Raw genomic sequence first — 115,343 nt, forward strand, 5'->3', positions numbered from 1 at the left:
TTACCGCGGAAGGCCTGAACGGCAAATCGTCGTTTAGCTCGGAGAAGAGCCTGATTTCCGGCAACATCGATTACGCACTGGATTCCCTGAAGCTGCAGAACCAGAACTTTGGCCAGGGTAAACTCGCCATCAAGCTGTCCCAGTTTGATGCCAACGGCATGAAAGCGTTCTCTGACAACTACAACAGTCAGGTTCAGGCGCTGATGAACGAACCGGGTATCAGCGATAACCCTGCGCTTTACCAGCAGCGGATGAGCCAGATCTTCTCGGCCAACCTGCCGCTGCTGCTGAAAGGCGATCCGATCGTCAACATCGCGCCATTCAGCTGGAAGAACGATAAAGGTGAGAGCAGCTTTAACCTTTCCGTCCACTTCAAAGATCCGGCCGCCAACACCACCCAACCGCAGAATATCGGTCAGGCCGTGGACAGCGTGCTGAAAACTCTGGACGGTAAGCTGTCGATCAATATGGCTATGGCCACCGAAATGATGACCCACGTGGCGATGGCGGAAGGCTATAAGCAGGAAGATGCCGCCAAACTGGCCGATCAACAGGTTAAAGGCGTTGCGGCAATGGGCCAGATGTTTAAGCTCACCACCCAGCAGGACAATAACATTGTCACCAGCCTGCAGTACGCGACCGGTCAGGTCACCATGAACGGCGACAAAATGGCGCTGGATCAGTTCCTCGCCCGCTATATGTTGGGTGGCGGTGCGGCCCCGCAAGGGATGCCGCAGTAACCTGATTAGCGGTAATATGGGGCGCGAATATCGCGCCCTTTTTTTATGCCGATCCGCGTTCAATCAGCACCGGCGGTAGGATCACGTTCTGCACCCCACCTTCCGGGTCGGCCATGCGCTGTAACAGCCGCTGTGCGGCGCTTCGCCCTATCTCACGTGCTGAACTGGAGATAAAGGTCAGCGGCGGATCGGTCAGCTCGGCCTCCGGCGAATCGCCAAATCCCACTAACGCCATCTGCTGTCCGTAATAGCTGTCCATGCCCCCTTTGCCAATGGTTCGGCCGGTGCGCTGCAGGCCGAAATAGCAGCCCAGCGCCACCGAGGTGTTATGGCAGAGAATGGCGGTGATGGTTGGATGATGATGGTTCAAATTCTCGGTCACCTCCGCCACGTCCCGCTGATAGCGACCGCTTTCAATAATCCAGTCGCTGCGAAACGGCAGACCGTATTGCATCAGCGTGGGCTTCACGGTGATGGCGGTACTGGGCGTGACCATCGGCAATACTGACGGCAATGTGATCGACTTTGTGGTGTTTGGTATCCTGCACGGCCTGTCGACCAAATGGTATTTCGTGCCGGTGGTTGCCGCCATCTGGTTTGTCGGGTACTACGTGATTTTCCGCTTCGCGATCGCCCGCTTTAATATCAAAACGCCGGGACGCGATTTGGACACCACCACCGTGGAGAAAAATATCTCGGCCACGGTCGGCAAATCGGGTTACAACACGCCAGCGATCCTTGCGGCGCTTGGCGGCATGGACAATATCGCCTCGCTGGATAACTGTCTGACTCGCCTGCGTCTGACCATCAACGATATGAGCCTGGTAGATGATGCGGCGCTGAAAGCCAACCGGGTGATTGGCGTGGTTCACCTTAACGAGCACAGTTTGCAGGTGGTGATTGGGCCACAGGTGCAGTCGGTGAAAGATGAAATGGCCAGCATGATGGCGACCGTGCCGGGCTGATCGCACGCTGAACCTGAGCAACGCGGGGCTGAAGCCGATTTCAGCCCCGCTTTATTTTACGGGTATAAACGGAGTTGAGGCTTTTATGTTTGATTTTGACCGGGTAATCGATCGCCACGGCAGCTGGTGTACCCAGTGGGATTTTGTGGCCGACCGCTTTGGCCGCGATGATTTACTGCCCTTCACCATCTCGGATATGGATTTCGCCACCGCGCCCTGCATTCTGTCCGCGCTGCAGCAGCGCGTGGCGCATGGCGTGCTGGGTTACAGCCGCTGGCAGCATGATGATTTCCTCTCCGCCATCGGCAGCTGGTATCAGCAGCGCTTTGCGCTGAGCGTCGAGCGCCAGCAGATTGTCTATGGACCCTCGGTGATCTATATGGTGGCACAGCTGATTCGCCACTGGTCCTCCGCGGACGAAGCGGTGCTGATCCATACGCCGGCCTATGATGCCTTTTATAAAGTGATTGAAGGCAACAATCGTCAGGTGCTGTCGTTGCCGCTGGTTCGCAACGGTGCAGAGTGGCAGTGCGATATGGTGGCGCTTGAGAGCCTGCTGAGCCGCGACGAGTGCAAAATCATGCTGCTGTGCAGCCCGCATAATCCGACCGGCAAGGTGTAGCGTCGCGATGAGCTTCAGCAGATGGCCGATCTTTGCCAGCGCCATGGGGTGCGGGTGATCAGCGATGAAATTCATATGGATATGGTGATGGGCAACCAGCCGCATGTGCCGTGGATCGCCGTTGCGCGGGGACGCTGGGCGCTGTTCACCTCCGCCTCCAAAAGCTTTAACGTACCGGCCCTGACCGGTGCCTATGGCTTTATCAGCGACGAGGTCGATCGCGAGGCCTGGTTCCACGCGCTAAAAAGTGCCGATGGCCTCTTTTCCCCGGCGGTGATGGCCGTTGCCGCACATATCGCCGCCTACCGCGAAGGGGCGGAATGGCTGGATGCCTTACGGGACTATCTGCGGGCTAATCTGCAGCAGGTTGCCAGTCGGCTGAATCAGGCGTTTCCACAGCTGAACTGGCAGCCGCCGCAGGCCACCTATCTGGCGTGGATTGACCTTAACCCGCTGGGACTGGACGATAAGGCGCTGCAACAGGCGCTGATCAAACAGCAAAAAGTGGCGATCATGCCGGGCTACACCTACGGTCCGCAGGGCAACGGCTATTTGCGGCTGAACGTCGGCTGCCCTCGCAGCAAACTGGATGACGGCCTCAATCGGCTGATTGCAGCCATCGAGCGCCTGCTTCACCGCCAATGACTGCCTGCCTGCCGTTAATCTGCGGGCACGGCCAGTCGGAGCACAAATTATCGGCACTTGATGCGCCGTTTGCGCAATTCACTGGCGGTGTTGCGCAAAATGTTTTTATACTGCTCTGCACTGATTAAAACACCATGAGTGCGCCGACATGATTGATACCCAGCTTCCCCTCACCGATATTCATCGCCACCTTGACGGCAATATTCGTGCACAAACCATTCTGGATTTAGGCCGCGAGTTTAACCTCACCCTGCCCGCCACTACCCTGGAACTGCTGCGTCCGCACGTTCAGGTCACCCAAACCGAGCCGGATCTGGTCAGCTTTTTAAACAAGCTGGACTGGGGCGTCAAGGTACTGGGTTCACTGGAGGCCTGCCGCCGTATTGCGCAGGAAAACGTGGAAGATGCTGCCCGAGCCGGGATCCATTATGCCGAGCTGCGTTTCTCGCCGGGCTATATGGCGATGACCCACAACCTGCCGGTGGCGGGCGTGGTGGAAGCGGTGATCGACGGCGTGCGCGCTGGTTGTCAGCAGCACAATATTGACGTGCGGCTGATTGGCATTATGAGCCGTACCTTCGGAGAAGAAGCCTGCCTGCGCGAGCTGGAAGGCCTGCTGGCCCACCGTGATGGCATTACCGCGCTGGATCTGGCCGGTGATGAGTTGGGCTTCCCGGGCAGCCAGTTCCTCAGCCACTTTAACCGCGCCCGCGATGCCGGTTTCCGCATCACCGTCCACGCTGGTGAAGCCGCTGGCCCGGAAAGCATCTGGCAGGCCATTCGTGAGCTGGGCGCCGAGCGTATTGGTCACGGCGTGAAGGCCGTTGACGATCCGGCGCTGATGGATTTCCTTGCGGCGCATAAGATTGGCGTGGAATCCTGCCTGACCTCGAATATTCAGACCAGCACCGTGGCCTCACTGGCACAGCATCCGCTGGCGAAATTCCTCGATCACGGCATTCTGGCGACCATTAACACCGACGATCCGGCGGTTCAGGGCATCGAGTTGCCGTATGAGTATGAAGTCGCGGCGCCACAGGCCGGTCTGAGCCTGGCACAAATCCGCACGGCGCAGGAAAACGGTCTGAAAATTGCGTTCCTGACCGACGCTGAGAAAGACGCGGTGCGCGCCCGCGTGGCGGCATAAAAACCCTGTTCGCTGGTCGATCTGACGGCGAACGCAACAAAAAGCCCCGCTGATAATCAGCGGGGCTTTTTGTGACCTGGACTATTCAGGCCGTTACTGCAGCGACTTTTAGCGTATAGCGTTTACTTCAAAGAGAGGGTCTGACGCTTCTCGGCCGACTGCAGGCCCAGTTCAATCAGTTCCATCACCTGAATCGCTTCTTCAGCGGTTACCGGGTTGCTGCCGTCACCGGTGATTGCATCGCGGATGCCCGCATAGTACGCCGGGTAGTTGCCTGGAATGGTCAGCAGCGTCTCTTCCGCCATCATCTCACCATTCACCAGCGTTAATACGCCATCACGCATATCGTAACCCCACTCTTCCTGCGGTGGACGTGCGCCCGCTTTCAGACGGTCTTCCTGCGGATCCAGGCCGTATTTCACGTAGCTGCCTTTGGTGCCGTGAACCTGATACCGCGGAGATTCCGCTGCCACCAGCATACTGCCATGCAGCACCACACGACGCTGAGGATAGGTCAGCACGGCGTGGAAATAGTCGGTGGTTTGCGCGCCCGGACGCAGCTCGGCGGTATCGACATTGATGGCCACCGGAGAACCGAACAGCTGCAACGCCTGGTCCAGCAGATGCGGCCCCAGATCGTACCAGATGCCGCTGCCTGCCCCCTTCTGCTCGCGCCAGCGGTTACGCACTTCCAGACGGAAGCGGTCGAAATGCGATTCAAAGTAACGCACTTCACCCAGCGTGCCTTCGGCCAGCAGCGTTTTCAGCGTCAGGAAATCACTGTCCCAGCGGCGGTTGTGGAACACCGACAGCAGCAGCCCTTTGGCTTTCGCCAGCGCGTCCAGCTCACGGGCCTGCGACAGCGTCACGGTGAAAGGTTTGTCCACCACCACATGTTTACCGGCGTTCAGCGCGGCTTTGGCCAGCGGGAAGTGGGTGTCATTGGGGGTGGGGATGACGATCAGTTGCAGCGTGGGATCGTCAAATAACGTTTGTGGATCGGAGACTACCTGAGTGGATGGCCAGTCAGCGTGTACTTTGCTGGCATCACTGCTGGAGACGGCGGAGAGTTCCATACCCGACGTACCGGCGATCAGTGGCGCATGGAAGGTCTTGCTGGCAAAGCCGTAACCGACCAGCCCTACACGAATTTTGTCGCTCATTTGCATTCCTCTTGTCACTTACCCTGATGATTTAAGACTATCAGCAGGGTAAGGACAAGCGGGAATAACCTGAATTATCCGTTTCGCTTAACTATTGGCACTTCTGGGCAAATCCCAGCTTTCCTGCGCCACCAGCGCATCGTGCGCGTCCAGCGAACGGCGGCGGAAATCGCTCGGACTGACGCCAACGCGTTTGCGGAACACGCGGGAGAAATAGAGCTGATCGTCGTAGCCGACAATCCTGCCGATGGTGGCGATCGGCTCCTGGGTGGTTTGCAGCAGCAGCTTGGCGCGGATCACCCGCTGATCCTCCCGCCAGCGCAGCAGGTTGACCCCCATTTGCTCGCGGAACAGGTGCGCCAGCCGCGAAGGCGACAGGCAGACGTGGTTGGCCACTTCGTCAATTTTCAGCTCGCCGGCCAGGTTGCTGGTGACGAACTGGCAGGCCTCAATCACCCGCGGATCGCGAATTTGCTGATGGCTGCGCGGATCCTCTTCCACCGCCCGCAGCAGTAGACGCTCCAGCAGGTTCATCGCCAGCTCTTCGGCAAAGCGTCGCCCGGAGGTGTGCGTTTGTTCGATGTTGGCAAACAGGCGTTCAAACTCGCCACGCAAGCGTTCCGGCAGCCGCAGCCGGCCAACGCCCTTCTTCTCATCCTGCCACACCAGCCAGTCGCTCCAGTAGGCGCGTGGACGGAAGTAAATCCAGCGGTGGTGCCAGCAGTCGCTTTCTGGCGATCGGCCATAGTAATGCTGGGTTTTTGGCTGGAACAGCAGCAGGTCGCCAGGTTCACAGTCAAAGGCATCCTCACCGTTAAACACCTGGCCCCGCCCTTTAGTGGTCAGGTTAATGATAAAGCCTTTCATGCCCAGCGGACGGTCGATAAAGAAGTCCAGACCATCCCCGGCGTTAATCGGCGTCAGTCCCGCCACCAGCCAGGCATTGAACTGGTAGCCAGGTAACAACGGGTTAGATTGCGCCACGGGCGCTAAGCGATGGTACATAACGCCTCCTGATTAGGCTGCTTTAGCTTTCTGTTTGTAACGGTCGAAAATCACCGCCGCTAACAGTATCAAACCGCGCACCACATACTGTGAGAAAGGCGATATATTCAATAAATTCATCGCATTCTCCACCGTTCCGAGGATCAACACCCCGGCAACCACATAGGAAATTTTGCCGATACCGCCTTTCAACGACACGCCACCCAACACGCAGGCGGAGATCACAATCAGCTCATAGCCCAGTGAGGTCATCGGCTGGCCGCTGGTCATACGCGAGGCCAGAATAATTCCCGCCGCAGCGGAGACCAGACCGGACAGGATAAAGATGATAATGCGGGTGCGCACCACCGGCACCCCGGCCAGACGCGCCGCTTCTTCATTACCGCCAATCGCCAGCGTGTTGCGGCCAAAGGTGGTTTTATTCAGCAGGAAACCAAAGATAATCATGGTGCCGATGGTCAGCCAGACCGGCGCAGGCACGCCGAACCAGTTGGTGTAACCCAGCGCAAAGAAGCGCTCGTCTTCGATACCTACCGCCTGACCATTTGAGAAGATATAGGCCAGCCCGCGCACAATCTGCATCGTCGCCAGGGTAGTGATCAGCGCATTGATTTTCAGCTTAGCGATAACGAAACCGTTCACAAAGCCGCAAACCACGCCCAACAGCAGGCCGGCGAAGATGCCAATCCACAGGCTTTCGGTCATATTGATCACCACCGCAGTGGTGACGCCGGCACAGGCGATAACCGACGCCACCGACAGGTCAAAATCGCCGGAGGCGAGGCAGAACAACATGCCGCAGGCCACCATGCCGGACATCGACATCGCCAGCCCCAGCCCTTTCATATTGATCAGCGACCCGAAGTTCGGTACGAAAATAGTGCAGCCGATAAACAGCACGGCAAACACCACCAGCATACCGAAGTGATCCCAGATGCGGCCCAGATTAATACGCTGGGTTTGTTTCGGTGGCGTCGCGGGTGACGTGGTGTGAGATGACATTTAAATACTCCTTCTTATCAGGCCACAGCTGCGGCGCGTTGAGACGTTTTCGGCATGGCAAGACCAAGGGTCAGCGCTTCGGTGGCCTCGGTATGGCTCAGCTCACCGGCGATTTCGCCCTCTCTCATTACCAGAATGCGATCGGCCAGCCCCATCACTTCAGGCAGGTCGCTGGAGGCAAACAGCACCGCAATGCCCTTTTCTGCCAGCGCATAGATCAGGTTATAAATTTCATTTTTCGCCCCGACATCGATGCCGCGCGTCGGCTCATCCAGCAGGATCACTTTCATCTCTTCAGAGAGCCAGCGGCCAAGAATGGCTTTCTGCTGGTTACCGCCGGAGAGGTTCATGATCAGCTGGTCGGCTGACGGCGTTTTGATATTGAGCGATTTAATGTGCGAGGCGGCATTTTTGCTTTCCCACTGGTTGTCGATCAGACAGCCGGCGGTCAGGTTATTGCGCCTTGCGCTGATATTGATGTTGTCGCGCACCGAGTGAACCGGAATGATGCCGTCCGCCTTACGATCTTCCGGACAAAGCAGGATCCCGGCGCGAATGGCATGGGCCGGCTCCTTGATCACAATCACTTCGCCATCGAGACGCAGTTCGCCGCCGGTCAGCTTAGTGGCGCCAAACAGCCCTTTCATCAGCTCACTGCGACCGGCCCCGACCAGACCGAACAGACCGACGATTTCACCGGCATGCACTTTTAACGAGATCGGCTGACGTACGCCTTTGGCCTGCACGTCATCCAGCTGCAAGCGCACCGCGCCGGTTTCGCGTGGCGAATAGCCATAAATGTCGCCGATTTCGCGGCCGACCATTGCCTGCACCAGCTCGTCGTGGGAGGTGTTTGGCACGTCGTCAAAGGTGCGCACGTAGCGCCCGTCTTTAAATACGGTGATGGCATCGCTGAGGGCAAAGATCTCTTCCATACGGTGCGAAACGTAAAGCACCACGCGGCCCTGCTGGCGCAGCTGGCGGATCACCCGGAACAGGTGTTCAATTTCGCGGGCGGAAAGCGAACTGGTTGGCTCATCAAAGGCGATCACCTTGGCGTTACGCGCCAGCGCCTTGGCGATTTCCACCATCTGCCACTGGCCGAGCGACAGAGATTTCAACGGGGTATCCGGGTCGATATCCATCCCCAGGTTTTTCAGCTGTTCTCCGGCCTCATAGCGCAGCAGTTTACGGTTCACAAAGCCCGCACGTTGCGGCAATTGACCAAGGTAGATGTTCTCCGCTACCGACATTTCCGGTACCAGATGCAGCTCCTGATAAATAATGGCTACCCCCGCATCCAGCGCGTCGGTGGTGTGGGTAAAATTGACGGGCTGCCCCTTCAGGCGGATTTCGCCGCTGGTTGGCTGGTAGCTGCCGCTGAGAATTTTTAACAGCGTGGACTTGCCCGCGCCGTTTTCGCCCATCAGGGCGTGGATCTGGCCCGCGCCACATTCAAAACTGATGTCCTGCAACGCCTTCACGCCTGGAAAGGTTTTCCCGATGCCGTGAAAGCTCAGATATGCGGGTTGCGTACTCATGTTATCTCCTGACCGGTTACCGACCTTCGCAGGGCAACGACACCATTCGCGCCGTTGCCCACGGTGTTGTTACATCAGGCCTTTTTTCGCCAGTTCTGTTTTGAAGTTGTCACGGGTGATCAGCACCACATCGGTCACTTCCGTGAACTTCGGTGGTTCAGCGCCTTTGTTCACCCAGTTGTACAGCATCTGGATGCTCTTATAACCATGCACGTCCGGGCTTGGCAGCAGCGAGCCGTAGAAGCCGGTCGCCTGGCCTTTTGACAGCTCGTTCACCGCATCGACACCGTTGATGCCGATACCGATCACGTCCGGTGCCTTAAAGCCCTGACCTTCCGTCGCACGCACGCCACCCAGGACGGTGTTGTCGTTCATGCCCAGCACCAGCCAGTGTTTCACGCCGGGATGCTGGACCAGCAGGGAGTTACCGGCATCGAACGCGCCAGGGATATCGTTAGATTTGGTGGGCACTTTGTAGATCTGCGCCGCCGGGAAGCCCGCGGCTTTCAGCGCCTCCATTGAGCCGCTGGTACGACGACGCGCGGTATCCAGCTCATCCGCGGTGATCGCCATCACGCCGGTATCCTTCGCCTCCCAGCCGCGTTTTTTCATCTCTTTATACAGTTCCTGCCCCTGACGCTCGCCAATTTTGGTGGCGGCCATCATCACCAGCGGCACGGTGTCCATCGGTTTGCCTTTGGCGGTCACAAACTGGTCATCCACGGCGATGACTTTCAGATCGTAACTGCGGGCCTTGGCAACAATGGCAGAACCGAGCTTCGGATCGGGCGTACAGATAACGAAGCCTTTGGCGCCGCTCGCCGCCAGGCTGTCGATGGCATTGAGGGTTTTTTCACCATCCGGCACGGCAATTTTAATCACTTCAAAGCCCATCTCCTTCCCGGCTTTGTCAGCAAATTTCCACTCGGTCTGGAACCAGGGTTCTTCCGGCTGTTTGACGAGGAAACCGAGTTTCATGGTTTCGGCGATAGCTGATTGTGACATAACGGCTGCAAGGCCAATGGCAGCAAGCGCGTAGGGTATTTTGTGCATGAGGCTCTCCGGCTCAGTTCCCGCTTTTCGGCGGTGTGATGTAAACGGTATCATTCGGAATGCTGCCCACTTAAGGGCTTAAAACAGCAAGTTTTTCGGTCAGGACAGCAGGACCTGTACCGATGAGCGCTAGTTTTAACGGGAACTTACGTGAGAAAGGGAGAGCGGTATCACACCCTGAGATTACAGTTATTCTGTCCATACATTCAGCTAAATTAACCTTCATGTAACCTTTGCGCTACATCACAAAATCCCGCACCATGACAGAAAAGTGCATATTTGCAGCGTCCTTAACCTAACGGCAAACCGCGCCACTTCTTAGGGTAGTCAGACAGGTTTAACCATACCGTCTGGAGAGAAGAACATGCAGTTGGGAGCCATAACAATAGGTCTGGATTTTGGCAGTGATTCGGTTCGTGCTCTGGCGGTGGATTGTGCCAGCGGACAGGAATTGCATTCACAGGTAGTGGCTTACTCTCGCTGGCAAGCCGGGCTTTATTGTCAGAGCCGCATCAACCAGTTCCGCCATCATCCTCAGGACTATATCGACGCCTTTGAACAGGCAATTCGTGACGTTGTCACTAAATTAACCCCCGGGCAGCGCCAAAACGTGGTGGGTATCGGCGTGGATTCTACCGGTTCAACCCCTGCCCCCATCGATCGCCACGGCAACGTGCTGGCATTGCTACCTGAGTTTGCTGAGAACCCCAACGCGATGTTCGTGTTGTGGAAAGACCACACCGCGATAAAAGAAGCCGAAGAGATTAACGCCCTGTGTCATGGCGGAAAGTTCGAAGACTATTCACGCTTTATCGGCGGTATTTACTCTTCCGAATGGTTTTGGGCGAAGATCCTGCACGTCAGCCGTGAAGATCGCGCGGTGCGCGAAGCGGCGGTCTCCTGGATTGAACTGTGTGACTGGGTGCCGGCCTTACTGAGCGGCACCACCGCACCGCAGGATATCCGTCGCGGGCGCTGTGCGGCGGGGCATAAATCCTTATGGCACCCGGAATGGCAAGGCCTGCCGACCCGCGAGTTCCTTGACGCGCTGGACCCGATGCTCACTGAACAGCTGGATACCCCGCTGTTCAACCAGACCTGGACCGCCGATCTCCCGGTTGGCCAGATCACCGCTGAATGGGCCGAACGCCTGGGGCTGCCAGACACCGTGACCCTGTCCGGTGGCGCCTTTGACTGCCATATGGGCGCCGTCGGCGCGGGCGCACGTCCCTATACGCTGGTGAAAGTGATTGGCACTTCTACCTGCGACATTCTGATTGCCGACCCGCAGCGCGTGGGCGATCGCGCCATTAAAGGCATTTGTGGTCAGGTGGACGGCAGCGTGGTGCCGGAGATGATCGGCCTGGAAGCCGGCCAGTCTGCCTTTGGCGATATGTATGCCTGGTTCAGCCGTCTGCTGAGCTGGCCGCTGGATCAGGCGGCTAAAAACAGCCCTGAACTGGCCCCGAGCCTGGCCGCTATCCGCAAAAACCTGCTCAACGATCTCACCAAAGCCTGGGCGGACGATCCGCAGCTGGAGCATCTGCCGGTGGTGCTGGACTGGTTTAACGGTCGCCGTACGCCGTTTGCTAATCAGCGTCTGCAGGGGGTGATCACCGACCTGAATCTGGGCACCGACGCCCCTGCGCTGTTTGGTGGATTTATTGCCGCCACCGCTTTTGGCGCGCGCGCCATTATGGAGTGCTTCGAGCAGCAGGATATCCCGGTCGAAAGCATTCTGACTCTCGGCGGCATTGCCCGTAAATCGCCGGCGATCATGCAGGTGTGTTGCGATGTGATGAACCGCCCGCTGGATATTGTCGCCTCTGACGAGTGCTGCGCGCTGGGCGCGGCGATTTTTGCCGCCGTCGCCGCCGGTGTCTACCCGGACGTCCCGTCCGCGCAACAAAAGATGGCCAGCCCGATTGCCACCACCTTGCAGCCCGACGCCAGCCGCGTCGATCGCTATCAACAGCTTTATCAACGTTACCTTCAGTGGTGTGAAGTGGCCGAACCGCAGTTTGCCGCTCAACCGTCCAAAATTTAAGGAGAATGAAAAATGACTCAGCCTAATGCGCTTAACGTCTGGTTTGTGATTGGTACTCAGCATCTTTACGGCGCGGAAACCTTGCGTCAGGTGGAACAGCATGGTCAGCAGGTCGTGGACGGGCTTAATCGTGACGGTCGTCTGCCGTTTAACCTGGTGCTGAAGCCGCTGGTGAAAAGCCCTGACGAAGCGCTGGCGCTGTGCCGTCAGGCCAATCATGCGGAAGACTGTCTGGGCATCGTGACCTGGCTGCATACCTTTTCGCCGGCCAAAATGTGGATTGGTGGATTAACTATCCTCAACAAGCCGTTGCTGCAATTCCATACCCAGTTCAATGCCGAGATCCCATGGGACAGCATGGATATGGACTTTATGAACCTGAACCAGACCGCACACGGCGGCCGCGAGTTCGGCTTTATCGGCGCTCGTATGCGTCTGCAGCACAGCGTGATCACCGGGCACTGGCAGGATAGGGTCGCGCAGGAGCGTCTGGGCCAGTGGATGCGCGCGGCGGCGGCAAAGCAGGCCAGCCAGAATCTTAAAGTGGCGCGTTTCGGCGACAATATGCGTGAAGTGGCGGTGACCGAAGGCGACAAAGTGGCGGCACAGATCCAGTTCGGCTATTCGGTTAACGGCTGGGGCGTCGGCGATCTGGTTGACGTGATTAACGGCGTCAGCGACGGCGACGTCAACGCGCTGGTTGATGAGTACGAAAGCCTGTACGACTTCACCGCCGCGGCCGCCGTCAACGGCGAGAAGCGCCAGAACGTGCTGGATGCGGCGAAAATCGAGCTGGGCATTAAGGGCTTCCTGCAACATGAAGGCTGTATGGCGTTCACCACCAACTTCCAGACGCTGCATGGCATGACCCAGTTGCCGGGCCTGGCGGTGCAACGTCTGATGCAGCAAGGCTATGGTTTCGCCGGTGAAGGCGACTGGAAAACTGCCGCGCTGCTGCACGTGTTTAAGGTGATGGCGACCGGCCTGCCGGGCGGCACCTCGTTTATGGAGGATTACACCTATCACTTCTCACCGGGCAATGAGCTGGTGTTGGGTTCCCATATGCTGGAAGTCTGTCCTTCGATCGCCAAAGAGAGCCGCCCGTTAATTGACGTGCAGTATCTGGGCATCGGCGGTAAGGCCGATCCGGCGCGGATGATCTTCTCCACCCCTGCTGGCCGCGCGGTGAACGCCAGCGTCATCGATATGGGCGATCGTTTCCGCCTGCTGGTCAACGTGGTGGATGCCATTGAACAGCCTAAACCGCTGCCTAAGCTGCCGGTCGCGCGGGCGTTGTGGCATGCACAGCCATCACTGGCCACCGCCTCCGAAGCCTGGATCCTCGGCGGCGGTGCGCACCACACGGTGTTCAGCCAGGCGCTGACGGTTGACGATATGCGACAGTATGGCGAGATGCATGGCATTGAAGTGCTGGTGATTGATGATGAAACCACCCTGCACGGCTTTAAGGATGCGCTGCGCTGGAACGAGGCCTATTACCGCCTGAATCAGCGCTACTAAGTCAGTAATGGCCTGAATGCATAAGGCCTTAAACCAAAAGCCCTTCTGGTTGCAGAAGGGCTTTTTTTATTAATGGTGAACCAGGGTGGCGATGGCACCTTACGCATTGGCCTGGTGCCGTCGGTCAGCACGTTGCTGTTTCCGGCGGTGCCGCAACTCTTGTCGGCGCATTTTCCAGCGATGCGGGTAGAGTTACACGATCTGACCAATGACGCCTTATTACAGGCGGTAGAGAACGGTTCGGTCGATTTTGGGATTGGCGCCACGGACAGCACGGTGCCGGACGCCATCGCCGTGTATCCGCTGCTTGAGGATCCTTTTGTCGCGGTGATCCGCCGTGACGACCCGCTGGCTGAGGGCCATAACATTCCGTGGCGACAGCTCGCCAAACGGGAACTCGCGCTGTTTTCTAAAGGGAACGTCAGCAGACTGGTCACCTCAATGATTGAGAGTCACCGGTTGCAGTTGCGGGTGGGGTATCGTGTCGATTTTCAGGAAACGCTGTATGGACTGGTGCGGTCACGTCTGGCGCTGGCCATCCTGCCCGAGCTGTACACCGCGACCTTAAACGATAACGAACTGAGGGTGATCCATTTACAGCAGCCGACGCTGAGCCGCACCGTTGCCATGATGCGCAAGCCTGCCCCACTGCGATCGCCCAAAATTGAGCACTGTTTACAGTTTTTGCTGCACTCCTTCCATCGGCAGATCGCCAGGCAAGCGCCAGGCTGATTTCACCGGCAGTGGGTGACCCGCTGAGGCCACCCAGCGCCGGGGTTTTTATCCTGCCAGACGCTTCACCGGCGCATTCTGCTGGCGGTCCCACATCACGGTCAGCAGCCGCTGCAGCGCGATAAAGGCGAACAGCAGGATGCCGATGGCAATCTTGGTCCACCAGGAGCTTAAGGTGCCATCAAAGTTAATCCAGGTCTGGATCAACCCCTGAATCAGCACGCCAAACAGCGTACCCAACACCGTGCCAACCCCGCCTGACAGCAGCGTACCGCCGATCACTACCGACGCGATGGCATCCAGCTCGACGCCCATCCCCGCCAGCGCATAGCCGGATGAGGTGTAGATCGAGAACACGATGCCGGCCAGAGTAGCCAGCGCAGACGACAGCATATAGATACGGATGGTGGTGCTGCGGGTGGAAATCCCCATCAGCTGGGCGGAAGTGACGTTGCCGCCAATGGCGTATACCTGATTACCAAAGCGGCTGCGGTGCGCCAGCACAATACCGAACACCACCACCACCAGCATGATCACCGCCAGCAGGCTGAGCCGCCCGCCGCCGGGGATTTTCCAGGCCAGGCTGGACAGCGTGGTATACAGCGGATGATCGATCGGCAGCGAGCTTTCGGAGACCAGGAAGCTGCTGCCGCGCAGGAAGAACATCCCGGCGAGGGTGATAATAAACGCCGGGATTTTCAGCGCGTCGATCAGCCAGCCCATAAAGGCACCAAACGCCGAGCCCATCACCATCACCAGCGCGAACGCCAGCCAGGGATCAAGATGGAAATCGCCGATGGCGCGGGCAAGGAACACGCCGGTAAAGGCGATCACCGCGCCGACGGAGAGATCGATGCCGCCGGAGAGGATCACAAAGGTCATGCCGACCGCAATAATGCCGAGGAAGGCGTTATCGGTCAGAATATTGGCGATCACCCGCGTGGAGGCAAAGCCGGGAAACTGACTGAGGCAGAACAGATACCCGGCAACAAATACCAGCAGGGTAATCATCAGGGGGAGATGACGTTTAAGCACCTTTGCGCCCTCGCTTGAACAGTTGAATAAACCGTGGCGACTGAATCAACAGCACCGCCATCACCACTACCGCTTTCACGACCTGATTCAGTTCAGGCGGGAAGCCTGACAGCAGAATACCGGTGTTCATTGCCTGGATGATCAGCGCACCAATCAGTGACAGCAACAGGTTGTAACGCCCGCCCATCAACGACGCGCCGCCGATGACCACCGCCAGGATGGCATCCAGCTCCAGCCACAGCCCGGCGTTATTGGCGTCGGCACCGCGAATATCGGCGGCCACAATCAGCCCGGCCACCGCCGCGCATAAGCCGCTGATCACATAGGTGGTCATCACGATCAGCCAGCCATTCACACCGGCATTGCGTGCGGCGCGCAGGTTGATGCCCACCGCTTCGATAAACATCCCCAGCGCCGTTTTACGGGTTAGTACCCAAACCAGCAGCGCCATTACCAGGGTGATCCATACCGGCACCGGCAGGGTCAACAGCGTGCCGCTGCCCAGTCGCGCCAGCGAATCACTGTCGAAGGTGACGATTTGCCCCTGGGTAATCAGCTGCGCAATGCCCCGGCCTGCCACCATCAGGATCAGCGTGGCGACAAACGGCTGGATCTTCAGCAATGCCACCAGCACTCCATTCCATAAACCGCAGAGAAGCCCGGTGCCCAGCGTGGCAAATATGATCACCGGCAGGCTGTGTCCGGAGACGGTCAGCGTGGCTGCCGTGGCACCGGCAATCGCCATCACCGCGCCCACCGACAGGTCGATACCGCCGGTGGCGATCACCAGCGTCATGCCGATCGCCAGAATGGCCACCGGCGCCGCACGGTTAAGGATATCGATCGGGCTGCCAAACAGACGGCCGTCCTGAATATGAATAGCAAAGAAATTGTTGGCCACCAGGCTGTCGATAATCAGCACCAGCACCAGCGCCGCGATTTGCGGCATCCCTGCGGGCAGTTTGCGTTTGAACATGCGCGTTTTCCCCGGCACCAGATGTGACTCAAGCATGTTGGGTTCCCCCAGCGGCGATAGCATTAACAATGGCGGCGACGGAGAGTTGCTCAAGCGGAATTTCCGCCACCTGCTGACGATCTCTGAGGATCACCACCCGATCCGCGTAGCCCACCAGCTCTTCAAGTTCAGAGGAGATCACCAGCAGCGCCAGACCATCCGCACACAAGGATTCAATCAGGCGAATAATTTCGGCATGCGCGCCGACGTCGATACCGCGCGTGGGCTCATCGAGGATCAGGAACTGCGGTTTAGTCACCAGCCAGCGGGAGAGCAGGACTTTTTGCTGATTTCCCCCCGACAGCAACTCAACCGGCTGATCGGCATTCGGCGTGCGGATCCCCATCGCTTTGATAAAGCGGTCGGCGATCTGCTGCTGCTCACGGCGCTTAATCGGACGCAGCCAGCCGCGCTGAGCCTGCAACGCGAGGATAATGTTTTCCCGCACCGATGCCGCGCCAACGATGCCGTCGGTTTTACGATCTTCCGGGCAGAAACCCATGCCGAGGTGCGAGGCCTGCGCCGGCGTGCGGATAGTGCGCTTTTTGCCTTTGATCCAGGCCGTGCCGCTGTCGGCGCGGCGGATGCCAAAGAGCAGTTCAGCGGTTTCTGTCCTGCCGGAACCCAGTAATCCGGCCAGACCCACCGCTTCGCCCGGTCGGACGCTGAGGCTGAAAGGTTCAATGGTCCCTTTCTTGCCGTAATCCTTAAACTCCACCACTGGCTGATTGCTTTTCAGGGTGCTGCCGGCGCGTTGCAGTGCGGTTTCCAGCAGTTCACGTCCCAGCATCAGCTTAATCAGTTCAATTTGCGGCAGCGCCCGGGTATCACGTGTGGCAACGAACTGGCCGTTACGCAGCACCGTGATGCGGTCGCTGACTTTGTAAACCTGGTCGAGAAAGTGGGTGACGAAGATCAGCCCCATGCCCTTCGCTTTCAGCTGATTCATCAGCGTGAACAACATCTCCACTTCACTGGCATCGAGACTGGCGGTTGGTTCATCGAGGATCAGCACTTTCGCCGACAGATCCACCGCGCGGCAGATGGCAATAATCTGCTGCATCGCCACCGAGTACTGCCCTAATGGCCGGGTGACATCCAGTTCGAAACCGTAGCTGTGCAGTAATGCCTCGGCCTTACGCACCAGGGTTTTGCGGTCGATCAGACCAAAGCGGCGCGGTTCACGGCCGATATACAAATTGTCCGCCACCGACATATTCGGCAGCAGGTTAACTTCCTGATACACGGTACCAATGCCGATGCTCTGCGCTTCAGCGGTGTTTTGCGGATTGATGGCCTGACCGTCCAGCGTCACGCTGCCACTGTCGCGTTTATAGACGCCGGTCAGCACTTTGATAATGGTGGATTTACCGGCACCGTTTTCCCCCAACAGCGCCATAATTTCGCCCGGGCGGACATCAAAAGAGACATTATCCAGCGCTTTAACGCCAGGAAAGGCTTTGCTGACGCCACTGATGGTGAGCAGTGGCGTCATTGAGGTGTTCTGGGAGTTCATACGACTTCGCCTCAACCATGAAAAAAGCCGCCTGAGGAGCAGGCGGCGCGGTGGTTAGTAACCCATGCCTTTTTTCTTGTCTAACTGAGACTGCGCATCGGCAGGCAGATAAAGCTTCGATTCGGTTTTGATGATTTTTGGCGGCATGGTGCCGTCTTTCTTGAATTTCTCCAGCGCATCGAACGCCGGGCCAGCCATATTTGGCGTCAGCTCAACGTTGGCATTCGCTTCGCCAGCCTGCATGGCTTTATAGATGTCCGGCACGCCGTCGATTGAACCGGTCAGGATATCTTTGCCTGGCTTGAGGCCGGCTTCTTTGATGGCCTGAATGGCACCGATGGCCATGTCATCATTGTGGGCATACACCATGCAGATATTTTTGCCGTTGTTCTCTGCCTTGATAAAGCTTTCCATCACTTCCTTACCTTTGCTGCGGGTAAAGTCACCGGACTGAGAACGAATAATTTTGATGCCAGGCGCGCTGGAGATCGCTTCAGCAAAGCCTTTTTTACGGTCGATGGCGACGCTGGCGCCAACGGTGCCTTGCAGCTCAACCACGTTACACGGCTTACCATTCTGCTGTTTGACCAGCCAGTCGCCAATCAGCTTACCTTCGTAGACGTTATCCGCAGTGACCACTGCCATATACAGCGACTTGTCTTTTACCACGATGGCGCGGTCTAACAGGAATACCGGGATCCTGGCGTCTTTCGCTTCTTCAAGCACCGGCTCCCAACCTGTCTGCACCACCGGCGCGATAAAGATCGCATCCACGCCCTGCGCGATAAACGAACGCACCGCCTTGATCTGGTTCTCCTGTTTCTGCTGACCATCAGCAATTTTCAGGGTGATCCCGCGCTTCTGGGCCTCGCTTTTCGCCACGCTGGTTTCCGCAGCACGCCAGCCTGATTCGGAGCCAACCTGTGAGAAACCGACCGTCATGGATTCAGCCAGTGCGGCGCCGGAAAGGCTGGCACTGATGAGGGTGGTTAAAAGTAAACGCTTCCACATGATCATTTTTCCTCTGATGGGATTTGGTTGTGTAGGGTCAAACGCCACTAAATCCTGGACTATCCTGAAGCAAACATTTACGACAACGCTCACAAAACACAACAATTAAAAGAGGTTACGCGATTTGACCGCTGGCAACGTCAGGCGGCTGATATGGATAAAACGCGCGGAGGGTTTTCACGACATGTTAAATAACTGTAATAAACATAAGCGCTTAACAATTGCCTCAATGGAAGCGATTACAACACCGCGTCAGGTTCTGTCACGCGCTGCGGTTGTTTTAGCGGCGAAGGTAATTAACAGTTTTGTGACTCACACCACATCTGCACCAGGCCAGCGGAAGAGAAGCTGATGGCAGAATGACCGAATGGGATTAAAAATGCGCAAAATTCCTGGGCTATAGTCTGAATTTACAGTCAGTTACTCGTTTGTCCTCTGGACAGAAACCCTGCCAGCCATATACTTGGGCCTCCTGATCCCTATCCCTAACGGCCATCATGACAGTCGAAGATTATCTGTTGAAGTTTCGTAAAGTGAGCTCGCTTGAAACGCTGGAAAAGCTGTTCGACCATCTGAATTATTCTCTTACCGATGATAATGAGATTTCGAATATGTATCGCGCTGCCGATCACCGCCGCGCAGAACTGACCTCTGGCGGTCGTCTGTTTGATTTGGGTTGCGTGCCAAAATCGGTCTGGCGCTATGTGGTCTAAATTTTCCATTCAATAATCAACTGGCCTTCCGTATACTCTTTGGTCCTCAAGGTGCATGACTGGTTTGGATCACAAACGGTCTTTATTACCCGATTTAAAAGGATTAAAGAGTGGCTACAGCTTCACCCCCACGCATTGCCGGACTGCTTCTGGTGCCACTCGCCTGGTTAATTATGACCATGCTGACCAGTGCCGTTGTGGTGGCCATGTATTTGAGCGCGTTATTAACGCCAGAACTGCGTAGCGCCCTGTTTAATAACACCCATGCGTTTACGCTGCAGTGGAGTATCTCACTGTTGACCTCACTGGTGGTCTGGGCGTACAGCATTTGGGTCACATGGATTTTTTGCAAACGCTCACGTCGGCTGCCACGTCATTACATTATCTGGCTGCTGATCACCGTGCTGCTGGCGATCAAGACCTTCGCGTTTTCGCCGGTCAGCGATGCGGCGGCGATCAGAACCTTACTGATTGCGCTGCTGGCCGCAGCGGTGCTGGTGCCGTACTTCAAACGCTCCCAGCGGGTGAAAACCACCTTTATTGAGCCGTGAAGCCGAAAAAACCAGCATATATTTAATCCTCCGTGCGTTTAGGGAATATCCTTACTGCTGGGTTGTTGTCGTAAAGCCGCCAATGTTCGATAATAGGCGGCTTTCTTTTTATCAGGCCAAAACATGACCGAATACCTGCTTCTTTTTGTTGGCACAGTGCTGGTGAACAACTTCGTTCTGGTGAAGTTTCTCGGCCTCTGTCCCTTTATGGGCGTTTCCAAAAAACTGGAGACGGCGATTGGCATGGGACTCGCCACCACATTCGTTATCACCCTGGCCTCGATCTGCGCCTGGCTGGTAAACCACTTTATTCTGCTGCCGCTGGATCTCGTTTACCTGCGCACGATGGCCTATATCCTGGTGATCGCGGTAGTGGTGCAGTTCACCGAGATGGTGGTGCGCAAAACCAGCCCCGACCTTTATCGCCTGCTGGGGATTTTCCTGCCGCTGATCACCACCAACTGTGCGGTGCTGGGCGTGCCGTTGTTAAGCGTTAACCTCAATCATACTTTCCTGCAGGCCGCGCTGTTTGGCTTTAGCGGCGCGCTGGGCTTCTCGCTGGTGATGGTGCTGTTTGCCGGCATCCGCGAACGTCTGGTGCTGGCTGAAGTCCCTGCCCCGTTTAAAGGCTCCTCGATTGCGCTGGTGACGGCGGGTCTGATGGCATTGGCCTTTATGGGCTTCACCGGGTTGGTAAAATTCTGATGACTGCGGTGTGGATTGCTATTGCTGTGTTGAGCGTGTTGGGCCTGGTGTTTGGTGGCCTGTTGGGCTACGCCTCACGCCGTTTTGAAGTGGAAGAAGACCCGATTGTTGAGCAGATCGATGCGATTTTGCCGCAGAGCCAGTGCGGCCAGTGCGGCTATCCTGGCTGCCGTCCTTACGCGGATGCGGTGGGCAACAACGGTGAGATGATCAACAAGTGCGCGCCAGGTGGCGAGCAGACCATGCTGAAACTGGCTGCGCTATTAAACATTGAGCCGCAACCGCTGGGTGACGAAGCGGTGCTGGAGCCCGAGCGCAAGGTCGCCTGGATTGACGAAGAGAACTGCATCGGCTGTACCAAATGCATTCAGGCCTGCCCGGTTGACGCCATCGTTGGCGCAACCCGCGCGATGCATACCGTGCTGAGCGACGTCTGCACCGGCTGCGACCTCTGCGTGGCCCCTTGCCCAACTGACTGTATTGAGATGCGTCCGGTTGCGCCAACCACGGCCAGCTGGAAGTGGGATCTAAACACTATCCCGATCAAAGTTATTCCTGTGGAACGTCATGCGTAATCTGTTCAAATTCTTAAAGAAAGAGCCAATCTGGGATTTCGAAGGTGGTATTCATCCGCCTGAAATGAAAACCCAGTCTAACGGCACGCCCTTACGCCAGCTTCCTTTACCCGCGCGCTTTATCATCCCGATCAAGCAGCATATCGGCCATGAAGGTGAACTGCTGGTAAGCCCAGGCGATAAAGTACTGCGCGGCCAGCCGCTGACCTTTGGCCGTGGCCGGATGTTGCCGGTCCATGCGCCCAGCTCCGGCACCATTGAAGCGATTGGCCCGCATATCACCGCACACCCCTCCGCGCTGGCTGAAATGTGCATTTATCTTACGCCTGACGGTGAAGACCGCTGGTGCGATCTTCAGCCGGTGGCGGATTACCGTCAGGCCGATCGCAGTGAGATTGTGAACCTGATCCACCAGGCGGGCGTGGCCGGTCTCGGCGGTGCAGGTTTCCCTACGGCCACCAAGCTTAAGGGCGGTTTGCGCGGCGTCAGTACGCTGATCGTTAACGCGGCCGAGTGCGAACCCTACATTACCGCTGACGATCGTCTGATGCAGGACTGTGCGGACGAAGTGATCGAAGGCAGCCGCATTCTCGCCTGGGTGCTGCAATCTGACCGCGTATTGATTGGCATCGAAGATAACAAGCCTGAAGCCATCGCCGCGCTGAAAAAAGCGCTGGGTGAAGCCAAAGACATTCAGATCCGCGTGGTGCCGACCAAATACCCGTCGGGCGGCGCCAAGCAACTGACCAAGATTCTGACCGGGCTGGAAGTGCCGCACGGCGGGCGCTCAACCGATATTGGCGTACTGATGCAAAACGTCGGCACCGCCTATGCGGTTAAACGGGCGATCGTCAACGGCGAACCGTTGACCGAGCGCGTGGTGACGCTGACTGGCGAATCGGTCGGCAAACCCGGCAACGTCTGGGGCCGTCTCGGCACCCCAATCAGCCATCTGCTGCACAATGCCGACTTTAGTCCGGCATCCGGCCAGATGGTGGTGATGGGTGGCCCGTTGATGGGCTTTACGCTGCCCACGCTCGATGTGCCGGTGGTGAAGATCACCAACTGCATTCTGGCCCCGGCGGCCAACGAAATGGGCGACAACGAAGAAGAGCAATCCTGTATTCGTTGCAGCGCCTGTGCCGATGCCTGCCCGGCCGCCCTGCTCCCTCAGCAGCTGTACTGGTACAGCCGCGGCAAGGATCACGATAAAGCCCGCGAGCACAATATCGCCGACTGCATTGAATGCGGCGCCTGTGCCTACGTCTGTCCAAGCAATATTCCGCTGGTGCAGTATTACCGTCAGGAAAAAGCCGAGATCCGCGCCATCGACCTTGAAGCCGAGCGGAATGCGCAGGCCAAGGCCCGGTTTGAAGCGCGTCAGGAACGCCTTGAGCGAGAAAAGCTGGCCCGAGAAGCGCGCCATCAGCAGGCTAAACGCCCTGTCACCCGCAGCGATGCGGACAACGTTGAAGCAGCGTTAGCCCGCGTGAAGGCGAAAAAAGAGGCTGAGGCGCAGCAGCTGGCAGACGCTGACAATCCGGTTCAAACCGCCCAACGCACTGCACGCCATGCCCAGGCACTGGCGCATGGCGCAGAACGCCAGGCTGAAACCGAACCGGCGACCCGTCAGGTGGGCGATCCGCGTAAAGCGGCGGTTGAAGCCGCCATTGCGCGCGCGAAAGCCAAAAAAGCCGCACAGGTTGAACCGGCGTCAGCCGATGCCGAACCGGCGGTCGACCCGCGTAAAGCCGCAGTAGAAGCCGCCGTGGCGCGGGCGAAAGCCCGAAAAGCCGCGCTGGCCGCCGAGAAAGAAGCCGATGCTGAGCCGGTGGCGCAAGCCGTTGCGCCTGAGCCGACTGAAGAACCGGTCGACCCGCGTAAAGCAGCGGTTGTGGCCGCTATTGCCCGTGCTAAAGCGAAGAAAGCGGCACAGGCGGCTGAATCTGAACCAGTCAAACAGGCTGATGTTGCGCCAGCGGCACCGGTCACTGCGCCAGAACAGACTGAAGAACCGGTCGACCCGCGTAAAGCGGCGGTTGCGGCCGCTATCGCCCGAGCTAAAGCCAGGAAAGCGGCACAGGCGGCTGAGTCTGAACCAGTAAAACAGGCTGATATTGCGCCAGAACACGCTGCCGCTCATGACGACACGCATTCCGCAGGGCCGTCTGAACCTTCAGACGATCCCCGCAAAGCGGCAGTGGCGGCGGCCATCGCACGTGTAAAAGCGCGCAAGGCGCAGCAATCGACGCAAGAGGATTAAATGGCTTTTCGACTCGCAAGTTCGCCCTACACCCACAACCGCCGCAGCACCAGCACCATTATGCTGCTGGTGTTGCTGGCTGCCTTACCGGGCATTGCCGCACAGCTGTATTTTTTTGGCTGGGGTAACCTGATTCAGGTGCTGATTGCCGCCGTCGCCGGGGTCGCTGCGGAAGCTGCGATCCTGAAAATGCGTAAACTGCCGCTGTCTAAAACCCTCGGCGATAACTCCGCCCTGCTGACCGCGCTGTTGTTGGGGATCAGTATTCCCCCGCTGGCCCCCTGGTGGCTGATCGTGATTGGTACGGTGTTTGCGGTGGTGATCGCCAAGCAGCTGTATGGCGGATTGGGCCAGAACCCGTTCAACCCGGCGATGGTCGGTTATGTGGTGTTGCTGATTTCCTTCCCGGTGCAGATGACCAGCTGGTTGCCGCCGGATACCTTGCAGTCGATCACGCCGGGCTTTATGGACACCCTGAGCATGATCTTCCAGGGTCATACGCTGGCTGGCCATACCATGCAGCAGTTGCAGATTGGCGTGGATGGCATCAGTCAGGCCACGCCGCTGGATACCTTTAAAACCGGTCTGCGTGCCGGGCACAGCGCTGAACAGTTACGCGCACAGCCGATTTACAGCGGCGTGATTGCCGGTCTGGGCTGGCAGTGGGTCAACGTCGGCTATCTGGTCGGCGGCCTGTTCCTGCTGTTTACCAACAGCATTCGCTGGCACATTCCGGTCAGCATGCTGCTCTCGCTGGCGCTGTTTTCCTTCGTCGGCTGGTTCTTCTCGCCGGACAGCCTGGTGTCGCCCATGGTGCATCTGTTCTCCGGTGCCACCATGCTGGGCGCGTTCTTTATCGCCACCGATCCGGTCACCGCATCGACCACCAATAAAGGCCGCCTGGTGTATGGCGTGTTGATTGGCTTGCTGGTGTGGCTGATCCGCAGCTTTGGCGGCTATCCGGATGGCGTGGCCTTTGCGGTGTTGCTGGCAAATATCACCGTGCCGTTAATTGATTACTACACGCAGCCGCGCGTTTACGGCCACCGGAAGGAAAAATAATGCTGGATGCGATTCGTAAAAACGGCGTCACGCTGGCGGTTTTCGCTGCCGTGACTACCGGCGTGACGGCAATAACTAACAATGTCACCAAGCCAACCATCGATCATCAGACTGAACTCCAGCAAAAAATCTTGCTGGATCAGGTGGTTCCGACCGATCTGTACAACAACCACATTCAGCAGGAATGTTACATTGTCACCGATCCGGCGCTGGGCGCGGGGCCTCAGCACGTTTACCTGGCGCGTAAAGATGACAAGCCGGTGGCTGCTGCGGTTGAGACTACGGCACCGGACGGCTATTCTGGAGCCATTAAGATGATTGTGGGCGCCGACTTTAACGGTAAGGTGCTTGGCGTTCGCGTGGTAGAACATCATGAAACGCCCGGGCTTGGCGATAAAATTGAGCTGCGCATTTCAAACTGGATCACCAGTTTTAACGGCGTGCAGCTGAAAGGCAAAGACGACGCCCAGTTTGCGGTGAAGAAAGATGGCGGCACCTTTGATCAGTTCACCGGGGCGACCATAACGCCACGTGCGGTGGTCAACGCCTCTAAACGCACCACGCTATATATTGAAACATTGCCGGGTAAGCTCGCTTCCCTGTCACCTTGTGGAGAGTCCAATGAGTGAAGCAAAAACGCTGATTGTCGGCGGCCTGTGGAAAAATAACTCCGCGCTGGTTCAGCTGCTGGGGCTGTGTCCCCTGCTGGCAGTCACCTCGACCGCCACTAACGCCCTTGGCCTCGGCCTGGCAACGACCCTGGTGCTCACCTGCACCAACTCGGCGATCTCGGCTTCACGGCGTTGGGTGCCTGCTGATATCCGCATTCCCATCTACGTAATGATCATTGCGGCGGTGGTGAGCTGCGTACAGATGCTGATCAATGCTTACGCTTACGGTCTGTATCAGTCATTAGGGATCTTTATTCCGCTGATCGTCACCAACTGTATCGTGGTGGGACGCGCCGAGGCCGTTGCCTCGAAAAGCAGCGTTGCGCTGTCGGCGCTCGACGGCTGTTTCATCGGGCTTGGCGCCACCAGCGTGATGGTGGTGTTGGGTTCACTGCGTGAGATCATCGGTAACGGCACCATTTTCAATGGCGCAGACCAGCTGTTAGGCCCGTGGGCGAAAGTGCTGCGCATTCAGGTGTTCCACTTTGATTCACCGATGCTGTTGGCGATGCTGCCACCGGGCGCGTTTATTGGCCTGGGCATGCTGCTGGCAGCCAAATACGTTATCGACAACAAGCTCAAGGCACGTGCGGCGCTGAAAGCCGCTCAGAAAACCCAAAGCCTGCCAGAAGGGAAAGCGAGCGCGCTGTGAATAAGGACAAACGTCAGCAAATTTTGAGCCGGTTGCGGGACAATGACCCGCATCCCACCACGGAATTGGTATTTACCTCCCCTTTTGAGCTGTTGATTGCAGTGCTGCTTTCCGCACAGGCGACCGATGTCAGCGTGAACAAAGCCACCGCCAAACTTTATCCGGTGGCCAATACGCCGGAAGCGATGCTGGCGTTAGGGGTGGATGGGGTGAAGGAGTACATCAAAACCATCGGCCTGTTCAATACCAAAGCCGAGAACGTGATCAAGACCTGCCGCATCCTGCACGAACAGCATCAGGGCGTGGTGCCGGAAGATCGTGCCGCGCTGGAAGCGCTGCCCGGCGTGGGCCGTAAAACCGCTAACGTGGTGCTGAATACCGCCTTTGGCTGGCCAACCATCGCTGTCGATACCCATATTTTCCGCGTCTGCAATCGCACCAATTTTGCGCCAGGCAAGAACGTTGAGTTGGTTGAAGAGAAGCTGCTGAAGGTGGTGCCGAAAGAGTTCAAGGTCGACTGCCATCACTGGTTTATCCTGCATGGCCGCTATACCTGCGTGGCGCGCAAGCCGCGCTGCGGATCCTGCCTGATTGAAGACCTCTGCGAGTTTGGCGAAAAAACCGAGGTCTGACCGGCCCCGGTTTACCTTGCCAGGTCCTTCTCCCCCGCATTCTTCTCCAGCCGCCAGACATCCACCAGCGACATCACCACCAGCAGGGCAATCGCCGCAAAGGCGATATGAATATCCTGCTGGCTGGGTGAGGTCTGTCCGGCCAGCTGCATGGAAAATCGCAGGATCATTGCCGAGATGGCAATGCCAAAGCTCATGCTGAACTGGAACAGGATGCTGAAGATCACCGAGGCTTCACTCAGTTTTTCCCGCGGCACATCGGCAAATCCCATGCTGTTATAACAGCTGAACTGCAACGACCGCGATAATCCGCCAATAAACAGAATGGCGGCGATCAACAAATATCCCTGCGCCGGCGTAATAAACAGGCAGCTCAGAATCGAGAAGATGCTGAGCATCCCGTTAAGAAACAGAATTCGCTTAAAACCAAATCTGAACATCAGCCAGGTAGTTGCCGGTTTCATCGCCAGATTCCCGGCAAATACCCACAGCACCATCGACCCTGCCTGCGCGGCACTCCAGCCAAAACTCAGCTGAAACAGCAGCGGTAACAGGAACGGGATGGCATTGATCGAGGCACGGAAGAAGGATCCCCCCACCACCGCACTTCTGAAGGTCGGAATGCGCAGCATCGACAGCGAGAGCAACGGCGTTGCATGTTGCAGGCTGTGACGCCATGCCAGCAGGCTGCACACCACGCCCAGCGCCAGCAGCAGGATCCCCAGCGACGGCGGTGGCTTTGGTCATGTTAAGCGTCGGTCCATGGACTAAAGGTTTACTATAGAAAAAATTGATCGCGGGCGGGTTAAAAAAAGGGCGGAATTTTCATTCCGCCCTCTTCGCTATCGGCTTTGTTTAACAGGGTTTTTCCCTGCTCCGACAGTCAGTGATTATTTTATGCCTTCTTCAACCGCCACTTCGGCCTGTTCACGCTGCAGCTGGTAATACTCTGCGGTGGACAACGCCAGCGGCGTTTTGCCACGGATCAGATCCGCCATTTTCTCGGCAATCATCACCGTTGGCGCATTGAGGTTGCCGGTGGTGATCTGCGGCATGATTGACGCATCGACCACACGCAAGTTCTGCATACCGTGTACGCGGCCCTGGGCATCGACCACGGCCATCTCGTCGTTGCCCATCGCGCAGCTGCCGCAGGGGTGATAGGCCGTCTCTGCATGTTCGCGGATAAAGGTATCGATATCTTCATCGCTCTGCACATGCGCACCCGGCTGGATCTCTTCACCGCAATATTCGGCAAGCGCCTGCTGTTGCATGATTTCACGCGTCAGACGCACCGCATTGCGGAATTCTTCCCAGTCACGATCTTCAGACATGTAGTTGAAGAAGATCGACGGCGCGGCATACGGATGCTTCGAGGTCAGCTTGACGCGGCCACGGCTCATCGAACGCATTGGGCCTACGTGTGCCTGGAATCCGTGCTCTTTTACCGGGCTGCTGCCGTTGTAGTTGATGGCAACGGGCAGGAAGTGGTATTGCAGATCCGGCCAGTCTGGCTTGTCATCACTGCGAATAAAGCCACCGGCTTCAAACTGGTTGCTGGCGCCAATGCCGGTGCCGTTAAACAGCCATTCGGCTCCGATAGCCGGCTGGTTCCACCACTGCAGCGACGGATACAGGCTGACCGGCTTTTTGCAGCGGAACTGCATGTACACTTCCAGGTGATCCTGTAAGTTACGACCGACACCCGGCAACGCATGCACCACGTCAATGTCCAGCTCGCGCAGCCACTCTTCAGGGCCGACACCGGAACGCTGCAGGATTTGTGGTGAGGCAATCGCACCGGCACACAGCAGCACTTCACGCGTGGCGTGCGCCTGCTCTTCTTTGCCGTTACGTAACCAGCTGACGCCGGTAGCCGTTTTGCCGCTGAACAGAATGCGGTCCGTCTGCGCATGGGTGACGATGGTCAGGTTTGAACGCTGCTTGGCCACGTCCAGATAGCCTCTGGCGGTGCTGGAACGGCGGCCCTGAGCGGTCACGGTACGATCCATCGGGCCGAAACCATCCTGGCGATAACCGTTAAGGTCATCCGTTTCGTGGTGGCCGGCCTGAGTGGCGGCATCGATAAAGGCGCGGAACAACGGATTATTGCCGGCTTTTGGCGTGGTGACGCTCAGGTAACCTTCGCCACCGTGATAGTCGTTCTCGCCGATATCGCGCTTCTCTGCCTTGCGGAAATACGGCAGGCAGTTCAGATACGACCAGTTTTCCAGCCCTTTCTTGCTGGCCCAGTTGTCGTAATCCATCGCGTTGCCGCGGATATAGCACATGCCGTTGATCAGGGAAGAACCGCCCAGACCTTTGCCGCGACCACATTCCATGCGGCGGTTATTCATCTTCGGCTCAGGATCGGTTTCAAACGCCCAGTTATAACGTTTACCCTGCAGCGGGTAAGCCAAAGCGGCTGGCATTTGGGTACGGAAGTCCCAGCGATGATCTTTCCCGCCCGCTTCCAGTAAAAGTACCGATACGTCAGCATCCTCAGTCAGTCGCGTGGCCAGTACGTTACCTGCTGAACCAGCGCCAATAATAATATAATCAAATTTCTGCATTAAGCCTCCAGATAGCCGCGACAGTACTGCCGCGGCAAAAAAATCAGACTGCGAAAAAAAGCGCGCGCATCAGAACGCGGAAGGATACTCGCCCATCTCAATCAGGATGGATTTGGTGCGGGTATAGTGGTGCAGCGTTTCCAGTCCGTTTTCACGGCCGACGCCAGACTGCTTATAGCCACCGACAGGCATAGGTGCCGGTGATTCGCCCCAGGTATTCACCCAGCAAATCCCCGCTTCCATCTGATGGATCACACGATGTGCACGGTTCAGCGAGGTGGTGAAAATACCCGCTGCCAGACCGTATTCGGTGTTGTTGGCGCGATCGATCACTTCCTGCTCGTCATCAAATACCAGCACGCTCATCACCGGACCAAAGATCTCTTCCTGCACGATGCGCATATCATCGGTGCAATCGGTGAAGACCGTGGCTTCCACGTAGCACCCTTTGGCGAACGCGCCGTCAGTCATACGTGAACCGCCTGCCAATACGCGCGCGCCCTCTTTTTTACCGATATCGAGGTAAGAGACGACCTTCTGGCAGTGCCCTTCGCTGACCAGCGGTCCAAAGTTGACCTCTGGATCCAGCGGGTCACCGGCTTTGATGCCGGCCATTTTTTCCTGCAGGCGCTTTTCAAAGGCCGGCAGCAGCGAACGATGAACAAAGACGCGGGTGCCGTTAGTGCATACCTGCCCACTGCTGTAGAAGTTGGCCATCATCGCGCCGTCGACGGCACGCTCAAGCTCGGCATCTTCAAACACGATCAGCGGTGATTTGCCACCGAGTTCCATGGTGACGGATTTGAGGTTCGCCAGTGCCGCATCCGCCATCACGCGTTTACCGGTTTTCACTTCACCGGTGAAGGAGACTTTGGCAATTTTTGGATGCTGGCTCAGACCCTGGCCGACCGGGCCTGCGCCCTGAACCACGTTAAACACGCCATCCGGCAAACCGGCTTCGGTAAAGATTTTGGCCAGTTCCAGCACGCTTAACGGCGTGATTTCGCTTGGCTTGAAGATCATCGCGTTGCCAGTGGCCAGCGCCGGGGCACTTTTCCACAGGGCAATCTGAATCGGGTAGTTCCACGCGCCAATACCGGCACAGACGCCCAGCGGCTCGCGGCGGGTATACACCAGCGCGCTGTCGCGCAGAGGAATGGATTCGCCCTCTACCGCAACGGCCAGACCGGCGTAGTATTCCAGCACGTCAGCACCGGTGACGATATCGACCGCCGCCGTTTCGCTGATGGGCTTACCGGTATCGGCTGTTTCCAGCTCCGCCAGCTGTTGATTGCGTTCACGCAGCAGCGCAACCGCTTTCAGTAGCACACGGCTACGCTCAACCGGGGTGTAGCCACGCCAGATACGCTGGCCGGCTTCAGCCGAGGCCACGGCACGGTCAATATCCTGCTGGCTGGCAGAGGTGATCTCAGCCAGCACTTCGCCATTGGCGGGATTGATGGTGGTGAATGTTTCGCCATGACCGGGTTCTTCACGGCCATTAGTATAAAGTCCACGGCGTTGCATATCTGCCATGCATCCTCCTTTGGGGGTTAGTGTGCTGCGGCGTTGAGCCACAACGCGAGATTTTGATAACAGAGCGCACGGGCGTTTTCGACGCCCTTTGCCATCGGCTGCGGTGCTAAAGTCATACGCAACCACAAGCCGTCAATCAGTGCCGCGAGGCTGGCACCCGCATCGCGGGCCTGCTGCGCCGGGAGAACCCGGGCAAACTGCGCGGTCAGGTTCGAATAAAGGCGACGATCGTTAATCCGCTGCAACCGCTGCAAATCTGGCTGATGCAGGCTGTTGGTCCAGAAGGCCAGCCAGGTTTTCAGCACCGGCCCGGCAATCTGCGAGACGTCAAAGTTGCCATCAATAATGGCGCGAATCTGCGACGCCGGCTGGTCTTCCGCCTGTTTACGATGATGATCGACTGCCAGGTATAAGTCGGAAAGGATCTGCCGCATACAGGCATCCAGCAAACCATTTTTGTCGCCAAAATAGTGGCTGACAATCCCGGTCGAGACCCCGGCCTCTTTGGCAATCAACGCCAGACTGGCATCGGCCAGTCCCACCCTGTCGATTACCGTCAGCGTTGCGCGGATCAATTGCGCCTGACGTATGGCTTTCATTCCAACTTTTGGCATCGTGCTTCATCGGTTTTAGCTATTGAATGACAGGGATTATAGACTTTTTATATTGAACGTTCAATCAATAATAAGTTAAGCGTCTGTGAAGAGACCTCTTCTTCAAATGTTAGAAACGTCACATTGGGGTAAAAAGACGATGAAATGTGAAAAAATGCGGAATTTCAGCTGGAGAGCGGCTTGACAGGCAACAGGCTTATTTTTCAATCTTTAATATGTCATTTTAAAGTGATCTAAATCACATTTACGCCTTCATCTTGCGCTAAAATTGCACGTCTCAACGTTTTCGCGTGTGTAAGACTGATCAAAAGCGCCTGAACGGTTATTAATATTGCAGAGATAATTTCTAACGACAGATTGCTCTATCTTTATGCGCTAAGTTGGTTATTCCACCAGTTGGATAAACTTGCGCCTTATTAAAGAGACTTATATCGCATTTATCTAATTTATCAGTGCTATCAACCAATATACCGCATTTAACTTATCTTTAACACTTTAGCGCTGCGCGCTGGCGACATATGAAAAAACACTTGCCTGATGTGGCCCGATGAGCGAAATTAATCGCCGCTTTTCCACTCTTATAATCATGCGGCGAATGCCCACCTTGAATGACGACGACTTATTTTCTATGTCGAATCAGGATACGAACTCCAGAGGTACCAGTGTCAACTGCAAACAAACATCCCGAGGCAAGCAGCCTCAATGCGTTCAAGCAACCTAAATCGTTCTACCTGATCTTCTCAGTCGAACTGTGGGAACGCTTCGGTTATTACGGCCTGCAAGGCATCATGGCCGTCTACCTGGTGAAACAGCTGGGTATGTCAGAAGCCGACTCGATCACCCTGTTCTCCTCGTTCAGTGCGCTGGTTTACGGTCTGGTTGCCGTCGGCGGCTGGCTGGGCGATAAAGTGCTGGGCACCAAACGCGTTATCGTTTTGGGTACGCTGGTTCTGGCTCTGGGCTACGCGCTGGTCGCCTGGTCAGGTCATGACGTCGGCCTGGTGTATATCGGCATGGCAACCATTGCCGTCGGTAACGGCCTGTTTAAAGCCAACCCGTCCTCCCTGCTTTCAACCTGCTATGACAAAGACGATCCCCGTCTGGATGGCGCGTTCACCATGTATTACATGGCGATCAACATCGGCTCCTTCTTCTCTATGCTCGCCACCCCGTGGCTGGCCGCGAAATTTGGCTGGAGCGTGGCGTTCTCCCTGTCGTTTGTGGGCATGTTGCTGACGCTGGTCAACTTTATGATGTTCCGCAAGTGGGTGAAGAATTACGGCTCCAAGCCTGACTTCCAGCCGCTGCATTTCGGCAAACTGCTGGCAACGCTGGTCGGTGTCGCCGCGCTGGTAGTGCTGGCGACCTGGTTGTTACACAACCAGGGCATCGCGCGCCTGGTGCTGGCCGTGATTGCTGTCGGTATCGTGTTGATTTTTGCCAAAGAAGCCTTCGCTATGAAAGGGGCGGCCCGTCGTAAGATGATTGTCGCTTTCATCCTGATGGTACAAGCAGTGGTGTTCTTTGTTCTGTATATGCAGATGCCAACCTCGCTGAACTTCTTTGCCATCCGCAACGTTGAGCACAGCATCCTCGGTATCACGTTTGAGCCGGAGCAGTTCCAGGCCCTGAACCCGTTCTGGATCATGATTTTCAGCCCGATTCTGGCCGCGATCTACAACAAGATGGGCGATCGCATGCCGATGCCGCACAAGTTTGCGCTGGGGATGATCCTCTGCTCCGCCGCTTTCCTGGTGCTGCCAATGGGCGCGAAATTCGCTAACCAGATGGGCATCGTTTCCGTTAACTGGCTGATCCTCAGCTATGCGCTGCAGAGCGTCGGCGAGCTGATGATTTCCGGCCTGGGGCTGGCGATGGTGGCGCAACTGGTGCCGCAGCGTCTGATGGGCTTTATTATGGGTTCATGGTTCCTGACCACTGCCGGAGCAGCGATGATTGCCGGTAAAGTAGCGAATCTGATGGCGGTGCCGGAAAATATCACCGACCCACTGCAGTCGCTCCACGTTTACGGCGATGTGTTCTTGCAGATTGGGGTGGCAACCGGGGTGATTGCTATTCTGATGCTGCTGACCGCGCCTAAGCTGAACCGCATGACGCAGGACGACCAACAGTCTGAGCTGAAAGAAGCCAAGATCTAATACAACGTGGTTAAGCGAATAAGGGCGACGTGATGTCGCCCTTTTTTATGCCCGTTATCCGGCGGCCAGGGAGGAGTCAGCAAACTCCACCCGCAGTCCGGCAGCAGGAAACAGCTGACGCAGGCGGGTGACGTTTTCAACCTCAACCTGCCAGTAACGTTCGGTCAGCCCCTGTGCGGGTGACTGCCACTCAATTTCGGCCCGTCCCTGAATATGCAGCGCAGCGCCCTGATGAAAGTCCATCAGCAGCAGTGCGCATCGCGGTTCAACCAGCAAATTGCCCAGCGTGTTCATATAGCGGTTACCGCTGTAGTCCGGGATGCGTAATTTACCCTGCTGCACGGTGATAAAGCCTGACAGGCCTCCCCGGTGCGAAATATCCACACCGCCAACGCCATTTTCGCGCTGGGCATAACTGGCAACAAAAAAGGTGTCGGTGGCGGCAATCAGATAGCGGGCATCGGCATCCAGTGCCTGCAAAGGTTCAACCTCGACGTGCTGCACGCGCCCTTCGCCCCCGTCCGGTATATCCCGCCGTTGGATATACTTCGGACAGTTCCCGAAACTCTCCAGTACGCGGATACTGATCTGCCGATCGTTAACCGCCTCCACCACGCCATTCACCCGGTTGCGCCTTCTGTTCGAGAAGTCGATCCCCAGCCCGCCAACGGGCATTCCCGGCTTTAGGGTCGGTAACAGTGGCGCGTTGGCAATTGCCGCCAGCGAAATATCCAGCCTCGATCCGTCGTTGCTGTGAAGAAAACCTGCGGCTCCCTGCACTCGCATCGCGACGGGGAAGCCCTTCTCATCCAGCGCCGATAAGTAGAAGGCCGTCAGACCGGCATAAAATTGCCGGTGATGATCGGGCATGGCCAGGTAGACGGCTGCCCGCACCTCACGATACCCCGCCTTTTGTTGTGCCAGCCGTTCACCCGGGTGGAACATGATTAACCTGCCTCAGGGATCGGCAGCGGAGGCAGGCCAACAAATCCCGGGAGTGCCTCAACCTGCTTTATCCAGCGTTGAATGGCTGGGAACGGCGTCAGAGTGATGCCCCCTTCCGGCGCACAGGCAACGTAGGCGTAACAGGCCACATCGGCCAGCGTCGCCTGCTCACCCACCAGCCAACGCCTGTCGCTGAGGTGTTGCGCCATCTGTGGCAGGAATTTCGCCGCGACGCTCTTTGCCGAGTCGTAGTTCTCCGGCGTGGAAAACTGTTTGATCAGCCTGGCCGACGCCACGCCATAGCGGATCTCGCCTGCGGCTTTCGCCAGCCACTGATGGACTTCCACTTCCTGTTTGAGATCCTTTGGCAACCACTGGCTGTCTGGCGCATAGCGCTTCACCAGCCAAATCAAAATGGCGTTGCTGTCGACAATCGCCGTGTCCTCATCGATCAGCACCGGTACCTGCCCGAAGGGATTGACCGCCAGGAACTCGGCCGTTTTACGTTGCTCTGCACCGGCCTCTCGTTCTTCAAACGGCAAGTTCAGCAGCGTGAGCAGTAATTTAACGCGGTGGCCGTGGCCGGAAAGCGGTGTGGTGTACAACGTTAAAGCGGTCATGAGCGTCTCCTTTAGGGTTTCGATAAGCTTACTCTTGCGATAAACGAGGGAAAACTTGCAATATGGCAATTCATAATTTCATTTACCGGAATAATCATGGACAAACTGGATGAGCTTGAAGTGTTTGTTGCCGTGGTTCAGCAAGGCAGCCTGGCGGGCGCGGCGCGAAAGCTGCGCCGTTCTCCGCCGGCCATTACCCGCGCGCTGGCTTCTCTGGAGAGCCGATTTGACGCCAGCCTGATTGAGCGAACTACCCGACACCTTTCGCCGACGCCCGCGGGCCTGGTGCTGTTTGAACGCGCCAAAACCCTGCTTAACGACTATACGCTGGCGCTCCAGGATGCCGCGCGCACCCAATTAACCGGGCTGTTACGCGTGACGGCACCCGTACAGTTTGGCAGAAAGCACATTGCGCCGCTGGTGATGCAGTTTCTCGACAGCTATCCCGATATTCAAATTGAGCTTCTGCTGAACGACAGCTATCAGGACCTGATTGAACAGGGGCTGGATATGGCAGTCCGCATTGGGCAGCTGCGCGACTCCTCGCTGGTTGCCGTGGAAGTCGGTAGCGTGCAGCGCATTGTGTTAGCCAGCCCGGCCTATCTGGCAACAGCAGGCACGCCGGTTTCGCCCGGCGATTTGGTTAATCACCTGCTGATTGCGGGCACCTCGATCAGTTCCAGCAGGGAATGGCGGTTTGGCCCACCGGAAAATCAGGAGCGGGTGCGCATCCAGCCGGCGATGATGGTGAATGAAGTGGAAACGCAGCTGATTGCAGCGCGTGCAGGCAAAGGGATCACCCGTCTGCTCTCCTATCAGGCGTTCGAAGAGCTGCAGCAGGGGCTGCTTTGTGAGGTGTTAGCCGATTACCGGCCGCCAGGCCTGCCGGTTCAGCTGGTTACGCAGAATTTGAAGTATATGCCTGCCCGCGTGCGGGCTTTCTGGAACATGGCGCGTGAAACGCTTCCGACGTTGCCCTGTTTTCATTCGACAGTCTGAGGTGGGCTAAAAATCAGCCAGATAGTTTGCAGAAGTGCGCCGCCGGGCGCTGACTTTTTCGCCAGCCAGCATTAAGCTTGGAAGATCTTTTGCCACTGAGCTAAAGGAGCACCGATGAAACTGTATTATAAAGCTGGCGCCTGTTCGCTATCTCCGCATATCGTCCTGCAGGAATCCGGCCTCGATTTTACGCTGGTCGCCGTCGATTTGCAGAGCAAGAAAACCGAGCAGCAGGAAGACTATCTGCTCACCAATCCGAAGGGCCAGGTCCCGGCGCTGTTGCTGGATGACGGCACCGTGCTGACCGAAGGGGTTGCCATCGTTCAGTACCTGGCGGACCTGAAACCCGACCGCCATCTTCTGGCCCCCACCGGTCACCTGACGCGTTATCAGACCGTCGAATGGCTGAACTTTATTGCCACCGAGCTGCATAAAACCATTAGCCCACTGTTTGGATCGGCGACTCCCGAAGCGTACAAAACTCAGCTGCGCGAGAAACTGCGCGGCAAGTTCAGCTGGGTGAATCAGCAACTGGAAGGAAAACAGTGGCTGATGGGGCTGAAGTTTTGCGTGGCGGATGCCTATCTGTTTACCATGGTGCGTTGGGCAAAAGCCCTAAAGCTGGATCTGGCGGGTTTTGATGAGCTGGAAAGCTGGTTTACGCGGGTTGCAGAACGCCCAGCGGTAGAAGCGGCGCTGAAGGCCGAAGGGATGTGATCGGACATTCAGCAGATATTCCCCTCAGCGATGGCGGCTGAGGGGTAAAACGATCAGAGCTTCATCGCACCAAAATGCTGCTGTGGATTGGCAATGGCATCCTGTGCCGCAACCAGCTGCAGCTCATATTCGCCCATCTCGTGGGTTTTCAGCATCACTTCATACACCGCTGCAGTGATATGCTCCAGCGCCTCGCGCAGCGATTTACCCTGCAGGATATCCACCAGCAGCAGGCCGCTGGTCAAATCACCCACGCCAACCGGCTGACGCACGCCAAAATCGATCAGCGGACGGCTGATATGCCAGGCTTCATCCGCAGTGACCAGCAGCATCTCAAAGCGATCGCTGCGCTGTCCGGCCCTGGCCAGATGCTTGATCAGCACCAGTTTCGGTCCCTGAGCAATCAGTTCGCGCGCCGTGGCGACCGCTTCCTCAACGTTATTGACCGGGTGGCCACTGAGGATTTCGAGCTCGATCAGGTTCGGTGCGATGATATCGCTGGCGGGCATCGCCACTTTGGTATGAAACTCGGCCACGCCAGGTGCCACGATGCAGCCTTTTTCCGGATGTCCCATCACCGGATCGCAGAAATACAACGCATCCGGATTGGCCGCTTTCACCAGACGGACGATCTCCATAATCTCTTCGCCCTGCTCTTCGGAACCCAGATAGCCGCTCAATACCGCATCGCAGGTCTTCAGCCGATCGATATCGGCAATCCCCTTCACAATCTCCGTCAGATGCGTGGCCGGCATGACCATGCCGGCCCATTTGCCGTATTGCGTATGGTTAGAAAACTGCACGGTGTTCAGCGGCCAAACGTTTGCGCCCAGACGGCGCATAGGGAATTCGGAAGCACTGTTTCCGGCATGACCAAAAACGGTATGGGATTGAATAGAAAGTATGTTTTTCATAGCGAAACCTGAACCCTGCCAAAAATAAAGGCCGGACAAGCCGGCCTGATAGAGGTTGTTTTATTAGTTCCAGACGATCAGACAGTAGTTTTTCTTGCCGCGACGCAGCAGCGTAAAGCGGTCAAACAGGCGGTCGGTCTCGGCAAAGGTATATTCAGCGCTCAACTGCGGCTCGCCGTTGATGCTGACCGCTTTGGACTCGATCAACTTTCGCGCCTGACCGCGTGACGGGGCCAGATCGCCATCGACCATCGCCTGCTGAAGATCCTGACCGCGCTCCAGCGCCACAAACGGAATGCCGTCCTGCGCCAGCTGTTCAAAGTCGGCCTCGGTCATTTCGCTCAGCGATCCAGAGAACAGGCTTTTGGTAATACGTTCTGCCGCGGCCAGACCTTCCTCGCCGTGAACCAGACGGGTGACCTGCTCCGCCAGCACATACTGCGCGCGTGGGGCTTTGCCACTGCTTTTGTCTTCTTCTTCCAGCGCGTTGATCTCTTCCAGGCTCATAAAGGTGAAGAATTTCAGGAAGCGATAGACGTCGGCGTCAGCGGTGTTGATCCAGAACTGGTAGAACTTGTACGGGCTGGTTTTGCTGGCATCCAGCCACACCGCGCCGCCTTCGGTTTTACCGAATTTGGTGCCGTCCGATTTGGTGATCAGCGGAACCGTCAGGCCAAAGACCTGATTCTGATGCAGGCGACGGGTCAAATCGATACCGGAGGTGATATTGCCCCACTGATCGGAGCCGCCAATCTGCAGCGCCACGCCGTGACGCTCGTTCAGACAGGCAAAGTCATAACCCTGCAACAGGTTGTAAGAGAATTCGGTGAACGAGATGCCCTGATCGTCACGGTTCAGACGCTGCTTAACCGCTTCTTTATTGATCATCTGGTTAACGGAGAAGTGCTTGCCGATATCACGCAGGAAGGTCAGCACGTTCATGTTGCCGAACCAGTCGTAGTTATTGGCCGCAATCGCGCTGTTATCGCCACAGTCGAAGTCGAGGAACGGTGCAACCTGGTGACGAATTTTCTCGACCCACTCGCCGACCGTTTCGCTGGTGTTGAGCTTACGCTCATCCGCCTTGAAGCTCGGATCGCCGATCAGGCCGGTGGCGCCGCCCACCAGCGCCACCGGACGGTGACCGGCATCCTGGAAGCGTTTCAGGCAGAGTAACGGCACCAAATGGCCCAAATGCAAGCTGTCGGCAGTCGGATCGAAGCCGCAATACAGCGCGATTGGCCCTTGCGCCAGTCGTTCTGCTAACGCGTCTTCATCCGTTACCTGGGCTACCAGCCCACGCTCTTGCAATTGTTTGATCAGGTTACTGCTGGCCATCTGTGACTCCATGTAGAAAAGTCTGCACCTTAGCTGGTACACAGCTTTCCGCTGACTCGCGGAAGAAAAAATAAGGCATATAGAATAAAGCGCTGACGCACTCTGTGCCAGCGCTTAACGGGATTATTTCGCGGAATTACGGGGCGAGTCGGTCGATTTTCCAGCCGTCAGCATCACGCTGGTAGAAAAAACGGTCATGGAGGCGATGTTCACCGCCCTGCCAGAACTCCATTGAGTCAATTTTGATGCGGTATCCGCCCCAAAAACTCGGCAGGGGCACATCGCCCTGCTGGAACTTTTGCTTCAGCTCGAGGAATTTGCCTTCCAGCACGCCACGGGCAGAAATGCGGCTGGACTGTTTTGACACCCAGGCACCGATCTGGCTTTCACGCGGACGGCTGTGGAAGTATTTCAGCACCTCAATCATCGACAGCTTTTCCACCGTGCCGAGCACCATTACCTGTCGCTCCAGCATGTGCCAGGGAAACAGCAGGCTGATGCGCGGATTGGCTTCCAGATGATGCGCTTTCCGACTGCCGAGGTTGGTGTAGAACACCATGCCACGCGGATCGAAATGCTTCAGCAGCACGATGCGCTGATAAGGCTGGCCGTGCTCGTCAACGGTGGCCACGCTCATTGCCGTCGGATCCGGCAGCTGGGCGTCCACCGCCTGGCCCAGCCAGTGTTCAAACAGCGCCAGCGGATCGGCAGGCAGATCGTTACGGCGCAGGCCGCCACGGGTATATTCACGGCGCAGATGGGCAATCTGCTGCAGGTTATCACTCTCGTTCATCGCTCAGGCTTCTGCTGACAGGGGGAGGGAACATTGTGCGCCCGATCCCAATGGGTTTCAACGGCTTAACTGGCGTCCAGACGACAGTCATTGATGATGATTTTATCGTTACGCTCGATAAATGCGCCGTCACCTTTCGACCAGAAAACATATTTCCCGTCACTGTAACGCGTGCCGGAAGCGGCCTCCTGCTGTTTTAAGGTCAGCGGATTGCCATCAAGGATAAGGTTAACCTCCTGACGCGCATTATCAAGGCTGACCGTTAACGGTAAGGTGCCGCAGGTGTAATGCAGGGTTTTCAGTTGTTCCGGCTCAGCGTGGAAATAGCTGCAGCCTGACAACAACGCCGCAGTAGTGACTAACAAAATGCGTTTCATTTTCTCTCCGGTGGACAGTGTTTAGCGGTAATGGCCTGGATTAGCCGGATAGATCGCCCCAAGCACCGAGGCTTCTCTGGCGCCCGTGACGGACGGCAGATTGCCGGGCAGACCTGAAAGCGTGCGATAGGCCAGCCAGGCAAACGCCAGTGCTTCCATATCATCGCCGCTGATCCCGGCTTCATCGGTGGTGCCCACTTCGGTTCCCGGCAGCAAAGATGCCAAACGTGACATCAGCATCAGGTTGCGGCTACCGCCGCCGCAGACCAACAAGCGTTCACATCCGCCACTCAGCATCACCTGTTCGGCAATGGTAGTGGCCGTCAGTTCCACCAGCGTGGCCTGAACATCCTGTGGTTGCAGACCCGGGAACAGCGAGAGCTGTTGTTCGACCCAGCTCAAATTGAAATACTCACGGCCGGTAGATTTCGGTGCCGGCAACGCAAACCACGGATCGGCCAGCATCTGTTGCAACAGCGGCATGACCACGCTGCCCTGACCGCCCCATTCGCCGTCTTTGTCGTAGCTTTTCTGATGATGGCGCCAGATCCACGCGTCCAGCAGCATATTGCCCGGACCGGTATCGTAGCCGCCGATGGGCTTGCCCGGTATTAGCAACGACAGGTTGGCAATACCGCCAATGTTCAGCACCATCCGGCGCTCTTCGGGATGCATCAGGATCGCCTGGTGGAAGGCGGGGACCAGCGGCGCGCCCTGTCCGCCTAAGGCCATATCGCGACGGCGGAAGTCGCCCACCACGGTGATCCCGGTGGCGGCAACAATCTGGTTATTATCGCCAATTTGCAGCGTGTTTGGCGCCTCGCCCTGCGGTTCGTGCCAGACGGTCTGTCCGTGGCAACCAATGGCAGTGATGTCCTCACGCTCTAACCCTTCACGCTGGATGAGGGTTAGAACCGCTTCGGCAAATACTCTTCCTAACTGCGTATCGATTTGTCCAAGCTGTGACAGGGTTAACGACTGCCCCTGGCAGATGGATAAAATTGCCTGACGCAAGCCGGCAGGCAGCGGATGACAATAGCTGGCCTGCTGCGCCACCATCCGCTCATCTATCGCCGCCAGCACCACGTCAATGCCATCCAGGCTGGTTCCGGACATAACGCCGATATAACGTCCTGATCTCATGGTTTCGCCTTACCTGGTTTAGGTGTAAAAAGGATCCTGCTTATAGCCTCGCAAAATTAGCCAGGCAATTCTATGATTAACTAGCCATTTTTGGAGCCTGTAGCGTTTTCTGGCGTGGTTGAGTCAATTTTGCAGCTGATTGAGTCAGGGTTTATTCGTGCTGCGGTACACTTATCTCAGCAGTTTTTTTCCCCGAATCTTCGGCTCGTAACATATAATTACCCTATTGATCGCTGCACAGCTGACGGCAGCTAATGGATAACTAAGGAGTTTTAACGATGATAAAGCGCTTATTAATCGTGGCACTGACCGGCGTGACTTTGGCAGGATGCACCAACACTGACACGCTCTCTGGCGATGTTTACAGCGCCTCAGAAGCCAAGCAGGTGCAGAACGTCACTTACGGTACGCTGGTTTCCGTACGTCCGGTACAAATCCAGGGCGGTGATGAGAGTAATGTGATTGGCGCAATCGGCGGTGCCGTGCTCGGTGGCTTCCTCGGTAATACGCTGGGTGGCGGTACGGGTCGCAGTCTGGCGACTGCCGCAGGTGCTGTTGCCGGTGGCGTTGCGGGTCAGGGCGTGCAGGGCGCGGTCAATAAATCGCAGGGTGTTGAGCTGGAAATCCGTAAGGATGATGGCAACACCATCATGGTGGTTCAGAAACAAGCGGCCAGCCGTTATGCTGTTGGTCAGCGTGTGACCATGGCGTCAAATGGTAGCCAGGTCACCGTTTCACCACGCTAAGTGATAAAAAAACCGGCAATTGCCGGTTTTTTTATTCATCCCGATTTTGCAGTTCGAGAATGTTCTTTTCCAGACGGGCAATCAACGTCACCATCTTGTCTATCTCGCTTTGTGAGATACCAGACAAAATATCATCACGGGTCGCATCAATCACATGCTCAACCTGGGTGATAACCGGCGCAGCTTCCACCGTCAGTTTGATACGCTTCGCACGTCGGTCGCTTGCGCAGGTTGTGCGGGTAATCAGCCCCTTCTCTTCCAGCTGATCCAGCGTGCGGACCAGTGAAGGTTGCTCGATGCCAATCGCTTTGGCCAGTTGGATCTGAGACTGATCCGGTGGCAACTGGTGTATATTGTGCAGCGTTACCCAGTGCGTCTGTGTCAGTTCCAGTGGTTTAAGGCGTTGGTCAATCAATGACCGCCAGATACGCACCAATCGCGAGAGGTCTGATCCTAAAGGGGTATCCAATTTCATCTCCTTATAATTAGCTTGCTAGCTATTAAGCCTCATTTTAGACTATTCTGCGAGTTTACAGGACAAAATACAAATTCATCCGTCATGAAACGTATTGATTACCCGGCGCCGTTAACGGCCAGGCAAGAAGGATTTCTTCCGTGGATAACGCACATTTTTCATCTCCATCACCGCTAACCGATTTGGTGTTCGGTGCTTCGGTCTATTTTCCACCGCTGTTCAAGGCCGTGCTGCTGGGCTTTTTCATCTGGTTGCTGCTCCATCCGCTGCTGCGAGGCTGGATCTATTCAGGCGAAATCTGGCATCCCACGCTGTTAGACCTCTCCCTTTTTATTCTCTGCGTCAGCGCTTCGCTGTGGCTGCTTATCTCCTGGTGATCGCATGAAATTCAGCACCTTAAAATATTTTTCCACGGTAATCTTCTTTGCCGCTGCCCTGCTTGCCGGCTGGTGGCTGTGGAACTATTACATGCAGTCGCCCTGGACGCGTGACGGCAAAGTTCGCGCCGAACTGGTAAACATTACGCCGCAGGTATCTGGCCGCATTGAGCAACTGCTGGTCAAAGACAATCAGTTTGTCACCAAGGGCACCAAACTCTTAGTGCTGGATGATGAACCCTTTCGCATCGCCGTGTTAAATGCTCAATCTCAATTAGCAAAGGCGCAGTCTGACTTAGTCAAAGCGCAGCACGAGGCGCGTCGTCGCCAGAGCCTGCCGCGCAATGTCATTTCCGCCGAAGACCTGGATGCCGCCAACCTGACGGCTAAAGGAATGGATGCCGCAGCCAAAGCCGCTCAGGCAGAGCTGGACCAGGCCAACTGGAACCTGTCTCAGACCCAAATTACCGCGCCGACAGATGGCTGGATCAGCAATCTGGTGATCCGCCCGGGCAACTATGCCACCAGCGGCACGCCGGTTTTCGCGCTGGTCGACAGCCACTCGTTCTATGTCATGGGCTACTTCGAAGAAACCAAGCTGCGTCATATTCGTCCCGGCTACAAAGCCTCTATCAGGCTGTATAGCGACGATCGCGAACTGCAGGGCGAAGTCGAAAGTATTGGTCGCGCAATCTATGACCAGAGCGTGGAGACAGACAGCGGCCTGGTGCCCGATATCAAACCCAACGTTCCCTGGGTGCGCCTGGCGCAGCGCGTGCCGGTGCGTATCCGCCTGACTGACGTTCCGAAAGATCTGCCGCTGGTCGCTGGCACCACCTGCACCGTTTCTGTTCAGCCATGAACCTGAGCTGGCTGGAATGGCAGAATCTGCCATGGATAAAAGCGACCGGCGGTCAGTGGCGTTACGCCTTACGTAACGCCATCGCCATGTGTCTGGCGCTGAGCATAGCTTATGGTCTGCAGCTCGATGAACCCTACTGGGCAATGACCTCCGCCGCGGTGGTCAGCTTTCCTACCGTCGGTGGCGTGATCAGTAAAAGCCTTGGCCGTATTGCCGGCAGCCTGCTGGGTGCCAGCGCCGCGTTGCTGATTGCCGGTCACACCTTGAATGAACCGTGGCTGTTCGCGCTGGCAATGTCCGCATGGCTGGCGCTCTGTACCTGGATTGCCAACCATTATCACAATAACGTCGCCTATGCCTTCTCGCTGGCGGGATACACTGCCGCCATCATTGCTTTCACTACGGTGAATATCACCGACATCAACGATCTGTGGGATATCACCCAGGCCAGGGTGTGTGAGGTGATCTCCGGCATTTTGTGCGGCGGGCTGATGATGATGGTCCTGCCCAGCACCTCAGATGGCGATGCGTTGATTAAGTCATTGAACGAAATGCACACCAAGCTGCTGGAACATGCCGGATTACTGCTGCAAAAGGAAACCACAGACAATGTGCGTAGTGCCCACGAAAGTGTGATCAGCCAAATCCTGACCATGAATTTGCTGCGCATTCAGGCGTTCTGGAGCCACTACCGCTTCCGGCGACAGAACAACGTGCTGAATTATGTGCTGCACCAGCAGCTGCGCATGACCAGCGTGATCTCCAGCCTGCGGCGCATGCTGTTGAACTGGCCCGAACCGCCAGAAGTGCTGTTTACCGCAATGCATGAGTTGCTTAACGAGCTGGCAAAAAGTGACTGCAGTAAATACCGCCTGGCGCAGATCCTTAGCGCGGCGGCGCCAGGCGATAAAGGCGATTACCGCCATCAGGCTTTCTGGCACCGCTTGCGCTACTTCTGCTGGATGTACCTGAATATCAGCCGCTGGCTGCGTTTATTTGAACGGGCAGATGCTGACACCAGCCTGTCGCCGCCTGCCGTCCCAGCCCTTGCCCGCCATACCGACAGCGCCGAAGCCAGCTGGAGTGCACTAAGAACCTTCGTGGTCATCATGCTCGGGTGCGCGTTTACCATCACCACACAGTGGGATTCCGGGGATGCCGCCATCACCTTAGCGGCGATCAGCTGTGTGCTTTACTCGTCGGTGCCTTCACCTACCAACAGCGTTTCCTTACTGTTAAAAACGTTGATGCTATTGTCCGTGTTCAGCTTTATCATCAAATTTGGTCTGATGGTGCAGGTCAGCGTGCTGTGGCAGTTTTTGATTTTCCTGTTCCCGTTGCTAATTACGCTGCAGCTGTTTAAGTTGCAGCAAAAGAAACGGGCCAGCCTGTGGGCACAGCTGATTGTGTTTGGCGGTTCTTTCCTCGCCGTCACTAATCCGCCTACCTACGACTATCAGTCTTTCCTGAATGACAATATCGCCAAGGTGTGCGGCGTGATGCTGGCGTGGCTGGCGTTCCAGATCCTGCGTCCCAGTTCTGATAAGCGCCGCAGCCGCCGGCATATCCGCGCACTGCGTCGGGAATTTCTTGACCAGCTCAGCCGCCGTCCCCACCTCAGCCAGAGCAGTTTCGAATCGTTGATTTATCACCGCATCAATCAGCTAAACAGCAGCCGGGACGATCAGGCCAGGCTATGGTTATTACGCTGGGGTGTGGTATTGCTTAACTGTTCGCATATTGTCTGGCAACTGCGGGAATGGGATTCCGATTCCCCGACATTGCTGAGGATGCGCGATGCCACCCTGCGCGATCTCCATCAAATTATCAGCGAGCGTGGCGTTCATCACAGTTCATTGAGCGAAACGCTGGATGAATTGCAGACGATGGTGACGTCGTTAGCGGCGGAAGGCGGAGCACGAGAAACGGAGCTGGCGGGGATTATCTGGCGGTTATTCTGTTCACTATCGCAACTTCAGCAGGCGCTGCCAGAAGGCGCGCGCGCACCTGCGTAAGACATCAGCTTGGTGAGTCCCGACCTAAAACAGCGTCGGCTGCTCGGGTTCTTCCGGCAAATCCACTTTCCCGGCCCGTTGCAGGCGCAGAAAACGCTGGCGGCAGAGGCGAATAACCTCCCGCTTTTGCGCATCGGAAAACTTCATCCAGTTGAATCGCTCGTCACGACTGCGCAGGCAACCGCGACAATATCCGCGTTGGTCTGACTGGCAAATCCCCCGACAGGGACTTGGCACCGGGAAAAACTCAAGTTGTTCTGCCACTGCCCCTCCTGATGGATGCAATGCCTCTATTGAAGATCGGTTATCGGTTGTCTGCAAGTCTGAGCGCCGTTTTTTTATCCAATACCCACACACCCTGGTGCTGAGATGAGCAGTTTGTGCCGGGCGGAACCCGGCCGATTTGTAACAGACCGATCGGTCTGTTACTCTTTGCGCCATGAAAACGATTCGATCCGACACTCGAGAACATATCCTGCTTACCGGAGAACAGTTGTGCGTACAGCGCGGCTTCAATGGCATGGGATTGATTGAGCTGTTGAAAGTGGCTGAAGTGCCAAAAGGATCGTTTTATCACTACTTCCCCTCAAAAGAGGCGTTTGGAGTAGCGATGCTTGAACGTTATTTTGCCGTTTATCATCAACGTCTTCAGGCGTTTTTGGATGATCATCAAGGCAATCAACGCCAACGCATCCTCGACTATTACCAGCAATCGTTGAATACTTTCTGTCAGGAAAGTGCCTTCGCAGGTTGCTTATCAGTAAAGCTGTCAGCCGAAGTGTGCGATCTGTCGGAACCCATGCGTATCGCACTTGATGCGGGTTCTAAAGCGCTGATCGCCTCGCTAACGCAGGCAGTTGAACGTGCGGTGCAGCAAGGAACACTGACTCTGGTCAACGCCTCTGAAGCCTGCGCACAGAATCTTTATATGCTGTGGCTGGGTGCCAGTCTGCAAAGTAAAATCTCCCGTGACAGTTCGCCGCTGGTGAATGCGTGGCAGGAGATGACGCGGATGCTGCCAGAACCACATTAAAAAAAACACCATGACTAGTCGACCGGTCTACCAGGAGTAAGTAATGGAATTGAAGAAGCTGTTTACCCCGTTAAAATTGGGTGCGATTACCGTTCCGAACCGCGTATTTATGGCGCCACTGACTCGCCTGCGTAGCATTGAACCGGGTGATGTCCCAACGCCGTTAATGGGCGAATACTATCGCCAACGCGCCAGTGCCGGACTGATCATCTCTGAAGCAACCCAAATTTCTGCCCAGGCCAAAGGCTATGCCGGTGCGCCTGGCCTGCACTCTTCCGAACAGATTGCTGCCTGGAAAGCGATTAACGCCGGTATCCATCAGGAAGGCGGCCACAGCGCAGTGCAGCTGTGGCACACCGGCCGTATTTCGCATACCAGCGTGCAGCCAGAAGGCAAAGCGCCGATCTCCTCTTCTGCTATCAATGCAGAAACCCGCACCTCGTTGCGTGATGAGCAAGGTCAGGCTATCCGTGAAGCGACGTCCACACCGCGTGCCCTTGAGCTGGATGAGATTGCGGGCGTCGTCGCTGATTTCCGCAAGGCGGTGGAGAATGCCCGTGAAGCCGATTTCGATCTGGTTGAACTGCACTCTGCGCACGGTTACTTAATCCACCAGTTCCTGTCCCCGGCCTCCAACCAGCGTAGCGATATCTATGGCGGCAGCGTTGAGAACCGCACCCGCTTTGCGCTGGAAGTGGTTGATGCCGCGATCGCAGGCTGGAGCGCGGATCGTATTGGTATCCGTATTTCTCCGCTGGGCCCATTCAACGGCCTGGACAACGGTGAAGATCAGGAAGCTGCAGCGCTGTATTACATCGCTGAACTGGCTAAACGTAACCTGGCCTATCTGCATATCTCCGAGCCAGACTGGGCCGGTGGCAAGCCTTACAGCGAAGCCTTCCGTAAAGCGATTCGCGCGGTGTATCCCGGCGTAATTGTTGGTGCAGGTGCCTACACGGCGGATAAAGCCGAAGAGCTGATCGAAAAAGGGCTGATTGATGCCGCTGCCTTTGGCCGCGTGTACATCGCTAACCCGGATCTGGTTGAACGTCTGCGTGAAAATGCCCCGCTGAACGATCCTCGCCCTGAGCTGTTCTACGGCGGCGGCGCGGAGGGTTATACCGACTACCCAACCCTCGCGGGCTGATACCCGATTGCGTGATAAACAGGCTGCGCTGAGCGCGGCCTTTTCTTTTATCACCGCAAGTTGATGAATTTCCCGGCAGACAAAGCCTTCTGATTACCCTGCGTGCAAATCGCCGCTATACTTATTTTTTCCCCGTTATCGGATGATGACGTTTTACACCAAGAGGATGTTATGCGCTTACTTCACACCATGCTTCGCGTTGGCGATCTGCAGCGTTCCGTTGATTTTTATACCAAAGTGCTGGGTATGCGCCTGCTGCGTACCAGTGAAAACACCGAATATAAATACACTCTGGCGTTTGTGGGTTACACCGATGAGAGCGAAGGCGCTGTTATTGAACTGACTTACAACTGGGGCGTAGACAGCTACAACCTGGGCGACGCTTACGGCCACGTCGCGCTGGGCGTTGATGATGTTGCAGCGACCTGCGATCGTATTCGCAATGATGGCGGTAATGTCACCCGTGAAGCTGGCCCGGTTAAAGGCGGCACCACCATCATCGCCTTTGTAGAAGATCCGGACGGCTACAAAATTGAACTGATTGAGAACAAGCACGCTGGCCACGGCCTGGGTGATTAATGTTCCGGGGTGCCATAATGGCACCCTTCTTCCCCCTTCCCCTGCTGCATCTCGTGGTGAAATTTGCCATAATGCGCGCTGCATTTTTTCGCCAATGAGATCCTGATGTCTGAATCGAACGAACTGAACGCCCTCAGCAGCCGTTTTCGCGGTTTTTATCCGGTAGTAATTGATGTGGAAACCGCCGGTTTTGATGCGAAGACCAACGCATTACTGGAAATAGCCGCCGTCACCCTGAAAATGGATGAGAATGGCTGGCTGGAGAAGGACGAAACGCTCCATTTCCACGTTGAGCCGTTTGAAGGTTCCATTCTGCAACCTGAAGCATTGGCTTTTAACGGTATCGATCCATCGAATCCGCTGCGCGGCGCGGTCAATGAATATGAAGCCCTGCATGCCATTTTCAAATTGGTGCGCAAGGGGATCAAGGATCACGGCTGCAATCGCGCCATTATGGTGGCCCACAATGCGACCTTCGACCTGAATTTTACCAATGCCGCAGCCGACCGTGCAGGATTAAAGCGCAACCCGTTCCATCCGTTCGTGACCTTCGATACGGCGGCACTGAGCGGACTGGTACTGGGGCAAACCGTGTTAGCTAAGGCCTGCGCCGCTGCGGGCATGGCCTTTGACAGCAGCCAGGCACACTCCGCGCTGTATGATACCGTGCAGACTGCCGACCTGTTCTGTGAACTGGTAAACCGCTGGAAACGCCTCGGTGGCTGGCCGCTGCCGATCGCAGAAGAAAGCTAGCCTGCTAACTTTCAGCCATACTCTGCTGACCTAATGTGGAGATGCTGAATGAAAACAATTGCTGTCGTTGCGCCCGGTGCCATGGGATCTGCCATTGCCGGGCTCCTCACCCACCATCATCTTGAAGTGCTGACCTTAATCGAAGGTCGTTCTCAGGCAACAGCTGAACGCGCTAAACAGGCTGGCATGAAACCGGTCAGTGCGGAGGCGTTGATGCGTGCTGATGTCATCCTCTCTATCGTACCTCCCGCCTCAGCCGTAACGCTGGCTGAGTTTCTGGCTCCGCTGTTGAGTGCTGCCCAGACCAAACCCCTTTATGTCGACTGCAATGCCATCGGTGAAGATACCCTGAAACGGGTTGCCGCAACGATTGCGCCTACCGGCGCGGGGTTTGTCGATGGCGCGATCATCGGTCTGCCGCCGGCGTCCCCTGGAGATGAAAGTCCGCAATTTTGGTTTGCGGGCGATCGGGCTGACTCTCTGGCGGAACTGGAGAGGTTCGGATTGCGGGTCAACATCATGCAGGCGCAGACTGGCGCGGCGTCGGCGTTAAAAATGTCCTACGCCGGGATCAATAAAGGCATCACCTTGCTGTCTGCACTGATGCTGATTAATGCCAGTCGGGTGGGCGCTGCCGGAGCACTGCTTGAGGAAATGGAGGCGAGCCAGCCTGCACTGCTGGCGCGTTTGCGCAAGGCTATTCCGGATATGTACAGCAAGGCCTGGCGCTGGGCGCCAGAAATGGAAGAGATTGCGACGTTAAATGCCCGCGAATTGCCCGGCGAGCCGCTTTTTCACGCCCTTGCCACCTTCTGCCGTCAGATGGCAGAGGATCAGCAACAAGGCGGAGATTTCACCGATCTGCTTAACGCTTTTCTGCAGCAGCAAAAATAAGCATAAAAAAAGGCAGGCGCTCATCACGCCTGCCTTTTCTGCTTCTGACGGGCTTATTCAGCGGCGTCAGAAGGGTATTTTTGCGCGGTATCTTTAATCAGCTGCTGCAGTTCGCCCTGCTGGTACATCTGAATAATAATGTCGCAACCGCCGACCAGTTCACCGTCAATCCACAGCTGTGGGAAGGTTGGCCAGTTGGCGTATTTAGGCAGCTCAGCACGAATTTCTGGGTTCAGCAGAATATCGACATAGGCAAAACGCTCGCCACAGGCTGAAAGTGCCTGAACGGCCTGGGCAGAGAAGCCACAGCTTGGCAGTTTTGGTGAGCCTTTCATGTACAGCAGAATCGGGTTTTCTGCTATCTGGCGCTCAATTTTTTCAATAGTACTCATAAATGGCTTCCTTAATCGGATACTTCATGTCTATTTATTGTAGCGACTCTGCGGGCCCGATGAAAACGACATTTTTTAACAGTTGGGTACGCCCTCAGAGCCACCAGCAGGCAGGCGATAGCGTTAAAATAACATTTTCCTATTGCTTTCGCTGAATTAATGCATGAGAAAAGCACAGGTTTTGCGCATATAAACAGCTGATTTGGCTAATTTTTACAGTTTTTACTTGCTCTGTATCATTGAAACAAAAAAGACCTTACCTTTTGTTAATGAGTTAGATTAGAATTGCAAAATGACGCTGCTGAAAGGCAGAACTCCCTGTTTCTGGCAAGCTGTGGCCTCTGGTCGTAGCACAAACTGTTAATGGTAACGATGCGTTTACTTATCACGCTCTTCATGCTGGCCTTTGCCCAGCTGTTTTTCAATATGGCGCACGCATCGCCACATGCCCCTATTAATGCAAATCATCATAAGGCAGATAGCAGCACGCCTGCCCGAGAGGATGAGCGACGTAAACGCCGACCGGTTAAAGCCAACAGCACAAAAAAAGTTAAAGAATCCACCAGCAAAAAATCTCGCTTAACCTCAGTACAGAAGTTGAAGCTTAAAAAGAAACCTTCGCTGCAAACCGCCTCTGTTGAGACTGCCCCGTTGCACTCCAGCAAATACAAAAAGAAAACCACCTTAAACGCCGGAAAAAAACGCTATGGCCGCCATCGTGGCAAGGTTGTCGATACTGCTGAAGAGCTGACGTCAGATTCTGTTTCTGCGCCATTAAAGTTAAGCAAAGCTCACCGCGCCCGTTATCAAAAAGCCCGTGAAACAGCGATGACCAAACTAATGGGCCAGTTAGGTAAACCTTACCAGTGGGGCGGAACGTCGCCTAAAACCGGCTTCGATTGCAGCGGCCTGGTGTGGTATGCCTACAAAGATTTAGTGAAGTTTAAAATCCCGCGCACGGCGAATGAGATGTATCACCTGCATGATGCGGCTTCGATAAAACGTGATGAGCTGGAGAAAGGCGATTTAGTCTTCTTCCGCATTAACGGGCGCGAGACGGCGGATCACGTTGGCGTGTATCTGGGTGGTGGGAAGTTTATTCAGTCGCCACGTACTGGCAAGGATATTCAGGTCAGCGCCCTGGCAGATGATTACTGGCAGCGCCACTATATTGGTGCCCGCCGGATGATGACGCCAAAAACCATTCGATAGCAGAAATACTCAGAGCCGATCGTCAGACCGGCCCTGTTTGCACTTAATGCATGATCGCGGTGAAGCTAAACGCCATAATCATCAACAGTGCGCAAACCGTGGTCAGTAACGAGAATTTCAGATCGGTATCCATTTTTAATCCTAAATAGCCCTACAGTTTATGATGCCATCAATTTTCCCATACTTGACGGTAAAAATCTCGTTTTCTCTGCCAAGCCTTGTTAGAATTCTTTTTTTGTTGCGCAACGGCCCGCACCTTAAGGTGTTTAGCGGTCTTTAATCAGCGCTTTTTCCTTCCTGACGACTCCGGACAGCAACTAAAAAACGACTTCAGACGTCAGGTTTTCGATCTCACCAGGCAAACGATTAACAACAGGCTTATCAAACAGTTAAGATAGGCGCAGGAGTAGTTATTTCATGGCAACAATTAAAGATGTGGCAAAGCAAGCCGGGGTGTCCACCACCACCGTCTCCCACGTCATCAACAAGACCCGTTTCGTTGCAGAAGAAACGCGGGAAGCCGTGTGGGCCGCTATTAAGGCGCTCCACTATTCACCCAGCGCGGTTGCCCGTAGTCTGAAAGTGAATCACACCAAAACCATCGGGCTGCTGGCTACCTCGAGCGAGGCGCCCTATTTCGCCGAAATTATTGAAGCCATTGAAAACCGCTGTTTTGCCAAAGGCTACACGCTGATCCTCGGTAACGCCCACAATGATCTTGCCAAGCAACAGGCCTATCTGTCGATGATGGCGCAGAAACGCGTCGATGGCCTGCTGGTGATGTGTTCCGAATACCCGGACGAGCTGATCACCATGCTGGAAGATAACCGCAATATTCCGATGGTGGTGATGGACTGGGGTAAATCGCGCGGTGACTTTACCGATACGGTAGAAGACAACGCCTTTGAAGGCGGTTATCTGGCTGGGCGTTATCTGATCGACCGTGGGCATCGAGATATTGGTGTCATCCCGGGTCAGATGGAGCGCAACACCGGCGGTGGCCGTCTTGCCGGATTTATGAAAGCGTTGTCTGAAGCGGGCATTACCCTGCGTGACGAGTGGCTGGTTCAGGGCAATTTCGAACCAGAATCAGGTCATCAGGCGATGCAGCAAATCCTCTCACAGAAGCAGCGTCCAACGGCGGTGTTCTGCGGTGGCGATGTGATGGCGATGGGCGCAATTTGTGCGGCTGATGAGATGGGCCTGCGCGTTCCGCAGGATATATCGGTGATCGGGTACGATAACGTGCGCAACGCCCGTTACTTCACACCGGCGCTGACCACGGTTCACCAGCCAAAAGAACAGTTGGGCGAAACCGCCTTCGATATGCTGTTGGATCGTATCACCAGCAAGCGTGAAGAACCGCAGACGATTGAAGTACATCCTACATTGATCGAACGCCGTTCGGTTGCCGATGGTCCCTTCCTGGATTATCGCCGCTAATCCCGCTTAGTGCTGAGGGAGAATTCTCCCTCGGCACACCCTGTTGGCTCAGGACTCTTCCTTCAGCCATTCACTGTTCAGCGTGTCACTGTCACCCAGATAATCCAGCAACCAGCTCAGCGCCGGTGAAGCCTGCTGCTCAGACCAGCTCACGCAGCACGGGCTGTCCGGAAATCCGCCTTCCAGCGTCAGTTCATGCAAAGCGCCCTTTTGCAGCAGGGGTTGCGCCAAATGGCCCGGCACCATCCCCACGCACAAGCCCGCCAGCAGGCAGTCAAACGCGCTTTCCCAGTCTGGCACCACCAGCCGCCGCTGATTATCCAGTGTCCACGTGGTGCGTTTCGGCAAGGCTCTTGAGGTATCTTCCAGCACCAGTGAAGGCCATTCGCCGATCGCCTCTTCACTGGTTTCTGCGTGCTGACGTGCCAGCGGATGATTCGAGGCGACTACACAGCGCCAGTTGAGCGCGCCCATATTGCGGAAGGCGAACCGGCCTCCTACCGGGATAGCCTGTGTCGCGCCGATGGCCACATCCACCCGCCCGTCGGCCAACGCATCCCAGACGCCGTTAAATACTTCTGCTGACAGATGCAGTTCCATATCCGGGAAGTGTCGATAAAAGTCGACTACCAGCTGCCGGGTGCGCTGAGATTTAACGATGCGATCGACGGCGATATTAATTTGCCCTCGCCAGCCGTTAGCGACCTGCTGGCACTGTCGCCGGGTGGCGAGCATTTTTTTGATGACACTACGCCCTTCCTGGATGAATACCCGTCCCGCATCGGTCAGCACCACATCGCGATGGCGACGCTCAAACAACGGCACGGCAAGCCATTCCTCCAGCTGCCGCACGGTATAACTGATGGCTGAGGGTACGCGATGGAGCTCTACGGCGGCTGCGGTAAAACTGCCGCTGCGGGCAACCGCATCAACCACTTCAAGGGAATGTTCTGACCACATAATCTGCCTGCAATATTTTTGAACGCAACCTGCAAATATTACCGTTTCACAAGCTGTATGGCACGCGATTACACTCTGCGGCGTTTCGTTCATCACAAATAAAGAGAAAAAGAATGCCTTCGAAAGGATTTATTGTTTACCTGGCGCTGTTAAGCGTGGCAGGTTTCCTCGCTACCGATATGTACCTGCCTGCCTTTGGTGCCATGCAACAAGACCTGCAAACCGATGCCGGGATCATCAGTGCCAGCCTCAGCCTGTTCCTGGCGGGTTTTGCCATCGCCCAGCTGTTTTGGGGTCCATTGTCGGATCGTATTGGCCGTAAGCCTGTACTGTTGATGGGTCTGAGTCTGTTCGCCGTCAGTTGTGGCGCGATGTGGTGGGTAAATTCTGCTGCTGCCCTGCTGGCGTTGCGCTTTGTGCAAGCGGTGGGGATTTGTGCCGCTGCCGTCAGCTGGCAGGCACTGGTTGTCGACCGCTATTCCGCCAGCCAGGCAAACCGCGTATTCGCCTCGATCATGCCGTTAGTGGCACTCTCGCCTGCGCTCGCGCCGTTACTGGGCGCCTGGTTACTCAACCATTTCAGCTGGCGCGCCATTTTTGTCGCCCTGCTGTTGGTCGCAGTGGTGCTGCTGATTTCCACCTTGTTCCTCGCGCCAACGGTGAAGAAGCCGGTGGTGGATGGCGTGAAGAAAATGGGCTTTTTCAGCCTGTTAAAATCGCCGGTTTACAGCGGTAACGTGCTGATTTATGCCGCCTGTTCAGCCAGCTTCTTCGCCTGGCTGACCGGGTCGCCCTTCATTCTTGGCGCTCTGGGCATGTCTCCCGGTGACATTGGGCTGAGCTACGTGCCTCAGACGCTGGCCTTTTTGATTGGCGGCTTTGGCTGCCGTACGTTGCTGAAACACACTGAAGGCCGCTCCCTGCTGCCCTGGTTGCTGGCAATCTATTCCCTCAGTATTGTGGCTTTCTTTATCGCCGCGCAGATTGAAGATCCGTCTATGGTGGCGTTATTGCTGCCGTTCTGCGGTATGGCGTTAGCAAACGGTGCGATTTATCCGATTGTCGTGTCGAATGCCCTCTTACCTTTCCCGCAATCGAGTGGTAAAGCCGCTGCCCTGCAGAACACGCTGCAACTGGGTTTGTGCTGTATCGCCAGTCTGATTGTTTCCACATTTATCAGCACATCGCTGTTCACCACCTCGCTGGTGATGATCTCAACTGTTGTTCTGGCAGGAATCGGCTATATTTTACAACGGGCGAAGGCGGAAAAGCTGGCTCTGGCGGACGCACACAGCGGTCGCTAACAGCTTGATTCCAATTGGTTAGCACCCTAACAATAAACAATTGAATATTGCCTGGCGTGAGCATATACTCATTTCAGGCAACACAAAATAACAAGTTCGTCGCAATTTTTTGAGTCCTGACAGGGTGGTCAAGGTGTTATCCCGCGCGGCATTCGTTGCGCAACTCTGCAGGCACTATTCTTAACAATCCTCTGTAACGCCGGATATCAGGCGTACGGTTTATCCGTGCGTGTTCTCAAATCCTGTAGAAATTGTCTATTCTATTTCTCAGGTTTCAATCACACAGGGTGATGGAGAAGCTATGAGTTCATCGTGTATAGAAGAAGTGAGCCTGGTCGAGGATCATTGGTATCGAATCGTCCAGGAAATGCTACGCAATGCGGATATTGAGGTCAACGGCACACGCCCCTGGGATATCCAGATTAAAAATCCGGAGTTCTTCAAGCGCGTGATGCAAGAGGGCTCACTGGGATTGGGCGAAAGTTATATGGATGGCTGGTGGGAATGCGAAAATCTGGATATGTTTTTCCATCGCGTTCTGGTCGCTAAACTCGATCAACAACTCCCCCACCACTTTAAAGATACGCTCAGAATAGCTGCCGCCAGATTAACCAATCTGCAATCACGAAAACGCGCCTGGATTGTTGGTAAAGAACATTACGATCTGGGTAACGATCTGTTCTCACTGATGCTTGATGATCATATGCAATATTCCTGTGGCTACTGGAAAGAAGCGCAAACGCTGGAAGAAGCACAGAGTGCTAAATTAAAAATGATCTGCGATAAACTGCAATTAGCACCGGGCATGTCACTGCTGGATATTGGTTGTGGTTGGGGCGGACTGGCTGAATATGCCGCCAAAAATTACGGTGTCAGCGTATTTGGCGTAACGATCTCTGCTGAACAGCAGAAAATGGCCCAGCAGCGATGTGAAGGGCTGGATGTCACTATTCTGTTGCAAGATTACCGCGATTTAAACCAGCAGTTTGACCGCATATCTTCCGTAGGCATGTTTGAACATGTTGGACCTAAAAACTACGCCACCTATTTTGACGTGGTAAACCGCAATCTGAAACCTGACGGTATTTTCCTGCTCCACACCATAGGTGCCAATAAGACCAATGAACATGTTGATCCCTGGATCAATAAGTACATTTTCCCCAATGGCTGTCTGCCTTCAGTACGCCACATCTCTGAAGCGCACGAGCCGCATTTCGTTATGGAAGACTGGCACAACTTTGGTCAGGACTATGACACCACTCTGATGGCATGGCACGAGCGGTTCCTCGCGGCCTGGCCCCAGCTGGCAGAAAAATACGGTGAGCGTTTTAAACGGATGTTCGTCTATTACCTGAATGCCTGTGCCGGCGCTTTCCGCGCCCGCGATATTCAACTGTGGCAGGTGGTCTTTACCCATGGGGTTGAGGGCGGTTTACGCGTCCCGCATTAAGATCGCTCAAAAAAAAGGCTGACAAGATGAATTGTCAGCCTTTTTTTATTTTATGGGTTACTCATCAAGCTCTGAGGCTGCCGCAGCAAGCAGAGCCGCTTCACGTTGAGCCAGTACCCGTTCGACGGTTTCGACAATCGCCTGGGTATGAGGATCGATTTCAATATTCACCCGATCACCCAGACGTTTCGCGCCCAGCGTGGTTCTCGCCAGCGTTTCAGGAATAAGGTGGACACAGAATTTAGTTTTAGTCACTTCACCCACAGTCAGACTGATCCCTTCAATGCCAATAAAGCCTTTATGAAGGATATATTTCATCTGCTGAGCGTCCTGCGGCTTAAACCAGATTTCGCGATTATTCTCAGAGGTAATAATTTTGCTGATTTCTGCGGTGGTCATAATGTGCCCGGACATCAAATGACCGCCAATTTCATCGCTGAATTTTGCCGCACGTTCAACGTTAATCGTATCGCCGACGTTAAGGTCGCCAAGATTCGTAATACGCAATGTCTCTTTCACTAAATCAAAACTGACGCGATCGCCCTGCACTTCAGTTACCGTCAGGCAGCAGCCATTGTGAGAAACAGATGCGCCCAACTCCAGACCCGGCAACAATTCAGCCGGTAAGCGGACGATATGCGTACGGAAATTAGGTTTCTCTTCAATTGCCAGCACCTCTGCGGTGCCCTGCACAATACCGGTAAACATAGTCATGGCCTCAATAATTGAATTCTTGCACTAGTTTGCCCTGGCTAAGTGAGAAAACCAAATGCAACCGGATGATTTAACGTGACATGAAGAGCTATTCTTAACGCGAATCATTGGCTATTTCCTCTGCGATCATTACACTGTGCGGCCTGCCCTGCTGATAATTCGCTAAAATAACGTTTTTTGCCTTCGCAGAGCCCCTTCCTCCCGCTAATTCAATAGGTGTATAAGTGCAGAAGTACCTGACAGAGGCGCGTCAATTATTAGCGCTGGCAATCCCGGTGATCCTTGCGCAAGTTGCGCAAACCGCAATGGGTTTTGTTGATACCATTATGGCCGGCGCAGTGAGCGCCACGGATATGGCCGCCGTCGCCGTGGGCACGTCTATCTGGTTGCCTACCATTCTCTTCGGCCATGGTCTGTTACTGTCACTTACGCCTGTTGTTGCGCAATTTAACGGCTCCGGCCGACGCGATCGCGTGGCTTATCAGGTTCGCCAGGCTTACTGGCTGGCTGGCGTGGTCGCCATCGTGATCATGGTGGTGCTGTATAACGCCGGATTTGTTATCCGTTCGATGAAGAATATCGACCCGAAAATGGCGGAGATTGCTGTCGGCTATCTGCATGCGCTGCTATGGGGCGCGCCGGGCTATCTGTTCTTCCAGGTCATGCGCAATCAGTGCGAAGGGTTATCTAAAACCAAACCTGGCATGGTGATGGGCTTTATTGGTCTGCTGGTGAATATCCCGGTTAACTATATCTTCATTTATGGTCATTTCGGCATGCCGGCTCTCGGCGGCGTGGGCTGTGGCGTGGCAACGGCTTCGGTCTACTGGGTGATGTTTATCGCCATGAAGTATTGGGTCAGCCGCGCGCGCTCCATGCGTGATATCCGTCTGACCGATCGCTTCACCCGTCCCGATCATGCGGTTCTATGGCGCCTGTTCAAGCTCGGCCTGCCGGTGGCACTGGCGCTGTTCTTCGAAGTGACGCTGTTTGCCGTGGTTGCCCTGCTGGTTTCACCCATGGGCATCGTCAAAGTGGCGGGCCATCAGATCGCGCTGAACTTCAGTTCGCTGATGTTCGTGCTGCCGCTTTCGCTGGGTGTCGCGACCACCATCCGGGTGGGATTCCGCCTGGGGCAGGGCTCGACGGAAGCAGCCCGGGTTTCCGCCTGGACCGCGCAGGCGGTGGGCGTGTCGCTCGCCTTGATAACCGCGCTTTTCACCATCACCTTCCGTGAACATATAGCGCAGCTCTATACCGATAACCCAGAGGTGATCACCCTTGCCGCTCATCTGATGCTGCTGGCAGCGATTTATCAGTTCTCCGACTCAATTCAGGTGATTGGTAGCGGTATTTTGCGCGGTTATAAGGACACCCGTTCGATCTTCTTCATCACCTTCATTGCCTACTGGATACTGGGCTTACCGTGCGGATATGTTTTGGCGATGACCGACTGGGTAGTGCCAGGCATGGGGCCTGCGGGTTTCTGGATCGGTTTTATTATCGGCCTGACCTCTGCAGCAGTGATGATGGTGTGGCGGATGAGGCGTCTGCAACAACAGCCAGCAGCGGTGATTCTGGCGCGCGCAGCACATTAATTTTTCGGCAATTTTCTGCCGGTGATGTTCAAAATTGCTGCGCTTCGCACAGTTGCGCAGCAGTCGTGAAGAAAAAAGCAGATTTCCGCTTGCCAGTCGTTGAGGCTGTCGTTAATATTCGTCCCCGCTGTTACCAAGACAGCAATCAGTGCGTTCTTAGCTCAGTTGGTTAGAGCACCACCTTGACATGGTGGGGGTCGGAGGTTCGAGTCCTCTAGAACGCACCACAGTGCGTCCGTAGCTCAGTTGGTTAGAGCACTACCTTGACATGGTAGGGGTCGGTGGTTCGAGTCCACTCGGACGCACCATTAGTTTCGCGTTCTTAGCTCAGTTGGTTAGAGCACTACCTTGACATGGTAGGGGTCGGAGGTTCGAGTCCTCTAGAACGCACCATCTTGCCTTACTCTGCGTTAAATCCTAAAAACACCCGTCTCCTTTTTTGCGCAACAAGCTGATCTATCGCAACCTTTGCCACACTCCCTGCTGCTTTTTGATTGGTTTTCGCCAACTTAACTACTATAATGTGCAACGTTGTTTCACTTGAATGGTTTCAGCGTATGGTTGACCCTATAGCAAAAACGATAGCATGTTGCGCAACGCACTCTTGCGCGCGCGCTGAAACCGCGTCTCAACTTCCCCTGCACGCTTTACCACAGTCACCTATTCTTATTTTGTATCGCAGTTCGCCTTTCAGGCACGAATTCTTAGCCGGCGCTTTCCAGCTCCCGGGATCTCGCTTTTCTCATCCATCACAACTTAATAGATAACTCGTCATGAAAAAGACTAAGATCGTTTGTACTATCGGTCCAAAAACCGAATCCGAAGAAATGTTGACCAACCTGCTTGATGCAGGCATGAACGTAATGCGCCTTAATTTCTCCCACGGTGATTACGATGAACACGGTAAACGTATCTCAAATCTGCGTGCCGTGATGAGTAACACTGGACATCAGGCGGCTATCCTTTTGGATACCAAAGGCCCTGAAATCCGCACCATGAAACTGGAAGGCGGCAACGATGCCTCGTTGAAAGCCGGCCAGACCTTTACCTTCACCACTGACCAGTCAGTGATTGGTAATGATTCTCGCGTCGCAGTGACTTATGCAGGCTTCACCGCCGATCTGAAAATCGGTAACACCGTGCTGGTTGATGACGGCCTGATTGGTATGGAAGTGACTGAAGTCACCGAAACCACTGTGGTCTGTAAAGTGCTGAACAACGGTGACCTGGGCGAAAACAAAGGCGTTAACCTGCCGGGCGTTTCTATCCAGCTGCCTGCACTGGCTGAAAAAGACAAACGCGATCTGATCTTTGGTTGCGAGCAAGGCGTGGACTTCGTGGCCGCGTCCTTTATCCGTAAGCGTTCAGACGTGCTGGAAATTCGTGAGCACCTGAAGGCACACGGCGGCGAGCACATTCAGATCATCTCTAAAATCGAAAACCAGGAAGGCCTGAACAACTTCGACGAGATCCTCGAAGCGTCTGACGGCATCATGGTTGCTCGTGGTGACCTGGGCGTTGAAATCCCGGTTGAAGAAGTGATCTTCGCGCAGAAGATGATGATCAAGAAATGTAACCGCGCCCGCAAAGTGGTGATCACCGCGACGCAGATGTTGGATTCAATGATCAAAAACCCACGCCCTACCCGTGCGGAAGCTGGCGACGTGGCGAACGCCATCCTGGACGGGACTGACGCCGTCATGCTGTCTGGTGAAAGTGCTAAGGGTAAGTACCCGCTGGAATCAGTGACCATTATGGCCACTATCTGCGAGCGTACTGACCGCGTGATGAAGAGCCGTATCGACTCTCAGCATGACAACCGCAAAATGCGCATCACCGAAGCGGTATGCCGTGGCGCCGTTGAAACCGCGCAGAACCTGGAAGCGCCAATCATCGTGGTTGCGACCGAAGGCGGTAAATCAGCCAAGTCAGTGCGTAAGTACTTCCCGAACGCCACTATCCTTGCGTTGACCACTAACGAGCAGACGGCTCGTCAGCTGCTGTTGAGCAAAGGTATCATCACTTCTGTGGTGAAAGAGATCGCCTCTACTGACGATTTCTACCGTTTAGGTAAAGAAGCCGCGCTGGCTAGCGGCTACGGTGTGAAGGGTGATGTGGTAGTCATGGTTTCTGGTGCGTTAGTACCAAGCGGAACTACCAATACTGCCTCTGTGCACGTGCTGTAATAGAAGATTACGCCTTGTAGATAAAAAGCGCCCCGAGAGGCGCTTTTTTTACAACTTGTGTTAAGGCCTTTCATAAAACTTCCATTTGAAATTAACCGTTCGAATAGAAAAATCTTAAGATGTGTCCGATTAAAGTAGCCTGTTTTAGCTAATTTTTTTGCATAAAACTGGAAAGACGGTGCATCTTTGAGCGAACGATCAAATTTAAGCACGTTCTCATCAAAAATTTATTCTCATTAGAAAATACTTTGTGTAATACTTGTAACGCTACATGGAGATTAACTCAATCTAGAGGGTATAAATAATGAATCGTACTAAACTGGTACTGGGCGCGGTAATCCTGGGTTCAACTTTGCTGGCTGGCTGTTCAAGCAACGCTAAAATCGATCAGCTGTCTACCGACGTGCAGACTCTGAACGCTAAAGTTGACCAGCTGAGCAACGACGTGAACGCAATGCGTTCTGACGTTCAGGCTGCTAAAGACGACGCAGCTCGCGCTAACCAGCGTCTGGACAACCAGGCTCACTCTTACCGTAAGTAAGAGTTCTGGTTTGAAAATGGCGCACATTGTGCGCCATTTTTTTTGGCTTTTTCTCAGCTTCCCTGCCAATCACTTTTTCACTTGCCTTCCTGATATCCTGCCCTCCCCGACAATGGCATGCTAAACGCACCACAATCAATTCTGCGGGGTTTCGCCCTGAGCCTGACTCACAGTTGCCGGTTCCGCCTTCGCATGCTCAGAATCGCTCTGCTGCATAATGGCAGGCATGGTCGTATCTGGGGTCACCGCTTCACCCTGACTCACCAGCACCGGCATGCCTGAACGGCGCGCCAACACCTCTTTAATCACCTCAGCATCGCTGTGCTCGCTTTTAACGAACTTTTTGCCCGTAGCATTAAGTGGCAGCGGCATGGTCTGCGGATCGTCCTTATCGCTGTGTGAGAGCGGCTGATGGACCTCCAGATAGCGTTTGCCATCCGGTTCAACGGCATACTTCACCGGCTGGTTGATAATCTGCACCCTGGTGCCTTTCGGCACGCTGTTGAACAGTGCCTCAATATCATCCGGCCTCAGGCGAATACAGCCCGAACTGACGCGCATGCCGATGCCAAAATCCGCGTTGGTGCCGTGGATCAGGTAGTGCCCCTGCCCGTAAGCCAGCCGCATCGCATACAGCCCCATCGGATTGTCCGGGCCCGCAGGCACCGTCACGGGCAAGGTTTTGCCTTCAGCGGCATAGCGTTTGCGAATATTGGGGGTGGGCGTCCAGGTGGGATTTGGAATTTTCTGGCTAACACTGGTGACCATCGGTGGCGTGTTCGCACCCAGCTGACCGATGCCGATGGGGTAAACCACCACTTTGTTTTCCCCTTTCGGGTAGTAATAAAGCCGCAGTTCCGCCACGTTCACCACGATCCCTTCCCGCTTGGTATCCGGAAGCAGCATTTGCGTAGGAATGGTCAACTGACTGCCCGCTTTTGGTAACCAGGGATCGGTACCGGGATTCGCTTCTAACATGCCCAACAGGCCAATTTTGTATTTGGCGGCAACGACTTCCAACGGGCGACCATCATTGGGTACGATATAGGTCGAATTTTCGCCGATTAAGCGGCTGTTATCTGCGGGCAAAGGATAATCGGTAGCGCGGGCATACTGCGTTGAGGTAAGGAGTGTCAGGAGCAATGCGGCAAGAGGAGACAAAGGTTTCATGCGAATTTCTCGGTTAGGATGAAGAAACTTCCCGCGTGCGAAGCGGGAAGCCTGTCGAGAAGTGTAGCAAGTTAGCCCTGGCTGAGAACCTGAGCTTTTTGACGAATAGCGCGGATCATCGCTTCCAGCCCCTGAGAACGGGAAGGCGTAAGGTGCTGAGCTAACGCCAGCTGTTCGAAAAAGGGACGCACATCAAAGGCCAAAATTTCTGCAGGTGTCATCTGCTGATACAGAATAAAGACTACCGCAATCAACCCTTTAACGATCGCTGCATCGCTGTCACCCCGTAACTGAACACGGCCGCTTTCATCGGTGCTCATCAGGATCCACACCTGACTCTGACAGCCAGAGATGGTGTTTTCCGGCTGATGCAATGATTCAGACAATTCTGGCAACATCGCGCCTAATTCAATGACGTACAGATACTTCTCTTCCCAGTTCGCACAGCGGGTAAAGTTGCGAACCAGTTTTTCTTTCTCTGGCAAGGTTGCCATTCGTTCCTCCGAAAGCCGCCGGGCAATCAGCCCAACAGACGGTGTATACGTGTCAGTCCTGCCGCCAGGCGATCGGCTTCTTCTTCGCTGTTATACAGCACGAAAGAAGCACGACACATCGCCGGCACGCCGTAATGGGTCATCAGCGGCATGGCGCAGTGGTGGCCAGTGCGGATAGCAATGCCGTACTGATCGAGGAAGCTACCGACATCGTAGGCATGATGTTGTCCCAGATTGAAGGCGATAACGCCGGCACGCTGCTGCGGACCGTAAATCACCAAATCGGGAACCGAAGCCAGCTTGTCGAGGGCATAACGCATCAGCGACTGCTCACGTTCCTGAATAACGTCCAGACCCAGATCGGTCACCCATTTTAACGCAGCGCCCAGGCCGATAATGCCACCTGTGTTCGGTGAACCGGCTTCAAAACGCCATGGTGCCGCGTTATAGGTGGTCCCTTCAGTCAGGCTTACGTTGGCAATCATCGATCCGCCGCCTTCCCAGGGTGGCATCTGATCCAGCATGGCTTTACGGCCATACAGGATGCCGATGCCGGACGGTCCGTAAATTTTATGCCCGGAGAAGGCATAAAAATCACAGCCGAGATCCTGCACATCGATGGTCTCGTGCATTATCGCCTGAGCACCATCAACCAGCGTCGCCACGCCTGCGGCTTTCGCCTGCGCGATAATCTCTTTCACCGGGTTTACCGTGCCAAGCACGTTGGAGACCTGAGTCAGCGCCAGCATGCGCGTGCGGCTGTCGATCAGACCTGGCAGCGCCGAGAGATCCAGCTCACCGGTATCGGTCAGCGGGATAAAACGGATTTCAGCACCGGTACGCTGGGCCACCATCTGCCACGGAACGATATTGGCATGGTGTTCCATCGCGGTGATGATGATGTTGTCACCCGCCTGTAACTGACTTCCGCCCCAGCTGCTGGCGACCAGATTGATGGCCTCAGTGGTGCCTTTTACAAAGACAATCTCTTCTGGCGAAGCAGCATTAAGGAAACGTGCCGCCTGAATGCGGACGTTTTCCATTTCGGTGGTCGCTTCTGCACTCAGGGTATGAATACCCCGGTGCACAGCGGCATAGCCATGTTGATAAAAATGGCTTTCAGCATCGATCACTGCCTGCGGCTTCTGGGCGCTTGCGGCGCTGTCGAGATAGGCCAGAGGCTGGCCATTCACTTCTCGCGACAGAACCGGAAATTCAGCCCGGACGCGTGCCAGGTCAAAAGTCATTGAAGGCCTCCAGGGAAACGCTGAGCAATACGTTGCATCACCGCTTCTTTCAGCACCTCATCCGTAATGGCTTCAGTCAGTTCGGCGGCAAAGGCGTAGATAATCATGCGCTGGGCAGACTCTTCGTTAATCCCACGGGCACGAAGGTAGAACATCTGCTCATCGTCAATACGACCAATGGTTGCACCATGGCTACACTTCACGTCATCCGCGTAGATTTCCAGCTGAGGTTTGGTATCCACTTCGGCCAGGCGGCCCAGCAACAGGTTGTTGTTGGTCATCTGTCCGTCGGTTTTCAGCGCATGCTTCGCCACTTTAATCATGCCGTTAAACACCGCACGGGCTTTATCACGCACGATGGTTTTGTGCAGCTGACGGCTCTGGCAATGACCTTTGTTATGCTCAAGGTAAGTGCGGCTGTCACAAACTTCTTTGTCTACTGGCAACATCAGGCTGTTGATACCCAAATCGGTACCTTCACCATTCAGCTGAACGCTGGTGTTGTGGCGAGTCAGGCCCGCACCCAGCAGGAAGCTATGGCTTTTCACATTCGCATCACGCTCAATCACCAGATCGTTGTGCGAGAAGTGATAGCTGCTGTTGTGTTCAAACGCCAGTTTGTAATGCTTAAGCTGGGCATTGTTCGCAACGTTAGCGGTGAAGCGTGCGCCGGTGAAATGACTGGCTTCGTTCAGGCTGACGTAGTGCTCGATAATAGTCGCTTCCGCGCCTTCATCTAACTGCAGATGATGACGGTAATGCGAGGTGCTCATTTCTGCCTGCGCACTGCTGCTGATGTGCAGCATATACAGCGCACGTGCGGCCGATTTGCCACGCGAAAGATGAATTGACGTCACCTCTTCCGCCAGGCTTTCGGTCAAATGCAGGAACACTTCCGCTTGCACAGGTGCGCTCAATTCGCGACGTTGCGCTGAATCCGTCACCTGAACGTTGAACAGATCGAATTCGCTGTCGCTTAAGGCGGCATTAAAGCGGCCATCAACGAAGACCATTTTGATCGCGTCGATATCCAGCGCCAGGGCTTTAACCTGCTCTGCCGTCACGTCAGCCGCTGTTGGTGCCGCGAACTGATGGTCGAACAAGCCTTCCAGCGGGGTGTATTTCCAGTTTTCCTGCTTGCGCGTCGGCAGACCTAAACGCAGCACCTGCTGCCAGTGCTGCTGCGCCTGCAGGGAACGGTTAGCGCTCTGCGTTTCAAACATGTGATGCCACTGCTGGAGGGCATTGTCACTATTCCTGGTCGGTAAGCCAGCCATAGCCTTGCTCCTCGAGTTGTTTCACCAGCGAGAAGTCACCAGACTTCACAATCTTGCCCTGATACAGCACGTGGACGAAGTCAGGCTTGATGTAATCCAGGATACGCTGGTAGTGAGTGACAATGATGAAGGCACGCTTGCCATCACGCAGCGTGTTCACGCCGTTGGCTACGGTTTTCAGGGCATCGATATCCAGACCGGAGTCGGTTTCATCCAGAATGCACAGCTCAGGTTCCAGAGCCGCCATCTGCAGAATGTCGTTACGCTTTTTCTCACCGCCGGAGAAGCCGACGTTGACTGAACGGGTCAGCAAATCTTCAGGCATTTTCAGCAGCTGAATTTTGTCTTCGATGAAGTCCTGAAAATCGAAACGGTCCAGTGCATCCTGATCGCGGTATTTGCGCACGGAGTTGACGGCCGTCTGCAGGAAGAACTGGTTGCTGACGCCTGGGATCTCTACCGGGTACTGGAAAGCCATAAAGATGCCTTCGCCAGCGCGATCTTCAGGAGAGAGTTCCAGCAGGTCTTTGCCTTTAAAGCTGACCGAACCACCGGTGATTTCGTACTCTTCGCGGCCCGCCAGCGTGGCAGACAGCGTACTTTTACCTGAACCGTTCGGGCCCATGATGGCGTGAACTTCACCCGCTTTTACCTCGAGGTCCAGCCCGCGCAGGATCTCTTTATCTTCAATGCTAACCTGTAAATCTTTAATACTTAACATAGTGTTTCCCTGGCAGTGCTGTCCGGCACTGCGCTGAATGACCGTTGGCGCGGGCGCTTAGCCCACGCTGTGTTCAAGGCTGATCGCCAGCAGTTTTTGCGCTTCTACCGCGAATTCCAGCGGCAGTTCGGAGAAGACGTCTTTACAGAAGCCGTTCACAATCATCGAAATGGCGTCATCTTCACTGATGCCACGCTGCAGGCAGTAGAACATCTGATCTTCACCAATTCTTGACGTCGTCGCCTCATGCTCCAGCTGCGCCGTATTGTTACGCACTTCCACGTACGGGAAGGTATGCGCGCCACAGTCAGCACCAATCAGCATCGAGTCACACTGGGTGAAGTTACGGGCATTGGTTGCCGTCGGCATGATTTTCACCAGACCACGGTAAGTGTTCTGGCTTTTGCCCGCTGAGATACCTTTAGAGATGATGGTCGACTTAGTGTTCTTGCCGATGTGGATCATCTTGGTGCCGGTATCCGCCTGCTGATGACCGCTGGTCAGCGCCACAGAGAAGAATTCACCGACCGAGTTGTCACCCCGCAGGATCACACTTGGGTATTTCCAGGTGATCGCGGAGCCGGTTTCAGACTGCGTCCAGGACATCTTGCTGTTCTCACCTTCACACAGCGCGCGCTTGGTAACGAAGTTCAGAATACCGCCTTCAGACTCGCCGCCGGAGAACCAGTTCTGCACGGTGGAGTACTTCACTTCAGCATCTTTATGAATGATGACTTCAACAACGGCCGCGTGCAGCTGATAGGTGTCGCGAACCGGCGCGGAACAGCCTTCGATGTAGCTGACGTAGCTGCCTTCATCGGCGATCAGGATGGTGCGCTCGAACTGGCCGGTTTTCGCCGCGTTGATGCGGAAATAGGTCGACAGCTCCATCGGACAACGGACGCCTTTCGGGATGTACACAAAAGTACCGTCGGAAGCCACCGCGGAGTTCAGCGCAGCAAAGAAGTTGTCGTTAGCAGGAACCACGGTGCCCAGATACTGTTTAACCAGTTCCGGGTGATCGTGGATCGCTTCGCCGAAGGAACAGAAGATAATCCCCTGCTCTGCCAGCTTGCCACGATAGGTTGTGGAAACCGATACCGAGTCAAAAATCGCATCAACGGCCACTTCCTGACCTTCACGAACCGGGACGCCAAGCTGCTTAAAGGCGTTCTCCACTTCTTCAGTCAGGTAGTTAGCAGGCGTCGCACCGGACGTCTGCTGGGCGCCAGGCTCGGAAGCACAGCTGTCATCACAGTTGCCGCACGATGGCGCGGAGTAGTAGCTGTAATCCTGGTAATCCAGCGATTTGTAGTTCGCCTTCAGCCAGTGCGGCTCTTCCATTTCCAACCAGGCAGCAAACGCCTTCAGGCGGAATTCAAGCATCCACTCTGGCTCGTTACGCTTGGCAGAAATCGCGCGCACAACGTCTTCGTTGATGCCGTTTTCAAATTCTTCGGTTTGCAGCTGAGTGAAGAAACCTTCTTTGTACTTCTGATGGTTTCCTTCCCAGACCTGCACATCATCCGATGTATCAGTGTTTCGGGACATAAGTTTTACTCAACGCCAAAGCTCTCACCACAGCCACAGGCGTGTTGAGCTTTAGGATTATTAAATTTGAAAATCTGGTTCAGACCTTCACGAACGAAATCTACTTCGGTACCGTCGATGAAAGGCATAGCCTGCAGAGGCACATACAGATGCGCGCCCTGATGGGTAAAGACCAAATCGTCGTCGGCAGGCTCTTTCACCATGTCCATGGTGTAGCCAAAACCGGCGCAGCCAGACGTTTTCACGCCGAGCTTTAAGCCCTTCACTTGCGCATCATCGGCTGCCAGCACAATGATCTGTTTTGCGGCGCTGTCAGTGATGGTCAGTCCCTTCCAGACGTAGTCGTCGGGAGAAAAAGAAGCCGTAGTTGCTGATGGCATAACATTACCTCGTGAGTCGATAGCCGTTAAGGCTAATGCCCCTATGTTAGTGATAATGAATATCGCTTCAACCTCTTGTTTTGCAGGGATTAAGGCCAAATGGGGTTTTTTAGCCCTCTTTATTCAGTTTAGTCCCTGTAACAAGGATTGCGATCTGCGTCACGCGTCGATTTAACGTAATGGTAACACATTGAAAACAAGTCAGTAAATCCAGGCGCGTTAACGCTAAACGGGAATAATACTCATTTTAACTCTTTCAGCGTCGCCAATTATCGTTATGACCAATTTATCTGAGAGGCCGCATTTATCGATAAAAATTTCTTACGGTGACGTTGAATTATACACCAGTTACTCTATGATAATGATTATCATTACCGAGTGAGCCCTAAAATGAACCTGTCGATAAGTGCCTGGCTGCAACACAAGATTGACGAATACAAATATTCCGTTCGTGATATCACCGTCGACTACTACATGGCACAAGCCAAAGTAGACCGCCCAGAATGCACCCTTGAACAACTGCGCAAATTCAATGATACCTGCCTGGATATGGCCGAACTTTGCCAGCTTAATGGCGACGACCACAGCTACCTGCATGCCATGGGAAAACTACACCATCGCCTGGTTCAGGAGTTGGGAAACGCCGAACGTGACAGGTTGTTCCGTATGCAAGCCTGGCAGCTAGCCCGACATTCGCTTACCCGCTTGTGCCATCAACTGGCAATGAGCGGCGAATGGGATAAAGCCACCAAGCTGCAGAGCGAATTCGTTAAGCACGCATCCTGGATATTGTGAGGCGTCCTGGCGCGATTTTAAAGGCCCAGAAGTATATCACTCTTTTACGCTGGCTGATATCACCGTGGTAGTGAGCCTGGAGCTGCAGCACAGGCGCTGCTGCGGGTCATAAACCTCAATCTGCCAGACCTGGTGACGACGGCCAAGGTGCAGTGCGCGGCAGACTCCCCTCACCTCTCCTTCACGCACTGAGCGCAGATGATTGGCGTTAATTTCCAGCCCAACGATACGATCATCGCCTTCGGTACAGAGATAGCCCGCCATCGAACCCAGGGTCTCTGCCAACACGGCGGACGCGCCGCCGTGTAACAGGCCAAAAGGCTGACGCGTGCGGGCATCCACCGGCATTGTCGCCGTCAACGTCTGCTCATCCACCGCAGTGAAGACGATGCCCAGATGCGCCACCAGCGTGCCCTGGCTGCGCTGGTTAAGCTGCTCCAGGGTGAATTCACGCTTCCAGATTGTCATCAGATTAACTCCAGTAACGCCTGTAAGGGATGACGCATACCGTTGCCTTCCACACGCTTCACCTGACTGCGGCAGGAGTAGCCAGTGGCCAGACAGCGTTGGCGAGGCAGTTTTTGCAGCGCCTGATGCCACGAGAGCTCGTAAATGCCCAGCGAGTTTTCCAGGTTTTTGCTTTCGTGACCGTAGGTTCCCGCCATGCCACAGCAGCCGACGCTGATGTTTTCCAGCTTCGCGCCGAAACGGGCGAATATCCCTTCCCATTGCTTCGTCGATGCCGGCAATGCCGTTACTTCGGTACAGTGGCCAAACAGATACCAGGCCTCCTGATTACCAGGCTGAACGTCCTGAGGCGGAAGCGCCTGGTGCAGCCACTCATGCACCAGCTGCACGTGGAAGTCACCACGGTGATCTTTCAGCATCTCGTTGTACTCATCGCGATAGCACAGCACCAGCGCCGGATCGACTCCGACCAACGGCAGCTCCAGTTTTGCCACGCGATTGAGGAAATCGGCGGTTTTCCTGGCGGTTCGCGCAAAACTCTGCAGGAAACCTTTCACATGCTGCGCTTTTCCGTTCGGTGAGAAAGGCAGCACCACCGGTTTGTAGCCCAGCTTGCCGATCAGCTTGACGAAGTCTGTGACCAGCTGCGCTTCGTAATAGCTGGTAAACGGATCCTGTACCACCAGCACATGGCGCTCGCGATCCGCCGGACTCATCGCTTCCAGCGATTCCAGCGTGGTGCTGATGGCGGGCTGACCCGCGAGCTGCTTTTTCAGGTTAGGCGAGGAAAGCAAAGGCAGATCGACCATGCCCACATGGCGTTTACTCATCTCCCGCACCAGCGGCTGGCGCAGGAAGAAGTTAAAGAATTTCGGCGCTTTGGCCATCAGCGGTGCGTAGCTCTCCACGGTGCCGACCAGATAATCACTGGCCGGACGCAGATAGCGTGTGTGATAGAGCTGCAGGAAGCGTGAGCGGAAGCCCGGCACATCAATTTTGATGGGGCACTGCGTGGAACAGGCCTTACAGGCCAGGCAGCCTGACATGGCTTCTTTAACCTCATGGGAAAAGTCATATTCGCCACGGCGCGCGTACCAACTGTTGCGGGTGCGCTCAATCATTCCCCGCAGGGTAACTTTGGCCTCCGGCAGACGCTTTTCCAGCTCGAGCGGATCGACGCCCTGCTCCGCCAGCAGCCGCAGCCATTCGCGGGTCAAGGTTGCGCGACCTTTGGGAGAATGAATGCGGTTGCCGGTGATTTTCATCGATGGGCACATTGGACTGCGCACATCAAAGTTAAAGCAAAGCCCGTTACCGTTACACTCCATGGCACCGCGCCAGTCGCTACGGACAGTAATCGGGATTTGACGATCGTAAGTGCCGCGCTTGGTGGCATCTACTCTCATCATTGGCTCGTCGACGCCTATTGGCGCACAGATTTTACCCGGATTGAGCCGGTTAGCCGGATCGAACACCGCCTTTATGTGGCGAAGATCGTTAAACAGCTCTTCGCCAAAGAATTCCGGGCTGTACTGTGCGCGGAAGCCCTTACCGTGTTCTCCCCACAGCAGACCGCCATAGCGAGCCGTCAGCTCGACCACTTCATCAGAGATTTGCTTCATCAGCATCTCTTGTTGTGGGTCACACATGTCCAGCGCTGGACGCACATGCAGCACACCCGCATCCACGTGGCCAAACATGCCATAACTCAGGTTATGGCCGTCCAGCAGCGCACGGAACTCCACGATGTAGTCAGCCAGATGCTGCGGCGGAACACAGGTATCTTCCACAAACGGGATCGGCTTGGCGCGGCCTTTGGCATTGCCCAGCAGGCCGACCGCTTTTTTACGCATCGCGTAGATGCGCTCAATGCCGTCGAGATCGTCGCACAGCTGATAGCCAATCACGCCCGCCTGGCGATTGCTGATCAAGCCATCCAGTCGCTGACAAAGTGACTCAAGCTGGCTGTCGATCAATGCCTTACCGTCACCGGCAAACTCGACAATATTCAGGCCGAGCATCTCCTGGTCGGGCACATCGGTAATCAACTCGCTAACCGAATGCCAGACGATATCTTCCCGCGCCAGATTCAACACTTTTGAATCGACGGTTTCGACCGACAGCGCTTTAGCTTCAACCATAAAAGGTGCACTGCGCAGCGCAGAGTCAAACGAGTCGTATTTGATATTCACCAGACGGCGAACTTTCGGGATCGGCGTGATATCCAGCCGCGCTTCGGTAATAAAGGCCAGCGTGCCTTCGGCGCCACACAGAATCCGCGTCAGGTCGACATGCTGAAGATCGTCGCTGACCACATGACGTAAATCGTAGCCGGTCAGGAAACGGTTCAGTTTCGGGAATTTATCAATGATGTTCTGGTGACGATCGCGGCAGCGTTCGAGAATGGTGCGGTAAATGCGGCCTTCATTGCTCTGTTCTTTCGCCAACGTTTCAGCAAGCGCCACGGGAATGCTGCGCGTGTCGAGGATATCGCCGCCCAGTAGCACCGCTCTCAGGCCAGTCACGTGATCCGAGGTTTTACCGTACACCAGCGATCCCTGTCCCGACGCATCGGTATTGATCATCCCGCCCAGGGTGGCGCGGTTGCTGGTAGAAAGTTCAGGAGAGAAGAAATAGCCAAATGGTTTCAGGTAAGTATTGAGCTGATCTTTAATGACGCCAGCTTCAACCTTTACCCAGCCCTGTTCAACATTGATCTCAAGGATGCGGTTCATATGGCGGGACATGTCGACCACGATCCCCTGGTTCAGGGATTGCCCGTTAGTGCCGGTTCCGCCGCCCCTGGGAGTAAACACCAGGCTGTGGAAGCGTTCTTCACCCGCCAGGCGGGCGATTAGCGCCACATCAGCCGTGGAACGGGGGAACAGAACCGCATCAGGAAGGAGCTGATAGATGCTGTTGTCGGTGGACATGGTAAGACGGTCGGCATAGCTGGTGGCGGTATCGCCGTTAAAACCCTGCTGCTCTAACGCCTGCAAAAAATTCAGCACCAGTTGAACGAGGCCTGGCGCCTGGGAAATCTGTGGGATCATTATCGGGTGACCAGAATGTTGGGTAAACGATTGCTATTGCTGACTCTGTTTTTATCACATTTTTTTATGACCTGTCGCGATCTCAACAATATAGCTGAAAAGAATCGCGTGCCGTTTCTGTCGGAAATGCGTTTAATGCATCATGCTAAGGGATGTTCGGGGAGACAAGGGGTCTTCCGGGAGTATCCCGTCTGTTTTTCTCGCTGAGGTTACCGTGTCAACCATAAAGAACGTGCAAAAAAAAGGCTGGGATTTGCCGCAAATCGTCTTCTCGCTGATGTTTATCATTTTGATGATTGTGGCCTGTTTTTGGGTGGTTCAGCCTTTTGTGCTGGGCTTTGCCTGGGCCAGTATGGTGGTGATTGCCACCTGGCCATTGATGATCAAACTGCAGGGGCTGCTGTGGGGCCGACGCTCGCTGGCGGTGATTGCTATGACGCTGCTGCTGATCCTGCTGTTTGTGCTGCCGGTATCGGTGCTGGTCAACAGCCTGATTGACAGCAGCGGGCCGGTGATTGCCTGGGCCTCTGCCGGGCACATTCAACTCCCCGACATGCACTGGATGAACAGCATTCCGCTGGTGGGCAGAAAGCTGTTTTCCGCGTATCACAACCTGGTGCAGGGCGGCGGCAGCGCGCTGATGACCAAAGTGCAGCCTTATATCGGCCGCACCAGTGGCTTCCTGTTTGCTCAGGCCGGGCATTTTGGCCGCTTTATGATGCACCTCGGTCTGATGCTGCTGTTCAGCGTGTTGCTCTATGCCCGGGGTGAACAGGTCGGTCATGGCATCCGTCATTTCGCCTTCCGCCTGGCCTCGCGCCGGGGCGATGCGGCGGTACTACTGGCGGGTCAGGCGATCCGCGCCGTGGCGCTGGGCGTGGTGGTTACCGCGCTGGTCCAGGGCTTGCTGGGCGGTATTGGTCTGGCAATATCAGGCATTCCTTATGCTACCGTGCTGACGGTAGTGATGATCCTCTCCTGCCTGGTCCAGCTGGGTCCGCTGGTGGTGTTAATCCCGGCGATTGTCTGGCTGTACTGGACAGGTGATACCACCTGGGGAACGGTGCTGCTGATCTGGAGTTGTGTGGTTGGCACGCTGGATAACGTGCTGCGACCGATGCTTATCCGCATGGGCGCGGATTTACCGATGATCCTTATCCTTTCTGGCGTGATTGGCGGGCTGATTGCCTTTGGCATGATTGGCCTGTTTATCGGTCCGGTGGTGCTTGCCGTCTCTTATCGTCTGGTGTCGGTCTGGGTGCATGAAGCGCCGGCGCCGGAAGATGACCCGCTGGAAGTGGTTGAAGAACTGGCAGAGATCGAACACGAACACACCGCAAAATAATCCCTCCTCTGCGGCCAGCTTGCCTGGCCGCTTTTGTAATTAAAAAAATGTGCGTCACGTCTTAATTCACTTTGATTAGGGTTTTTTACCAGAAAAGCGCATTTTTCACCCTTTTAGCTGATAACACCTGGTAATTGATTACCAGATATACAGTTTCCCAGACGATGTCACCCGGGATCTGTCACAAAAGGTTATGGGTTTTAAACTAATAAGAGGATTCTTAATGACTCCCCCTGCCCGGCTGAATAGTATGAATGACATGTTTATGATCAAACCGCTGATTTCTAAACAACCTTTTTCCCCTGAGTAAACTAAAGAATTGCTGTGTGTAGTCTTTGCCCATCCCATGTGATGGGCTTTTTTTTGCCTGTAGAAAAGCAAAAAGGCCAGATAAACTGGCCTTCGGGGTTATTACAGCGAAATCTGCTACTTTTTCGGTATTTCCGCCAGGCTTAACCAGGTCTGAACCACCGTATCTGGGTTAAGAGATAAACTGTCGATTCCCTCATCCATTAGCCACGCTGCAAAGTCTTCATGATCGGATGGACCTTGTCCGCAGATACCCACGTATTTCCCTTCTTTTTTCGCCGCGCGGATGGCCATTGAAAGCAAGGCTTTAACCGCTTCATCACGCTCGTCAAACAGTGCAGACACTACGCCGGAGTCTCTGTCCAGTCCCAGCGTCAGCTGAGTCATATCATTCGAGCCAATAGAGAAGCCGTCAAAGTATTGCAGGAACTGTTCAGCCAGCAGCGCATTGGACGGGATCTCGCACATCATAATCAGCTTGAGTCCATTCTCGCCGCGCTTCAGGCCCTGACGTTCTAACTCCTCGACAACGGCTTTAGCCTGCGCGACGGTACGTACGAACGGCACCATGATTTCAACGTTGGTCAGTCCCATATCGTTACGCACACGTTTAACGGCTGCACACTCCAGCGCGAAGCAGTCACGGAAGCTGTCTGCTACGTAGCGACCTGCCCCACGGAAGCCGAGCATCGGGTTTTCCTCTTCCGGCTCGTAACGCTCGCCGCCCACCAGGTTTGCGTATTCGTTGGTTTTGAAATCGGACAACCGTACGATGACGCGCTTCGGTGAGAAGGCGGCGCCCAAGGTTGAGATCCCTTCGGTCAGACGCGCAATATAGAACTCAACCGGATCGTCGAAGCCTTTCATCATCGAGCGGATTTGCTTTTGCAGTTCCGGCGTTTGCTGGTCAAACTCCAGCAGCGCTTTAGGGTGCACACCGATCATGCGGTTAATGATGAATTCCAGACGCGCCAGGCCCACGCCTTCATTCGGCAGGCAGGCAAAGTCGAAGGCACGATCGGGATTGCCGACGTTCATCATGATTTTCAGCGGCAGCTTCGGCAGTTCATCAACCTGTGAACTCTTCACTTCAAAGTCCAGCAGATCGTTATAGACGTAGCCGGTATCCCCTTCAGAACAGGAAACCGTTACCTTGTGGCCATCCTTAAGAATATCCGTCGCGTTGCCGCAACCGACCACCGCAGGAATACCCAGCTCACGGGCGATGATCGCCGCGTGGCAGGTACGTCCGCCACGGTTAGTGACAATCGCCGAGGCTTTTTTCATGATCGGTTCCCAATCCGGGTCGGTCATGTCGGTAACCAGCACGTCACCTTTCTCAATGCGGTTCATTTCGCTGATGTCGTGGATGACTTTGACTTCACCGGCACCGATGCGATGGCCGATTGCACGTCCTTCCACCACCACCGTACCTTTGCCCTGCAGCGTATAGCGCTCCATCACCTGACCGTTGGAACGGACGGTTTCCGGACGTGCCTGTACGATAAACAGTTTACCGGTATGGCCATCCTTCGCCCACTCAATGTCCATCGGACGCTGATAGTGCTTCTCGATCAGCATCGCCTGGGTGGCTAAGGCTTCAATCTCTTCGCTGGTCAGGCTGAAGCGATCGCGCTCTTCTTCAGGCACATCTTCAATCCGCACCTGCTCACCGTGCTCTTGTGAGTCGGCATAAACCATGCGAATTTTTTTGGACCCCATGTTACGACGGACAATCGCCGGCCGGCCGGCAGCCAGCGTCGGTTTGTGCACATAGAATTCGTCGGGGTTAACCGCGCCCTGCACCACCATTTCACCGAGGCCATAAGCCGCCGTAATAAATACCACCTGGTCGAAACCGGATTCGGTATCAATGGTGAACATCACGCCTGCAGAACCCAGATCTGAACGCACCATACGCTGAACACCGGCAGACAGCGCCACGCCACGATGGTCGTAGCCCTGATGCACGCGGTAAGAGATGGCGCGGTCGTTAAACAGGGAAGCATAAACATGCTTAATGGCAATCAGCACGGCATCGAAGCCCTGCACGTTGAGGAAGGTTTCCTGTTGGCCGGCGAAGGAGGCGTCCGGCATATCTTCTGCCGTAGCGGAAGAACGCACCGCGAACGAGGCTTCAGCGTCATCAGAGGAGAGCTGCTCGTAGGCTTCACGCACGGCCTGTTCCAGCGCGGGCTGGAAAGGTGTTTCGACAATCCACTGGCGGATTTGCTTACCCGCTTTTCCCAGTTCATCAATATCATCAATATCGGTCTTATCCAGCAGATCGTAGATACGCTGATTGACGCCGCTTTGATCGAGGAACTGATTGAATGCATCTGAGGTCGTCGCAAAGCCGTTCGGTACTGAAACGCCGAGCGAGGACAAATTAGTAATCATTTCACCCAGGGAAGCATTTTTGCCACCCACCCGATCAACATCGTTCATGCCAAGCTGGTTATACCAGAGCACAAGCGGCAGTTCGCCTTTATTGGACATTGAAACAATCCTTTTAAGATTAATGAATAATATGAGGACAGAGTAGTGCGTTTTGAGCCTGGCACATTCCGGTGTTGGAAAGAAACTGTTGAATCGATCAAGCGGATTAAAAATGTCATTTTAAGAAAACTCCGCGCTGTTTTGCGACGTTGCGCAACGGAGGGAATAAGATAAGTCTTTATCTTTCAGGCGCCTGCTCACATTTTTCTCTTTATCAGAGTAAACGGGTTGCGCAACAAAACTTGATGAATAATTAGAATGCTTTTTTAACTAAGGGGTATTTTTATGAATAATAAAAGGGAACGTCATTTCATAAATGGACTTTTTTTCACCTTAATCTCAGTTTATAAAAATAAAAAGTTCATATCATTAACTTATGGAGCGTTTATTTTATTTTGCAGGCAACATCACTATTTGCTTTCACAGGCTGGATTAATTTAGTCTGAAATGATGCACAGCGAGCGGAGATAAAATGGACGTGAACAGCGAAAGAAGTGTTTTTTATATTTCAGATGGCACAGCGATTACGGCTGAAGTGCTTGGACATGCGGTGCTGTCCCAGTTTCCGGTCGGGATCAACAGCGTAACTCTGCCGTTTGTGGAGAATGTGCAGCGCGCGCAGGCGGTCAAGGCGCAGATCAATGCCTTATACCTGAAAAGCGGCGTACGTCCTCTGGTGTTTATTTCTATCGTGACGCCGGAGGTCCGGGAAATCATTCTGCAAAGCGACGGTTTCTGTCAGGACATCGTCCAGTCGCTGGTGGCGCCTTTGCAGCAGGAGTTGGGCATTGCGCCCGCGCCGGTCGCCAACCGTACTCACGGCCTGACGGCCAATAACCTGGGCAAATACGATGCCCGTATTGCCGCAATAGATTATACCCTGGCGCATGATGACGGGATTTCCCTGCGTGGGCTGGAAGATGCACAGGTGATTTTGCTGGGCGTTTCGCGCTGCGGTAAGACCCCCACCAGCCTTTACCTGGCGATGCAGTTTGGTATCCGCGCCGCCAACTATCCTTTTATCGCCGATGATATGGATAACCTGAAGTTGCCCCCTGCGTTGAAGCCTTTTCAAAATAAGTGTTTTGGGCTGACCATCGATCCGGAGCGTCTGGCCGCCATCCGTCAGGAACGGGCGGAAAACACCCATTACGCCTCGATGCGTCAGTGTCGCCTTGAAGTGGGCGAAGTTGAAGCGCTGTTCCGCACCACCCAAATTCGTTACCTCAACAGCACCAATTACTCGGTGGAAGAGATCGCCACCAAGATCCTCGACATCATGGGACTGACCCGCCGGATGTATTAATTCGTGATATTTATCGCGTTACGCCCGATTAGCGGGCGTTTGCGGTTGAATTCAGCGCTGGTTGGTTTATTGTGATCGCCATCACTTCCCGGTACTCCTGCCGCTGCGAAGAAAAAAATTTAGAGATGGTTATGAACAAAACAGATGAACTGCGGACCGCGCGCATCGAGAGCCTGATTACGCCTGATGAACTGGCGAAACGGCACCCGATCACCCCGGCCATCGCAGCCAACGTCACCGATTCCCGTAAGCGTATTGCCCGTATTCTCTCCGGCGAAGATCCTCGTCTGCTGGTGGTGATTGGCCCGTGTTCCCTGCACGATCCCGAAGCGGCGGTCGATTACGCCCGCAGGCTGTGTGTACTGCGTGAGAAGCACCAGTCGCGCCTTGAAATCGTTATGCGCACCTATTTTGAGAAACCGCGTACCGTTGTCGGCTGGAAAGGATTGATTTCTGACCCGGATCTGGATGGCAGTTTCCGCGTGAATCACGGTCTGGAGATTGCCCGCAAACTGCTGTTGGACATCAATGCGTTAGGTATGCCGACCGCCACCGAGTTCCTGGATATGGTGGTTGGGCAGTTTATCGCTGACCTGATCAGCTGGGGTGCCATTGGGGCCCGTACCACTGAGAGCCAGATCCACCGCGAAATGGCGTCAGCCCTCTCCTGCCCGGTCGGGTTTAAAAATGGCACCGATGGCAATATTCAAATTGCCGTTGATGCGATCCGCGCCGCAAGGGCCAGCCATATGTTCCTGTCGCCGGACAAGCATGGTCAGATGACCATCTACCAGACCAGCGGCAATCCTTCCGGCCATGTCATTATGCGTGGCGGTAAACAGCCGAACTATCATGCGGAAGATATTGCAGCGGCCGCAGCCAGTCTGCGTGAGTTCAAACTGCCGGAGCAGCTGGTGATCGACTTTAGCCATGGCAACTGCCTGAAGCAGCATCGCCTGCAAAAAGAGGTGTCAATGTCGGTCGCACAGCAGATCCGTGAGGGCTCACGGGCCATTGCCGGCGTGATGATTGAAAGCTTCTTGCAGGAGGGTACGCAGAAGGTCGAGTCCGGCAAACCGCTGGTGTATGGCCAGTCGATTACCGACCCTTGTCTGAACTGGGAAGACAGCGAAGACGTGCTGGCGCAGCTGGCTGCGGCGGTGGATGCTCGCTTCTGAGGGTAAAACGTTAACTTCAGTGATGGGATGCAGCAGCCCCGCTGCATCCCCTTTGCTCACCTGCGCTCCCCACCTGTCAGTCGACATCGAAGATCACGGTCGGCCCCGCAATCGCCGTTAAAATCAGCTCGAACAGCTTACTTCAAGTTTTTTGCCCCAGTCTGGCGGACGCTGCATCAAATCGGCAAATTCTGGCGCATCGGCATAAGACTGGCTCAGCGCCTGATGCAATCTGCTCAGCACGCTGATATCATCCTTTTCGGCCTGCTCGATCGCCTGCTGTGCCAGGTAATTACGTAAAACGATGGCGGGATTGGCCTGCTTCATCTGCTGCTGACGATCTTCATCGCTACGCTCTTCTTCCAGCACACGCTGTCGCCAGATGTTGTACCAGCTGTCAAACGCCTCACGATCGATAAACTCGTCACGCAGCGGTGAAGTGGATCCCTGCTGTACCGAGTCAGAGAGCTGACGGAAGGTCCAGGTGTAGTCGCTACCCTCTTTGGTCATCAACGCCAGTAACCCGGTCAGGATATCATTGTCGTTCTTACCCTGCGTGGTGAATCCAAGTTTGGCGCGCATCTGCTGGCCCCAGCAACGCATCAGCTCTGGCTCGTATTCAGCCAGCGCCTGCTTCAGTTGCTCGGTGGTCATCAGGCCCGACAGCGCATGTGCCAGGCGATTCAGGTTCCACAAGCCCACCACCGGCTGATTTTCAAAGCTATAACGCCCCTGGTAATCTGAATGATTACAGATAAAGTCAGGCTTGTAGTCATCAAGGAATCCGTAAGGACCGTAATCCAGCGTCAGGCCCAAAATCGACATATTGTCGGTATTCATTACGCCATGAGCGAAGCCCACGCTTTGCCAGTGAGCAATCAGGCGCGCGGTTCTGCGGACCACGTCAGTAAACCACAACCGATAGCGATCCTGTTCGTCCTGCCACTGTGGCCAGTGATGGCGGATGGCATAATCGGCGAGTTCGCGGACTTTTTCCGGCTGCTGGTTATAAAAGAAGTGTTCGAAGTGGCCGAAACGCAAATGGCTTTCCGCCACGCGCAGCAACATCGCCCCGCGCTCCGTGGTTTCACGGTAAACGGGCTCATCGCTGGTCACCACGGTTAGCGCGCGGGAAGTGGGCACGCCAAGATGATACATCGCTTCAGAGGCCAGGAACTCGCGCAGAGAGGAACGCAAAACGGCCCGGCCATCACCCATGCGCGAGTAAGGCGTTAAGCCCGCCCCTTTCAGGTGCCAGTCCATTTTACGGCCATTCTCCAGGAGTTGCTCACCCAGCAAAATCCCTCTTCCGTCGCCTAACTGACCGGCCCAGACGCCAAACTGATGGCCACTGTAAACCTGCGCCAGAGGCTGCATGCCGGGCAGCAGAGACTCGCCGCTCCAGATACCGATTTTATCCGCAGCAAACCAGCTGTCATCAAGCCCCAACTCAGCGGCAAGCCCGGCACTGTGATAAAGCAGACGTGGGTTTTTTAACGGCGTGGGCGTGAGCGCGGTGTAAAACCCCTCAAGCTCCTGATGCCAGGTGTTAGTAAACTGCATGAGATCCCCTTGCGATATGCCCATACGGTCGCGACCGGACCGCAGGCAAACTATCGGTTAGTGTAAACCGCCTCGCAGCAGCTTAACACGGATACTGAAAGGGGTTATTAATGCGGCAGGCCCTGCAACTCTTTAGGAGGATGAATCAATGTCGAGAGCGCGTCTTCGCCGACGGGCGAAAATAGTGCACTTTGTATTCCGTCAAACTGGAAATGGCTGATCTTTTCCAAACCGGATAAATCATCAATTCCCTGAACGATTATCTGATGGCAGTGCGGTTTGATATGATCCAGCACTGTACTTATAAATGGTTTAAAAGAGAGCTTGTTGATATTGTGTTTAATAAAGCCTTTGTCGAGTTTGATGCGGTAGAACAGATCGTCATATACCGCTTTCGACGGCGCTTTACCGGAACCATAATTTTCCAGACTTAAGTCAAATCGCTCACTTAAAGCCATTAATTCCGGATGGTCTTTACCCAGTTTTAAATTCGGGAAGCTTTCATTAATTTCAAGCTCAAGCCATTCCAGCGCATCCAGCTTTTTCGCAAGAAAATCACTGTCAAGGATCGCCTGTGAGGTGATGTCATCAATTTTCAGCGTCACTTTTACGCCCTGCTGGCGAAAGAAGTCATGATGTTTTTCAATGCTGGCTATCTGGCTTTGCAACAGAAGAATACGTTGTTCGCTGTCCATTTGCGGCAGCAACATTTCTTGCGGCATGGCGACATTGGCTGTGGTATGGGAAAAATGCGTCAGCAATTCGACAGCGATTAAGTGGCCGTCAAAGCTGTAAACAGGGTAGAATGCTGTGTAACTTTTATAATCCGCTTCCAGATGGATTTTCATTTTATTCAGCCATGATGAAGTGCCAATTCGTGCACCCTGCTTCACCGGTAATGGCAATTAACAGTGCCAATATTAAGTGAGGTTGTCGCATAAAAAGCAAATTAGACAGGGTGAGGCCCGTTGCGAAACAATAAACTATCACACAATTGATAAGAAAGATGCTGAGCAGTTTATCGGTTCACTGATGTTTAAGCACCAACTTGTCATTAACTTCAACATCTCTTTACTAAAATTTGACGTAATGCTGACATAAAAAGAGACTTAAGGGAAATTGATTTATTTTACCCCAATTGGATAATGCGTTATTTAATATCATCCCATAAATCAAATGACGAATAAATGCGCTTTATCTGTAATTGCTTAGCACGCTAAATATAAGGCAGATCAAATTCGTCTTGCCTGCCAGAACACTTTTTTCCAGTAAACGTTATTTAAAGAAGAACGAATCACCCCCTGGCTGGTTGAAGCATGAATAAATTGATCGTCGGTATCGTAGATCCCAACATGCAGACCATTTTCGCCACTGCCCGTTTTAAAAAATACCAGATCGCCTGGCAGCAATTCCTCTTTGCGAATGCGGGTGCCTATATCGGTTTGTGCCACCGTCGTGCGGGGAAGTTGCAGATCGAAACGATCGCGGAAGGTCAGATAGACAAAGCCCGAGCAGTCAACGCCACCCCTTCCCATGCCACCATAGCGATAGGGCGTGCCGTGCCACTGGCTAAGCTGCTCATTCAGTTGGGCAATCACCGTAATTGAATCGGACAAACGCCCATTGGGTGGCGGTGCATGGCTACTACAGCCCGCAAGAATAACGACGATCAGCAACAGCCAGTAGCGCATAACGGAGATCCTTCTGAGATGACGACTTACTCTACCTGCAAACGGGGTTTTCAGACAACAATGTCCGGCTAATCAGAGGAATGTGGTGAGGAATTCATGATTTTCCACACTCAGTCGCCGGAACGGCACGCCAAAGACCTTGCTCAGCCCTTCAGGTTGCAGGACCTCATCAACGGTGCCCTGCTGAACCAGCGTCCCCTGTTTCATCAACCAGACGCGGTGAGCGTGGTGCAAACTGTGGTTGATATCGTGCCCGCTCATGATAACCGCCAGCCCCTGCGCCACGCAGCTGGCCAGATAGCCATCAAACGCGGCCTGCTGAGCCAGATCCAGCCCGGTCAGCGGCTCATCAAGCAGCAGAAGTTTGCCGTCGGGCTGGGCCATCTGAAATAACACCGCGGCCAGGCGAACGCGCTGCCATTCCCCTCCCGACAGTTGACTTAACGGCCTTGCCAGCTTATCCACCAGCTGGAAGGTCTGGCAGAGCGTGATTAATGCCGCCTCATCGGTTTCCGCATTGTGCAGCGTGAGGTAGTGCCAGACCGGCATTCGGCCAGCGGCAACCTGCTGTTGTGCCAGATACGCCCGCGTTCGTGCCAGAGCACGGTGACGCCAGGCTTGCAAAGGCTTCCCCGAAAGCGAAATGGTCCCGTCTCCGGGCAGCATACCGGCCAGACAGGCCAATAGAGAGCTTTTACCGGCGCCATTCGGCCCCAGCAGATGAATAAGCTCTCCGGCATTCACCCCAGCATTAAATGGCGCAAGGCGCTGCGCAATGGCAACGCCCTCACACTGCAACAACATTTATTTTGCCAACGCCTGTTTGATCGCACTCTCAATCAGCGGATCGGTGGGTTCCATATCCGGCGAGAAGCGCTGAATCACCGTGCCGTCGCGATCAATCAGGAACTTCTCAAAATTCCACAGGATGTCGCCAGGCTCTTTCGGCGCACGGCCTTTGCTGGACATGCGCTCGAGGAAACCACTGTTATCGGGTGCGCTGGCCGTAGGTTGCGCCGCCACCAGCTGTTGATACAGTGGATGACGATCCGGGCCATTGACCTCGATTTTGCTAAACATCGGGAAGGTCACGCCGTAGGTGGTGCTACAGAAAGTTTTGATCTCTTCTGCGCTGCCAGGTTCCTGACCGAGGAAAGCATTGCACGGGAAGCCCAGCACCGAGAAGCCTTTCTCCTGCCAGTTTTTCTGTAAGGTTTCTAACTGCTCGTACTGAGGGGTAAGCCCGCATTTGGATGCCACGTTCACCACTAACAGTACGTCGCCCTGCCAGTTCGCCAGAGAAGTCTGTTCGCCATCCAGCGTTTCCAGTTTTGTGTCGAAAATAGTCATCGAGTGTTCCTGTTCAGTAGAGAGTGAAAAAGGGAGGCCGCTAAGGCCGGTTGCGTAACAGTAACCAGATAAAGACCGGAGCGCCGAGCGTTGCCGTCACCACCCCAATCGGTAATTCTGCCGAAGACATGGCGACTCTGGCCAGCACATCAGCGGCCAGTAATATCGCCCCACCAGCCAGCGCACAGGCAGGCAATAGCATACGATGATCGTTAATGCCATTGAGGCGCAGGATGTGCGGGATAACCAGCCCGACGAAGCCTATCGCGCCCGCCAGCGCCACGCTGACGCCGGTTAGCCAGCCGATGCTCATCACCAGCAGATTGCGCCACATCAGCAAAGGCAGGCCTAACTGCCTGGCAGAAATCTCGCCCAGCGCAATCAGGTTCATCACCCGCCATAATGAGCAGAGCCAGATCAGCACCGGCAGCAACGCCAGCATTAACCAGCGATAACGCCAGTCTACACCACTGAAACCGCCCATCATCCAGTACATCAACTGCCGTAAATCGAGATCGGTGCTGAAATAGACCGCCCAGGTCATCACCGCACTGCAGATGATCCCCAGCGCCACGCCCGCCAGCAGCAGGCGGCTGTTAGAAAGATGCTGACGGGAAAACCTGAGTAAGATAAGCGTGACCACCAGCGCGCCGAGGATGGCACACAGGCTGATTTGCCAGAGCCCGACAGCACCGGCAAAAATACACAGCACCAGACCCACCCCTGCCCCATTAGAAACGCCTAACAGACCGGGTTCGGCCAGCGGATTTTCAAACAGCGCCTGCATCACCGCGCCCGCAACGGCGAGCGAGGCGCCCACCAGCAATACCGCAACCGTTCTCGGCAAACGCAGTTGCCAGACATACAGCGTATTATCCGGCGTAAACCAGTCGGCAGGCATCAACCAGCGATCGCCGGCTGACAGACTCAGCATTATCATCAGCAGGCTAAAGACCAACAAACCTGCCAGCCAGCGCCGCTGGTGCTGCCGGGCGCTTTTCATGTGTTCAGAAAGCAGCGTCATGGTTCACTTCATATGAAAAAGGCCGCATAAGCGGCCTTTTTGACTAGCAGAAATCAGTCTTCTTTCGGTGTTGCGTTCTCGACCCGGCTCTTCAGCTTCTGACCAGGACGGAAGGTAACCACACGACGCGCCGTGATTGGAATATCTTCACCAGTCTTGGGGTTTCGTCCCGGACGTTGGTTTTTGTCGCGAAGGTCGAAGTTGCCAAATCCTGACAGTTTCACCTGTTCACCGTTTTCCAAAGCACGACGTACTTCTTCAAAAAACAGTTCAACCAGCTCTTTGGCATCCCGTTTGCTAAGCCCCAGCTTCTCAAACAGGTATTCAGACATCTCAGCTTTTGTAAGCGCCATAGGTTCAATCCCTCAAGGATGCTTGGAATCGCTCTTTCAGTGCCTCTACGCATTTTGCAACGGTAGCGGCAATCTCATCTTCTTCGAGTGTCCGGGCGGTATCTTGCAAAATCAGGCTGATAGCGAGGCTCTTAAAACCTTCATTTACGCCCTTACCGCGGTACACGTCAAACAAGTTTACGCCAACTACCTGATTTACGCCAACTTTCTTACACTCTGTGATGATATCTGCTGCAGGGACGTTTTCAGCCACGACAACGGCGATGTCGCGACGGTTTGCCGGGAAACGGGAAATGCCGCTAGCATCAGGCAGGACGCGGTCTGACACCTTGTCCCACTCCAGTTCAAACACCACAGTACGGCCGTTAAGATCCAGTTTCCGTTCAAGTTCTGGATGCACCACACCGATAAATCCGATGCGATCGCCGCGTAAATAAATTGCTGCGCTCTGTCCCGGGTGCAAAGCAGGATTTGCTTCCGCGCGGAACTGAATCTCAGACAATTTACCGGTAAGTTCGAGGACGGACTCCAAATCACCTTTCAAATCATAGAAGTCAACTGCCTGTCGCGCCAGATCCCAATGCTCTTCATTACGCGTACCGCTGATTACACCGGCCAGCATAACATCCTGACGAATGCCAAGGTTTGCCTGAGTATCAGGCACAAAGCGCAGGCCGCTTTCAAACAGACGCACACGGCTTTGTTGACGATTCTGGTTATACACCACCGCAGACAGCAGGCCCGTCCACAGCGAAAGACGCATCGCCGACATTTCAACCGAGATTGGGCTTGGCAGCACCAGATTCTCTTCGCCCGGGTGCAGCAATGTCTGGATCTTAGGATCGACGAAGCTGTAAGTGATCGCTTCCTGATACCCTTTATCGACCAGCATCGATTTCACGCGCTTGAGCGAAAGATTCGCTTCGCGGTGCTTAGTCATAATCAGACCGGCCTGCACCGGCACGTCTGGAATGTTGTTATAGCCATACACGCGAGCCACTTCTTCGACCAGGTCTTCTTCAATTTCCATATCGAAACGCCAGCCCGGCGCGACCGCCTGCCAGAAACCCTCACCTTCGGTCACTTCACAGCCCAGACGACGCAGAATGTCGCTGACTTGATCATCAGCTACAACGTGGCCAATCAGACGGTCCAGCTTTTCACGGCGCAGCGTGATGGTGGCACGCTTTGGCAACGTCTCTTCATTGGTGACATCGATTACCGGGCCAGCTTCGCCGCCGCAGATGTCCAGCAACAGACGCGTTGCGCGCTCCATCGCTTTAAACTGCAGCTGCGGATCAACGCCACGCTCGTAACGGTGTGACGCATCAGTATGCAAACCGTAGCTACGCGCACGTCCGGTGATGGAGAGCGGGTTAAAGAACGCGCACTCGAACAGCACATTGCGGGTCTCTTCGTTCACACCTGAGTGTTCACCACCGAAGATGCCACCCATGGCCAACGCTTTCTGATGATCGGCGATCACCAGCGTGTTCGCTTTTAGTTTGGTTTCAGTGCCATCCAGCAGGGTCAGCAGTTCACCCTCTTCTGCCAACCGCACCACGATACCGCCTTCGAGACGATCGAGGTCGAAAGCATGCATCGGCTGGCCCAGTTCAAGCAGCACAAAGTTAGTGATGTCGACAACCGGATCGATAGAGCGGATGCCACAACGACGCAGCTTCTCTTTCATCCACAGCGGTGTTGCCGCCTTAACGTTGATGCCTTTCACCACCCGGCCCAGGTAACGCGGGCAGGCTTCTTTCGCGTCAACACGGATTGGGAAGGTGTCCTGTACCGTTGCCGCCACCGGTGAGAAGTCTGGCTCAGTCAGGGTCATTTTGTTCAGTACGGCCACATCACGTGCCACACCAATAATGCCCAGGCAGTCCGCACGGTTCGGCGTGACGCTAATTTCAATGGTGCTGTCATCAAGCTTCAGGAACTCACGGATGTCCGTTCCAACCGCCGCATCCAGCGGCAGCTCAATAATCCCGTCGTGATCGTCGGAAATACCCAGCTCAGAGAAAGAGCACAGCATCCCTTCTGAAGGTTCGCCGCGCAGCTTAGCTGCTTTAATTTTAAAATCACCTGGCAGTACGGCACCGACCGTCGCCACGGCCACTTTCAGTCCCTGACGGCAGTTAGGCGCGCCACAGACGATATCCAGCAGGCGATCGCCGCCGACATTAATTTTAGTGACGCGCAGTTTATCTGCGTTTGGGTGCTGGCCACATTCCACCACTTCACCCACCACCACGCCATGAAACGCGCCGGCGACAGCATCAACGCCATCCACTTCCAGACCTGCCATGGTGATCTGTTCTGACAGTGCTGCACTATCAATAGCCGGGTTAACCCACTCACGTAACCAGAGTTCGCTGAATTTCATTGGTTTGACCCGCCCTTATTTAAACTGTTTGAGGAAACGTAAATCATTTTCGAAAAAGGCGCGTAAATCGGTCACGCCATAGCGCAACATGGTCAGGCGCTCCATACCCATCCCGAACGCAAAGCCAGAGTAAACTTCTGGATCGATGCCGACGTTACGCAGAACGTTAGGGTGAACCATGCCGCAGCCCAGCACTTCCAGCCACTTGCCGTTTTTACCCATCACATCCACTTCGGCAGACGGTTCAGTAAACGGGAAGTAAGAAGGACGGAAGCGAACCTGCAAATCTTCTTCGAAGAAGTTGTTCAGGAAATCATGCAGCGTGCCTTTCAGGTTGGTAAAGCTGATGTTTTTATCAACAATCAGTCCTTCCATCTGATGGAACATTGGCGTGTGGGTCTGGTCGTAATCGTTACGGTAGACGCGGCCCGGGGCGATGATACGGATTGGCGGCTGCTGGTTCTTCATGGTGCGGATCTGCACGCCAGAAGTCTGGGTACGCAGCAGGCGAGTCGCATCAAACCAGAAGGTATCGTGATCGGCACGTGCCGGGTGATGGCCAGGAATATTCAGCGCATCAAAGTTATGGTAGTCATCTTCGATTTCCGGGCCCGTTTCCACGGCAAAGCCCAGTTCACCAAAGAAGGTTTCGATACGATCGATGGTACGGGTTACCGGGTGCAGGCCACCGTTCTCGATGCGACGGCCAGGCAGTGAGACATCAATGGTCTCTTCTGCCAGACGCGCGTTTAGCGCAGCCGACTCCAGCGAGTCTTTACGCATGTTCAGCGCTTCCTGAACCTGCTGCTTGGCTTCGTTGATGACCGCACCGGCTGCCGGGCGATCTTCCGCAGGCAGTTCACGCAATGTTGTCATCTGCAGCGTCAGATGTCCTTTTTTCCCCAGATATTCAACGCGTACCGTATCTAACGCGGCAACATCGTGAGCATCAGCGATGGCCGCTTTCGCGTTAACCACCAGTTCTGCGAGATGTGACATGCTTTCCTCTTCTTCCAGCCGCCGTGGCCGGTCTGTTTTTTTATGTGGACGAGCATTCGTCCGTTATCAGCTACGCCAGAAACAAAAAAGCCTCCACTGGGGAGGCTTTAAGCGCGATTTTTCGTTTCTTTTCTTTGCGCACAAGCCCCGATATTCAGGTGCTAAAGTAAAAAAAGAAACGGAAAATAGCAGCATTCATGCTTGCGATACCTTGTACAGAAAGAACGGGTGGTGCTTCAGTGAACAAAAAATAAAAGAGGGAGACAAGCTCCCTCTTCCACCTGACTTACGCCAGAGCTGTTTTCGCTTTCTCAACCAGTGCCGTGAAGGTCACTTTGTCGAAGACTGCGATGTCAGCCAGAATCTTACGGTCGATTTCAATAGAAGCCTTTTTCAGACCATTAATGAAACGGCTGTAAGACATTCCGTTAGTGCGTGCCGCTGCGTTGATACGCGCGATCCACAGCTGACGGAACTGACGCTTCCGCTGACGACGGTCACGGTAAGCATACTGACCAGCTTTGATAACAGCCTGGAAGGCAACGCGGTAAACACGTGAACGTGCACCGTAATAGCCTTTAGCTTGTTTTAAGATTTTTTTGTGACGTGCGCGAGCAACTACACCACGTTTTACACGAGCCATTTAGCTCTCCTGTTTAATATTCTGTTAAAAAAAAATAGACTTATGCGTACGGCAGGCAGGCAATAACCAGACCCAGATCGCCTTTAGAAACCATGCCTTTCGGGCGCAGGTGACGTTTACGCTTAGTAGATTTTTTAGTCAGAATATGACGCAGGTTAGCGTGTTTACGCTTGAAGCCACCAGAGGCGGTCTTCTTGAAGCGCTTAGCCGCGCCACGTACAGTTTTAATCTTTGGCATTTAAAAACATCCACTTCGCATTGTTAATAAAATGAATCAGACAGGCGAATAAAAGTCCGGGCCGAAGCCCGGACTTCGATTACTTTATGGCCTACTGCTTCTTCTTCGGAGCCAGCACCATGATCATCTGACGACCCTCGATCTTCGAAGGGAAGGATTCGACGATAGCCAAATCGATGTCTTCACACAGATCTTTACGGACGCGGTTAAGCACTTCCATACCGATCTGCTGGTGCGCCATCTCACGTCCACGGAATCGCAGCGTGATTTTGGCTTTGTCGCCCTCTTCGAGAAAGCGAATCAGGTTGCGTAGTTTTACCTGATAGTCGCCATCATCGGTACCAGGACGGAATTTGATTTCCTTAACCTGGATAACTTTTTGCTTCTTCTTCTGTTCTTTAGAAGATTTGCTTTTTTCGTAAAGGAATTTGCCGTAATCCATGATACGGCAAACGGGCGGCTCGGCGTTAGGGCTGATTTCAACTAAATCAACACCTGCTTCCTCAGCTTTTTCCAAAGCTTCATTCAGACTGACAATACCAATCTGCTCGCCATCGACGCCAGTCAGTCGTACTTCTGTGGCGCGGATTTCTCTGTTAATGCGATTAGGACGCGCCGGTTGAACTCGTTTTCCGCCTTTAATACTTTATTCCTCCAATTGATGAAGATTGCGACTGCGAATTTCATCTTGCAGCTTCGCGATCACTTCGTTTACGTCCATGCTACCCAGGTCTTTACCACGGCGGGTGCGAACGGCAACTTTGCCAGATTCCACCTCTTTATCACCACAGACCAACATATACGGGACACGTCGTAAAGTATGCTCACGGATTTTAAAGCCAATCTTCTCGTTTCTCAAGTCCGCTTTTGCACGAATGCCCGCATTCTGCAGTTTTCGGGTCAATTCTGCAACATATTCGGACTGGCCATCGGTGATATTCATCACCACAACTTGTACTGGAGCCAACCAGGTCGGGAAGAACCCGGCATACTCTTCGGTCAAAATACCGATAAAGCGCTCCACTGAACCCAGAATTGCACGGTGGATCATCACCGGCACCTGACGCTCATTATTTTCCCCAATATATGAGGCACTCAGACGGCTCGGCAATGAGAAATCGAGCTGAACGGTACCACACTGCCATGCGCGATCCAGGCAGTCGTGCAGGGTAAATTCAATCTTAGGACCGTAGAAGGCGCCCTCTCCCGGCTGATATTCGAACGGGATGTCGTTCTCTTTCAGCGCGGCAGCCAGATCGGCCTCGGCGCGATCCCACTGTTCTTCAGTACCGATGCGTTTTACCGGACGGGTAGACAGCTTCACCACGATTTTTTCAAATCCGAAGGTGCTGTACATGTCATACACCATGCGTATGCAGCTATTTACCTCAGTACGCACCTGCTCTTCTGTACAGAAGATATGGGCATCATCCTGAGTAAAGCCACGCACACGCATCAGACCGTGCAACGCGCCTGATGGCTCGTTACGGTGACAGCTACCGAACTCCGCCATACGTAACGGCAGGTCGCGGTATGATTTTAGACCCTGATTGAAAATCTGCACGTGGCCGGGGCAGTTCATTGGCTTGATGCAATATTCCCGGTTCTCCGAAGAGGTGGTGAACATCGCTTCTTTGTAGTTTTCCCAATGCCCTGTTTTTTCCCACAGCACGCGGTCCATCATCAATGGGCCTTTCACTTCCTGATAGTCATACTCAGTCAGCTTGCTGCGCACAAAGACTTCCAGCTCGCGGAAGATGGTCCAGCCGTCGTTGTGCCAGAACACCATGCCCGGCGCTTCTTCCTGCATGTGATACAGGTCAAGCTGCTTACCGATTTTACGGTGATCGCGCTTGGCCGCTTCTTCCAGGCGCAGTAAATAGGCAGCCAGCTGCTTTTTATCTGCCCAGGCAGTGCCGTATATGCGCTGCAACATTTTGTTGTTGCTGTCGCCACGCCAGTAAGCACCAGAAATTTTCTGCAGCTTAAAGTGGTGGCAGAAACGCATATTCGGCACGTGCGGACCACGGCACATATCGACATATTCTTCATGATGGTACAGACCAGGCTGGTCATCATGGCTGATGTTTTCATCAAGAATGGTCAGTTTGTACGTTTCGCCACGTGCAGCAAACGCATCACGCGCTTCCTGCCAGCTCACTTTCTTCTTGATGACATCGTAATTTGTTTCAGCCAGCTGGTGCATACGCTTTTCCAGCTGCTCAATGTCTTCCTGGGTCAGGGTACGGTCGATATCAACGTCGTAATAGAAGCCGTTGTCGATCACTGGACCAATAGCCATCTTGGTGTCAGGCCACAGCTGTTTGATAGCGTGTCCCAGCAGGTGAGCACAAGAGTGACGAATGATCTCAAGACCGGCTTCATCTTTTGCGGTAATGATAGCGACATTGGCATCCTCGGTGATCGGATCAACCGCATCTACCAGTTCACCATTCACGCGGCCAGCAATACAGGCTTTCGCGAGGCCAGGACCGATGTCCTGAGCAATGTCCATCACGCTGACGGCGTGATCAAAAGAACGCTGACTTCCATCAGGAAGAGTAATAACAGGCATTTAATATCCTTAATTGCAGTGGTAACCCATACGCAAGGCTACATACAAAAGTCGTATTTAGTTTGTACATCAATGGCTTAGCACTTGAAACCAACTCACATTTGTCGATTTGGTGTAAAGCCTGGTACACATATTCAAAAGTGTTTGTTTCGTCATTACTTCTGAAGGAGGGCTATCTTACACTTCACAGGGGTAAATTGCACGGTAAGCAATCACTTGAAGACAGGCATTGAGGTAGGAACGCTCTCACCATGGACCATTAGGCGTTGCGCAATGCGGCAACATGACGGGCGAAATCAGCCTTAACCTCGGCACTGATGATATTAACGGTTGCGATGTCAAAGAAAACCAAACATGTTGCTATCCCTGTAAAAAAAGACCCGGCTTGCGGGTCTTGTTGATTGGCTTTTCACTCCGCCCGTTTTGGCTTACGCCCCGCCACAGTTTCATTTTCAATGGGCGGGACGGCCCCGATATCCGTTCCCGTTACCGGATTTACATCGGGGTCGGAAGCCGTTCGTGCAGCCAGAGCATCTAGCGCCGCCTGTTGTTTTGCCGGTAGCTGAACGCTGGCCGTTCCGTCGCCGCCATCCACTGCCGGCGTCGGGTTGGTGACATAATCAAAATTCTCATCAGAATTCCAGCTGCCTCTTACCTCCCCCCCTTCAGACATGTCGTAATACACGCTGGCATACTTCTCAATAGGGGGCAGCTTACCCGGTGGGAAATTGTTCTGGATAGAATACAACGCTTTTTCAAACGAAATCTGGTGCGCGACTTCACGTGTCATCAGGAACCCCAGCGCATCTTTCACACCCGGATCGTCTGTCATATTTATCAGGCGTTCATAGAGTATTTTTGCCCTCGCCTCAGCAGCAATATTCGATCGAAGGTCGGCCGTAACCTCTCCGATCGTGTCTATGTACGCCGCAGTCCAGGGTACACCAGCCGAATTAGTTAAAGCGGGGCCGCCGCCATACAGCAGCGATGTCAGGTGACTGTCGTTTCCGTTACCGGTAATGGATCGATAAAGGTCACCCTCCTTCTCGGTACCTTCAGCCAGCTCACCTTTGACACCTTTATTAAGCATTCCTACCAGAGATCCAATGATTTCAAGGTGACTGAGTTCTTCAGTGGCGATATCCATCAGCATGTCCTTACGGCCCGGATCTTCATCTCCTAATCCCTGAGTAAAGTAACGGCACGCCGCAGCGAGTTCGCCCTGCGGGCCGCCAAACTGTTCAAGTAAAAGGTTAGCCAATCCTGGGTTGGGACCTGCCACGCGTACGGTATATTGCAATTGCTTCACATGTCTGAACATTGCTCACTCCAAATAAGGGATATTGGCATTTTGCAAAGGTGCAACGATGCCATCGGTCTGTTTAATTATTTTTTGGCTTCGACACCGGGCGCTTCGGATCGAATAAGAAACTGCACGGTGACATCCGGGAGGTGGGTCAGGCACCAGTCGGACATCGCCTGTTCCTGCTGACGTATTTGCTCAAAAATACGTACGCCCTCGACATCGCCGACTTGTTCTGCTGCTGCTATCAATGACGTGTAACTGGCTATTTCAAGGTTCTCAAATACGTAGCCGCTGATAGCGCCTTTGACAACTTCGTCATCAGCCATCATTCCGCCCATAGCCTGGCCCATTGCAGAAATTTTCCCCAGGGTGTCCTTAAAGGTTGAGCTGGAAGTATCGTGCCGGTCGATAACCGACTGGACCAGAACCTGTTGTTGCCTGGTTTCTTCGATATGCTGTTCAATTCGGGCTTTAAGATCAGGATAATGCTCAAGACGAGATGCCATTTTTTCAAGCATGGACTCCGCCTGCTTTTCCATGGCATGGGCGTCTTTAACCCATGCAAGATAGTTTTCAATTTGAGTCATGGTATTACCTCACAAATGCGCTAATTCTCTCCATTACATGGTGTTAAATCACAAGAGAGAATCGGCTGCAGGGGTATGGATTCAGTTATTCTCAACGAATTAAATCAAGGATGAGCTGAAATGGATTTACAACCCGTAAAGAGGATAGAAATATCGGGGCGATCGCAGTGTGCGGTAAGACACATTTGATGATAAGCATGTGTTATCAGGATTGTTGCTCTGCAATACCCGTTAACTTTTCATCCGTCGCTTTTTCTTCCGCGAGGGTCTCACCCAGAAGTTTTGCCGCTTCCTTATACCCAAGCTTCAGGGCCAGAGCTCGCAGCGTGCCATATGCCGCCATTTCGTAGTGTTCCACTTTTTGCGCAGCACCAATCAGACCTGCATCACGCACAGGACCCGCTTCCACCGAGTCGATAATTTCCTGCGCTTCTTCAGCAAGTCCTTCAAGGGCATGGCACTTCATCCTTTTAATACGCACGCCTTCAGTGGAGTCAACCAGTTGATCAAGTCGTTCAATCTGCCCGCGGGTTTCTTCCAAGTGTTGTTGGAATGCTGCAACAAGATTTTCATCAGACGCTGCACGCGCCATCTTGGGCAGGGCCCGGGTAATCTGTTTTTCTGCACTGTAAATATCAGATAAGTCATGAATAAATAAGTCTTCTAGTGTTTTAATAGTCATATAGACTCCGGTAATAAATGGATTTTAAATCGACATTGCAAAAATTAACTCACTTCCTAAGTGTAGTTTGATAATTAAATAAAGATGGCGTGTAGCTGTGTTTTCCTGTCAGAAAGCAGAATAATGAAAATCAAAAGGCGACGATAGCGGTATGGTTAACCATAATAAATGAGGAAAAAGTTGTACAAATCAAAAAGAGATGTGAAGGTTTAATTTTGCATGTGCATGTAACCTATCAACTTTAAAAGGTATAAATCTACATTTAGGTGTCATTTTAAGAACGCAACCTTTTTTGATTTTTTATTTTCCATTTTGAAAAAAATTTTTTGTTCGTAATGGCTTTTTTATCAAGCATGAGGATGAAATCATCTCAGTTGTGCAATTCAGGTAACAAGCAAACCCCTCCGCCCCATGGGGCAGTAAACGTTCGACTGGGCGTATATTGCATGAATCAGTCAGGACGTGAGGAGTAAAGGCCTCTCTTATTCAGCTCGACGCCCCGGACAAAATCAGACTGGATTTTGCGTTAAATAATTACCGCCGTCCTGTATGAGGGAAAGATTTCAAATAAATCAGCAAGCAAAAAAAAAGGCCGCCGGAGGGCAGCCCTGATAAACCTGTTCTAACAGCACCTCAGGCACTTAATCGCCCCTGGCCGTCTTTTTATCGCAACACTCAACGCGTCATTACTGGTATAGAATGTTCCGAGAAAAAGCCTTTCATCTTTTATTCGGGTCATCTCCATACAGCCCGTCTTGTGCACAACTAACTTTGCCCTTAACTTCCTGGAATCTTCCATGTAGTAGTAATCACCCATATTTTACCCCGATATAACGGTGTCCTTTATCCGACAGTAACATGCAGGGTTTTAAATATATTAATATTCGTCATGAAAACCTTATATTAAGAAATATCTTTAGCAGAATGCGTTACACACGCATGTATGTGATTAAGCAGCGTGAACTTCTTACGTCCTTTACCTACATCGTTGCAACCACAACGCCGGTGGTTACTGCAGGTGTGAGAATAGTCTCTTGAGGCTGTTGCGGGGTATCGGTTTGAGGGGACAGGGTCAAATGTAAAGAGATTCGGGCCGATACGCTCGGCCCGGTACGCATTACATCGCGTAGGACAACATGATGGTTGTCTTGGTGTCGGTTTTGTCCGGAGCAGAATCAGGTGGATTCTGGTTCCAGGTCACGTTATAAGCCAGCTTCAACGAGAAGGACTGGTTGATAGCAACCTGCAAACCGGTTTCGGAGTTGACTGTCGTATCGTCACTTCCCAATACGGAAACACCCTGAATGAACTTGGTGGTGTCGGTTAGCTGCCACTGGTAGCTCAATGCACCGTATGCCAGCGCGGTGGTATCGTGGCCACCGTCATGATAATCGTCATAACGCACGCCCGGACCGGCTTCCACACGCAGCGAGTGCACCGGGCCGTTCAACAGCTGGCGACCATAACCTGCCGCCAGGAATGAACGACCGTCGTAACCGTTGAAGCGGTCGCTGAGCCAGCTGGCCTGACCGAACAGGTAGTCATAGCTGTTCATGTTGTAACGTGTACGGCCACCAACCTGGTAAGTTTCTGAAGAACGCTCGTCGTTAGACGATGTATTGCTGGCGTTGCCCCACAGGCTGTAAGCGGTATTTGGCTGATACCAGGTCATGTTGGTATTGGCGGTCAGCGAGGAGCTGGTGGTGTTACCGGTCTGTGCCAGGTAACCCGCCGATGCACTCCCATCAAAATCCTTCTTTGCCGTGGAAGGGTCATCCATGACCGTAAAGACGTTGTTGTCTGCCAGAGCTTGATGGCAAATCGCTCCCCCGGAGAGCAAAAGAACTACAGACAGCTTGTTAAGCGCTTTCATTAAGTGTGACCCATACGACAGTTTAAAAAGAGTGAGTCTGAAGGGTTTTGCAGGACGATCAATGCCTTTTACGGTAAGAAACGTAACATTTTATGAAATCGCTCTTTTTACCTGGCGCATTGGCAAAATCAGACTCTGAATGAGAGGATTCTCATTAACGCGGCGAAGTATAATGGTTATTTAGGCATTAGCCAGCACTGAGTAAATGAGATTTTTCTTTGAAAGGGGCTAAAAAGATGTCATTTAGTGTCAAAAAATCTCTCAATGTTAATGCCGACGTAAGAGTTTGTCCGCGCTAAAAGTAAATCAATTAAAAAGGACGACCGTTACGGAACGCCCTTTTCTCATCACACCGACTTCAGGTATTCCTGGAAATCAGTTTGCCGGTGCCTGAGCACCCAACACACCCTTCCCTAACGGCACTTTGGTGAAGCGAGTGACAATTTCTTTCCAGGTGTTAGCCGGGTCAAGTTCGGTAAACTGCTGCGGATAGATGAACTTCGCCAGGTACTCCAGTCCGACAATATTGTACGGATGGTTGTAGAAGTTATGATACAGCCCGTAGAAGCGATGGTTGCTGATGGCGGATACCTCAGTGAAGCCGGGACGCTGCTTCATCTTATCGAAAGCCTGATCGACCTGTGCCTGCGTCACGTTGTAGCCGAACGGCACGGCCGCATTGTTTTTGCTTGCCCACTGCGATCCGGAAACGATATAGACATCAGGTTTCATGGCGATCACTTTTTCCAGCGAAATATCGCCAGTGGCGCCAGGCAGTAGCCCGGAACCGATATTTTTAGCGCCAACCGCCTCAACCATGGCTCCCCAGCCGACATGGGCGTGAGTAAAGCAGCAGGATTCCAGGCCACCCAAACCGGCTTTGGCTTCGATAAACACCTGCGGTTGCGGCTTCACGTCGCGGGTCTTATTAATGATGGCCTGATAATGCTGCTGATAAAAATCGGTATAGGCCTTCGCTTCGGACTCACGGTTCAGCGCCACGCCCAGTGACGTGATGCTTTTCGGCGTGTCGACAACCGGCTGCTCAAAGGTGTCAATAAACAGCACCGGGATGCCAAGCTGTTTCATTTTATCCAGCACGCCACCCTGGCTCAGCGAAGGTTTAGAGCGCAACTGCGCAATCATCAGGTCAGGATGTTCGGCGACCACACTTTCAAGATTCACCTCACCCTTGTCGCTGAAGCCCATATCGATGATCTTTTTGGCTTCCGGCCATTTCTTCTCCATCAACTCCCACGTCGGTGCATCACTTTTCTTCAGCAGGTTGTTCCAGGCAACCAGACGCTGGAAAGGATCGTCACGGTCCAGCAGCGCCAGCGTCAGAATATCGCGGCCATCCTGTAGCACGACCCGTTTCGGCTCCTGCTTCAGCATAACCTGTTGGCCATCGCTGTCGGTCAGGGTTACCGGATAGGTGGTGGCAACGGCAGAGAAAGTGGCGGTGGAAAGCGCCAGCAATGTGGCAAGCAGGGAGAATTGAGGCTTCAGTAGCACGTCGGGCTCCGGAATGAACGTCAAAAGAAAGGGTCACAATAGTAATGATAATTACTTTCATTGGCAACATTCCCCCGCCCGGGATCCCCTTTCCTGCCGATGGGCTATGCTGAAAATCACGGATTAACAATGAGGTGAATTATGAGTGCTTCTGATATTGCGCAATACGTCGTGACCTTACGTTATCAGGAAGAAGGCCTTTCTGACGTTCTGGAACTTAATAGCGTGCTGACCAACGGCGGTTTCAGCACTTCGCTGACCGATGCGGATGGCACTTCCCATCAGCTGGGTACCAACAGTTTCGGCATTACCAGCCCGCAAGATAAAGAGACGATCCGCGAACAGGCAGAAAAACTGGCCGAGGTGGCGTTAGGTCAGAAACCTGAAGTCGATGTTCAGACCTTCGAAGCCTTTTTGCAGGACAACAAAAGCTAAGGTTGTGTAAAAAATGCGCCATGCTTTGCGCAGGCGCTGGTTTTGATTATTCTTTAAGCGCTATTATTCGTTAGTCCTGCAAGACACAGCGAAAAGAGGAAACCGCCATGTGGTCAGCCATTAGTCGTCTGTTGAGTGAGCAGTTAGGCGATGCTGAAATCAGCCAGCGTACGGAGTTACCGGGTGGCGACGTTCACCCGGCATGGCATATTCGTTATGGCGAGTATGATGTCTTTGTAAAGTGTAACAGCCGCGACATGCTGAATCTTTTTGCCTGGGAGGCCGATCAGCTTCAACTGCTGGCACGCACCAAAACCGTTCGCGTACCGGCCGTCTATGGCGTCGGCAGCGATCGCGAAGTGAGTTTTTTGCTGTTGGAATACATTCCTTTGCAACCGCTCGATCGGCACAGCGCCCACCAGCTGGGTCAGCAGCTGGCCCATCTGCATCAATGGAGCGAGCAGGCGCAGTTCGGTCTCGACTATGACAACAATCTCACCACTTCCCCTCAGCCCAACAGCTGGTTAAAACGCTGGTCCATCTTCTTTGCTGAACAGCGCATTGGCTGGCAACTTCAGTTAGCCGCCGAAAAAGGCATTCAGTACGGCGATATTGAGCTGATTACCCGTTGCGCGCAAACCGCATTAGGGAGCCATCACCCTCAACCTTCCCTTCTTCATGGCGATCTCTGGCCTGCCAACTGTGGTGGCAGCAGCAGTGGACCCTGGATCTTCGATCCTGCCTGCTATTGGGGCGACCGTGAGTGTGATTTAGCGATGCTGTCGTGGTATGCGGATTTGCCGTCGGAAATCTTTCAAGGTTATGAATCCGTCTGGCCGCTGCCGGCAGATTATCTTCAGCGTCAGCCGGTGTATCAGCTCTATTATTTGCTTAACCGGGCGAATGTGTTTGGTGGGCACTGGTTTGGAGAGGCCCAGCAGGCGGTTGGTGCGCTGCTGGATGCCGATGAACTGGGCAAAAAACATGCCCGCCCGGCCTGAAGTGTGCTTCAGGCCGGTTTGTCAGAAGATAAAGCCGAGCAGCTTAAGGACGAAGTAACCCGCCACCGCAATCACGATGGGTAAGATATACAGTGGGAAAAACTGCAGGAAAATCGTGTGACGTGGCACGATAATTTTCTCTTCCAACTGCTGGCGGCTGCGCCCTTCTGGCCCTTTCGCATTCTCCAGGATCACCTGATCCTCAATCCCTTCACGCAGATGGCGCGACTGTCGCCACATTCTGGCGCCGGAAGCCTGTAAGGCCAGCCCGACGAAGATCAGCCAGTAGACAATCCAGAAGGTGACGTTGCTGCCGTGATTAAAATCGGGCTGCGGTGAATTATTCCAGAACGCATTAAGGAACCCGGTGTTGAAGCGGATCATATCGATCATCACATGGGAGAAATCCTGCATCACCGCATTAATCCCTTCGCGCTTTTCCCGGCTCTTCTCGAGGAAGGTCATCAGTGAAATCAGCGTTGAAATGAGCGCCGGAATAAAAATAATCCAGCCAGCGACTCGCTTGAGGATCGCGACCCGGCCAGCTTGTTGATAAGTCATGCTTTCTCCTGACTAAGGTTTGAGGTGATAAGTTTACCTTCAGGTAGCGAAATGTGCCTGAAAAAAGTCGTCATGTCGCGTTAAAAGGGGAAGAACCGCCGCAAGCGGGACAATGTTGTCGGTGAAAGCTTCATGCTATGGTGAGGTAAATTTTCAAAAGGAGCCGCAAAATGTCCTATTCCCGCCCCGTCCTTGCCGCCATCTTTGATATGGATGGCCTGCTTATTGATTCTGAACCGCTTTGGGATCAGGCTGAGTTGGACGTGTTTTCCACGCTGAATATCGATTTGACCCGTCGGAATGAGTTGCCCGATACGCTGGGTTTGCGCATCGATCAGACCGTCAGAATGTGGCATGAAGCGCTGCCGTGGAGCGGCCCCTCACAGGAAGAAGTTACCCAGCGGATTATTGCCCGCGCGCTGCATTTAGTCGAAGACAGCCGGCCTCTGCTGCCGGGCGTGGAGCAGGCATTAAAGCTGTGCAAAGCCGAGGGCTTAAAGATCGGCCTGGCGTCCGCTTCACCGCTGCATATGTTGAATCGCGTGCTGGAGATGTTCAATCTGCGCGACTACTTTGACGTGATTGCCTCTGCTGAAGCCCTGCCTTACAGCAAGCCACACCCCCAGGTTTATCTGGATGCCGCCGCCGGATTAGGGGTAGACCCGCTGAATTGCGTCACCTTAGAAGATTCGATTAACGGTATGGTGGCAACCAAAGCCGCCCGCATGCGTTCAATCGTTATCCCGGCGCAAGAACATGCTGATGATGCCCGCTGGTCGCTGGCGAACGTTAAGCTGGCTTCACTAAACGAACTGACCTCTGCGCACCTGCACGGCAGGTAATCCACATCCGGAGCCGGTTTTCTGCCGGCTCCGGTCTGATTTATCGGTCGAAATCGCCCGCGCCACCTCCTCTCTGCTGTTAACCCCTTCAATAACGTAAAAATAGTCATCATTAGTTACAGGGTAACGTATAGTTTCTACTGTATATATCCCCTATACTGTATACATCGACAGTTCAGCAGCCAGGTGTTCCCATGACGGCCGAAGGCCATCTTATTTTTGCTATTGCCAGTGCCATCTTTGCCAAACGCGCCGACCTGACGCCGGAACTGGCTAACGGCGACTGGTGGCATATCGTGCCTGCGACACTGCTGACCTGCCTACTGCCGGATATCGATCACCCTAAGTCTACCCTGGGGCAACGCTTCAGATGGATTTCGCAACCTGTGGCGCGCGTGTTTGGGCACCGCGGTTTTACCCATAGCCTGCTCGCGGTTCTGGGTGGCGTGGCGCTATTCCATTTGAAGGTGCCAAAAGACTGGGTGATCCCCGCGGATGTGTTTCAGGGATTAGTACTGGGATATTTAAGCCATATCGCCGCCGATATGCTGACCCCTGCCGGCGTCCCTTTATTGTGGCCCTGCCGCTGGCGTTTTCGCCTGCCGCTGTTGAGGAGCCAGAAAGGCAATCAGTTAGAGCGCGCGTTATGCCTCGCACTGGTGGGTTACGCCATGTGGTTTCCGCAGGGAATGCCCCCCTTTGGTGCGTCCGGCTGGCCCGCGCAAATGGTTAATTCGGTTCAGAGCGGCATGAACCGGCTGATAAACTCGCAAAGTGCCCATTAAACCCCCAATTAAACGCAAATCGTTATAAGCCATATTTTTTGGATATATGGCAGCACCAGTTTGAGCTGATACCATTCACGCACGTGTCGTACTTGGTACGCGATAAAAATTATCTGAAGCTTACCGGCGTAGGGAATTACGCCATATTGACTGGAGAATTGGGGATGAACCTTCCATTACTCGCTAACCTGGCCGCGTTTGTTGCCCTGTTAGTGATCCTCGCCAAAACCGGCGGCAGCCACTGGAGCCTGTCGAAAAAAGTCCTGGTGGGACTGGTGCTCGGCGTACTGTTTGGCCTGGGCCTGCACACCATTTATGGCTCTGACAGCCCGGTGCTGAAAGAGTCAATCAGCTGGATTAACATTGTCGGCAACGGCTATGTGCAACTGCTGCAAATGATCGTGATGCCGCTGGTCTTCGCCTCGATCCTGAGCGCGGTTGCCCGTCTGCATAATGCCTCGTCGTTGGGCAAAATCAGCGTGCTGACCATCGGCGTGCTGCTATTTACCACCGCTATCTCCGCGTTAGTAGGGGTGTTCGTGACCTGGCTGTTTGGTCTGAATGCCACCGGCCTGGTGCAGGGTGTTCAGGAAACCGCGCGCCTGGCTGCGTTGCAAAATAACTATGTGGGCAAGGTGGCTGACCTCTCCACGCCTCAGCTACTGCTCTCCTTTGTGCCGAAAAACCCGTTTGCTGATTTGACCGGCGCAAGCCCGACCTCAATTATCAGCGTGGTGATCTTTGCCGCCTTCCTCGGTGTAGCTGCTCTGCATCTGCTGCGCGACGACAAACCGAAAGGCGAACGCGTGCTGGCTGCCATTGACGTGCTGCAGGCATGGGTCATGAAGCTGGTTCGTTTGATCATGAAGCTCACGCCATATGGCGTGCTGGCGCTAATGACCAAAGTGGTTGCCAGCTCCAACGTGAACGACATTATCAAGCTGGGCGGCTTCGTGGTGGCGTCTTACCTCGGTCTGGCGATCATGTTTGCGGTACACGCGCTACTGCTGTCGGTGAATGGCGTGAATCCGCGCCGCTTCTTCCGTAAAGTCTGGCCGGTGATTACCTTCGCCTTCACCAGCCGTTCCAGCGCGGCCACCATTCCGCTGAGCGTTGAAGCACAGACGCGTCGTCTGGGCATCCCGGAATCCATTGCCAGCTTCTCAGCCTCGTTCGGTGCCACCATTGGCCAGAATGGCTGTGCGGGACTCTACCCAACCATGTTGGCAGTGATGGTTGCGCCAACCGTGGGCATCAATCCCTTTGATCCAATGTGGATTGCCACGCTGGTCGGCATCGTTACGCTGAGTTCAGCGGGTGTGGCCGGTGTCGGCGGCGGAGCAACCTTCGCGGCGCTGATTGTCCTGCCAACCATGGGCTTGCCGGTGACGCTGGTCGCATTACTGATCTCCATTGAGCCGCTGATTGATATGGGCCGCACGGCACTGAACGTCAACGGCTCGATGACCGCCGGCACGCTGACCAGCCAGTGGCTGAAGCAGACCGATAAAACATTGTTAAATGCCGATGCAGATAACGACGTGGAACTGGCGCACCGTTAATCTCGACACGGGCTGGCACACTGCTGGCCCGTTCTGCTTTATCCCACCAAACATCCTGTCATGATTCACCCGCCGCAACTCCCTGCACTTTCCGGGCGTACCCGGTTCCCTGTTCTATAGTTACTGGAGTCTGAAACGACAATTGCAGGAGTAAGTGAGCATGTCGAAAGAAACTGATAACAAGGAACTGAGCCATAATGCGCCCTCTACCGGCCCCGATTCTGCGCGACCAGGTATGGATTCACTGGCCCCTGAAGATGGTTCACACAAGCCGCTGGCTGAACCCACCGCGCCAGGCAAACAGCCTACGGCACCCGGCAGCCTGAAAGCGCCTGATACCCATAACGCCAAGCTTGATTCGCTGGAGACCTTCCGTAAAGGGGGTGAAAACTTCCCGCTGACCACCAATCAGGGCACCCGCATCGCCGACGATCAAAACTCCCTGCGTGCGGGGACCCGTGGCCCAACGCTGCTGGAAGATTTTATCCTGCGCGAAAAAATCACTCATTTTGACCACGAACGGATCCCCGAGCGCATCGTCCACGCCCGTGGCTCGGCGGCTCACGGCTATTTTCAGCCCTACCGGGATATGAGCGAGATCACCAAAGCAGACTTCCTGCGCGACCCGGATCGGATCACGCCGGTCTTTGTGCGCTTTTCTACCGTGCAGGGCGGTGCGGGATCGGCCGATACGGTGAGAGATATTCGTGGCTGGGCGACAAAATTCTATACCGATGAAGGCGTGTTTGATTTAGTCGGCAACAACACGCCGGTGTTCTTTATTCAGGATGCGCATAAATTCCCTGATTTTGTCCATGCGGTTAAACCCGAGCCCCACAATGAAATTCCGCAGGGACAAAGTGCCCACGACACCTTCTGGGATTATGTGTCGCTGCAACCTGAAACTCTGCATAACGTGATGTGGGCGATGTCCGATCGCGGCATTCCCCGCAGCTATCGCACCATGGAAGGGTTTGGTATTCACACCTTCCGCTTTATCAATGCCGCAGGGAAATCCACCTTCGTGCGTTTCCACTGGAAGCCCGTTGCCGGGAAGGCCTCGTTACTGTGGGACGAGGCGCAAAAGCTCACCGGACGCGATCCGGACTTCCACCGCCGCGATCTGTGGGAAGCGATTGAAGCGGGCGACTACCCGGAATACGAACTTGGCGTGCAGCTGATCGCCGAGGAGGATGAATTTAAATTCGACTTCGATATCCTTGATGCCACCAAGCTGATCCCGGAGGAACTGGTGCCGGTGGAGCTGATTGGTAAAATGGTACTCAACCGCAATCCTGATAACTTCTTTGCGGAAACCGAACAGGTGGCCTTCCATCCTGGCCACATTGTTCCCGGCATGGATTTCTCCAACGATCCGCTGCTGCAGGGCCGGCTATTTTCCTATACCGATACGCAAATCAGTCGCCTTGGCGGGCCAAACTTCCATGAAATCCCGATAAACCGCCCGGTTTGCCCTTACCACAACTTCCAGCGTCAGGGCATGCACCGGATGGACATTGATACCAACCCGGCGAACTATGAGCCGAATTCAATCAATGATAACTGGCCGCGTGAAACGCCCCCTTCACCGCATCGCGGCGGCTTCGAGAGCTACCAGGAACGGATTGAAGGCCACAAAATCCGCGAGCGCAGCCCCTCCTTTGGTGAGTATTACTCGCAGCCTCGCCTGTTCTGGAACAGCCAGACGCCGGTAGAGCAACAGCATATTGTGGATGCCTTCTCGTTTGAGCTCAGCAAGGTCGCCCGTGAATATATTCGCGAGCGGGTAGTGGATCATCTGGTGCATATCGATATTTCACTGGCAAACGGTGTGGCCGAACACCTGGGGATCTCCCTTTCCGACGAGAAGATGCACACCGCACCGCCGAAGGATGTTAACGGGCTGAAAAAAGACGCCAGCCTGAGTCTGTATGCCGTCCCCAATGGCACCATTAAAGGTCGTCAGGTTGCACTGCTAATGAGTGATGGTGTGATTGCGGCGGATACGCTGGCAATTCTGATGGAACTTAAGCAACACGGCGTTCACGCCAAGCTGATTGCGCCCCATATGGGCCAGGTTCGGGCCGATGATGGCTCAGATTTGCCAATCGATGCCACCTTCAGCGGACTGCCGTCACTGACTTTTGATGCGGTGATCGTGCCGGATGGCAATATTGATGCGCTGCTGCTGAGTGGCGATGCGCGTTACTTCCTGCTGGAAGCCTATAAGCACCTGAAAGTGATCGGCCTGAGTGGCGATGCCCGGCGCTTCAAATCCCAGTTTGGTCTGGCTGACGATCAGCAGGAAGAAGGCATCATTGAAGACAGTAAAGCCGAAGGCGTGTTCATGAGTGAGTTCCTCGCTGCTATGGGTGCGCACCGCATCTGGTCACGCAGTCAAAAAGCGTTGAGCGTGCCGGCTTAACGATTGGAAAGTTGGGGTTTAGCTGACGTTTTAGTCAGCATGAAGTCGTGATATGACAGGCTTGATGGAGGAAGCGTTAAGGAAGTGTTAAGCACTGTTAGCAAGCCACAATAGCGGCCCACTTGCTCTTGCGTTTTGACTGGCGCGGCGTAATGTTAGCGTCAGTCAGAACCAGGAGGATCCTTATGAAAAAGGTGATGAGTACACTGTTAGTTGTAACGTTGTTGTCGCCTGCGCTGGCCTTTGCCCACCCAGGTGGCTGGGGACCGGGACCAGGTCCTGACTGGCATGGCGATCCAGGACATGGCTGGCACGGTGGCCACGGGCCGGACCACCTCTCTTTCCTGCCAGAAGCGGCAGCTGCGGTGTTAATCGGCGGCCTGACTTATTACGCGTTGAACGGTAACTACTATCAGCGGCAGAATGACAACACCTATGTGGTGGTGCAGCCCCCGATTGAGCGCGTCAGCGGCGATATGCGTTCACTGGATTACAACGGCGAACGTTTTTATGTGCAGGATGGCCATTACTATCGTCGCGACATCGACGGTCGTTATCTCGAAGTGCCTCGCCCGCCGGGCTTGTAACGCGCAAAAAAAAACGGTCACCCGACGGTGACCGTTTTTCATTAAGCGGGTGCGATTACTGAGCCGCTTGCGGATCGGTATCGTACTCTTTACAGCTCTGGAAGCCATAGTTCATCACACGGCCAGTATCACCGTAGCTGACGAAGTAAGTCTGGATTTTGCCATCACGCTCGCCGAGCACATAGCTCTGGCAGGTACCACGGGCATGAACCATGGTGATTTCGGTAGAAGGAGGACCGGCAATGTCACGAACCTGCTGGCGGGTCATTCCTTTCTTAACGTCCTGAACAACCGGTTTGGTCACGTAGCTTTCTGCACGGTCATAGGCCGAACAACCCGACAACACGGCCAGAGCCAGCGCAGCACCAATAAATCCCGTTACTTTATTCATGTTTTTATTCCTCGTTTATTTTCCATGTGAGGATAAGCCTGGTACATAAACGCTGATTTATCAACTTTATGGCAGCAAATCGCCCAAAACACTTCGCCACTGAACCTCCGCACGCCTATAATGCCGGCATTGAGAATGAACGTTCGCTCTCACCCCGCTATCCCGCAGGTTTTCGCCCACGCGCAAACCGCCTACCGGCATGAGGTCATGATGAGTACGCCAAATGAAGCCCGCGATGCCCGCCATCGTCAACGCCAGGATGAAATTATCGCCGCCGGACGGCGTTGTTTTCGTCGCTCTGGATTTCATGCTGCCAGTATGGCGCAGCTGGCGGCTGAAGCTCGCCTGAGCGTTGGGCAGATTTATCGTTATTTCACCAATAAAGACGCGATTATTGCTGAGATAGTGAAAAGGATCATCGATAACCGCCTGATTTATATTGAAGAGACCACCACCTCGCTCAATCTGCCCCAGCTGCTGGCATGGCGTCATGCGCTGGATGAGGATGATGAAGCCTTGATGCTGGAAGTCGCCGCCGAAGCCACCCGCAACCCGGCGGTAGCCACCATGATGGTAGAAGCCGATGAGCGGATGTTCACTCATGCCTGCCAGAATGTGAAAAAAAGCCATCCCGACCTCAGTGATGAGCATATCCGCGCCTGCGTGGAAGTGTTTGCCGTACTGGCCGAAGGTACGTCGTATCGCCGACTGACGCCTCAGAAAGCATCAGCGGAAAGACTCTTCGCCTTATACCAACAATTTATGGACCACCTTTTTAAGACAGAGGAAAAATGACAACTGCACATCGTAACCGTATTGGTTATGCCATTACGCTTGGACTTCTGGCGGCACTCGGGCCGCTTTGTATCGATCTTTATCTTCCTGCCCTGCCGTCTCTGGCAAAGGATTTACAGACGCCGACCGCCACCGCGCAGTTAAGCCTGACCGCCGGCCTGATCGGCCTGGGATTAGGTCAGCTGATATTTGGCCCGATGAGCGACAAGTTTGGCCGCATTAAGCCGCTGCTGATCTCGCTGGTGCTGCTGCTGATTGCGTCAGTAGGCTGCGCGCTGGCACAGAATATCAACCAGCTGTTGCTGGCGCGTCTGTGTGAAGGGCTGTTCGGTGCCGGTGGCGCAGTGCTGTCGCGCGCCATTGCCCGTGATATGTACAGCGGTCATGAGCTGACGCGCTTTTTTGCCCTGCTGATGCTGGTGAACGGCCTGGCGCCGATTGCCGCGCCGGTGATGGGCGGCGCGTTGATGGCCGTACTGGACTGGCGCGGGCTGTTTATGGTGATTGCCGCCATTGCTGCGCTGCTCTTTGTGCTGGCAAAAGTGAAGCTGACCGAAACCTTGATCCCCGAAAGGCGCAGCCAGGGCAGCATCTTCTCGGCCTGGGCCGCGCTGGGCTCGGTGATTAAACACCGTCCTTTTATGGGCTTCTGCCTGACGCAGGGCTTTATGATGTCCGGCATGTTTGCCTATATCGGCGCCTCGCCTTTTGTCCTGCAGCAGCTGTACGGACTGTCGCCGCAGGCCTTCAGTTTCTGCTTTGCGGCCAACGGCGTTGGTCTGATCCTTGCATCACAAATCAGTGCCCGCCTGAGTCCGCTGTTTGGCGAATATCGCGTGGTTAAAGGTGCCTTAACGCTGGCTTTCGTCTCCTCCGGCAGCCTGCTGATTACCGGGTTGACCGGCGCGGCGTTACCGATGGTGCTGGTAGCCCTGTTCTTCAGCGTGGCCAGTAATGGCGCGGTGGGTGTGGCGGCGGCATCGCTGGCGATGCAAAGTCAGGGACATCGCGCCGGCAGTGCTTCAGCGGTGATGGGCGTCACCATGTTTACGCTTGGCGGCATCGCTGTGCCGGTCACCGGCATCGGCGGCACCTCGGTGCTGACCATGACGGCGACCATTTTTGGCTGCTACATGCTGGCAATCACTCTGTTTATACTGCTGACCCAAAAACCGAAAACGTCTGATTAATCAGTAAAAGGTGGCGAAACAACAGCATTGATTCTTGTTGTTTCGCCCCGGGCGCGTTAGTTTTACCGCAGACGTTTTTTAACTGCCGCGGATCGCGCGGAACGAATCTGAGGAGAGGTAAATGGCTCTGCAACAGGAAATTATCGAAGCGCTGGGCGTTAAGCCCACCATTGAGGTTAAGCAGGAAATTCGCACCAGCGTCGACTTTCTCAAGTCGTATCTGAAAACCTATCCCTTTATCAAGTCTCTGGTACTGGGCATCAGCGGCGGTCAGGACTCCACCCTGACCGGCAAACTGAGCCAAACGGCGATCGCCGAACTGCGTGAAGAGACCGGTGACAGCGCTTACCAGTTTATTGCCGTGCGTTTGCCTTATGGCGTGCAGGCGGACGAGCAGGATTGCCAGGATGCTATCGACTTTATCAAGCCGGACCGCGTGCTGACGGTCAATATCAAAGAAGCAATTCTGGCCAGCGAGAAAGCCCTGCGCGATGCCGGCGTGACGCTGTCGGACTTTATTCGCGGTAACGAAAAGGCCCGCGAACGCATGAAGGCGCAGTACAGCATTGCCGGGATGAACGCCGGTGTGGTGGTCGGAACTGACCATGCCGCGGAAGCGGTGACCGGCTTCTTCACCAAATACGGTGACGGCGGGACTGATATCAACCCCATCTTCCGTCTGAACAAAGGCCAGGGCAAACAGCTCTTAAAAGAACTGGGCTGCCCGGAACATCTCTACCTGAAACAGCCGACCGCCGATCTGGAAGATGACCGTCCTGGCTTGCAGGATGAAGTCGCGCTGGGTGTGACCTATGAGATGATCGACCAGTATCTGGAAGGTAAAACCATTGACGATGCCGCCGCCAAAATCATTGAAGGCTGGTATCTGAAGACCGAGCACAAGCGTCGCCCACCGATTACCGTGTTCGACGACTTCTGGAAGAAATAACCCTCACCTCGTCACTCCGGGCGGTCATCACCGCCCTTTTTTCATCATAACGGACTCTGATGGCACTGACACCGCAACGCGCAACGCTGACTGGCCTGTGCGCCATAGTTTTATGGAGCACCACCGTAGGGCTGATTCGCAGCATCTCTGAATCGCTTGGCGCCACCGGCGGCGCAGCACTGATTTACAGCGCCAGCGCGCTGTTCCTGTGCCTGGCGCGCGGCTTGCCCCGCTGGCGCAATCTCCCTCCGCGCTATTTATGGTGGGGCGGCGCGCTGTTTGTCAGCTACGAAATCTGTCTGGCGGTGTCGATCGGTCTGGCCCACAACCGCCCGCAGGCGCTTGAGCTGGGGATGATCAATTACCTGTGGCCCAGCCTGACCATTGTCTTTGCTATCCCGTTTAATCAGCAGCGCTTTCGCTGGTGGCTGTGGCCGGGCCTGGCGCTGGCGCTGGGCGGCATCGTCTGGGTACTGAAAGGCAACAGCGTCTGGACGCCACAGCTGTTGTGGCACAATGTGATGGACAACCCGCTGGCCTATGGCCTGGCGTTTTTCGCCGCGATTGCCTGGGCGCTGTATAACAACGTTACCCGTCGCTATGCCGAAGGTCAGAGCGGCGTCACCCTGTTCTTCCTGATCACCGCGGTGGCGCTGTGGCTGAAATTCGCCATCGGCGGCCAGCCGGGGCCAATGCACTTCTCCCCCGGCGTGGTGGCTGAAGTGCTGTTTATGGCCGCCTCCACCGCCATCGCTTACTCCGCGTGGAACGCCGGCATCCAGCATGGCAACATGACGCTGCTGGCCACCGCATCGTACTTTACGCCGGTGTTCTCTACGTTGCTCGCCACGCTATGGTTGCAGCTCACGCCCGCCTTCAGCTTCTGGCAAGGCGTGGTCATGGTGACGCTGGGGTCGCTGATTTGCTGGCGCGCCACGCGATAACTGGCGCTTTTTTATCCGCAGACCTCCTGCTACACTGTACAAGTAAACAGTAACTGGAGCGCAGTGTGCCAAGACGTGCAGCAAGTCATCGCCTGGAATTTGAACCCGCGGCGATCTACCAATATCCCGACCATCTCCGACCGTATCTTGAAGGCTTACCTTCTCTGCCCGGCGTGTATGTTTTTCACGGCGAGAGTGAAACTATGCCGCTGTATATTGGCAAGAGCATTAACTTGCGCAGTCGGGTGATGTCCCATTTCCGCACCGCTGATGAAGCAAAAATGCTGCGTCAGGCAAAGCGTGTCACCTTTATCCCGACGGCCGGAGAGCTGGGCGCCCTGCTGCTGGAAGCGCAGATGATCAAGGTGCAGCAGCCGTTGTTTAATAAGCGGCTGCGTAAAAACCGTCAGCTCTGTTCACTGCATATGGCTGGAGAAAAACCGACCGTGGTGTATGCCAAAGAGCTCGACTTTTCCCATACGCCGGATCTGTTTGGCCTGTATGCCAGCCGCCATACCGCACTGGAAAAATTGCAGAAAATTGCCGATGAACAGCGCTTGTGTCTGGGGGTTTTAGGGCTGGAGAAGCTGAGCAAAGGACGCGCCTGCTTCCGCGCCAGCCTGGGTCGCTGTGCCGGTGCCTGCTGTGGGAAAGAGAGTCTGGACGATCATCAGCAGCGGCTGATTGCGGCGCTGGAGAGAGTACGGGTGCAGTGCTGGCCGTGGCAAGGCGCGGTCGGCGTTGTCGAACAGGGTCTGAACCACCAGCAGATCCACATTATCAATAACTGGTTCTATCTCGGCTCGGTGGAAGATTTGGCGCAGGCCAGCGAACTCACCACCACGCCGCAAGGCTTCGACAGTGACGGCTACAAAATCCTCTGTAAGCCAATCCTCAGCGGAAAGTTCCCGATCCTTCCCCTGCCTTAAGCCGCACAAACGAAACCGCCGACGCTGTTCACGGCACCTGGCCCCTGTGAACAACGTCGGCGGTCTCAATTTAGTGGAGGATTAGCAGGGCTTAGCCTTCTGCGTCCGGTGGAAGCATTTTACCTTCATGCTTCGGCTTTTCTGTCAGACGTTTCTCAAAGTTCTGGTTGAACTGCTTCTTCTGCTCTGGCGTCAGCACGTTATACAGCTTGTTCTGCGTTTCCATCATCTTCAGGGCACGATCCTTACCCTCTTCAGACATTTTCGTTGCCTGCGCTTCGGCTTTCGCCTGGTCGAAGCTGTCGGAGGCAATAATGCTGTGCATGGTGCGACGCTCATCCAGAGAAGGACGCTTCATATCTTTATGGGCATCTTTCATGATGCTGCGCATTTGTGTTTTCTGCGCGTCGGTCAGGTTCAGACCTTTAAACATTTCGTGGTGCATGCCGCCATGACGTGGTGGCTGATGCATGGTTTTATCGGCTCCTGCTGGAGGAGGCGTCATATTATCAGCCGCAGCGTGAACGATATTCGCAGCACCCAGGGCCAGTGTCATTGCAACAACAAGAGAAGTTAATTTACGCATCATTTTTATCCTTACTTTTCAGTTCTGTTACGACAACAATGTCGCGATGTCGGAACTCAGTTTAGGGCGCTGAACGTCAAGTACTCAGAGCCTGGGTAAAGCCCTGAAAGCATAAAAGACAAAATGACGGCAATCATGGAGAGAATGCGAAGATTATCGTGAGGAATTGCTAACAGATATGAATTTTAAGGGATTAATGCAGGAATTATGGAGAAGTGTAATACGTTCGACAGGATCCGGAAAGGGAAAAGTAAGCGTAGTTGGCCCTGCTGCTGATTGCATTAAGGACGATGTTGATTAGGGGATGACATTAAGACTTCACAGAATTGATGCGGGGAAATAGCAGGCGACCAGAATAAGGGTCGCCTTTAATCACGCCACCGGCCAGAACTACTCGGCCGAACCCAAGGCTTCATTGTGGGCGTTATCTTCCACCAGCATCAATCCGGCCCGCTGCCCCAGCGCCACATTGGGATTAGGGAAGATCACATACTCGCGCGCCTGCTGCACGTAGAAACGTTCTTCGCCATCTTCAGCCAGCAAACTGCCCTGAGGAAAAGCGGTGAAGTTCAGCGTGTCATCGCTCATATGCAGCTTAAAGGCTTCAGTATGCCGGGTGATCTGCTGCGACACGCGATAACGCTGTGGCTGGGCAGTCACTTCAGGCAAGGCATCACCGAACAGCACCGCGGCCAGCGCCTGTTTAGCGGCACCGAACTGGGTTAAGTCATTGCTGCCGAACGGCAGCGCTTTGCCCAGCTCCAGCGTACAGCTGGCGGCGCTAAAGTGTTTACCGCTGTAATGGGTAAAGGTGCCCCCGGCGGAACGGTGAAACACCAGCGCTTCCAGACCTGCCGCACCCAGCCAGTGAAGGAAATCTTCCGGCCACGGAGTGGTCCGCAGCGGCATCACGCCGAATCGCGTGTGGTAAGAACCACGGATCGCCGTGTGAAGATCCAGGTGCCAGCGAACTTCATCACTGCTGCCAGCCTGCCAGAAGGTTTCCATCGCCTGCTCAAGCCGCCATGCACGACGCGCTTCGGGGCAGTCTTCATACTGCTGCCAGCGACCACCAAACATCCGGTTGATGTCGCAGCGCTGATAACGTTTATTGTTGCGTAATGCCGCCGGGTTGCCGTAAATCACCAGCAAACGAGGCAGCAAAGGCTTCTCGCCGCGCAGCAGCTGGCTAATCAGTTCATTAAGAATTTCGACCGGTGCGGTTTCATTACCATGAATACCCGCTGAGACTACAAACGCCTGCGACGTCATGTTAATCGGGGTCAGCTCAAGGATCCCTTCATCAAGCCACTGCCAGCTCAACTGGTCATTGCGACCGGCGATCTGTTCGGGTAGCTCTCCGCTCAGGGTTTGTTTCAGGAAGTCCTGCATACGTTCTCCTTGTTGTGAGTTTCTGCTCCTTCAATAAGGCAAGGCGCATCACAGAGTAGCATGATGCGCTTAGCTTCATCCGTGATTACTGCTGAAAGTTATAGACATTCCCTAAGTTTAGCAGCTTCGTCAGTTCGTCCAGTGCTTGCCGCCCTTCAATCAGCAATTGTGGGTCTGCCAGGTCATGCTGAGACAGCCTGTCGCGATAATGCCGCTCGACCCAGCCACTCAGCGTGGCAAACAGCGAATCGTTCATTATCACCGACGGATTGACCGCTGCCAGCTGGCTGTCGTTGAGCACCACGCGCAGGCGCAAACAGGCCGGACCGCCGCCGTTGCACATACTTTCACGCAGGTCGAATACCTTCAGCTCGTCAATGGCTCCGCCGCTTTCTACCAGGTCGCACAGATAACGCCAGACGCCCGGATGCTGACGCGCCTCTTCGGGCAGCACCAGCAGCATCTTGCCGTTGGGCTTGCTCAGCAACTGGCTGTTGAACAGGTAGGTGGCGACCGCATCTGCCACGCTGACCTGATTATCCGGCACCACAATTGGCGTAAAGCCGGGCATTTTTTCCGCCAGCGAAGCCAGTAACGCCGGCTGGTCCTGAAACGCCAGCTGATGGCAAAACAGTACCTGCTGATTACTGACCGCGATGACGTCATTATGGAAAACGCCCTGGTCGATCACCGCCGGGTTCTGCTGGGCGAACACCGTGCGTTCGGCATCCAGCTGATGCAGTCGGGCGACGGCCTGGCTGGCTTCAAGCGTCTGACGGGCAGGATATCGCGCGGGCGCGACGCCGCTTTTGCCCTCTTCCCGGCCATAAACAAACAGCTGCACTCCGGGATCATGATGGGACGCGCTAAAGCGGTTGTGGTTAGCCGCGCCCTCATCGCCAAACATGCCGACCTGCGGCAATGCATCATGCACGCTGAAATGCTGCGGGTCGCGGAAAATCGCGCGCAACAACGCCCCGGTTGTCGGCGCTTCCATCGCGCGGTGGAATTTATTGTTCAGGTTGGCCACCGTCAGATGCACCCGTCCATCGGCACTGTCCGCAGAAGGCGACACGGTTGCCGCGTTGGCCACCCACATGGCGGAGGCTGAGCTGGCGGCAGACAGCAGCTGCGGTGCCTGCTTAGCCGCTTTGGCTACCACCTCAGCATCACTGCCGCTAAAACCGATCTGGCGCAGTGCGGCGACGTTCGGCCGTTCATGCGGCGGGATCACCCCCTGCACAAAGCCCATATCGGCCAGCGCTTTCATCTTCATTAAGCCCTGCAACGCGGCCAGCTTCGGGTTAGACACCTGATGCTGATGGCGGGTCGAGGCCTCATTACCAAATGACAGGCCGGCGTAATGGTGCGTCAGGCCCGGCAGGCCATCAA

108 protein-coding genes, 3 tRNA genes, 1 other RNA gene, 4 pseudogenes and 1 other annotated feature (2 of these 117 only partly in view) are annotated in these 115,343 nt (G+C 54.6%); of the genes and pseudogenes, 55 read left to right on the plus strand and 61 right to left on the minus strand.

The window, feature by feature from the left end; all coding sequences use genetic code 11:
- On the plus strand, positions 1-740 hold the 3' end of the coding sequence (locus tag AC1UKS_RS12105) for a YdgA family protein (RefSeq protein ID WP_482433777.1). It extends 763 nt beyond the left edge of the window; only the last 740 of its 1,503 coding nucleotides appear in the window; the start codon falls outside the window, past its left edge; its stop codon occupies positions 738-740.
- A gap of 43 nt (positions 741-783) precedes the next feature.
- Here the strand turns inward: AC1UKS_RS12105 and AC1UKS_RS12110 are convergent.
- Positions 784-1,200, minus strand: a pseudogene (locus AC1UKS_RS12110) (substrate-binding domain-containing protein); the annotation flags it as partial.
- Between AC1UKS_RS12110 and AC1UKS_RS12115 the strand changes: the two are divergent.
- The 3 genes and pseudogenes from AC1UKS_RS12115 to add all read left to right on the plus strand — a co-directional run.
- Positions 1,199-1,705 (plus strand): annotated as a pseudogene (locus tag AC1UKS_RS12115) (glucose PTS transporter subunit EIIB); the annotation flags it as partial. The pseudogenes AC1UKS_RS12110 and AC1UKS_RS12115 sit on opposite strands and share 2 nt — an antisense overlap.
- 85 nt (positions 1,706-1,790) lie before the next feature.
- Positions 1,791-2,972: pseudogene (locus tag AC1UKS_RS12120) on the plus strand (MalY/PatB family protein).
- Between the two features lie 148 nt (positions 2,973-3,120).
- Positions 3,121-4,119, plus strand: coding sequence for an adenosine deaminase (gene add, locus AC1UKS_RS12125; protein WP_013201989.1), 999 nt, complete (start codon positions 3,121-3,123; stop codon positions 4,117-4,119).
- Between the two features lie 122 nt (positions 4,120-4,241).
- Here the strand turns inward: add and AC1UKS_RS12130 are convergent, their stop codons facing one another.
- From AC1UKS_RS12130 to AC1UKS_RS12150, 5 genes are all read right to left on the minus strand, one after another.
- Entirely contained in the window at positions 4,242-5,282 is a 1,041-nt protein-coding gene (locus tag AC1UKS_RS12130) for an oxidoreductase (protein WP_482433778.1), read from the minus strand.
- A gap of 87 nt (positions 5,283-5,369) precedes the next feature.
- Positions 5,370-6,287 (minus strand): arabinose operon transcriptional regulator AraC, encoded by a 918-nt coding sequence (araC, locus tag AC1UKS_RS12135; protein ID WP_013201987.1) that lies wholly within the window; start codon positions 6,285-6,287, stop codon positions 5,370-5,372.
- A 12-nt stretch (positions 6,288-6,299) separates the two neighbouring features.
- A complete protein-coding gene (gene araH, locus AC1UKS_RS12140; protein WP_013201986.1) occupies positions 6,300-7,289 on the minus strand; it encodes an L-arabinose ABC transporter permease AraH in 990 nt (329 codons plus the stop codon).
- A gap of 17 nt (positions 7,290-7,306) precedes the next feature.
- A complete protein-coding gene (gene araG / locus AC1UKS_RS12145; protein WP_482433779.1) occupies positions 7,307-8,830 on the minus strand; it encodes an L-arabinose ABC transporter ATP-binding protein AraG in 1,524 nt (507 codons plus the stop codon).
- Between the two features lie 69 nt (positions 8,831-8,899).
- Positions 8,900-9,883, minus strand: coding sequence for an arabinose ABC transporter substrate-binding protein (locus tag AC1UKS_RS12150; protein ID WP_482433780.1), 984 nt, complete (start codon positions 9,881-9,883; stop codon positions 8,900-8,902).
- Between the two features lie 364 nt (positions 9,884-10,247).
- Here AC1UKS_RS12150 and AC1UKS_RS12155 point away from each other — a divergent pair, with 364 nt between their 5' ends.
- The 3 genes and pseudogenes from AC1UKS_RS12155 to AC1UKS_RS12165 all read left to right on the plus strand — a co-directional run.
- Positions 10,248-11,930 (plus strand): ribulokinase, encoded by a 1,683-nt coding sequence (locus AC1UKS_RS12155; protein ID WP_482433782.1) that lies wholly within the window; start codon positions 10,248-10,250, stop codon positions 11,928-11,930.
- Between the two features lie 12 nt (positions 11,931-11,942).
- Entirely contained in the window at positions 11,943-13,451 is a 1,509-nt protein-coding gene (gene araA, locus AC1UKS_RS12160) for an L-arabinose isomerase (protein WP_482433784.1), read from the plus strand.
- Between the two features lie 36 nt (positions 13,452-13,487).
- A pseudogene (locus AC1UKS_RS12165) lies at positions 13,488-14,183 on the plus strand (LysR family transcriptional regulator substrate-binding protein); the annotation flags it as partial.
- A gap of 48 nt (positions 14,184-14,231) precedes the next feature.
- Here the strand turns inward: AC1UKS_RS12165 and yjfF are convergent.
- The 4 genes from yjfF to ytfQ are packed head-to-tail and all read right to left on the minus strand — an operon-like array spanning position 14,232 to position 18,760.
- The gene (yjfF, locus tag AC1UKS_RS12170) at positions 14,232-15,218 is read right to left on the minus strand and encodes a galactofuranose ABC transporter, permease protein YjfF (RefSeq protein ID WP_053143452.1); all 987 of its coding nucleotides are present in this window, start codon (positions 15,216-15,218) and stop codon (positions 14,232-14,234) included.
- Positions 15,211-16,230, minus strand: a complete 1,020-nt coding sequence (gene ytfT / locus AC1UKS_RS12175) for a galactofuranose ABC transporter, ATP-binding protein YtfT (RefSeq protein ID WP_482433786.1) — start codon at positions 16,228-16,230, stop codon at positions 15,211-15,213. The genes yjfF and ytfT overlap by 8 nt, the downstream gene beginning before the upstream one ends.
- Positions 16,223-17,749, minus strand: a complete 1,527-nt coding sequence (gene ytfR, locus AC1UKS_RS12180) for a galactofuranose ABC transporter, ATP-binding protein YtfR (protein WP_013201976.1) — start codon at positions 17,747-17,749, stop codon at positions 16,223-16,225. Before ytfR ends, ytfT begins: the two co-directional genes overlap by 8 nt.
- 54 nt (positions 17,750-17,803) lie before the next feature.
- Complete coding sequence (gene ytfQ, locus AC1UKS_RS12185) at positions 17,804-18,760, minus strand: galactofuranose ABC transporter, galactofuranose-binding protein YtfQ (protein ID WP_265910316.1); 957 nt, start codon at positions 18,758-18,760, stop codon at positions 17,804-17,806.
- Positions 18,761-19,257: 497 nt separating this feature from the next.
- Here ytfQ and ydgT point away from each other — a divergent pair, with 497 nt between their 5' ends.
- The 9 genes from ydgT (at position 19,258) to nth (ending at position 26,584) form a co-directional block, all read left to right on the plus strand.
- The gene (ydgT, locus tag AC1UKS_RS12190) at positions 19,258-19,473 is read left to right on the plus strand and encodes a transcription modulator YdgT (RefSeq protein ID WP_013201973.1); all 216 of its coding nucleotides are present in this window, start codon (positions 19,258-19,260) and stop codon (positions 19,471-19,473) included.
- Positions 19,474-19,583: 110 nt separating this feature from the next.
- Positions 19,584-20,024, plus strand: a complete 441-nt coding sequence (locus AC1UKS_RS12195) for a DUF2569 domain-containing protein (RefSeq protein WP_013201972.1) — start codon at positions 19,584-19,586, stop codon at positions 20,022-20,024.
- Positions 20,025-20,147: 123 nt separating this feature from the next.
- Entirely contained in the window at positions 20,148-20,729 is a 582-nt protein-coding gene (rsxA, locus tag AC1UKS_RS12200) for an electron transport complex subunit RsxA (RefSeq protein ID WP_013201971.1), read from the plus strand.
- Positions 20,729-21,304 carry an electron transport complex subunit RsxB gene (rsxB, locus tag AC1UKS_RS12205; protein ID WP_482433787.1) on the plus strand — a complete coding sequence of 192 codons (576 nt, stop codon included), beginning with the start codon at positions 20,729-20,731 and terminating at the stop codon, positions 21,302-21,304. The genes rsxA and rsxB overlap by 1 nt, the downstream gene beginning before the upstream one ends.
- Entirely contained in the window at positions 21,297-23,567 is a 2,271-nt protein-coding gene (gene rsxC, locus AC1UKS_RS12210) for an electron transport complex subunit RsxC (protein ID WP_482433789.1), read from the plus strand. The genes rsxB and rsxC overlap by 8 nt, the downstream gene beginning before the upstream one ends.
- Positions 23,568-24,629, plus strand: coding sequence for an electron transport complex subunit RsxD (rsxD, locus tag AC1UKS_RS12215; protein ID WP_482433791.1), 1,062 nt, complete (start codon positions 23,568-23,570; stop codon positions 24,627-24,629).
- Complete coding sequence (rsxG, locus tag AC1UKS_RS12220) at positions 24,629-25,258, plus strand: electron transport complex subunit RsxG (RefSeq protein ID WP_482433793.1); 630 nt, start codon at positions 24,629-24,631, stop codon at positions 25,256-25,258. Before rsxD ends, rsxG begins: the two co-directional genes overlap by 1 nt.
- Positions 25,251-25,952: an electron transport complex subunit E gene (locus AC1UKS_RS12225; RefSeq protein ID WP_482433795.1), complete on the plus strand. Its 702-nt coding sequence runs from the start codon at positions 25,251-25,253 to the stop codon at positions 25,950-25,952. The genes rsxG and AC1UKS_RS12225 overlap by 8 nt, the downstream gene beginning before the upstream one ends.
- A complete protein-coding gene (gene nth / locus AC1UKS_RS12230; RefSeq protein ID WP_265910312.1) occupies positions 25,949-26,584 on the plus strand; it encodes an endonuclease III in 636 nt (211 codons plus the stop codon). The genes AC1UKS_RS12225 and nth overlap by 4 nt, the downstream gene beginning before the upstream one ends.
- An 11-nt stretch (positions 26,585-26,595) precedes the next feature.
- On the opposite strand, the gene AC1UKS_RS12235 is transcribed toward nth, so the two are convergent.
- The 4 genes from AC1UKS_RS12235 to betI form a co-directional block, all read right to left on the minus strand.
- Positions 26,596-27,282 carry an MFS transporter gene (locus AC1UKS_RS12235; RefSeq protein WP_482433797.1) on the minus strand — a complete coding sequence of 229 codons (687 nt, stop codon included), beginning with the start codon at positions 27,280-27,282 and terminating at the stop codon, positions 26,596-26,598.
- Positions 27,283-27,474: 192 nt separating this feature from the next.
- Positions 27,475-29,157 carry a choline dehydrogenase gene (betA, locus tag AC1UKS_RS12240; protein WP_265910310.1) on the minus strand — a complete coding sequence of 561 codons (1,683 nt, stop codon included), beginning with the start codon at positions 29,155-29,157 and terminating at the stop codon, positions 27,475-27,477.
- A 69-nt stretch (positions 29,158-29,226) separates the two neighbouring features.
- A complete protein-coding gene (gene betB, locus AC1UKS_RS12245; protein ID WP_482436963.1) occupies positions 29,227-30,684 on the minus strand; it encodes a betaine-aldehyde dehydrogenase in 1,458 nt (485 codons plus the stop codon).
- Positions 30,685-30,710: 26 nt separating this feature from the next.
- The gene (gene betI / locus AC1UKS_RS12250; protein ID WP_482433799.1) at positions 30,711-31,307 is read right to left on the minus strand and encodes a transcriptional regulator BetI; all 597 of its coding nucleotides are present in this window, start codon (positions 31,305-31,307) and stop codon (positions 30,711-30,713) included.
- Between the two features lie 662 nt (positions 31,308-31,969).
- On the opposite strand from betI, the gene dtpA reads away from it, so the two are divergent.
- Positions 31,970-33,466 carry a dipeptide/tripeptide permease DtpA gene (gene dtpA, locus AC1UKS_RS12255; protein WP_265910308.1) on the plus strand — a complete coding sequence of 499 codons (1,497 nt, stop codon included), beginning with the start codon at positions 31,970-31,972 and terminating at the stop codon, positions 33,464-33,466.
- Between the two features lie 54 nt (positions 33,467-33,520).
- Here the strand turns inward: dtpA and AC1UKS_RS12260 are convergent, their stop codons facing one another.
- Positions 33,521-34,411, minus strand: coding sequence for a pyridoxamine 5'-phosphate oxidase family protein (locus tag AC1UKS_RS12260; protein ID WP_482433801.1), 891 nt, complete (start codon positions 34,409-34,411; stop codon positions 33,521-33,523).
- A 2-nt stretch (positions 34,412-34,413) separates the two neighbouring features.
- On the minus strand, positions 34,414-35,031 hold the full coding sequence (locus tag AC1UKS_RS12265; RefSeq protein WP_482433803.1) for a glutathione S-transferase: 618 nt from the start codon (positions 35,029-35,031) through the stop codon (positions 34,414-34,416).
- A 96-nt stretch (positions 35,032-35,127) separates the two neighbouring features.
- Here AC1UKS_RS12265 and AC1UKS_RS12270 point away from each other — a divergent pair, with 96 nt between their 5' ends.
- Both AC1UKS_RS12270 and gstA read left to right on the plus strand, forming a co-directional pair.
- Positions 35,128-36,030, plus strand: a complete 903-nt coding sequence (locus AC1UKS_RS12270) for a LysR family transcriptional regulator (RefSeq protein ID WP_482433804.1) — start codon at positions 35,128-35,130, stop codon at positions 36,028-36,030.
- Positions 36,031-36,144: 114 nt separating this feature from the next.
- On the plus strand, positions 36,145-36,747 hold the full coding sequence (gene gstA, locus AC1UKS_RS12275) for a glutathione transferase GstA (RefSeq protein ID WP_482433806.1): 603 nt from the start codon (positions 36,145-36,147) through the stop codon (positions 36,745-36,747).
- Between the two features lie 53 nt (positions 36,748-36,800).
- Here gstA and pdxY read toward each other — a convergent pair whose 3' ends face one another.
- From pdxY to anmK, 5 genes are all read right to left on the minus strand, one after another.
- On the minus strand, positions 36,801-37,661 hold the full coding sequence (gene pdxY, locus AC1UKS_RS12280; RefSeq protein WP_482433808.1) for a pyridoxal kinase PdxY: 861 nt from the start codon (positions 37,659-37,661) through the stop codon (positions 36,801-36,803).
- A 63-nt stretch (positions 37,662-37,724) separates the two neighbouring features.
- Positions 37,725-38,999, minus strand: coding sequence for a tyrosine--tRNA ligase (tyrS, locus tag AC1UKS_RS12285; RefSeq protein WP_482433810.1), 1,275 nt, complete (start codon positions 38,997-38,999; stop codon positions 37,725-37,727).
- A gap of 136 nt (positions 39,000-39,135) precedes the next feature.
- Positions 39,136-39,792 carry a pyridoxamine 5'-phosphate oxidase gene (pdxH, locus tag AC1UKS_RS12290; RefSeq protein ID WP_265910301.1) on the minus strand — a complete coding sequence of 219 codons (657 nt, stop codon included), beginning with the start codon at positions 39,790-39,792 and terminating at the stop codon, positions 39,136-39,138.
- 65 nt (positions 39,793-39,857) lie between these two features.
- Positions 39,858-40,169, minus strand: a complete 312-nt coding sequence (locus tag AC1UKS_RS12295; RefSeq protein ID WP_013201952.1) for an MliC family protein — start codon at positions 40,167-40,169, stop codon at positions 39,858-39,860.
- Positions 40,170-40,190: 21 nt separating this feature from the next.
- Positions 40,191-41,312, minus strand: a complete 1,122-nt coding sequence (gene anmK, locus AC1UKS_RS12300; RefSeq protein ID WP_482433812.1) for an anhydro-N-acetylmuramic acid kinase — start codon at positions 41,310-41,312, stop codon at positions 40,191-40,193.
- A gap of 278 nt (positions 41,313-41,590) precedes the next feature.
- Between anmK and slyB the strand changes: the two genes are divergently transcribed.
- A complete protein-coding gene (slyB, locus tag AC1UKS_RS12305) occupies positions 41,591-42,058 on the plus strand; it encodes an outer membrane lipoprotein SlyB (RefSeq protein WP_151037600.1) in 468 nt (155 codons plus the stop codon).
- 31 nt (positions 42,059-42,089) lie between these two features.
- Here slyB and slyA read toward each other — a convergent pair whose 3' ends face one another.
- On the minus strand, positions 42,090-42,527 hold the full coding sequence (gene slyA / locus AC1UKS_RS12310) for a transcriptional regulator SlyA (RefSeq protein WP_041692287.1): 438 nt from the start codon (positions 42,525-42,527) through the stop codon (positions 42,090-42,092).
- A 146-nt stretch (positions 42,528-42,673) separates the two neighbouring features.
- Between slyA and AC1UKS_RS12315 the strand changes: the two genes are divergently transcribed.
- From AC1UKS_RS12315 to AC1UKS_RS12325, 3 genes are read left to right on the plus strand one after another with little or no spacing between them, the layout of a single operon-like run.
- Positions 42,674-42,910, plus strand: a complete 237-nt coding sequence (locus tag AC1UKS_RS12315; protein ID WP_013201948.1) for a DUF1656 domain-containing protein — start codon at positions 42,674-42,676, stop codon at positions 42,908-42,910.
- A 4-nt stretch (positions 42,911-42,914) separates the two neighbouring features.
- The gene (locus tag AC1UKS_RS12320; protein ID WP_053143471.1) at positions 42,915-43,772 is read left to right on the plus strand and encodes an efflux RND transporter periplasmic adaptor subunit; all 858 of its coding nucleotides are present in this window, start codon (positions 42,915-42,917) and stop codon (positions 43,770-43,772) included.
- Entirely contained in the window at positions 43,769-45,787 is a 2,019-nt protein-coding gene (locus AC1UKS_RS12325) for an FUSC family protein (RefSeq protein WP_482433815.1), read from the plus strand. Before AC1UKS_RS12320 ends, AC1UKS_RS12325 begins: the two co-directional genes overlap by 4 nt.
- 24 nt (positions 45,788-45,811) lie before the next feature.
- On the opposite strand, the gene AC1UKS_RS12330 is transcribed toward AC1UKS_RS12325, so the two are convergent.
- Positions 45,812-46,051 (minus strand): DUF1289 domain-containing protein, encoded by a 240-nt coding sequence (locus tag AC1UKS_RS12330; protein ID WP_265910297.1) that lies wholly within the window; start codon positions 46,049-46,051, stop codon positions 45,812-45,814.
- 175 nt (positions 46,052-46,226) lie between these two features.
- On the opposite strand from AC1UKS_RS12330, the gene AC1UKS_RS12335 reads away from it, so the two are divergent.
- The 5 genes from AC1UKS_RS12335 (at position 46,227) to AC1UKS_RS12355 (ending at position 50,193) form a co-directional block, all read left to right on the plus strand.
- On the plus strand, positions 46,227-46,820 hold the full coding sequence (locus AC1UKS_RS12335; RefSeq protein WP_482433817.1) for a TetR/AcrR family transcriptional regulator: 594 nt from the start codon (positions 46,227-46,229) through the stop codon (positions 46,818-46,820).
- Positions 46,821-46,863: 43 nt separating this feature from the next.
- Positions 46,864-47,967 carry an N-ethylmaleimide reductase gene (gene nemA / locus AC1UKS_RS12340; protein ID WP_482433819.1) on the plus strand — a complete coding sequence of 368 codons (1,104 nt, stop codon included), beginning with the start codon at positions 46,864-46,866 and terminating at the stop codon, positions 47,965-47,967.
- 171 nt (positions 47,968-48,138) lie between these two features.
- Positions 48,139-48,546, plus strand: a complete 408-nt coding sequence (gene gloA / locus AC1UKS_RS12345; RefSeq protein ID WP_013201941.1) for a lactoylglutathione lyase — start codon at positions 48,139-48,141, stop codon at positions 48,544-48,546.
- A gap of 105 nt (positions 48,547-48,651) precedes the next feature.
- Positions 48,652-49,299 (plus strand): ribonuclease T, encoded by a 648-nt coding sequence (gene rnt / locus AC1UKS_RS12350; protein WP_482433821.1) that lies wholly within the window; start codon positions 48,652-48,654, stop codon positions 49,297-49,299.
- Positions 49,300-49,347: 48 nt separating this feature from the next.
- The gene (locus tag AC1UKS_RS12355; protein ID WP_482433823.1) at positions 49,348-50,193 is read left to right on the plus strand and encodes an NAD(P)-dependent oxidoreductase; all 846 of its coding nucleotides are present in this window, start codon (positions 49,348-49,350) and stop codon (positions 50,191-50,193) included.
- A 53-nt stretch (positions 50,194-50,246) separates the two neighbouring features.
- On the opposite strand, the gene AC1UKS_RS12360 is transcribed toward AC1UKS_RS12355, so the two are convergent.
- Entirely contained in the window at positions 50,247-50,585 is a 339-nt protein-coding gene (locus AC1UKS_RS12360; protein WP_013201938.1) for a Grx4 family monothiol glutaredoxin, read from the minus strand.
- 372 nt (positions 50,586-50,957) lie between these two features.
- On the opposite strand from AC1UKS_RS12360, the gene AC1UKS_RS12365 reads away from it, so the two are divergent.
- Positions 50,958-51,797 carry a C40 family peptidase gene (locus AC1UKS_RS12365; RefSeq protein WP_482433825.1) on the plus strand — a complete coding sequence of 280 codons (840 nt, stop codon included), beginning with the start codon at positions 50,958-50,960 and terminating at the stop codon, positions 51,795-51,797.
- Positions 51,798-51,840: 43 nt separating this feature from the next.
- Here AC1UKS_RS12365 and cydH read toward each other — a convergent pair whose 3' ends face one another.
- Positions 51,841-51,930: a cytochrome bd-I oxidase subunit CydH gene (gene cydH / locus AC1UKS_RS12370; protein ID WP_041691995.1), complete on the minus strand. Its 90-nt coding sequence runs from the start codon at positions 51,928-51,930 to the stop codon at positions 51,841-51,843.
- Positions 51,931-52,214: 284 nt separating this feature from the next.
- Here cydH and purR point away from each other — a divergent pair, with 284 nt between their 5' ends.
- Complete coding sequence (gene purR, locus AC1UKS_RS12375; protein ID WP_013201936.1) at positions 52,215-53,240, plus strand: HTH-type transcriptional repressor PurR; 1,026 nt, start codon at positions 52,215-52,217, stop codon at positions 53,238-53,240.
- A 48-nt stretch (positions 53,241-53,288) separates the two neighbouring features.
- Here the strand turns inward: purR and punR are convergent, their stop codons facing one another.
- The gene (gene punR / locus AC1UKS_RS12380; RefSeq protein WP_482433827.1) at positions 53,289-54,200 is read right to left on the minus strand and encodes a DNA-binding transcriptional activator PunR; all 912 of its coding nucleotides are present in this window, start codon (positions 54,198-54,200) and stop codon (positions 53,289-53,291) included.
- Between the two features lie 113 nt (positions 54,201-54,313).
- Between punR and punC the strand changes: the two genes are divergently transcribed.
- Entirely contained in the window at positions 54,314-55,504 is a 1,191-nt protein-coding gene (punC, locus tag AC1UKS_RS12385; RefSeq protein WP_482433829.1) for a purine nucleoside transporter PunC, read from the plus strand.
- A 301-nt stretch (positions 55,505-55,805) separates the two neighbouring features.
- Complete coding sequence (gene cfa / locus AC1UKS_RS12390) at positions 55,806-56,954, plus strand: cyclopropane fatty acyl phospholipid synthase (RefSeq protein WP_482436965.1); 1,149 nt, start codon at positions 55,806-55,808, stop codon at positions 56,952-56,954.
- Positions 56,955-57,011: 57 nt separating this feature from the next.
- Here cfa and AC1UKS_RS12395 read toward each other — a convergent pair whose 3' ends face one another.
- A complete protein-coding gene (locus tag AC1UKS_RS12395; protein WP_482436968.1) occupies positions 57,012-57,662 on the minus strand; it encodes a riboflavin synthase subunit alpha in 651 nt (216 codons plus the stop codon).
- A 230-nt stretch (positions 57,663-57,892) separates the two neighbouring features.
- Between AC1UKS_RS12395 and AC1UKS_RS12400 the strand changes: the two genes are divergently transcribed.
- The 6 genes from AC1UKS_RS12400 to AC1UKS_RS12425 all read left to right on the plus strand — a co-directional run bounded on the left by AC1UKS_RS12400 (position 57,893) and on the right by AC1UKS_RS12425 (position 61,993).
- A complete protein-coding gene (locus tag AC1UKS_RS12400) occupies positions 57,893-59,266 on the plus strand; it encodes an MATE family efflux transporter (protein WP_482433830.1) in 1,374 nt (457 codons plus the stop codon).
- 150 nt (positions 59,267-59,416) lie between these two features.
- Positions 59,417-59,493, plus strand: a tRNA-Val gene (locus AC1UKS_RS12405).
- 4 nt (positions 59,494-59,497) lie between these two features.
- Positions 59,498-59,574: transfer RNA gene (locus AC1UKS_RS12410), tRNA-Val, on the plus strand.
- Positions 59,575-59,582: 8 nt separating this feature from the next.
- Positions 59,583-59,659, plus strand: a tRNA-Val gene (locus tag AC1UKS_RS12415).
- Between the two features lie 380 nt (positions 59,660-60,039).
- Complete coding sequence (gene pykF / locus AC1UKS_RS12420; protein WP_482433832.1) at positions 60,040-61,452, plus strand: pyruvate kinase PykF; 1,413 nt, start codon at positions 60,040-60,042, stop codon at positions 61,450-61,452.
- A 304-nt stretch (positions 61,453-61,756) separates the two neighbouring features.
- Entirely contained in the window at positions 61,757-61,993 is a 237-nt protein-coding gene (locus AC1UKS_RS12425; RefSeq protein ID WP_013201929.1) for a major outer membrane lipoprotein, read from the plus strand.
- 135 nt (positions 61,994-62,128) lie between these two features.
- On the opposite strand, the gene AC1UKS_RS12430 is transcribed toward AC1UKS_RS12425, so the two are convergent.
- From AC1UKS_RS12430 to sufA, 7 genes are all read right to left on the minus strand, one after another.
- The gene (locus AC1UKS_RS12430; protein WP_482433833.1) at positions 62,129-63,163 is read right to left on the minus strand and encodes a L,D-transpeptidase family protein; all 1,035 of its coding nucleotides are present in this window, start codon (positions 63,161-63,163) and stop codon (positions 62,129-62,131) included.
- A 71-nt stretch (positions 63,164-63,234) separates the two neighbouring features.
- The gene (gene sufE, locus AC1UKS_RS12435; protein WP_265910282.1) at positions 63,235-63,657 is read right to left on the minus strand and encodes a cysteine desulfuration protein SufE; all 423 of its coding nucleotides are present in this window, start codon (positions 63,655-63,657) and stop codon (positions 63,235-63,237) included.
- Between the two features lie 26 nt (positions 63,658-63,683).
- Positions 63,684-64,904, minus strand: coding sequence for a cysteine desulfurase SufS (sufS, locus tag AC1UKS_RS12440; protein WP_482433835.1), 1,221 nt, complete (start codon positions 64,902-64,904; stop codon positions 63,684-63,686).
- A complete protein-coding gene (gene sufD / locus AC1UKS_RS12445; protein ID WP_482433837.1) occupies positions 64,901-66,181 on the minus strand; it encodes a Fe-S cluster assembly protein SufD in 1,281 nt (426 codons plus the stop codon). Before sufD ends, sufS begins: the two co-directional genes overlap by 4 nt.
- Positions 66,156-66,902 carry a Fe-S cluster assembly ATPase SufC gene (gene sufC / locus AC1UKS_RS12450; protein ID WP_013201924.1) on the minus strand — a complete coding sequence of 249 codons (747 nt, stop codon included), beginning with the start codon at positions 66,900-66,902 and terminating at the stop codon, positions 66,156-66,158. The genes sufD and sufC overlap by 26 nt, the downstream gene beginning before the upstream one ends.
- A gap of 57 nt (positions 66,903-66,959) precedes the next feature.
- Positions 66,960-68,453: a Fe-S cluster assembly protein SufB gene (gene sufB / locus AC1UKS_RS12455; protein ID WP_013201923.1), complete on the minus strand. Its 1,494-nt coding sequence runs from the start codon at positions 68,451-68,453 to the stop codon at positions 66,960-66,962.
- A gap of 5 nt (positions 68,454-68,458) precedes the next feature.
- Positions 68,459-68,833 carry a Fe-S cluster assembly scaffold SufA gene (gene sufA, locus AC1UKS_RS12460; RefSeq protein WP_013201922.1) on the minus strand — a complete coding sequence of 125 codons (375 nt, stop codon included), beginning with the start codon at positions 68,831-68,833 and terminating at the stop codon, positions 68,459-68,461.
- 390 nt (positions 68,834-69,223) lie between these two features.
- Here sufA and AC1UKS_RS12465 point away from each other — a divergent pair, with 390 nt between their 5' ends.
- The gene (locus tag AC1UKS_RS12465) at positions 69,224-69,628 is read left to right on the plus strand and encodes a hypothetical protein (RefSeq protein ID WP_013201921.1); all 405 of its coding nucleotides are present in this window, start codon (positions 69,224-69,226) and stop codon (positions 69,626-69,628) included.
- Positions 69,629-69,664: 36 nt separating this feature from the next.
- On the opposite strand, the gene AC1UKS_RS12470 is transcribed toward AC1UKS_RS12465, so the two are convergent.
- Both AC1UKS_RS12470 and ydiJ read right to left on the minus strand, forming a co-directional pair.
- Positions 69,665-70,096 (minus strand): hotdog fold thioesterase, encoded by a 432-nt coding sequence (locus AC1UKS_RS12470; RefSeq protein ID WP_265910279.1) that lies wholly within the window; start codon positions 70,094-70,096, stop codon positions 69,665-69,667.
- Complete coding sequence (gene ydiJ, locus AC1UKS_RS12475; protein ID WP_482433839.1) at positions 70,096-73,149, minus strand: D-2-hydroxyglutarate dehydrogenase YdiJ; 3,054 nt, start codon at positions 73,147-73,149, stop codon at positions 70,096-70,098. Before ydiJ ends, AC1UKS_RS12470 begins: the two co-directional genes overlap by 1 nt.
- Before the next feature lie 223 nt (positions 73,150-73,372).
- Here ydiJ and ydiK point away from each other — a divergent pair, with 223 nt between their 5' ends.
- Both ydiK and rprA read left to right on the plus strand, forming a co-directional pair.
- Positions 73,373-74,494 carry an AI-2E family transporter YdiK gene (gene ydiK / locus AC1UKS_RS12480; RefSeq protein WP_151038724.1) on the plus strand — a complete coding sequence of 374 codons (1,122 nt, stop codon included), beginning with the start codon at positions 73,373-73,375 and terminating at the stop codon, positions 74,492-74,494.
- A 257-nt stretch (positions 74,495-74,751) separates the two neighbouring features.
- An RNA gene (rprA, locus tag AC1UKS_RS12485) (antisense sRNA RprA) lies at positions 74,752-74,861 on the plus strand.
- A 59-nt stretch (positions 74,862-74,920) separates the two neighbouring features.
- On the opposite strand, the gene ppsA is transcribed toward rprA, so the two are convergent.
- Positions 74,921-77,302, minus strand: a complete 2,382-nt coding sequence (ppsA, locus tag AC1UKS_RS12490) for a phosphoenolpyruvate synthase (RefSeq protein ID WP_013201917.1) — start codon at positions 77,300-77,302, stop codon at positions 74,921-74,923.
- 472 nt (positions 77,303-77,774) lie between these two features.
- Between ppsA and ppsR the strand changes: the two genes are divergently transcribed.
- Complete coding sequence (gene ppsR / locus AC1UKS_RS12495) at positions 77,775-78,608, plus strand: posphoenolpyruvate synthetase regulatory kinase/phosphorylase PpsR (RefSeq protein ID WP_013201916.1); 834 nt, start codon at positions 77,775-77,777, stop codon at positions 78,606-78,608.
- 131 nt (positions 78,609-78,739) lie between these two features.
- Positions 78,740-79,786: a 3-deoxy-7-phosphoheptulonate synthase gene (locus AC1UKS_RS12500; protein WP_482433841.1), complete on the plus strand. Its 1,047-nt coding sequence runs from the start codon at positions 78,740-78,742 to the stop codon at positions 79,784-79,786.
- Between the two features lie 123 nt (positions 79,787-79,909).
- Here the strand turns inward: AC1UKS_RS12500 and AC1UKS_RS12505 are convergent, their stop codons facing one another.
- The 19 genes from AC1UKS_RS12505 to AC1UKS_RS12595 all read right to left on the minus strand — a co-directional run bounded on the left by AC1UKS_RS12505 (position 79,910) and on the right by AC1UKS_RS12595 (position 98,571).
- A complete protein-coding gene (locus tag AC1UKS_RS12505; RefSeq protein ID WP_482433843.1) occupies positions 79,910-81,349 on the minus strand; it encodes a protein adenylyltransferase SelO in 1,440 nt (479 codons plus the stop codon).
- Between the two features lie 107 nt (positions 81,350-81,456).
- Positions 81,457-82,197, minus strand: coding sequence for an EAL domain-containing protein (locus tag AC1UKS_RS12510; RefSeq protein ID WP_482433844.1), 741 nt, complete (start codon positions 82,195-82,197; stop codon positions 81,457-81,459).
- A gap of 384 nt (positions 82,198-82,581) precedes the next feature.
- The gene (locus tag AC1UKS_RS12515) at positions 82,582-83,040 is read right to left on the minus strand and encodes an NlpC/P60 family protein (protein ID WP_482433846.1); all 459 of its coding nucleotides are present in this window, start codon (positions 83,038-83,040) and stop codon (positions 82,582-82,584) included.
- A 72-nt stretch (positions 83,041-83,112) separates the two neighbouring features.
- Positions 83,113-83,844, minus strand: coding sequence for a vitamin B12 ABC transporter ATP-binding protein BtuD (gene btuD / locus AC1UKS_RS12520; RefSeq protein WP_482433848.1), 732 nt, complete (start codon positions 83,842-83,844; stop codon positions 83,113-83,115).
- Positions 83,845-84,390 (minus strand): glutathione peroxidase, encoded by a 546-nt coding sequence (locus tag AC1UKS_RS12525; RefSeq protein WP_482433850.1) that lies wholly within the window; start codon positions 84,388-84,390, stop codon positions 83,845-83,847.
- 40 nt (positions 84,391-84,430) lie between these two features.
- Positions 84,431-85,414, minus strand: coding sequence for a vitamin B12 ABC transporter permease BtuC (gene btuC, locus AC1UKS_RS12530; RefSeq protein ID WP_410173017.1), 984 nt, complete (start codon positions 85,412-85,414; stop codon positions 84,431-84,433).
- A 53-nt stretch (positions 85,415-85,467) separates the two neighbouring features.
- The gene (gene ihfA / locus AC1UKS_RS12535) at positions 85,468-85,767 is read right to left on the minus strand and encodes an integration host factor subunit alpha (protein ID WP_004157378.1); all 300 of its coding nucleotides are present in this window, start codon (positions 85,765-85,767) and stop codon (positions 85,468-85,470) included.
- 4 nt (positions 85,768-85,771) lie between these two features.
- Positions 85,772-88,159 (minus strand): phenylalanine--tRNA ligase subunit beta, encoded by a 2,388-nt coding sequence (gene pheT / locus AC1UKS_RS12540; RefSeq protein WP_482433852.1) that lies wholly within the window; start codon positions 88,157-88,159, stop codon positions 85,772-85,774.
- A 15-nt stretch (positions 88,160-88,174) separates the two neighbouring features.
- Positions 88,175-89,158: a phenylalanine--tRNA ligase subunit alpha gene (gene pheS, locus AC1UKS_RS12545; protein WP_053143492.1), complete on the minus strand. Its 984-nt coding sequence runs from the start codon at positions 89,156-89,158 to the stop codon at positions 88,175-88,177.
- 80 nt (positions 89,159-89,238) lie between these two features.
- Positions 89,239-89,362 (minus strand) — a sequence feature (Phe leader region).
- Complete coding sequence (gene pheM / locus AC1UKS_RS12550) at positions 89,313-89,357, minus strand: pheST operon leader peptide PheM (RefSeq protein WP_001386830.1); 45 nt, start codon at positions 89,355-89,357, stop codon at positions 89,313-89,315. (Overlaps the previous feature by 45 nt.)
- Before the next feature lie 82 nt (positions 89,363-89,444).
- Positions 89,445-89,801: a 50S ribosomal protein L20 gene (gene rplT, locus AC1UKS_RS12555; protein WP_013201905.1), complete on the minus strand. Its 357-nt coding sequence runs from the start codon at positions 89,799-89,801 to the stop codon at positions 89,445-89,447.
- Positions 89,802-89,841: 40 nt separating this feature from the next.
- Positions 89,842-90,039 carry a 50S ribosomal protein L35 gene (gene rpmI, locus AC1UKS_RS12560; protein WP_004157374.1) on the minus strand — a complete coding sequence of 66 codons (198 nt, stop codon included), beginning with the start codon at positions 90,037-90,039 and terminating at the stop codon, positions 89,842-89,844.
- A 91-nt stretch (positions 90,040-90,130) separates the two neighbouring features.
- Positions 90,131-90,682 (minus strand): translation initiation factor IF-3, encoded by a 552-nt coding sequence (infC, locus tag AC1UKS_RS12565; protein WP_071822113.1) that lies wholly within the window; start codon positions 90,680-90,682, stop codon positions 90,131-90,133.
- A 3-nt stretch (positions 90,683-90,685) separates the two neighbouring features.
- Complete coding sequence (gene thrS / locus AC1UKS_RS12570) at positions 90,686-92,614, minus strand: threonine--tRNA ligase (RefSeq protein WP_482433853.1); 1,929 nt, start codon at positions 92,612-92,614, stop codon at positions 90,686-90,688.
- A gap of 409 nt (positions 92,615-93,023) precedes the next feature.
- Positions 93,024-93,935: a manganese catalase family protein gene (locus AC1UKS_RS12575; protein WP_265910268.1), complete on the minus strand. Its 912-nt coding sequence runs from the start codon at positions 93,933-93,935 to the stop codon at positions 93,024-93,026.
- Between the two features lie 65 nt (positions 93,936-94,000).
- Entirely contained in the window at positions 94,001-94,507 is a 507-nt protein-coding gene (locus tag AC1UKS_RS12580; RefSeq protein ID WP_265910267.1) for a ferritin-like domain-containing protein, read from the minus strand.
- 205 nt (positions 94,508-94,712) lie between these two features.
- Positions 94,713-95,189 carry a YciE/YciF ferroxidase family protein gene (locus AC1UKS_RS12585; RefSeq protein ID WP_482433856.1) on the minus strand — a complete coding sequence of 159 codons (477 nt, stop codon included), beginning with the start codon at positions 95,187-95,189 and terminating at the stop codon, positions 94,713-94,715.
- A gap of 1,117 nt (positions 95,190-96,306) precedes the next feature.
- Positions 96,307-97,062: a DUF481 domain-containing protein gene (locus AC1UKS_RS12590; RefSeq protein ID WP_013201902.1), complete on the minus strand. Its 756-nt coding sequence runs from the start codon at positions 97,060-97,062 to the stop codon at positions 96,307-96,309.
- Between the two features lie 375 nt (positions 97,063-97,437).
- On the minus strand, positions 97,438-98,571 hold the full coding sequence (locus AC1UKS_RS12595; protein ID WP_482436970.1) for an ABC transporter substrate-binding protein: 1,134 nt from the start codon (positions 98,569-98,571) through the stop codon (positions 97,438-97,440).
- A 147-nt stretch (positions 98,572-98,718) separates the two neighbouring features.
- Here AC1UKS_RS12595 and ghoS point away from each other — a divergent pair, with 147 nt between their 5' ends.
- Both ghoS and AC1UKS_RS12605 read left to right on the plus strand, forming a co-directional pair.
- A complete protein-coding gene (ghoS, locus tag AC1UKS_RS12600; protein WP_482433857.1) occupies positions 98,719-99,012 on the plus strand; it encodes a type V toxin-antitoxin system endoribonuclease antitoxin GhoS in 294 nt (97 codons plus the stop codon).
- A gap of 107 nt (positions 99,013-99,119) precedes the next feature.
- Complete coding sequence (locus tag AC1UKS_RS12605) at positions 99,120-100,013, plus strand: fructosamine kinase family protein (RefSeq protein ID WP_265910264.1); 894 nt, start codon at positions 99,120-99,122, stop codon at positions 100,011-100,013.
- A 21-nt stretch (positions 100,014-100,034) separates the two neighbouring features.
- Here AC1UKS_RS12605 and AC1UKS_RS12610 read toward each other — a convergent pair whose 3' ends face one another.
- On the minus strand, positions 100,035-100,574 hold the full coding sequence (locus AC1UKS_RS12610; RefSeq protein ID WP_053143495.1) for a YniB family protein: 540 nt from the start codon (positions 100,572-100,574) through the stop codon (positions 100,035-100,037).
- A 170-nt stretch (positions 100,575-100,744) separates the two neighbouring features.
- On the opposite strand from AC1UKS_RS12610, the gene hxpB reads away from it, so the two are divergent.
- The 5 genes from hxpB (at position 100,745) to AC1UKS_RS12635 (ending at position 106,775) form a co-directional block, all read left to right on the plus strand.
- Positions 100,745-101,416 (plus strand): hexitol phosphatase HxpB, encoded by a 672-nt coding sequence (gene hxpB / locus AC1UKS_RS12615; RefSeq protein WP_471720287.1) that lies wholly within the window; start codon positions 100,745-100,747, stop codon positions 101,414-101,416.
- Between the two features lie 194 nt (positions 101,417-101,610).
- Entirely contained in the window at positions 101,611-102,201 is a 591-nt protein-coding gene (locus AC1UKS_RS12620) for a metal-dependent hydrolase (protein ID WP_265910261.1), read from the plus strand.
- A 164-nt stretch (positions 102,202-102,365) separates the two neighbouring features.
- Positions 102,366-103,763, plus strand: a complete 1,398-nt coding sequence (locus AC1UKS_RS12625) for an L-cystine transporter (RefSeq protein WP_265910260.1) — start codon at positions 102,366-102,368, stop codon at positions 103,761-103,763.
- Between the two features lie 160 nt (positions 103,764-103,923).
- Positions 103,924-106,188 carry a catalase HPII gene (katE, locus tag AC1UKS_RS12630; protein ID WP_482433860.1) on the plus strand — a complete coding sequence of 755 codons (2,265 nt, stop codon included), beginning with the start codon at positions 103,924-103,926 and terminating at the stop codon, positions 106,186-106,188.
- 185 nt (positions 106,189-106,373) lie between these two features.
- Positions 106,374-106,775 carry a DUF6515 family protein gene (locus tag AC1UKS_RS12635; RefSeq protein ID WP_265910259.1) on the plus strand — a complete coding sequence of 134 codons (402 nt, stop codon included), beginning with the start codon at positions 106,374-106,376 and terminating at the stop codon, positions 106,773-106,775.
- Between the two features lie 55 nt (positions 106,776-106,830).
- On the opposite strand, the gene osmE is transcribed toward AC1UKS_RS12635, so the two are convergent.
- On the minus strand, positions 106,831-107,166 hold the full coding sequence (gene osmE, locus AC1UKS_RS12640) for an osmotically-inducible lipoprotein OsmE (protein ID WP_482433862.1): 336 nt from the start codon (positions 107,164-107,166) through the stop codon (positions 106,831-106,833).
- Between the two features lie 210 nt (positions 107,167-107,376).
- Between osmE and AC1UKS_RS12645 the strand changes: the two genes are divergently transcribed.
- From AC1UKS_RS12645 to cho, 5 genes are all read left to right on the plus strand, one after another.
- Entirely contained in the window at positions 107,377-107,961 is a 585-nt protein-coding gene (locus tag AC1UKS_RS12645) for a TetR/AcrR family transcriptional regulator (RefSeq protein ID WP_482436972.1), read from the plus strand.
- Positions 107,958-109,151: a multidrug effflux MFS transporter gene (locus AC1UKS_RS12650; protein ID WP_053143501.1), complete on the plus strand. Its 1,194-nt coding sequence runs from the start codon at positions 107,958-107,960 to the stop codon at positions 109,149-109,151. The genes AC1UKS_RS12645 and AC1UKS_RS12650 overlap by 4 nt, the downstream gene beginning before the upstream one ends.
- Before the next feature lie 121 nt (positions 109,152-109,272).
- Positions 109,273-110,100 carry an ammonia-dependent NAD(+) synthetase gene (gene nadE, locus AC1UKS_RS12655; protein WP_013201889.1) on the plus strand — a complete coding sequence of 276 codons (828 nt, stop codon included), beginning with the start codon at positions 109,273-109,275 and terminating at the stop codon, positions 110,098-110,100.
- 59 nt (positions 110,101-110,159) lie between these two features.
- Positions 110,160-111,044, plus strand: a complete 885-nt coding sequence (gene yddG / locus AC1UKS_RS12660) for an aromatic amino acid DMT transporter YddG (protein ID WP_482433864.1) — start codon at positions 110,160-110,162, stop codon at positions 111,042-111,044.
- A 65-nt stretch (positions 111,045-111,109) separates the two neighbouring features.
- Positions 111,110-111,973, plus strand: a complete 864-nt coding sequence (gene cho, locus AC1UKS_RS12665; protein WP_482433866.1) for an excinuclease Cho — start codon at positions 111,110-111,112, stop codon at positions 111,971-111,973.
- A gap of 91 nt (positions 111,974-112,064) precedes the next feature.
- Here cho and spy read toward each other — a convergent pair whose 3' ends face one another.
- The 3 genes from spy to astB form a co-directional block, all read right to left on the minus strand.
- On the minus strand, positions 112,065-112,559 hold the full coding sequence (gene spy, locus AC1UKS_RS12670; protein WP_053143505.1) for an ATP-independent periplasmic protein-refolding chaperone Spy: 495 nt from the start codon (positions 112,557-112,559) through the stop codon (positions 112,065-112,067).
- A 390-nt stretch (positions 112,560-112,949) separates the two neighbouring features.
- Positions 112,950-113,951 carry a succinylglutamate desuccinylase gene (gene astE, locus AC1UKS_RS12675; RefSeq protein WP_482433867.1) on the minus strand — a complete coding sequence of 334 codons (1,002 nt, stop codon included), beginning with the start codon at positions 113,949-113,951 and terminating at the stop codon, positions 112,950-112,952.
- A gap of 85 nt (positions 113,952-114,036) precedes the next feature.
- Positions 114,037-115,343, minus strand: partial view of an N-succinylarginine dihydrolase gene (gene astB / locus AC1UKS_RS12680; RefSeq protein ID WP_265910255.1) — the 3' portion only. It continues 22 nt past the right edge of the window; 1,307 of the gene's 1,329 nt are visible here — the last part of the coding sequence; its start codon lies beyond the right edge, outside the window; its stop codon occupies positions 114,037-114,039.

Source organism: Erwinia sp. AK-PDG3-5, assembly GCF_056821705.1.

Coding starts and splice junctions, on each gene's coding strand:
- AC1UKS_RS12225 (WP_482433795.1), top strand. CDS start 25,251: ATGAGTGAAGCAAAAACGCTGATTGTCGGCGGCCTGTGGAAAAATAAC.
- AC1UKS_RS12270 (WP_482433804.1), top strand. CDS start 35,128: ATGGACAAACTGGATGAGCTTGAAGTGTTTGTTGCCGTGGTTCAGCAA.
- araA (WP_482433784.1), top strand. CDS start 11,943: ATGACTCAGCCTAATGCGCTTAACGTCTGGTTTGTGATTGGTACTCAG.
- spy (WP_053143505.1), bottom strand. CDS start 112,559: ATGCGTAAATTAACTTCTCTTGTTGTTGCAATGACACTGGCCCTGGGT.
- gloA (WP_013201941.1), top strand. CDS start 48,139: ATGCGCTTACTTCACACCATGCTTCGCGTTGGCGATCTGCAGCGTTCC.
- AC1UKS_RS12525 (WP_482433850.1), bottom strand. CDS start 84,390: ATGACTATTTTCGACACAAAACTGGAAACGCTGGATGGCGAACAGACT.
- betA (WP_265910310.1), bottom strand. CDS start 29,157: ATGCAGAAATTTGATTATATTATTATTGGCGCTGGTTCAGCAGGTAAC.
- rsxC (WP_482433789.1), top strand. CDS start 21,297: ATGCGTAATCTGTTCAAATTCTTAAAGAAAGAGCCAATCTGGGATTTC.
- AC1UKS_RS12505 (WP_482433843.1), bottom strand. CDS start 81,349: ATGCAGTTTACTAACACCTGGCATCAGGAGCTTGAGGGGTTTTACACC.
- tyrS (WP_482433810.1), bottom strand. CDS start 38,999: ATGGCCAGCAGTAACCTGATCAAACAATTGCAAGAGCGTGGGCTGGTA.
- ydgT (WP_013201973.1), top strand. CDS start 19,258: ATGACAGTCGAAGATTATCTGTTGAAGTTTCGTAAAGTGAGCTCGCTT.
- araG (WP_482433779.1), bottom strand. CDS start 8,830: ATGAGTACGCAACCCGCATATCTGAGCTTTCACGGCATCGGGAAAACC.
- AC1UKS_RS12395 (WP_482436968.1), bottom strand. CDS start 57,662: ATGTTTACCGGTATTGTGCAGGGCACCGCAGAGGTGCTGGCAATTGAA.
- nadE (WP_013201889.1), top strand. CDS start 109,273: ATGGCTCTGCAACAGGAAATTATCGAAGCGCTGGGCGTTAAGCCCACC.
- AC1UKS_RS12365 (WP_482433825.1), top strand. CDS start 50,958: ATGCGTTTACTTATCACGCTCTTCATGCTGGCCTTTGCCCAGCTGTTT.
- anmK (WP_482433812.1), bottom strand. CDS start 41,312: ATGAGATCAGGACGTTATATCGGCGTTATGTCCGGAACCAGCCTGGAT.
- sufA (WP_013201922.1), bottom strand. CDS start 68,833: ATGCCATCAGCAACTACGGCTTCTTTTTCTCCCGACGACTACGTCTGG.
- cfa (WP_482436965.1), top strand. CDS start 55,806: ATGAGTTCATCGTGTATAGAAGAAGTGAGCCTGGTCGAGGATCATTGG.
- AC1UKS_RS12650 (WP_053143501.1), top strand. CDS start 107,958: ATGACAACTGCACATCGTAACCGTATTGGTTATGCCATTACGCTTGGA.
- AC1UKS_RS12150 (WP_482433780.1), bottom strand. CDS start 9,883: ATGCACAAAATACCCTACGCGCTTGCTGCCATTGGCCTTGCAGCCGTT.
- katE (WP_482433860.1), top strand. CDS start 103,924: ATGTCGAAAGAAACTGATAACAAGGAACTGAGCCATAATGCGCCCTCT.
- slyB (WP_151037600.1), top strand. CDS start 41,591: ATGATAAAGCGCTTATTAATCGTGGCACTGACCGGCGTGACTTTGGCA.
- rpmI (WP_004157374.1), bottom strand. CDS start 90,039: ATGCCAAAGATTAAAACTGTACGTGGCGCGGCTAAGCGCTTCAAGAAG.
- purR (WP_013201936.1), top strand. CDS start 52,215: ATGGCAACAATTAAAGATGTGGCAAAGCAAGCCGGGGTGTCCACCACC.
- ppsR (WP_013201916.1), top strand. CDS start 77,775: ATGGACGTGAACAGCGAAAGAAGTGTTTTTTATATTTCAGATGGCACA.
- AC1UKS_RS12575 (WP_265910268.1), bottom strand. CDS start 93,935: ATGTTCAGACATGTGAAGCAATTGCAATATACCGTACGCGTGGCAGGT.
- AC1UKS_RS12580 (WP_265910267.1), bottom strand. CDS start 94,507: ATGACTCAAATTGAAAACTATCTTGCATGGGTTAAAGACGCCCATGCC.
- hxpB (WP_471720287.1), top strand. CDS start 100,745: ATGTCCTATTCCCGCCCCGTCCTTGCCGCCATCTTTGATATGGATGGC.
- rnt (WP_482433821.1), top strand. CDS start 48,652: ATGTCTGAATCGAACGAACTGAACGCCCTCAGCAGCCGTTTTCGCGGT.
- punR (WP_482433827.1), bottom strand. CDS start 54,200: ATGTGGTCAGAACATTCCCTTGAAGTGGTTGATGCGGTTGCCCGCAGC.
- sufE (WP_265910282.1), bottom strand. CDS start 63,657: ATGGCAACCTTGCCAGAGAAAGAAAAACTGGTTCGCAACTTTACCCGC.
- rplT (WP_013201905.1), bottom strand. CDS start 89,801: ATGGCTCGTGTAAAACGTGGTGTAGTTGCTCGCGCACGTCACAAAAAA.
- AC1UKS_RS12265 (WP_482433803.1), bottom strand. CDS start 35,031: ATGACCGCTTTAACGTTGTACACCACACCGCTTTCCGGCCACGGCCAC.
- sufS (WP_482433835.1), bottom strand. CDS start 64,904: ATGACTTTTGACCTGGCACGCGTCCGGGCTGAATTTCCGGTTCTGTCG.
- add (WP_013201989.1), top strand. CDS start 3,121: ATGATTGATACCCAGCTTCCCCTCACCGATATTCATCGCCACCTTGAC.
- AC1UKS_RS12465 (WP_013201921.1), top strand. CDS start 69,224: ATGAACCTGTCGATAAGTGCCTGGCTGCAACACAAGATTGACGAATAC.
- ytfT (WP_482433786.1), bottom strand. CDS start 16,230: ATGCTTGAGTCACATCTGGTGCCGGGGAAAACGCGCATGTTCAAACGC.
- astE (WP_482433867.1), bottom strand. CDS start 113,951: ATGCAGGACTTCCTGAAACAAACCCTGAGCGGAGAGCTACCCGAACAG.
- AC1UKS_RS12470 (WP_265910279.1), bottom strand. CDS start 70,096: ATGACAATCTGGAAGCGTGAATTCACCCTGGAGCAGCTTAACCAGCGC.
- AC1UKS_RS12130 (WP_482433778.1), bottom strand. CDS start 5,282: ATGAGCGACAAAATTCGTGTAGGGCTGGTCGGTTACGGCTTTGCCAGC.
- rsxA (WP_013201971.1), top strand. CDS start 20,148: ATGACCGAATACCTGCTTCTTTTTGTTGGCACAGTGCTGGTGAACAAC.
- gstA (WP_482433806.1), top strand. CDS start 36,145: ATGAAACTGTATTATAAAGCTGGCGCCTGTTCGCTATCTCCGCATATC.
- btuD (WP_482433848.1), bottom strand. CDS start 83,844: ATGTTGTTGCAGTGTGAGGGCGTTGCCATTGCGCAGCGCCTTGCGCCA.
- sufC (WP_013201924.1), bottom strand. CDS start 66,902: ATGTTAAGTATTAAAGATTTACAGGTTAGCATTGAAGATAAAGAGATC.
- araH (WP_013201986.1), bottom strand. CDS start 7,289: ATGTCATCTCACACCACGTCACCCGCGACGCCACCGAAACAAACCCAG.
- ghoS (WP_482433857.1), top strand. CDS start 98,719: ATGAGTGCTTCTGATATTGCGCAATACGTCGTGACCTTACGTTATCAG.
- ytfR (WP_013201976.1), bottom strand. CDS start 17,749: ATGAACTCCCAGAACACCTCAATGACGCCACTGCTCACCATCAGTGGC.
- ytfQ (WP_265910316.1), bottom strand. CDS start 18,760: ATGTGGAAGCGTTTACTTTTAACCACCCTCATCAGTGCCAGCCTTTCC.
- AC1UKS_RS12645 (WP_482436972.1), top strand. CDS start 107,377: ATGAGTACGCCAAATGAAGCCCGCGATGCCCGCCATCGTCAACGCCAG.
- AC1UKS_RS12610 (WP_053143495.1), bottom strand. CDS start 100,574: ATGACTTATCAACAAGCTGGCCGGGTCGCGATCCTCAAGCGAGTCGCT.
- AC1UKS_RS12625 (WP_265910260.1), top strand. CDS start 102,366: ATGAACCTTCCATTACTCGCTAACCTGGCCGCGTTTGTTGCCCTGTTA.
- AC1UKS_RS12360 (WP_013201938.1), bottom strand. CDS start 50,585: ATGAGTACTATTGAAAAAATTGAGCGCCAGATAGCAGAAAACCCGATT.
- punC (WP_482433829.1), top strand. CDS start 54,314: ATGCCTTCGAAAGGATTTATTGTTTACCTGGCGCTGTTAAGCGTGGCA.
- AC1UKS_RS12355 (WP_482433823.1), top strand. CDS start 49,348: ATGAAAACAATTGCTGTCGTTGCGCCCGGTGCCATGGGATCTGCCATT.
- betB (WP_482436963.1), bottom strand. CDS start 30,684: ATGCAACGCCGTGGACTTTATACTAATGGCCGTGAAGAACCCGGTCAT.
- pdxY (WP_482433808.1), bottom strand. CDS start 37,661: ATGAAAAACATACTTTCTATTCAATCCCATACCGTTTTTGGTCATGCC.
- AC1UKS_RS12155 (WP_482433782.1), top strand. CDS start 10,248: ATGCAGTTGGGAGCCATAACAATAGGTCTGGATTTTGGCAGTGATTCG.
- rsxD (WP_482433791.1), top strand. CDS start 23,568: ATGGCTTTTCGACTCGCAAGTTCGCCCTACACCCACAACCGCCGCAGC.
- AC1UKS_RS12320 (WP_053143471.1), top strand. CDS start 42,915: ATGAAATTCAGCACCTTAAAATATTTTTCCACGGTAATCTTCTTTGCC.
- AC1UKS_RS12585 (WP_482433856.1), bottom strand. CDS start 95,189: ATGACTATTAAAACACTAGAAGACTTATTTATTCATGACTTATCTGAT.
- AC1UKS_RS12430 (WP_482433833.1), bottom strand. CDS start 63,163: ATGAAACCTTTGTCTCCTCTTGCCGCATTGCTCCTGACACTCCTTACC.
- nemA (WP_482433819.1), top strand. CDS start 46,864: ATGGAATTGAAGAAGCTGTTTACCCCGTTAAAATTGGGTGCGATTACC.
- osmE (WP_482433862.1), bottom strand. CDS start 107,166: ATGAATAAAGTAACGGGATTTATTGGTGCTGCGCTGGCTCTGGCCGTG.
- AC1UKS_RS12335 (WP_482433817.1), top strand. CDS start 46,227: ATGAAAACGATTCGATCCGACACTCGAGAACATATCCTGCTTACCGGA.
- rsxG (WP_482433793.1), top strand. CDS start 24,629: ATGCTGGATGCGATTCGTAAAAACGGCGTCACGCTGGCGGTTTTCGCT.
- AC1UKS_RS12260 (WP_482433801.1), bottom strand. CDS start 34,411: ATGTTCCACCCGGGTGAACGGCTGGCACAACAAAAGGCGGGGTATCGT.
- AC1UKS_RS12590 (WP_013201902.1), bottom strand. CDS start 97,062: ATGAAAGCGCTTAACAAGCTGTCTGTAGTTCTTTTGCTCTCCGGGGGA.
- ppsA (WP_013201917.1), bottom strand. CDS start 77,302: ATGTCCAATAAAGGCGAACTGCCGCTTGTGCTCTGGTATAACCAGCTT.
- rsxB (WP_482433787.1), top strand. CDS start 20,729: ATGACTGCGGTGTGGATTGCTATTGCTGTGTTGAGCGTGTTGGGCCTG.
- pheT (WP_482433852.1), bottom strand. CDS start 88,159: ATGAAATTCAGCGAACTCTGGTTACGTGAGTGGGTTAACCCGGCTATT.
- thrS (WP_482433853.1), bottom strand. CDS start 92,614: ATGCCTGTTATTACTCTTCCTGATGGAAGTCAGCGTTCTTTTGATCAC.
- AC1UKS_RS12295 (WP_013201952.1), bottom strand. CDS start 40,169: ATGAAACGCATTTTGTTAGTCACTACTGCGGCGTTGTTGTCAGGCTGC.
- btuC (WP_410173017.1), bottom strand. CDS start 85,414: ATGACGCTGCTTTCTGAACACATGAAAAGCGCCCGGCAGCACCAGCGG.
- betI (WP_482433799.1), bottom strand. CDS start 31,307: ATGCCAAAAGTTGGAATGAAAGCCATACGTCAGGCGCAATTGATCCGC.
- AC1UKS_RS12515 (WP_482433846.1), bottom strand. CDS start 83,040: ATGCGCTACTGGCTGTTGCTGATCGTCGTTATTCTTGCGGGCTGTAGT.
- AC1UKS_RS12325 (WP_482433815.1), top strand. CDS start 43,769: ATGAACCTGAGCTGGCTGGAATGGCAGAATCTGCCATGGATAAAAGCG.
- pykF (WP_482433832.1), top strand. CDS start 60,040: ATGAAAAAGACTAAGATCGTTTGTACTATCGGTCCAAAAACCGAATCC.
- cydH (WP_041691995.1), bottom strand. CDS start 51,930: ATGGATACCGATCTGAAATTCTCGTTACTGACCACGGTTTGCGCACTG.
- ydiJ (WP_482433839.1), bottom strand. CDS start 73,149: ATGATCCCACAGATTTCCCAGGCGCCAGGCCTCGTTCAACTGGTGCTG.
- yddG (WP_482433864.1), top strand. CDS start 110,160: ATGGCACTGACACCGCAACGCGCAACGCTGACTGGCCTGTGCGCCATA.
- sufD (WP_482433837.1), bottom strand. CDS start 66,181: ATGGCTGGCTTACCGACCAGGAATAGTGACAATGCCCTCCAGCAGTGG.
- araC (WP_013201987.1), bottom strand. CDS start 6,287: ATGTACCATCGCTTAGCGCCCGTGGCGCAATCTAACCCGTTGTTACCT.
- AC1UKS_RS12605 (WP_265910264.1), top strand. CDS start 99,120: ATGTGGTCAGCCATTAGTCGTCTGTTGAGTGAGCAGTTAGGCGATGCT.
- sufB (WP_013201923.1), bottom strand. CDS start 68,453: ATGTCCCGAAACACTGATACATCGGATGATGTGCAGGTCTGGGAAGGA.
- AC1UKS_RS12510 (WP_482433844.1), bottom strand. CDS start 82,197: ATGAAAATCCATCTGGAAGCGGATTATAAAAGTTACACAGCATTCTAC.
- AC1UKS_RS12500 (WP_482433841.1), top strand. CDS start 78,740: ATGAACAAAACAGATGAACTGCGGACCGCGCGCATCGAGAGCCTGATT.
- ihfA (WP_004157378.1), bottom strand. CDS start 85,767: ATGGCGCTTACAAAAGCTGAGATGTCTGAATACCTGTTTGAGAAGCTG.
- pdxH (WP_265910301.1), bottom strand. CDS start 39,792: ATGAACGAGAGTGATAACCTGCAGCAGATTGCCCATCTGCGCCGTGAA.
- AC1UKS_RS12620 (WP_265910261.1), top strand. CDS start 101,611: ATGACGGCCGAAGGCCATCTTATTTTTGCTATTGCCAGTGCCATCTTT.
- pheS (WP_053143492.1), bottom strand. CDS start 89,158: ATGTCACATCTCGCAGAACTGGTGGTTAACGCGAAAGCGGCCATCGCT.
- AC1UKS_RS12635 (WP_265910259.1), top strand. CDS start 106,374: ATGAAAAAGGTGATGAGTACACTGTTAGTTGTAACGTTGTTGTCGCCT.
- AC1UKS_RS12425 (WP_013201929.1), top strand. CDS start 61,757: ATGAATCGTACTAAACTGGTACTGGGCGCGGTAATCCTGGGTTCAACT.